The sequence below is a fragment of the Pyramidobacter sp. YE332 genome, assembly GCF_033060595.1.
Lineage (GTDB): Bacteria > Synergistota > Synergistia > Synergistales > Dethiosulfovibrionaceae > Pyramidobacter.
In genome coordinates this window covers 2,008,053-2,122,479 of record NZ_CP133038.1, presented here as the reverse complement: position 1 = coordinate 2,122,479, position 114,427 = coordinate 2,008,053, and the positions used below count along the sequence as shown (strand labels likewise).

103 protein-coding genes, 10 tRNA genes and 1 riboswitch (2 of these 114 only partly in view) are annotated in these 114,427 nt (G+C 60.0%); of the genes, 85 read left to right on the top strand and 28 right to left on the bottom strand.

What is annotated here, in order from left to right; translation table 11 throughout:
- From RAH42_RS10030 to RAH42_RS10020, 3 genes are all read right to left on the bottom strand, one after another.
- Positions 1–1,304 carry the 5' end (the start) of a hypothetical protein gene (locus RAH42_RS10030; RefSeq protein WP_317539406.1) on the bottom strand. 1,468 nt of this gene lie to the left of the window's left edge, so the window shows 1,304 of its 2,772 coding nt (coding positions 1–1,304); the start codon lies at positions 1,302–1,304; its stop codon lies beyond the left edge, outside the window.
- 275 nt (positions 1,305–1,579) lie between these two features.
- A complete protein-coding gene (locus RAH42_RS10025) occupies positions 1,580–2,107 on the bottom strand; it encodes a hypothetical protein (protein ID WP_317539355.1) in 528 nt (175 codons plus the stop codon).
- On the bottom strand, positions 2,071–2,934 hold the full coding sequence (locus RAH42_RS10020) for an ISNCY family transposase (protein WP_317539405.1): 864 nt from the start codon (positions 2,932–2,934) through the stop codon (positions 2,071–2,073). The genes RAH42_RS10025 and RAH42_RS10020 overlap by 37 nt, the downstream gene beginning before the upstream one ends.
- Positions 2,935–3,083: 149 nt before the next feature.
- On the opposite strand from RAH42_RS10020, the gene RAH42_RS10015 reads away from it, so the two are divergent.
- Positions 3,084–4,436: an MATE family efflux transporter gene (locus tag RAH42_RS10015; protein ID WP_158606275.1), complete on the top strand. Its 1,353-nt coding sequence runs from the start codon at positions 3,084–3,086 to the stop codon at positions 4,434–4,436.
- Positions 4,437–4,687: 251 nt separating this feature from the next.
- Here RAH42_RS10015 and RAH42_RS10010 read toward each other — a convergent pair whose 3' ends face one another.
- A complete protein-coding gene (locus tag RAH42_RS10010; protein ID WP_288297597.1) occupies positions 4,688–5,836 on the bottom strand; it encodes an aminotransferase in 1,149 nt (382 codons plus the stop codon).
- Between the two features lie 382 nt (positions 5,837–6,218).
- On the opposite strand from RAH42_RS10010, the gene RAH42_RS10005 reads away from it, so the two are divergent.
- The 7 genes from RAH42_RS10005 to RAH42_RS09975 all read left to right on the top strand — a co-directional run bounded on the left by RAH42_RS10005 (position 6,219) and on the right by RAH42_RS09975 (position 13,810).
- Positions 6,219–7,292 (top strand): ATP-binding protein, encoded by a 1,074-nt coding sequence (locus tag RAH42_RS10005; RefSeq protein ID WP_317539404.1) that lies wholly within the window; start codon positions 6,219–6,221, stop codon positions 7,290–7,292.
- Positions 7,289–7,939: a response regulator transcription factor gene (locus RAH42_RS10000; protein WP_317539403.1), complete on the top strand. Its 651-nt coding sequence runs from the start codon at positions 7,289–7,291 to the stop codon at positions 7,937–7,939. The genes RAH42_RS10005 and RAH42_RS10000 overlap by 4 nt, the downstream gene beginning before the upstream one ends.
- Before the next feature lie 401 nt (positions 7,940–8,340).
- Positions 8,341–8,904, top strand: coding sequence for a glycine/sarcosine/betaine reductase component B subunit (locus tag RAH42_RS09995; RefSeq protein WP_317539402.1), 564 nt, complete (start codon positions 8,341–8,343; stop codon positions 8,902–8,904).
- 17 nt (positions 8,905–8,921) lie between these two features.
- Positions 8,922–9,647 (top strand): glycine/sarcosine/betaine reductase component B subunit, encoded by a 726-nt coding sequence (locus RAH42_RS09990; RefSeq protein ID WP_317539401.1) that lies wholly within the window; start codon positions 8,922–8,924, stop codon positions 9,645–9,647.
- A 20-nt stretch (positions 9,648–9,667) separates the two neighbouring features.
- Positions 9,668–10,984: a glycine/betaine/sarcosine/D-proline family reductase selenoprotein B gene (locus RAH42_RS09985; RefSeq protein ID WP_317539400.1), complete on the top strand. Its 1,317-nt coding sequence runs from the start codon at positions 9,668–9,670 to the stop codon at positions 10,982–10,984.
- A 139-nt stretch (positions 10,985–11,123) separates the two neighbouring features.
- Positions 11,124–12,686, top strand: coding sequence for a BCCT family transporter (locus RAH42_RS09980; RefSeq protein WP_317539399.1), 1,563 nt, complete (start codon positions 11,124–11,126; stop codon positions 12,684–12,686).
- Positions 12,687–12,796: 110 nt separating this feature from the next.
- Complete coding sequence (locus tag RAH42_RS09975; RefSeq protein ID WP_317539398.1) at positions 12,797–13,810, top strand: hypothetical protein; 1,014 nt, start codon at positions 12,797–12,799, stop codon at positions 13,808–13,810.
- A gap of 219 nt (positions 13,811–14,029) precedes the next feature.
- On the opposite strand, the gene RAH42_RS09970 is transcribed toward RAH42_RS09975, so the two are convergent.
- Genes RAH42_RS09970 through RAH42_RS09960 form a run of 3 tightly spaced genes read right to left on the bottom strand, consistent with a single transcriptional unit; the run spans position 14,030 to position 16,687 of the window.
- Entirely contained in the window at positions 14,030–15,412 is a 1,383-nt protein-coding gene (locus tag RAH42_RS09970; RefSeq protein WP_120372278.1) for an MATE family efflux transporter, read from the bottom strand.
- A gap of 1 nt (position 15,413) precedes the next feature.
- A complete protein-coding gene (nikR, locus tag RAH42_RS09965) occupies positions 15,414–15,833 on the bottom strand; it encodes a nickel-responsive transcriptional regulator NikR (RefSeq protein WP_009164553.1) in 420 nt (139 codons plus the stop codon).
- On the bottom strand, positions 15,809–16,687 hold the full coding sequence (locus RAH42_RS09960) for a papain-like cysteine protease family protein (RefSeq protein WP_009164554.1): 879 nt from the start codon (positions 16,685–16,687) through the stop codon (positions 15,809–15,811). The genes nikR and RAH42_RS09960 overlap by 25 nt, the downstream gene beginning before the upstream one ends.
- Positions 16,688–16,873: 186 nt before the next feature.
- On the opposite strand from RAH42_RS09960, the gene fumC reads away from it, so the two are divergent.
- The 5 genes from fumC to RAH42_RS09935 all read left to right on the top strand — a co-directional run bounded on the left by fumC (position 16,874) and on the right by RAH42_RS09935 (position 22,417).
- A complete protein-coding gene (gene fumC / locus RAH42_RS09955; protein ID WP_317539397.1) occupies positions 16,874–18,289 on the top strand; it encodes a class II fumarate hydratase in 1,416 nt (471 codons plus the stop codon).
- 7 nt (positions 18,290–18,296) lie between these two features.
- Positions 18,297–19,127: a M55 family metallopeptidase gene (locus RAH42_RS09950; protein WP_009164556.1), complete on the top strand. Its 831-nt coding sequence runs from the start codon at positions 18,297–18,299 to the stop codon at positions 19,125–19,127.
- A 190-nt stretch (positions 19,128–19,317) separates the two neighbouring features.
- On the top strand, positions 19,318–20,802 hold the full coding sequence (locus RAH42_RS09945; protein ID WP_317539396.1) for an NAD(P)/FAD-dependent oxidoreductase: 1,485 nt from the start codon (positions 19,318–19,320) through the stop codon (positions 20,800–20,802).
- A complete protein-coding gene (locus RAH42_RS09940; RefSeq protein WP_317539395.1) occupies positions 20,799–22,040 on the top strand; it encodes an FAD-dependent oxidoreductase in 1,242 nt (413 codons plus the stop codon). Before RAH42_RS09945 ends, RAH42_RS09940 begins: the two co-directional genes overlap by 4 nt.
- Positions 22,037–22,417 (top strand): DUF1667 domain-containing protein, encoded by a 381-nt coding sequence (locus tag RAH42_RS09935; RefSeq protein WP_317539394.1) that lies wholly within the window; start codon positions 22,037–22,039, stop codon positions 22,415–22,417. The genes RAH42_RS09940 and RAH42_RS09935 overlap by 4 nt, the downstream gene beginning before the upstream one ends.
- Before the next feature lie 344 nt (positions 22,418–22,761).
- Here RAH42_RS09935 and RAH42_RS09930 read toward each other — a convergent pair whose 3' ends face one another.
- Entirely contained in the window at positions 22,762–24,555 is a 1,794-nt protein-coding gene (locus RAH42_RS09930) for an IS1634 family transposase (protein WP_317539261.1), read from the bottom strand.
- A gap of 765 nt (positions 24,556–25,320) precedes the next feature.
- On the opposite strand from RAH42_RS09930, the gene RAH42_RS09925 reads away from it, so the two are divergent.
- The 12 genes from RAH42_RS09925 to RAH42_RS09870 all read left to right on the top strand — a co-directional run bounded on the left by RAH42_RS09925 (position 25,321) and on the right by RAH42_RS09870 (position 39,059).
- Entirely contained in the window at positions 25,321–25,554 is a 234-nt protein-coding gene (locus tag RAH42_RS09925; RefSeq protein WP_317539393.1) for a ferrous iron transport protein A, read from the top strand.
- Between the two features lie 88 nt (positions 25,555–25,642).
- Positions 25,643–25,876 (top strand): FeoA family protein, encoded by a 234-nt coding sequence (locus RAH42_RS09920; protein ID WP_009164563.1) that lies wholly within the window; start codon positions 25,643–25,645, stop codon positions 25,874–25,876.
- Positions 25,876–28,380 carry a ferrous iron transport protein B gene (feoB, locus tag RAH42_RS09915; protein ID WP_317539392.1) on the top strand — a complete coding sequence of 835 codons (2,505 nt, stop codon included), beginning with the start codon at positions 25,876–25,878 and terminating at the stop codon, positions 28,378–28,380. The genes RAH42_RS09920 and feoB overlap by 1 nt, the downstream gene beginning before the upstream one ends.
- 91 nt (positions 28,381–28,471) lie before the next feature.
- A complete protein-coding gene (locus RAH42_RS09910) occupies positions 28,472–28,792 on the top strand; it encodes a hypothetical protein (protein ID WP_078015980.1) in 321 nt (106 codons plus the stop codon).
- A gap of 150 nt (positions 28,793–28,942) precedes the next feature.
- Positions 28,943–29,647, top strand: coding sequence for a DUF4198 domain-containing protein (locus RAH42_RS09905; protein WP_317539391.1), 705 nt, complete (start codon positions 28,943–28,945; stop codon positions 29,645–29,647).
- A gap of 43 nt (positions 29,648–29,690) precedes the next feature.
- Positions 29,691–29,840 carry a FeoB-associated Cys-rich membrane protein gene (locus tag RAH42_RS09900; RefSeq protein ID WP_009164567.1) on the top strand — a complete coding sequence of 50 codons (150 nt, stop codon included), beginning with the start codon at positions 29,691–29,693 and terminating at the stop codon, positions 29,838–29,840.
- 76 nt (positions 29,841–29,916) lie between these two features.
- The gene (locus RAH42_RS09895; protein WP_009164568.1) at positions 29,917–30,732 is read left to right on the top strand and encodes a DUF4198 domain-containing protein; all 816 of its coding nucleotides are present in this window, start codon (positions 29,917–29,919) and stop codon (positions 30,730–30,732) included.
- Positions 30,733–31,295: 563 nt separating this feature from the next.
- A complete protein-coding gene (gene ileS / locus RAH42_RS09890; protein ID WP_317539390.1) occupies positions 31,296–34,058 on the top strand; it encodes an isoleucine--tRNA ligase in 2,763 nt (920 codons plus the stop codon).
- Positions 34,059–34,175: 117 nt separating this feature from the next.
- Positions 34,176–35,120, top strand: a complete 945-nt coding sequence (locus tag RAH42_RS09885; protein WP_317539389.1) for an RluA family pseudouridine synthase — start codon at positions 34,176–34,178, stop codon at positions 35,118–35,120.
- A 180-nt stretch (positions 35,121–35,300) separates the two neighbouring features.
- A complete protein-coding gene (locus RAH42_RS09880; protein ID WP_317539388.1) occupies positions 35,301–36,272 on the top strand; it encodes a TAXI family TRAP transporter solute-binding subunit in 972 nt (323 codons plus the stop codon).
- 106 nt (positions 36,273–36,378) lie between these two features.
- Positions 36,379–38,319 carry a TRAP transporter permease gene (locus RAH42_RS09875; RefSeq protein WP_233543546.1) on the top strand — a complete coding sequence of 647 codons (1,941 nt, stop codon included), beginning with the start codon at positions 36,379–36,381 and terminating at the stop codon, positions 38,317–38,319.
- 98 nt (positions 38,320–38,417) lie between these two features.
- On the top strand, positions 38,418–39,059 hold the full coding sequence (locus RAH42_RS09870; RefSeq protein ID WP_317539387.1) for a histidine phosphatase family protein: 642 nt from the start codon (positions 38,418–38,420) through the stop codon (positions 39,057–39,059).
- Positions 39,060–39,194: 135 nt separating this feature from the next.
- On the opposite strand, the gene RAH42_RS09865 is transcribed toward RAH42_RS09870, so the two are convergent.
- Complete coding sequence (locus RAH42_RS09865) at positions 39,195–40,844, bottom strand: NFACT family protein (protein ID WP_317539386.1); 1,650 nt, start codon at positions 40,842–40,844, stop codon at positions 39,195–39,197.
- A 111-nt stretch (positions 40,845–40,955) separates the two neighbouring features.
- Here RAH42_RS09865 and RAH42_RS09860 point away from each other — a divergent pair.
- From RAH42_RS09860 to RAH42_RS09825, 8 genes are all read left to right on the top strand, one after another.
- Positions 40,956–41,031, top strand: a tRNA-Ala gene (locus tag RAH42_RS09860).
- A 13-nt stretch (positions 41,032–41,044) separates the two neighbouring features.
- A tRNA-Pro gene (locus tag RAH42_RS09855) sits at positions 41,045–41,122 on the top strand.
- Positions 41,123–41,137: 15 nt separating this feature from the next.
- A tRNA-Gly gene (locus RAH42_RS09850) sits at positions 41,138–41,213 on the top strand.
- A gap of 7 nt (positions 41,214–41,220) precedes the next feature.
- Positions 41,221–41,297: transfer RNA gene (locus RAH42_RS09845), tRNA-Arg, on the top strand.
- A 31-nt stretch (positions 41,298–41,328) separates the two neighbouring features.
- Positions 41,329–41,405, top strand: a tRNA-His gene (locus RAH42_RS09840).
- A gap of 8 nt (positions 41,406–41,413) precedes the next feature.
- Positions 41,414–41,489: transfer RNA gene (locus tag RAH42_RS09835), tRNA-Lys, on the top strand.
- Between the two features lie 470 nt (positions 41,490–41,959).
- Positions 41,960–42,044, top strand: a tRNA-Leu gene (locus RAH42_RS09830).
- Between the two features lie 20 nt (positions 42,045–42,064).
- Positions 42,065–42,140, top strand: a tRNA-Lys gene (locus tag RAH42_RS09825).
- 105 nt (positions 42,141–42,245) lie between these two features.
- Positions 42,246–42,348: riboswitch (TPP riboswitch) on the top strand.
- 328 nt (positions 42,349–42,676) lie between these two features.
- Here RAH42_RS09825 and RAH42_RS09820 read toward each other — a convergent pair.
- Positions 42,677–43,864 carry an IS110 family transposase gene (locus RAH42_RS09820; RefSeq protein WP_078017176.1) on the bottom strand — a complete coding sequence of 396 codons (1,188 nt, stop codon included), beginning with the start codon at positions 43,862–43,864 and terminating at the stop codon, positions 42,677–42,679.
- A 265-nt stretch (positions 43,865–44,129) separates the two neighbouring features.
- On the opposite strand from RAH42_RS09820, the gene thiW reads away from it, so the two are divergent.
- The 4 genes from thiW (at position 44,130) to RAH42_RS09800 (ending at position 47,379) form a co-directional block, all read left to right on the top strand.
- Positions 44,130–44,660 (top strand): energy coupling factor transporter S component ThiW, encoded by a 531-nt coding sequence (gene thiW, locus RAH42_RS09815; protein ID WP_120372650.1) that lies wholly within the window; start codon positions 44,130–44,132, stop codon positions 44,658–44,660.
- A complete protein-coding gene (gene thiM, locus RAH42_RS09810) occupies positions 44,644–45,453 on the top strand; it encodes a hydroxyethylthiazole kinase (RefSeq protein ID WP_317539385.1) in 810 nt (269 codons plus the stop codon). The genes thiW and thiM overlap by 17 nt, the downstream gene beginning before the upstream one ends.
- Before the next feature lie 197 nt (positions 45,454–45,650).
- Entirely contained in the window at positions 45,651–46,256 is a 606-nt protein-coding gene (locus tag RAH42_RS09805) for a flavin reductase (RefSeq protein WP_317539384.1), read from the top strand.
- A 58-nt stretch (positions 46,257–46,314) separates the two neighbouring features.
- Positions 46,315–47,379 carry a D-alanine--D-alanine ligase family protein gene (locus RAH42_RS09800; RefSeq protein ID WP_317539383.1) on the top strand — a complete coding sequence of 355 codons (1,065 nt, stop codon included), beginning with the start codon at positions 46,315–46,317 and terminating at the stop codon, positions 47,377–47,379.
- 163 nt (positions 47,380–47,542) lie between these two features.
- Here RAH42_RS09800 and RAH42_RS09795 read toward each other — a convergent pair whose 3' ends face one another.
- Together RAH42_RS09795 and RAH42_RS09790 are read right to left on the bottom strand one after the other, a co-directional pair.
- Positions 47,543–48,394: a LysR family transcriptional regulator gene (locus RAH42_RS09795; RefSeq protein WP_317539382.1), complete on the bottom strand. Its 852-nt coding sequence runs from the start codon at positions 48,392–48,394 to the stop codon at positions 47,543–47,545.
- Positions 48,395–48,503: 109 nt separating this feature from the next.
- Positions 48,504–49,294 (bottom strand): IS5 family transposase gene (locus RAH42_RS09790; protein ID WP_317539161.1). Its coding sequence is split into 2 segments (ribosomal slippage): positions 48,504–48,923 and positions 48,926–49,294, totalling 789 coding nucleotides; the frame shifts between segments, so codons are not numbered across the junction.
- A gap of 146 nt (positions 49,295–49,440) precedes the next feature.
- On the opposite strand from RAH42_RS09790, the gene RAH42_RS09785 reads away from it, so the two are divergent.
- From RAH42_RS09785 to RAH42_RS09765, 5 genes are all read left to right on the top strand, one after another.
- Positions 49,441–50,985, top strand: a complete 1,545-nt coding sequence (locus RAH42_RS09785) for an ABC transporter substrate-binding protein (RefSeq protein WP_078015992.1) — start codon at positions 49,441–49,443, stop codon at positions 50,983–50,985.
- Positions 50,986–51,066: 81 nt separating this feature from the next.
- Entirely contained in the window at positions 51,067–52,056 is a 990-nt protein-coding gene (locus tag RAH42_RS09780) for an ABC transporter permease (protein ID WP_078015993.1), read from the top strand.
- Positions 52,053–52,880 carry an ABC transporter permease gene (locus tag RAH42_RS09775; protein WP_078015994.1) on the top strand — a complete coding sequence of 276 codons (828 nt, stop codon included), beginning with the start codon at positions 52,053–52,055 and terminating at the stop codon, positions 52,878–52,880. The genes RAH42_RS09780 and RAH42_RS09775 overlap by 4 nt, the downstream gene beginning before the upstream one ends.
- A gap of 2 nt (positions 52,881–52,882) precedes the next feature.
- Complete coding sequence (locus RAH42_RS09770; RefSeq protein ID WP_078015995.1) at positions 52,883–54,481, top strand: ABC transporter ATP-binding protein; 1,599 nt, start codon at positions 52,883–52,885, stop codon at positions 54,479–54,481.
- A 19-nt stretch (positions 54,482–54,500) separates the two neighbouring features.
- The gene (locus tag RAH42_RS09765; RefSeq protein ID WP_317539381.1) at positions 54,501–55,874 is read left to right on the top strand and encodes an MATE family efflux transporter; all 1,374 of its coding nucleotides are present in this window, start codon (positions 54,501–54,503) and stop codon (positions 55,872–55,874) included.
- A gap of 91 nt (positions 55,875–55,965) precedes the next feature.
- On the opposite strand, the gene RAH42_RS09760 is transcribed toward RAH42_RS09765, so the two are convergent.
- The 9 genes from RAH42_RS09760 to RAH42_RS09720 form a co-directional block, all read right to left on the bottom strand.
- The gene (locus RAH42_RS09760) at positions 55,966–57,555 is read right to left on the bottom strand and encodes a peptide ABC transporter substrate-binding protein (protein WP_078015996.1); all 1,590 of its coding nucleotides are present in this window, start codon (positions 57,553–57,555) and stop codon (positions 55,966–55,968) included.
- A 52-nt stretch (positions 57,556–57,607) separates the two neighbouring features.
- Positions 57,608–58,564, bottom strand: a complete 957-nt coding sequence (locus RAH42_RS09755; RefSeq protein ID WP_078015997.1) for an oligopeptide/dipeptide ABC transporter ATP-binding protein — start codon at positions 58,562–58,564, stop codon at positions 57,608–57,610.
- Positions 58,561–59,553, bottom strand: coding sequence for an ABC transporter ATP-binding protein (locus tag RAH42_RS09750; protein ID WP_317539380.1), 993 nt, complete (start codon positions 59,551–59,553; stop codon positions 58,561–58,563). Before RAH42_RS09750 ends, RAH42_RS09755 begins: the two co-directional genes overlap by 4 nt.
- Positions 59,554–59,576: 23 nt before the next feature.
- Positions 59,577–60,539, bottom strand: coding sequence for an ABC transporter permease (locus tag RAH42_RS09745; RefSeq protein ID WP_078015999.1), 963 nt, complete (start codon positions 60,537–60,539; stop codon positions 59,577–59,579).
- Positions 60,540–60,549: 10 nt separating this feature from the next.
- Complete coding sequence (locus tag RAH42_RS09740; protein WP_078016000.1) at positions 60,550–61,470, bottom strand: ABC transporter permease; 921 nt, start codon at positions 61,468–61,470, stop codon at positions 60,550–60,552.
- 328 nt (positions 61,471–61,798) lie between these two features.
- Entirely contained in the window at positions 61,799–62,770 is a 972-nt protein-coding gene (locus RAH42_RS09735) for a 2-hydroxyacid dehydrogenase (RefSeq protein WP_317539379.1), read from the bottom strand.
- A 12-nt stretch (positions 62,771–62,782) separates the two neighbouring features.
- On the bottom strand, positions 62,783–63,781 hold the full coding sequence (locus RAH42_RS09730) for a 4-hydroxy-2-oxovalerate aldolase (protein WP_078016002.1): 999 nt from the start codon (positions 63,779–63,781) through the stop codon (positions 62,783–62,785).
- 110 nt (positions 63,782–63,891) lie between these two features.
- Positions 63,892–65,283, bottom strand: a complete 1,392-nt coding sequence (locus RAH42_RS09725) for a sodium/glutamate symporter (protein ID WP_317539378.1) — start codon at positions 65,281–65,283, stop codon at positions 63,892–63,894.
- A gap of 19 nt (positions 65,284–65,302) precedes the next feature.
- Entirely contained in the window at positions 65,303–66,442 is a 1,140-nt protein-coding gene (locus RAH42_RS09720; protein ID WP_282012732.1) for an amidohydrolase family protein, read from the bottom strand.
- Positions 66,443–66,635: 193 nt separating this feature from the next.
- Here RAH42_RS09720 and RAH42_RS09715 point away from each other — a divergent pair, with 193 nt between their 5' ends.
- On the top strand, positions 66,636–67,613 hold the full coding sequence (locus RAH42_RS09715; protein WP_317539377.1) for a LysR family transcriptional regulator: 978 nt from the start codon (positions 66,636–66,638) through the stop codon (positions 67,611–67,613).
- A 57-nt stretch (positions 67,614–67,670) separates the two neighbouring features.
- Here the strand turns inward: RAH42_RS09715 and RAH42_RS09710 are convergent, their stop codons facing one another.
- Positions 67,671–68,882 (bottom strand): pyridoxal phosphate-dependent aminotransferase, encoded by a 1,212-nt coding sequence (locus tag RAH42_RS09710; protein WP_078016006.1) that lies wholly within the window; start codon positions 68,880–68,882, stop codon positions 67,671–67,673.
- Positions 68,883–69,014: 132 nt separating this feature from the next.
- Positions 69,015–69,974 (bottom strand): LysR family transcriptional regulator, encoded by a 960-nt coding sequence (locus RAH42_RS09705; RefSeq protein WP_317539376.1) that lies wholly within the window; start codon positions 69,972–69,974, stop codon positions 69,015–69,017.
- Between the two features lie 235 nt (positions 69,975–70,209).
- Here RAH42_RS09705 and RAH42_RS09700 point away from each other — a divergent pair, with 235 nt between their 5' ends.
- Positions 70,210–72,687: a U32 family peptidase gene (locus RAH42_RS09700; protein WP_317539375.1), complete on the top strand. Its 2,478-nt coding sequence runs from the start codon at positions 70,210–70,212 to the stop codon at positions 72,685–72,687.
- 58 nt (positions 72,688–72,745) lie between these two features.
- On the opposite strand, the gene RAH42_RS09695 is transcribed toward RAH42_RS09700, so the two are convergent.
- Positions 72,746–72,832, bottom strand: a tRNA-Leu gene (locus RAH42_RS09695).
- Between the two features lie 170 nt (positions 72,833–73,002).
- Between RAH42_RS09695 and RAH42_RS09690 the strand changes: the two genes are divergently transcribed.
- Positions 73,003–73,353 (top strand): heat-shock protein Hsp90, encoded by a 351-nt coding sequence (locus tag RAH42_RS09690; RefSeq protein ID WP_317539374.1) that lies wholly within the window; start codon positions 73,003–73,005, stop codon positions 73,351–73,353.
- A gap of 143 nt (positions 73,354–73,496) precedes the next feature.
- On the opposite strand, the gene cysS is transcribed toward RAH42_RS09690, so the two are convergent.
- Positions 73,497–74,921, bottom strand: a complete 1,425-nt coding sequence (gene cysS, locus RAH42_RS09685) for a cysteine--tRNA ligase (RefSeq protein ID WP_078017118.1) — start codon at positions 74,919–74,921, stop codon at positions 73,497–73,499.
- Positions 74,922–75,179: 258 nt separating this feature from the next.
- Here cysS and RAH42_RS09680 point away from each other — a divergent pair, with 258 nt between their 5' ends.
- The 22 genes from RAH42_RS09680 to ispF all read left to right on the top strand — a co-directional run bounded on the left by RAH42_RS09680 (position 75,180) and on the right by ispF (position 95,424).
- Complete coding sequence (locus RAH42_RS09680; protein ID WP_317539373.1) at positions 75,180–76,343, top strand: ISAs1 family transposase; 1,164 nt, start codon at positions 75,180–75,182, stop codon at positions 76,341–76,343.
- 71 nt (positions 76,344–76,414) lie between these two features.
- Complete coding sequence (locus RAH42_RS09675) at positions 76,415–78,130, top strand: excinuclease ABC subunit UvrC (RefSeq protein WP_317539372.1); 1,716 nt, start codon at positions 76,415–76,417, stop codon at positions 78,128–78,130.
- Entirely contained in the window at positions 78,127–79,221 is a 1,095-nt protein-coding gene (ribD, locus tag RAH42_RS09670) for a bifunctional diaminohydroxyphosphoribosylaminopyrimidine deaminase/5-amino-6-(5-phosphoribosylamino)uracil reductase RibD (RefSeq protein WP_317539371.1), read from the top strand. The genes RAH42_RS09675 and ribD overlap by 4 nt, the downstream gene beginning before the upstream one ends.
- Positions 79,194–79,847, top strand: a complete 654-nt coding sequence (locus RAH42_RS09665) for a riboflavin synthase (RefSeq protein ID WP_317539370.1) — start codon at positions 79,194–79,196, stop codon at positions 79,845–79,847. The genes ribD and RAH42_RS09665 overlap by 28 nt, the downstream gene beginning before the upstream one ends.
- Positions 79,848–79,951: 104 nt before the next feature.
- Positions 79,952–80,428 (top strand): 6,7-dimethyl-8-ribityllumazine synthase, encoded by a 477-nt coding sequence (ribE, locus tag RAH42_RS09660; protein WP_317539369.1) that lies wholly within the window; start codon positions 79,952–79,954, stop codon positions 80,426–80,428.
- Between the two features lie 33 nt (positions 80,429–80,461).
- Positions 80,462–81,748: a serine--tRNA ligase gene (serS, locus tag RAH42_RS09655; RefSeq protein WP_317539368.1), complete on the top strand. Its 1,287-nt coding sequence runs from the start codon at positions 80,462–80,464 to the stop codon at positions 81,746–81,748.
- A gap of 351 nt (positions 81,749–82,099) precedes the next feature.
- Positions 82,100–83,839: a WecB/TagA/CpsF family glycosyltransferase gene (locus RAH42_RS09650; RefSeq protein ID WP_317539367.1), complete on the top strand. Its 1,740-nt coding sequence runs from the start codon at positions 82,100–82,102 to the stop codon at positions 83,837–83,839.
- A complete protein-coding gene (locus RAH42_RS09645) occupies positions 83,832–84,299 on the top strand; it encodes a CBS domain-containing protein (RefSeq protein ID WP_317539366.1) in 468 nt (155 codons plus the stop codon). Before RAH42_RS09650 ends, RAH42_RS09645 begins: the two co-directional genes overlap by 8 nt.
- On the top strand, positions 84,296–84,631 hold the full coding sequence (locus RAH42_RS09640; protein ID WP_120372803.1) for a hypothetical protein: 336 nt from the start codon (positions 84,296–84,298) through the stop codon (positions 84,629–84,631). The genes RAH42_RS09645 and RAH42_RS09640 overlap by 4 nt, the downstream gene beginning before the upstream one ends.
- On the top strand, positions 84,628–86,523 hold the full coding sequence (locus RAH42_RS09635) for a V-type ATPase 116kDa subunit family protein (RefSeq protein ID WP_317539365.1): 1,896 nt from the start codon (positions 84,628–84,630) through the stop codon (positions 86,521–86,523). Before RAH42_RS09640 ends, RAH42_RS09635 begins: the two co-directional genes overlap by 4 nt.
- Positions 86,505–86,723, top strand: a complete 219-nt coding sequence (locus tag RAH42_RS09630; protein ID WP_009165809.1) for an ATPase — start codon at positions 86,505–86,507, stop codon at positions 86,721–86,723. Before RAH42_RS09635 ends, RAH42_RS09630 begins: the two co-directional genes overlap by 19 nt.
- Before the next feature lie 10 nt (positions 86,724–86,733).
- Positions 86,734–87,306: a hypothetical protein gene (locus RAH42_RS09625; protein ID WP_317539364.1), complete on the top strand. Its 573-nt coding sequence runs from the start codon at positions 86,734–86,736 to the stop codon at positions 87,304–87,306.
- Positions 87,278–88,306 carry a V-type ATPase subunit gene (locus RAH42_RS09620; protein ID WP_317539363.1) on the top strand — a complete coding sequence of 343 codons (1,029 nt, stop codon included), beginning with the start codon at positions 87,278–87,280 and terminating at the stop codon, positions 88,304–88,306. The genes RAH42_RS09625 and RAH42_RS09620 overlap by 29 nt, the downstream gene beginning before the upstream one ends.
- An 8-nt stretch (positions 88,307–88,314) precedes the next feature.
- Positions 88,315–88,575: a hypothetical protein gene (locus RAH42_RS09615; RefSeq protein ID WP_078016537.1), complete on the top strand. Its 261-nt coding sequence runs from the start codon at positions 88,315–88,317 to the stop codon at positions 88,573–88,575.
- Positions 88,576–88,643: 68 nt separating this feature from the next.
- Entirely contained in the window at positions 88,644–89,894 is a 1,251-nt protein-coding gene (locus tag RAH42_RS09610) for a hypothetical protein (protein WP_317539362.1), read from the top strand.
- Positions 89,891–91,102, top strand: coding sequence for a hypothetical protein (locus RAH42_RS09605; protein WP_317539361.1), 1,212 nt, complete (start codon positions 89,891–89,893; stop codon positions 91,100–91,102). The genes RAH42_RS09610 and RAH42_RS09605 overlap by 4 nt, the downstream gene beginning before the upstream one ends.
- Positions 91,099–91,665 (top strand): V-type ATP synthase subunit D, encoded by a 567-nt coding sequence (locus RAH42_RS09600; protein ID WP_317539360.1) that lies wholly within the window; start codon positions 91,099–91,101, stop codon positions 91,663–91,665. Before RAH42_RS09605 ends, RAH42_RS09600 begins: the two co-directional genes overlap by 4 nt.
- On the top strand, positions 91,662–92,132 hold the full coding sequence (locus RAH42_RS09595) for a 23S rRNA (pseudouridine(1915)-N(3))-methyltransferase RlmH (protein WP_168170069.1): 471 nt from the start codon (positions 91,662–91,664) through the stop codon (positions 92,130–92,132). Before RAH42_RS09600 ends, RAH42_RS09595 begins: the two co-directional genes overlap by 4 nt.
- Before the next feature lie 29 nt (positions 92,133–92,161).
- A complete protein-coding gene (locus tag RAH42_RS09590) occupies positions 92,162–92,491 on the top strand; it encodes a YbaB/EbfC family nucleoid-associated protein (protein ID WP_317539359.1) in 330 nt (109 codons plus the stop codon).
- A gap of 9 nt (positions 92,492–92,500) precedes the next feature.
- Positions 92,501–93,106 (top strand): recombination mediator RecR, encoded by a 606-nt coding sequence (gene recR / locus RAH42_RS09585; protein ID WP_317539358.1) that lies wholly within the window; start codon positions 92,501–92,503, stop codon positions 93,104–93,106.
- Positions 93,107–93,172: 66 nt separating this feature from the next.
- Positions 93,173–94,318 carry a PIN domain-containing protein gene (locus RAH42_RS09580; RefSeq protein ID WP_317539357.1) on the top strand — a complete coding sequence of 382 codons (1,146 nt, stop codon included), beginning with the start codon at positions 93,173–93,175 and terminating at the stop codon, positions 94,316–94,318.
- The gene (ispF, locus tag RAH42_RS09575; protein WP_317539356.1) at positions 94,315–95,424 is read left to right on the top strand and encodes a 2-C-methyl-D-erythritol 2,4-cyclodiphosphate synthase; all 1,110 of its coding nucleotides are present in this window, start codon (positions 94,315–94,317) and stop codon (positions 95,422–95,424) included. Before RAH42_RS09580 ends, ispF begins: the two co-directional genes overlap by 4 nt.
- A gap of 173 nt (positions 95,425–95,597) precedes the next feature.
- Here ispF and RAH42_RS09570 read toward each other — a convergent pair whose 3' ends face one another.
- Together RAH42_RS09570 and RAH42_RS09565 are read right to left on the bottom strand one after the other, a co-directional pair.
- Complete coding sequence (locus RAH42_RS09570; RefSeq protein ID WP_317539355.1) at positions 95,598–96,125, bottom strand: hypothetical protein; 528 nt, start codon at positions 96,123–96,125, stop codon at positions 95,598–95,600.
- On the bottom strand, positions 96,089–96,997 hold the full coding sequence (locus RAH42_RS09565; protein ID WP_317539354.1) for an ISNCY family transposase: 909 nt from the start codon (positions 96,995–96,997) through the stop codon (positions 96,089–96,091). Before RAH42_RS09565 ends, RAH42_RS09570 begins: the two co-directional genes overlap by 37 nt.
- A gap of 211 nt (positions 96,998–97,208) precedes the next feature.
- On the opposite strand from RAH42_RS09565, the gene rimP reads away from it, so the two are divergent.
- The 15 genes from rimP to RAH42_RS09490 all read left to right on the top strand — a co-directional run bounded on the left by rimP (position 97,209) and on the right by RAH42_RS09490 (position 109,614).
- On the top strand, positions 97,209–97,700 hold the full coding sequence (gene rimP, locus RAH42_RS09560; protein WP_317539353.1) for a ribosome maturation factor RimP: 492 nt from the start codon (positions 97,209–97,211) through the stop codon (positions 97,698–97,700).
- 1 nt (position 97,701) lies between these two features.
- Positions 97,702–98,790: a transcription termination factor NusA gene (gene nusA / locus RAH42_RS09555; protein WP_078016528.1), complete on the top strand. Its 1,089-nt coding sequence runs from the start codon at positions 97,702–97,704 to the stop codon at positions 98,788–98,790.
- Positions 98,787–99,395, top strand: a complete 609-nt coding sequence (locus tag RAH42_RS09550; RefSeq protein WP_317539352.1) for a DUF448 domain-containing protein — start codon at positions 98,787–98,789, stop codon at positions 99,393–99,395. The genes nusA and RAH42_RS09550 overlap by 4 nt, the downstream gene beginning before the upstream one ends.
- Positions 99,382–101,466 carry a translation initiation factor IF-2 gene (gene infB, locus RAH42_RS09545; protein WP_317539351.1) on the top strand — a complete coding sequence of 695 codons (2,085 nt, stop codon included), beginning with the start codon at positions 99,382–99,384 and terminating at the stop codon, positions 101,464–101,466. Before RAH42_RS09550 ends, infB begins: the two co-directional genes overlap by 14 nt.
- Before the next feature lie 102 nt (positions 101,467–101,568).
- Positions 101,569–101,964 (top strand): 30S ribosome-binding factor RbfA, encoded by a 396-nt coding sequence (gene rbfA, locus RAH42_RS09540; RefSeq protein ID WP_296427727.1) that lies wholly within the window; start codon positions 101,569–101,571, stop codon positions 101,962–101,964.
- Complete coding sequence (locus RAH42_RS09535; RefSeq protein ID WP_317539350.1) at positions 101,957–102,859, top strand: DHH family phosphoesterase; 903 nt, start codon at positions 101,957–101,959, stop codon at positions 102,857–102,859. The genes rbfA and RAH42_RS09535 overlap by 8 nt, the downstream gene beginning before the upstream one ends.
- 24 nt (positions 102,860–102,883) lie before the next feature.
- Positions 102,884–103,810, top strand: a complete 927-nt coding sequence (truB, locus tag RAH42_RS09530) for a tRNA pseudouridine(55) synthase TruB (RefSeq protein WP_296427723.1) — start codon at positions 102,884–102,886, stop codon at positions 103,808–103,810.
- Positions 103,807–104,727, top strand: coding sequence for a riboflavin biosynthesis protein RibF (gene ribF / locus RAH42_RS09525; RefSeq protein ID WP_317539349.1), 921 nt, complete (start codon positions 103,807–103,809; stop codon positions 104,725–104,727). Before truB ends, ribF begins: the two co-directional genes overlap by 4 nt.
- A 282-nt stretch (positions 104,728–105,009) precedes the next feature.
- Positions 105,010–105,645 (top strand): ECF transporter S component, encoded by a 636-nt coding sequence (locus RAH42_RS09520; protein ID WP_317539348.1) that lies wholly within the window; start codon positions 105,010–105,012, stop codon positions 105,643–105,645.
- 19 nt (positions 105,646–105,664) lie between these two features.
- A complete protein-coding gene (locus RAH42_RS09515; RefSeq protein WP_317539347.1) occupies positions 105,665–106,528 on the top strand; it encodes a 4Fe-4S binding protein in 864 nt (287 codons plus the stop codon).
- A 12-nt stretch (positions 106,529–106,540) separates the two neighbouring features.
- Positions 106,541–107,164 carry a DNA-3-methyladenine glycosylase I gene (locus RAH42_RS09510; RefSeq protein ID WP_317539346.1) on the top strand — a complete coding sequence of 208 codons (624 nt, stop codon included), beginning with the start codon at positions 106,541–106,543 and terminating at the stop codon, positions 107,162–107,164.
- Positions 107,165–107,364: 200 nt separating this feature from the next.
- Positions 107,365–107,441: transfer RNA gene (locus RAH42_RS09505), tRNA-Arg, on the top strand.
- Between the two features lie 311 nt (positions 107,442–107,752).
- Positions 107,753–108,007: a DUF5688 family protein gene (locus RAH42_RS09500; RefSeq protein ID WP_120373136.1), complete on the top strand. Its 255-nt coding sequence runs from the start codon at positions 107,753–107,755 to the stop codon at positions 108,005–108,007.
- A 3-nt stretch (positions 108,008–108,010) separates the two neighbouring features.
- On the top strand, positions 108,011–108,295 hold the full coding sequence (locus tag RAH42_RS09495) for a hypothetical protein (RefSeq protein ID WP_317539345.1): 285 nt from the start codon (positions 108,011–108,013) through the stop codon (positions 108,293–108,295).
- Between the two features lie 98 nt (positions 108,296–108,393).
- The gene (locus tag RAH42_RS09490; protein WP_317539344.1) at positions 108,394–109,614 is read left to right on the top strand and encodes an ATP-binding protein; all 1,221 of its coding nucleotides are present in this window, start codon (positions 108,394–108,396) and stop codon (positions 109,612–109,614) included.
- Between the two features lie 489 nt (positions 109,615–110,103).
- Here the strand turns inward: RAH42_RS09490 and RAH42_RS09485 are convergent, their stop codons facing one another.
- A complete protein-coding gene (locus RAH42_RS09485) occupies positions 110,104–111,291 on the bottom strand; it encodes an IS110 family transposase (RefSeq protein ID WP_078017176.1) in 1,188 nt (395 codons plus the stop codon).
- A gap of 266 nt (positions 111,292–111,557) precedes the next feature.
- On the opposite strand from RAH42_RS09485, the gene RAH42_RS09480 reads away from it, so the two are divergent.
- The 3 genes in view from RAH42_RS09480 to RAH42_RS09470 are tightly spaced (each overlapping or abutting the next) and all read left to right on the top strand, a layout consistent with a single transcriptional unit that may run on beyond the window.
- A complete protein-coding gene (locus RAH42_RS09480; RefSeq protein ID WP_317539343.1) occupies positions 111,558–112,739 on the top strand; it encodes an ABC-three component system protein in 1,182 nt (393 codons plus the stop codon).
- Positions 112,736–113,224 carry a three component ABC system middle component gene (locus RAH42_RS09475; protein WP_317539342.1) on the top strand — a complete coding sequence of 163 codons (489 nt, stop codon included), beginning with the start codon at positions 112,736–112,738 and terminating at the stop codon, positions 113,222–113,224. The genes RAH42_RS09480 and RAH42_RS09475 overlap by 4 nt, the downstream gene beginning before the upstream one ends.
- A protein-coding gene (locus RAH42_RS09470; RefSeq protein ID WP_317539341.1) for a DUF3732 domain-containing protein crosses the window boundary here: on the top strand, positions 113,224–114,427 show its 5' portion. The gene runs 752 nt beyond the window's last position; 1,204 of the gene's 1,956 nt are visible here — the first part of the coding sequence; its start codon is at positions 113,224–113,226; its stop codon lies beyond the right edge, outside the window. Before RAH42_RS09475 ends, RAH42_RS09470 begins: the two co-directional genes overlap by 1 nt.

The window sequence follows — 114,427 nt, the reverse complement described above, 5'->3', positions numbered from 1 at the left end:
GCGGCGTTCACTTTGCCCTTGATGTTCGCCGGCGCCGAAGGCACGATCTTGGGCAGCATGGCGAGGTCGAAGTCCTTGACGCTGAAAGCCACGTCGGCCGCCACTTCCTTGCCGCCGGCGTTGACCGTTCCTTTGAGCGTGGCGGGATTGCCGGCGAGGTTGGAGCCGCCGGAGACGGTGATCAGCCCTTTGCTGTTGAACGCGGCCTTGAAAAGTGTGTCGGTGACGCTGGCGCCGCCGAGCGTAAGTTTGTCGGCTTTGATTTGGGCGCTGCCCTTGAGGGCGTTCACCGGTCCTTCGACCGCGACGTTGACGGCGTTGACCTGTCCGCTCAGTTCAGCGGGCAGCGAGGGCAGATTCTTGCGCAGAGTTTCGGCGGTGACGGGGCCGTCGGTGTTCATGTTCACTTTGATGGAAGGCGTTTTGCCGCCGAGGTCGGCGAACACGTCGCCTTTGGTGGGAATGCCGATGGCATTGACGGTCAGAGGCTTGAGATTGACTTTCAGGTCTTTCATCGCGACCGTGGTGTTGGCCGAAACGGGGAAGCCCATGGCGGAACCGTCCTCGAAGCTGACAGTCCCCGCTACGGCGGGATTGTCCGGCTCGCCTGTGACGGTCATGTCAGCGGTGACCAAACCTTTGACGAGGAAACTTTCCAGCTGGGGAACGAGGGCCGCCAGATCGCCGATCTGCACCTTGTCGGCAGCGGCCTTGAGATTCAGCGCCGGCGCTACGCCGCCGCTGACGCTGATCGTGCCGCCGGCGGTTTTGATGTCTCCCTTGCTGATCGTCAGGCCGGGGGCCATGCTGACTTTGAAACTGCCCTTCAGGGGCAGACCGTTGAGGGTGATGTCGAAGGCCGCCTCGGCCTCGCTGCCGTCCAGCGTACCGCCGACTGAATTGAGCTGGAGGTCGTTGAGCGGAACGGCGCTGGGCAGCGTGACTTTCTGGCCGGTGAAGATTTCGGCCAGCTGGAGCAGGTGGGGAATGGTGCTCTTGATGTCGCCCAGTTCCACCCAGTCGAGCGCCACGTTACCGGTGATCAGCTTGAGCAGCGCCGGGTCGACGAAAATTTTGCCGGCTTTGATCAGCGATGTACCGTCGCGCGTCAGTTCGATGTCGTTGAAGGTGTAGCCTTTGACGGGATTACCTTTGGCGCCGCCGATGGACACGCCCAGATTATAGGTGTTGGCCACGTATTCGGCGCCTTTTTGAGCGATCCAGCCTGTGCCGACGTCCAGCGTGCAGACGGCGACGACGGCCGCCGCAAGCAGGACCGCAATGCCTATGAAAAATTTTTTCATTGGGATTTAGCCTCCTCTATTCTGTCGTTTTCACAACGGCAATGATGGTACGCTTCGCGATTTTGTGCCGGCATTCTTGTGCCGGACTCATTATAGCACAGGCTTAGAAAAGGGACGTTTCCGCGCGGAAAAGGAACGGAGCGTTTCCATTTGCATCGTGTGTCAATAGCCAGTAAAAAAGTCACCATAACTGCTCATTGAAAAAGTCATCCCCTCACACTCCCATCACAGCAAGACATCTGAAAGAACTCCCCATCGTGCCGCCATAACAACGTCTACGCGAACGTACATTTATCCCGACATGTGCTATGATATCCCTGCCTTTTGACGACGCCACGCCGCCATGGGTGGTCCGGAGCGGGCTTGTGCGCTTTCACAAGCCCGCTTTTCCGTTTCTTTGCCGATGCCTCATCGGAGTCGACTCGTTTTTGACTTTCAACCTCCTTCATCTCGATCCGTCTGCCCTTGGAAACACCCCAGATCCGCCCGGTCGACGTTTCACGCACCTCAACCGTCGTTTTGGCCATCCCGAGGCAATCGTCCGCCGCCGGAACGTACCGACGACCTCCGTAGGAAATCATGCCGCCGTGATCCGTCCTGCGAGATTCGCGACGCGCAAAGAGAAAATCCAAATCGACTTTTCCTTCCGGCTTCACATAAACGTCCTCTCCCTCAGCCGGAGTGACGGCAAACTTCCGATTGTGCCTGGCGATGAGCTTGGGCAAAACCTCGTTGGCCGCCGTGATATCCGAGACGCCAAGCAGCCTCAGCTCCCCGGCAGCCTGTCCTGCATCGTGTTCCAAAGACGTTCGACACGCCCCTTCGCCTCCGGCGTCAAGGCAAAGATCTGCCCGATCCCAAGATCCTTCAGCCCCCGTCCGAAACAACTTAACGGCTCCCCCTTCCCCGCCTCATTCCCTTCATTTTCTTCATTCCCTTCGATCCGATCCTCATCATCCTGCGCCCGTGCCTTTGGAGAGCGGAAAATCGTATGCCGGTCGCTGTAAATCGCCATCGGCAGCCCATACCCCTCGATCCCCATCCCCAGCGCGGCGACATAGCCCGCCATACATTCGTTCTCAGTGAAACAGGCGCCAGTCACGATCCCCGTCGCATCGTCAATATAAGCGTGCAGCGTCGCACGCCCGTTCCCCCTGCCAAACCATTCAAACGACGTGGCGTCAGTCTGCCACAACATCCCCGCGGCCACCTTCCGCGGTCGGGAACGGTGAAGCTTCGGCCGCCGCCGCGCACTCTTCTTGCTCCTGATCCCCTCGTCCTTCAGAATGCGGACGACACTCGAACGACTGATCCCGATCCCCTCTCGTTCGTTCAGGCATTCCGCAAAGTGAGAGAAGTTGAAATCGTAATAGACCTCCTCATACGCCTTCAGCACCGACTCCCGAACCTCATCTCCGATCCTGCGCCGAGACGTTCTGCCGCGGTTGCCGTGAACAAGCCCCGCCGCCCCTTGAACGACGAACCTCTTTTTGATCCTGATGATTTGCCGTTGACAGAGCCCCAGCTTCTCCGCCGCCTCCCTGTTCGTCATGCGTCCCTCGACAAGCGCTCCGATAATCCTGATACGATCCAGTTCCTTTTGTGACAATGTCATTCGCTCCTGTTTCATGAACGGTATTATCTCAGAGTGACATTTTCTTGGAACAGTTATGGGGGACTTTATCACTGAACAACGACATTTCCATTTGCATCGTGTAGTGTTTATAAAACAATCGTGTTATCATGAAGCAATACATTTGTGGAAGGTGCAGGAAACTTATGGAAAATCGTCGTGAAATGCTGGCGCAGGCGCCGCTGCTGCATCTGCTCGCCAAAATGTCTCTGCCGGCCATGATCGGTATGTTCGTCATGGCGTCGTACAACGTGGTCGACGCGATCTTCATCGGCTGGGGCGTCGGTCCGCTGGGCATCGCCGCCACGTCGGTGGCGTTCCCGCTGCAGCTGTTCGTGGGAGCGTTGTCCATGTGGGTGGCCATGGGCACGGCTTCGCTGTCGTCGCGCAAACTGGGCGCGGGGCTTGACGACGACGCGGAACGGGCGCTGGGCAACGGCTTCGTGATGTCGACGGCGCTGGGTTTCGCGACGCTAGCTGCCGGGCTGTTCTTCCTCGATTCGCTGATCGCCATGATGGGCGCCGACGAGCGGGTGGCAGACTACGCGCGGCAATATCTCGGCATCGTCTTTCTCGGCAATCCGCTGGTGATCGTGGGGATGCTCTTCAACAACACGATCCGCTCCGAGGGCAACACGCGCTACGCCATGTACTCGATGGTGCTGCCGGCGGTGCTGAACGTTTTTCTCGATCCGCTGTTCATCTTCGGCTTCAAGATGGGCATGGCGGGGGCGGCCTGGGCGACGGTGATCGGCCAGCTGGTGACGCTGCTGTGGAATCTTCGCTACTATCTGACGGGGCGCCGCAGCCTGATCGCCCTGCGCGTCAGCCGCATGCCGCTGCGCTGGGCCATCGACGCCGAGATCCTCGGCGTCGGCGTTTCCGAGTTCGCGCGCCAGGGGGCGCTGACGGTGGCCAACACGATCCTGATGAATCAGATCTCGCATTACGGTTCGGCGCTGCATATCGCCGCCTACGCGATCATGATGAAGGTCTCGTCGATCGCCGTGATGCCGATCTTCGGCATCGGCCAGGGCATGCAGCCGATCGTGGGCTACTGTTACGGCGCGGGACTTTACGGCCGCGCCCGCAGGGCTATCGAGATCGCGCTGCTTTCGGCCACGGTCATCACCGTGACGGGCGAGATCATCCTGCTCGGCTTTCCGCACGTTTTCGTGCGCGCGTTCACCGACGACGCCGAGGTGATCCGCCTCACCGTCTGGGGCGTGCGCATCCTCCAATCGACGTTCGCGATCATCGGCTTTCAGATCGTCGGCACGGTGACGTTTCAGGCGCTGGGATTCGCGGGGCCGGCGCTGTTTTTGTCGCTGAGCCGGCAGGTGATTTTTTTCATCCCCTCGCTGCTGATCCTGCCGCGGTTTTTCGGCGTCGCCGGCGTGTTCTTGAGCTATCCCGTGGCGGACGTGTGCGCCTGCTGCGTGACGCTGGCGCTGCTGATCTTCTACCGGGGACGCTTCAAAAGGCTTGAACGGCGATGATGACGACGTGTCGATAGAAACGCATGGTTGGCGATGCCGCGCTCCGCAGCGAAACGCATTCTTCAGGGCGACGTCGTAAAGATTTTGTCCCTTTGCGAAGCGCCGCCGCTCCTCTCGAACGGAGCGGCGGCGCTTTCCTGTGCGCGCGGGGCGCGGAAATCCTTGCGCTGCGGCGGTCCGACGGCCGGTTTCGCACGGCGGCGTCGCAGCGAAGCCGTTTCTTGTGTGGATGCCGTATTCGAAGCGTAGATTTACGATCTCGGCGTCGAATGTGATTCCTCGTACGAAGCGAGAAACTCGCTTACCGCCGCGAGCCCGGCCTTCAGCGTTGCCGCGTCGCAGGCGTAGCCGATGCGCAGGCTGTACGGCTCTGCGAAGCAGTCGCCGGGCGTGACGAAGGCGCCGGTTTGACGGTACATTTTCTCGCAGAACTCATAAGACGGCATGTCCAGATCGTAATGGAGCAGCGCCGTCGTACCGGCCACGGGCTTGACATAACGCACGTGCGGCTGCCCGGCGACCCATTCGTCGAGGATGGCGAGATTGGCGCGCACGATGGCGCGGTTGCGGGCCAGCAATGCGTCGCCGTGCGCCAGGGCGACGGCGGCCAGCGCTTCGTCGAACATGCCGCAGCTGATGAGATTGTAGTCGCGGTGCGAGAGGCAGGCCTTGAGCGCGCTCCTGTCGCGCGTGGCGATCCAGCCGAGACGAAGGCCCGCCAAGGAGAAAGTCTTTGACATGCTGCTGACGGAAATGCCCTTTTCGTATAGGTCGGCTATCGACTCTTGCCACTCGTCGGTCTGCGTCAGGTGGCGATAGACTTCGTCGCAGACGATCCACGCGCCGACGCTGCGGGCGATCGCCGCGATCTGTTCGAGCAGCTCCGTGTTCATCAGCGCGCCGGAGGGATTGTTGGGGTTGTTCAGACAGATCATCTTCGTGCCGGGGACGACGAGTCCTTTCAGTTCCTCCAGATCGGGCAGATAGCGATTCTCCGGCTTGAGGCGCATGATCTTCACGTCGGCGCCGTAGCTTTCGGGAATGGAATAGAGTTGCTGATAGGTGGGCATGACGGTGACCACTCGGTCGCCGGGTTCGATCAGCGAATAAAAAAGATGGTGATTGGCGCCGGCGGCTCCATGGGTGGTGACGAGGTCTTCCGGCGCAATGGTCCGGTAGAGTTTGCAGACGCCCCTTTTGAAGGCCGGCGCGCCCTGGATGTCGCCGTAGGTGAGACGACGGGCGCAGAACGCGTCAAGAAATTCCCGTTTGTTCGCGCCGGTCAGTGCGAACAGCTCGTCGACGGATATTGAGCTTACGCAGGTCTCGGCGATATTGTAGGCGGCGCCGGTTTCGTAGGCGTTCATCCACTCTTCCACTGCAAAAGGCCTGATCTTCATGAACGATTCCTCCCTGGATACCTGGATATTGGAAAAGGCGTCCCAAACCGTGCCTTGTGGCGCGCTTTCGCGCGCTGTACCTGCGGCAGGGTCGGGACGCCTTTTTGCCTCCGGCCGGTGCCGGAGAAGGTGAACTTATTTTTATCGATTGTAGATTATCATGAACTTTGTGCCCTGTCAAGAAGCCGCAGTGAAGCGGTCAGGACGATCTTTTTCCTGTTCGCCGAAAATCGGGAAATATTATAGAATGAATCAGTGCCTCTGCTTTTATGCGTTGGCGGGAGAAAACGAAGGTTTTGTATTTCGTGGATAAGGCGGATGAGTTGAAATGAATCGTAATGAATATAACGGAAGAAGAGCATCCGGGACATCCGAAGAAGCCATGATCGTGTATCGGATGCTGTTCGCGCGGACGTTCGACCCGATCGCGCTGTACCGCGTGGAGGAAGGATCGCGCCGCAGCATCACGGCCGACAGAGTGTTTTTCGTCGACGTCAACCCGTCTTACGAGCGCGTCATGAAGGTTCGCCGCCGGGACGTGATCGGCCGCAGCTTTCTCGACGTATGGCCGATTTCCGAGCCGCGCTGGTCCCAGATCATCGTCGACTGTCTGCGTCTCGGACATTCGGTGCACTGCGAGGGCAACAGCAAAGAGGCCGGCAGTTTCCTCGAGGCGATCGCCTTCCCGCTGCCGCCGGCCATGGCGGCCGTGATCTTCCTCGACAAGACAAAATTGAAGGATGCCGACGAGGCGCTGGACCGCAAAAAAAACGAATTGCGCAATTTGGCCACGCAGCTGACGCTCACCGAGGAGAGCACGCGCCGCGCCATCGCCACCGACCTGCACGACCGCATCGGCTACGATCTGGTATCGCAGCTTCACAAGATCCGCGAGCTGCGCGAAAAAGTGCGTCCGGCGCTGGAGGCGGAGATGGCGGCGCTGGAAGCCAACACGGAGAAGATGATCTGCGAAAGCCGTTCGCTGATCTTCGAGCTCAGCCCGCCCATTCTCAAGGAAGTGGGCATCAATCCTGCCTTGGAATCGTTGGCCGACAATCTGCTCACGCCGCACGGCATCAAGTGGGAGCTGCGCGCGAAGGGGACCATGGCCGACTTCTGGGCGGACGACGCCGTCTGCGTGATCCTCTACCGCATGGCACGCGAGCTGCTGATCAACGTGATCAAACATTCCGGCGCGACGCGCGTCACCATCATCGTCAACCGCGGCCCGGGGAAGATCATGGTCGCGGTGGAGGACAACGGCCGGGGATTCCCCGAGGACTTCGACCTCGATCATAACGAGGCGCGCAAGGAGACGAAAAGCTTTGGGCTTTTCAGCATCAGGGAACGTCTTGAACCCATCGATGGGACTCTGAAAATCGTTTCCATCCCCGGGAAAGGCGCGACCGTCGCCATGTCCTGCCCGTTGAAACTGAAGGAAGGGGAGTTCAAATGAGTATTCGCGTGCTTCTGGCCGACGATCACGAAATGTTTCTTGAAGGACTGCGGGAACTGCTCGGCAAAGCGGACGGCATCGAACTGGCCGGACTGGCCCGCGACGGCGCGGAGGCCGTCGCGGCGGTGGAGCGCCTGCAGCCCGACGTGGTGCTGATGGACATGACGATGCCGCGGCTGAACGGCATCCAGGCGACGCAGAAGATTGCCGCCGGCTCGCCCGGCACGAAGGTGCTGGTGCTGTCCATGCACGGCGACAAGAACCTGATCGTCGAGAGCCTGAAAGCCGGCGCCCGCGGCTACGTGCTGAAAGAGTGTTCGTCGCAGGAACTGTGCCTGGCCATCCAAACCGTCGCGAACGGGCAGTATTACTTGACGCCGGCGATCCTTTCGACGCTCATCGGGGATTATCTGCGCTTGACCGAAAGCGAGGCCCAGTCCTCGAACTGCCCGCTGTCGGACCGTGAACTGGACGTGTTGAAGCTTCTCGTCAACGGCTGCAACGCCAAACAGATCGCCGAACAGCTCAGCATCAGCAAAAACACGGTGGACACCCACCGTCGCCACATCCTCGACAAGCTTGGCTGCAACAGCATGGCCGAGCTGACGCGTTACGCCATCCGCGAAGGCTACCTCGACCTCAGCTGAACGCCGTCTCCAGCCGCGAAGAAAAAGCGGGCCGGCACCCGCGGCACAACGGAAGAGGAAAATCGGCAACGGCGCCGCCTGCGCGGCAGGCACCGAACCATCGTGAAAATCTCGTCGGGAAACAACGGCAAAGAGCCGCCTCGCATCGACCGGGGCGGCTCTTTGTGCATGTTCCGCGTTAAGCGACGCCGTCGGATTGTCGCGAGCGGCGCGTCATAATTTTTACTACGGGCATTTTCACATTTTTCATTATGGAAATCATTCATTCTTTTTCATTATAATTCAATCGTGAAAAGCAACACAGAGGGAATGGAGTGGCCGGGCTGAGAACGTTCGGTCATCTCGAAGGGGCATCGGAGGGATTTGATCCCGCAAATCTTGAAGAAGGAGTGATTTCAGTTATGAGACTTGAAATCGGAGCCTTTCATGTGACCGACATCAAGTTCGGCGACCATACGGGCTACAGCAAGGGCATTCTCACCGTCAACAAGGAAGAACTGCTCAAGGTCGTCAAGGAAGACGAGCACATCACCACCGCCGATCTGAGGATCGTGCATCCCGGCGACGAGGTGGTGCTCTGTCCCGTCAAGGAAGCGGTGGAGATGCGCTGCAAGGTGTCCGGCGGCCACGGGATCTTCCCCGGCGTGCTGTCCGAGATGGAGATCGCCGGTTCCGGCCGCACCCACTGCCTGCAGGACTGTTCGCTGCTCGTCGTCGGCGAACATTGGGGAGGATTCCAGGACGGCCTGATCGCCATGGGCGGCGCGTATCAGCATCACACCATTTTCGGCGACATGGTCAATCTCGTGCTGGTGGCCGACACCGACGAAGAGTTTGAAAAGCGCGAGCAGCAGAAGAAAAATCACGCCCTGCGCTGGGCCGGCATGCGCCTTGCCGAATACGTCGGCCAGTGCGTGAAAGACCTCGAGCCCGAGAACATCGAAGTCTACGACCTGCCCCCCTGAACGAGCGCGGCCCCGAAGTGGACAAACTGCCCCGCGTGGTCTACCTGCTTCAGCCGCAGACCCAGATGGAGACGATGGGCTACAACACGCTGATCTACGGCTGGGACGGCAACCATATCCTGCCCACCTTCATGCACCCCAACGAACTGCTCGACGGCTGCATGGTGTCGGGGTCCTTCATGCCCACGTCGTCGAAGATCTCGACTTACGAGTTCGCCGTCAATCCGATGATCAAGAAGCTCTACGAACAGCACGGCAAGACCATCAATTTCCTCGGCGTCGTCATGTCCACGCTGAACGTGAAGATGGACGAAAAAGTCCGTTGCGCCAAAATGGCCGGACAGATCTGCGCCTCGCTCGGCGTCGACGCCGCGGTCGTCGTCGAAGAAGGGTACGGCAACCCCGACGTCGATTACACGGCCATGCTGGTCGAGCTCGAGCGCCTCGGCATCAAGACCATCGGCCTGTCGGACGAGTGCACCGGCCGCGACGGCGCCTCGCAGCCCCTCGTTTCGATGAACCCCGCCACCGACGCGTTGGTCACCACCGGCAACGTGTCCCAGATGTACGAGTTCCCGAAGATGGAAGTCATCGGCGAGCTCGAAGCTCTGGCCCGCGACGGGAACTCCGGCGGCTGGGAAGGCTGCATCCGTTCCGACGGTTCCTTCGTGATGGAAAACAACGGCATGTTCTGCGCCAACCACATCAGCGGTTACTCCAAGAGAACCTGCGCTGATTTTTAAATCGGGGAGGCAAAAATAAAATGCTGAAAGCCATTCACTACATCAACCAGTTTTTCGGCCAGGTCGGCGGCGAAGACGCGGCCGACGCCAAGCCCATTTTCCACGACAATCTCGTCGGCTGTTCGATGATGCTGAACCAGATGGTGAAGCCCGACATCGAAGTCACCAACACCATCGTCTGCGGCGACAATTACATCACCAATCACACCGACGAAGCCCTGAAAGAGATCTTCGCCTGGCTCGACACGAAGAAATTCGATATTTTCTTCGCCGGTCCCGCCTTCATGGCCGGACGCTACGGCGTCGGCTGCGGCATCATGTGCAAGGCGGTGGCCGAGCGCTATCACGTGCCCGTGATCACCTCCATGAACGAGGAAAATCCCGGCGTCGAAGAGTACAAATCCGTGTGCTACATCTTCAAGGGCGGCCGCAAGGCGACCTTCATGAAGGACGACGTGACCGCCATGGCCGCATTCGCCAAGAAGATCGCCAAGGGCGAAGAGCTCCTGCCCGCCGCCCAGGAAGGCTACTTCCCCCGCGGCATCCGCGCCGAGATCCCTCAGCCCGACGGACGCATCGCCGCCGACCGCGTCATCGACATGCTGCTCAAGAAGCTCAAGGGCGAGCCGTTCCAGACCGAGCTGATCATCCCCAAGATGGAGAAGATCCCGCCCGCGCCCGCGCTCAAGGATCTGGCTCACGCCACCGTCGCTCTCGTCTCGTCCTCCGGCGTCGTGCCCGTGGACAACCCCGACCACATTCAGAGCGCTTCCGCGCAGAAGTGGGGCAAGTACGACATCTCCAAACTCGACAATCTGCCCGAGGGCGTGTTCAAGACGATCCACGCCGGCTTCGACCCCGCCGCCATGTGCCACATTCCCGACCGCGGCGTGCCTGTGGACGCCATGCGCTACTTCGAGAAGCAGGGCAAGATCGGCAAGCTTTACGATTATTACTATGTGACCGTCGGCACCGGCACGACCCAGGCTTTTGCCGCCAAATTCGGCAAGGAGATCGCCGCCGAGCTTCACGCCGCCAAGGTCGACGCCGTCGTGCTCACCGCCACCTGAGGCACGTGCACTCGTTGCGGGTCAACGATGGGCAAAGAAATCGAGAAAACCGGCATTCCCGTGGTCGTGATGTGCAATCTGATCGACGTGGCCAAGACCGTCGGCGCCAACCGCATGGTCCAGACGGTGTCCGTTCCCTATCCTCTGGGCGATCCCGAACTGAGCGCCGAGGCCGAATGGCAGCTGCGCACCAGCCGCGTCGAGGCGGCTCTGAACGCTCTGGCGACGGACATCGCCGAGCCGACGGTGTTCCCCTCCAAGTTCTGATCTGACGGAACGGCGGAGCGGAATCCTCTCGACAAGAGACGCGGCAAGTAAGTTCGAGGGGCTGAAAGGACGTTTTTGAAACGCGAATTTCAGCCCCTTGTTTTAGACGTTCCTTCCCGTTGTGAAAGGAGTCACTTGAATGTCGGACAAAGTTTCGCGGAATCCTCTCGACCACGGCCGGCTCGACTGGTCAGGCTGCGTCGATACCAAGAGCAACACGGTTTATTACGTTTCGATATTGATCACGTTTGCGGCGGTCCTCTGGGGGCTGCTGTCGCCCGATTCTTTCGGCTCCTTCGCCAAGTCGTTGTTCAACGGCCTGACGACTTATTTCGGCGCCGGGTATATGTTCTTCATGAACGTTTTCGTCATCTTCTGTCTTTTCATCGCCGCCGGCCGTTTCGGCAAAGTCCGCCTGGGCCGGGCGGAGGACCGCCCCGAATACGGCAATCTGGCCTGGTTCGCCATGCTGTTCTCGGCCGGTATGGGCGTGGGGCTGGTGTTTTACGGCGCCGCCGAGCCGCTGATTTATTTCACCAATCCGCCCTTCGGCGCGGCGCCCGAGTCCGTTCAGGCCGCCCGCGACGCGCTGCAGATTTCTTTTTTCCACTGGGGTCTGCATCCCTGGGCCGGTTACGCCGTCATCGCCATGCCGCTGGCCTACTACCAGTTCCGCTACAACGCGCCCGGTCTGATCAGTTCGATCTTCATCCCGCTGGTCGGTGAAAAGGCCGTCAAGGGGACGTTCGGCAAGGTCGTCGACATTCTCGCCACGTTCGCCACGCTGGGCGGCATCACCACGTCTCTCGGCCTCGGCACGCTGCAGCTGAACTCGGGCGCCAATACCGTCTTCGGACTGCCCAAGACCACGTTCGTTCAGGTCGTCATCATTGCGATTCTTGCCGTGCTTTACACCGGTTCGGCCGTGCTCGGCATCAAAAAGGGCATTTCCAAGGTGGCCGACTTCAACATCCGCGTCTGCTTCATCCTCATGGCCCTGATGTTCATCGTCGGCCCCTCGCTGCCCATCGTCGAATCCTTCATGACCGGCATCGGCGATTTCCTCAGCGGCCTGGTCGAGGAGAGTTTCATGATGGATCCCTACGGCGCCGGGTACCAGAAACATCTTGCCAACTGGACGCTGTACTACTGGGCCTGGTGGATCGCCTGGGCGCCTTTCGTCGGCGCTTTCGTGGCCCGCATTTCCCGCGGCCGCACCATCAGCGAGTTCATCGCCGGCGTTCTGATCGTTCCCGCGCTCGGCAGCGCGGTCTGGTTCGCCATCTTCGGCACTTCGGCGCTGCATTTGGAGCTGGTCCAACACGTCAAGATCGCGGCGGAAGTGATCAAGGATGTTTCCGTCGGCGCCTTCGAGCTGTACAAGCACTATCCTCTCGGCACCGCCATGTCCTACGGCATGATCGTGCTGATCACGACGTTCTTCGTCACTTCGGCCAATTCGGCCACGTTCGTGCTGGCCGCGTACTGCCAGCACGGCACCAGCGATCCGTCCAAGAGCAAGATGGCCATCTGGGGCATCCTCATGGGCGCTCTGGCCGTGGTGCTTTTGACCACCGGCGGCCTGATCAACATTCAGACCATCTCGTTGTGCACGGCGCCTCCGTTCGCGTTCATCATGTTCTTCTCCTGCTGGGGGTTCTGGAAGGCCCTCAACGCCGACGAGCGGAACGGGCGTCTGTAAGTCTCTTCAATCCAAGCGTGAAAAAACGGGCGCCTTTTTGCGAAAAAGGGCGTCCGTTTTGTAAAATCGTCATGGGAAAATTATTTCTCTTAAACGAAGGAGGAACGATCATGGAATCTTCGATCCTTTTGTTTTCTCCCGAATTCCCCTGCTGGGACGAAGAGACGGTGCGTCTGGCCGGCGACGATCCCTCATCGCTGGCCGGGATGCTCGAAGCCGGTGAACTGACGCGCCGCGGCGGCGGCTACGTTCTGACGCCCGAGGGCGAGGCGGCGCGGCGCGAGCTGGCGCGGTCGACCGGCGTTCCGGCGGCGGAGATGGGCGCGCCGACGGACGACGAGGCACAGGCCTGCCGGGCGCTGGAACACAACCGCATGTGCCAGTTGCTCGATCGCGCGTTCCGTCAGCAGTGGGGCGTCAAGGAAGTCACTCATCACGAAACGTTTCCCGTCGTGCCGTGCCTGCCCGACGACCGGTACTTCGCCTTCGAGGGCGAACGCGTCAGGGCGATCTGGCCGCAGCATCCGCTCGTCGAATCGTTTACGAAAGCTTTTCCGCACTGGGGCGTGGGCGCGCGCGGCCTGCCCGCTCCCGGCCAGTCGGGGCTCGACGCCTGGGCGGAGGAAAACGGCGCGCCTGCGGGGACGCTGACGATCGACTTCATGCTGCGCAGCCATGCCGATTTCGAACACTACAGGTTTTTCAAACCGATGGCGTCGGACCGCTTCGGATTTTACAACGTCGATCTGCTGTTCGCCGTGAAATGCGGTGACGATCCCCGGGAGCTGCTGCCGCTGATCGGGCGGCTGCACGTCTTTTTGATGGAGCAGCGGCGCGTCTACGTCCCCGGCTGGTATGATCTCGACGCCGATGAGCAGGAGGACTGGACGCTGCTGGCTCTTGTCGCCGACACCGAAACGCAGCTGGCCGGTCTGGCGGCGACGCTGCGGCGTTGGGGGCGCGATCTGATCGAACCCTGCCGTCCGTTTTACATCCTCGGCACGAGCATCGAACGCCTGCGCGCGCAGAAAGAGCCGAAAGATACCCTTTACGACTGGTTCCAGGAGGAGACCGTGCGCATCCTGCGTCCCGACGTGGACGATCAGGAAGATCTGTTCGGCTGAGAGCAAAATAAGTGAGGCGCGCGCGACGGCAATGTCGTCGCGCGCGCCTCATCATGAAGTTATGTGTGAACAGCGCTTTTTTCAAAAAAATCCCCTTCCGACAGATCTGAAAGTGACGATGACAGACGGTCGGAAGGGGGAAAGGGTTGCTGCGTTGTGTGTAAACGCCGAAGTTCAATCGGCGTTTTTGTTTTTCTGACGCCCGCGAAAAAAGCTGTTTCATGGAGCTGGCGCGTGCGCGGCGGAACTCGGCGCCGCAAACTCCGTTCGCCGCAGGTTCCGCGCTTCACGGCGCAGCAGCAGCGCGGCGGCGAGGCCGCCGACGAAATCGATGGCGGGAAAGGTGATCCACACGCCGTCGACGCCGAGGAATCTTGGCAGGATGACGATCAGCGCGATGCCGACGAGCTGGCGGATCAGGTTGAAGCAGAAAGACGCCCGCGCCCGTCCGAGCGCCTCGAGCGTGTAGCCGACGATGATCGCGGCAGCGCTGAAGGGAAGGGCGGCGTAGCCGATGCGCATGCAGCGCGCCGCGAGGGCGATCAGTTCGGCGTCGCCGTCGGTGAAGAGGGATGCCAATTCCTCCGCCCAGAACATCGCCGCCGCTTCGGACAAAATATAATAGCCGACCGAAAACAGCAGCGCGATCTTCACCGTTTCGCGCAGGCGGTCCCAGCGGCGCGCGCCGTAGTTGTAGCCGATGATGGGCATGGCGCCTTCGCCGATGCCGGTGACGGGCATGAAGAGCAGACTGTCGAGGCCGAAGAAGATGCCCATGGCGGAGATGGCCATCTCGCCGCCGTATTGCCCCAGCAGCAGATTGAACGCCACCAGCATGACCGAAAAGAAGATGTTGATCAGAAAGGGCGACACCCCCACCGCGCAGGTTTCGGCCAGCACCCGCCAACGCGGCCTGAACCGATCGGGAGAGAGCCGCAGCGCGCTGCGGCGCCGCGCGTAAAAAGCCAGCAGCCAGAGAAAGGCGAAAATCTGCGCACCGGCGGTCCCCCAAGCGGCGCCGGCCACGCCCATGCCGAGCCCGGCGATGAACCACCAGTCCAGGGCGACGTTGAACAACGAGCCGAGCACCATCGCCCACATGGCATGGCGCGGATGGCCTTCGGCCCGCATGGCGGCGATCAGAACCATGCTGAGAAACTGAACGGGAATGGCCGGCCCGGTGATTTTCAGGTAGGTCTCCGTCAGCGGCGCGATACGCTCCGTGGCGCCGCACAGCCTGACGATCGCCGGGATGTTGAACAGCAGCAGCGGCGCCGTCAGGGCCAGGAAAAAGACGGAGGCCGTGACGCCGTTGCCGAGCGCGATCTCGGCCCGTTCCTGATCCTGCGCGCCGAGATCGCGCGAGATCTGCGAGGCCGTGCCGACGCCGATCAGGGCGCTGAAGGCGACGACCAGCAGAATGATGGGGAAGACGACGGAAATGGCGGCCAGCCCCTCGGCGCCGACGTAATGGCCGATGAAGACGCGGTCGACGATGTTGTAAAGCGCGTTGGCCAGCACCCCGAGCGTGGCCGGCAGGGCGAAGCGGAGGATCAGGCGGGGAATGGGCGCGCTGCCCATCAGAGCGGAAGCGTCGGGCATCTCAGACCAGGACGGCGATCACCGGATTGACCGAGCTGACGGCCTTGAGCGCGCGCAGCGAGGCGATGAATTCCTTCACGCTTTCCACGTCGCCGCGGACGATGACAGTCTCGAGACAATGATCATGATCGGCGTGGACGTGGGTGGTGCACACGATGATGTCGCCGAAATCGTGCTGAAGGCCGGTAAGGCGCGCCGTCACGTCGTTGCTGTGATGATTGTAGGTGAGCGTGATCGTGCCGTAGACTTGCCCCGATCCTTTCTGCCAGGTGTCGCGGCTGACGTACTCGCGGATCAGCTGACGCAGCGCTTCCGAGCGATTGGGCAGGCCGGCGTTCTCGAGGCGCTTGTCAAAACTCTGCAGAAGGTTCTCCGGAACGGCGACGCCGAAACGGATCAGCGGTTCTTTTTCACGGTGCATGGCCACAAGTCTCCTTCCTTTCGGGGCGGACGGGCGACGACCCAAGGCTGAGTGCATTCGTCCCGTTCCATGACGAAAATGTCGTACCAGGTGCTGTAAAACTTGTCGATGTGTTCCACGACGTAGCCGTCCTGGCAGTGGTCGGCGGTGTCGTGCGGATCGGCGAGGATCAGCACGCCGTGGGCGGGGTTGCCCGTGCCCATGTCGTCGTAGCCGATGATCACCCGCCAGTGCGCGCCCCAGTCGATGTTCTCGACCATGATCGGAGCGCCGTCGCGCAGCGTTCGGCGGCAAAAACGCGCGAAGCTGTCCAGCGTCGGGAAGCTTTTGGCCTCGGCGCAACGCCACGGATTGTAGGGCGCGGCGTCCTGCGGCGCTTTGGCGGCGAAAGGCAGATTCGATGCCACGTCCCAGCCGATCGCCTCGAAGAAATGGACCAGATCCTTGACCGGGATCGGGCGGCGCGACTCCGTCGGCAGGCCGTGAAAGGCCGCCATCTTGTCGGCGATCTCCAGCTCCCGCCAGTCGTGATAGCCGAAGTGGTACATGACCATCAGCGCCACGGCCGAGGCGCAGCTGTAATCGCGCGTCTGCTGGTAGGTGCGGAAACAGGGCAGGATCGTGCGCGAACCTTGGCTGTACATGTGATAAAAGTCCAGCGCGGGAAAATAAGGCGAGTTGGGGCAGTCGGCCGCTTTGAAAAAGGCCGACGCGTCCGATTCGAGGTTGTAGCCTTCGGGCACGTGAATGATCGGATCGGCGTTCCACCGCGTCGCGACAATGGCTGCCTCGTGCCGGGTCAGTTCCCACAGCGGCGGGAGCGGCAGTTTCTCTTTTTCTGCATGTGCTGCCATCGACGCATTCCTCCTTTGCAAATAAAAGCCTGCGGCATAATTTCTTATTTTAGCGCAAAGAACGCCATTCGTGGCGGATGATTTGAGCGGAAAACAAAAAAATCGTTCCGCGCCGCCGCGCCCGTTTCGTGGTACACTTTGCCCAGAGAATCTTTTCGTCAACGGAAAGAAAGGAGCGAGTTATCCATGGATTCCCGCATCGAAAGAGACAGCATGGGCGAGATCGCCGTCCCCGCCGAGCGTCACTGGGGCGCGCAGACGCAGCGCAGCTACGAGAACTTCCGCATCGGCACGGAGACGATGCCGCGCGGGATCATCGAAGCCTTCCTGATCCTCAAGAAAGCCGCCGCCGCGGCCAACGGCCGCCTTGGCGCGCTCGACGCCGAAACCGCCGCGGCGATCATGCACGCCGCCGACGAGCTGCTGGCCGGCGGCCGCTGGGACGAATTCCCGCTCAAGGTCTGGCAGACGGGCAGCGGCACCCAGAGCAACATGAACGTCAACGAAGTGATCGCCCATCTCGCTTCCGAGCATTTGGGGCGGAAGATCCATCCCAACGACCACGTCAACCGCAGCCAGAGCAGCAACGACACGTTTCCCACGGCGCTGCACGTCGCCGCCGTGCTGGCCGTGGAAAAGGGAGTGCTTCCCGCGCTGGAAAAGATGCGCGAGTGCTTGCAGGCCAAGTCGGAACGATACATGGATCTGGTCAAGATCGGCCGCACGCACCTGCAGGACGCCACGCCGCTGACGCTGGGCCAGGAGATCGGCGGCTGGGCGCGCATGCTCGAACGCTGCCAGGCCATGATCATGACCGCCGTCGAGTTCATGAAGGATCTGGCCCTCGGCGGTACGGCCGTGGGTACCGGCCTGAACGCGCCCGAACAGTTCGGCAGATTCGCGGCGCAGGAGATCGGCGACATCACCGGCGTGGATTTCCGCACCGCGCCCAACAAGTTCCACTCGCTCACCAGCCGCGACGAGATCGTGGCGCTGCACGGCGCGCTCAAGGCGCTGGCCGCCGATCTGATGAAGATCGCCAACGACGTGCGCTGGCTCGCTTCCGGCCCGCGCTGCGGCCTCGGCGAGCTGAAGATCCCCGCGAACGAACCGGGAAGTTCGATCATGCCCGGCAAGGTCAATCCCACCCAGTGCGAGGCCGTGACCATGGTGGCCGTGCAGGTGATGGGCAACGACGCGGCCGTGGGCTTCGCGGCGTCGCAGGGCAACTTCGAGCTGAACGTGTTTTTGCCCGTGATCGCCTACAACTTTTTGCAAAGCTGCCGCCTGCTCGGCGACGCGATGAACTCCTTCACCGACCATTGCCTGGCCGGACTGGAGGCCGACGAGGCGCGCATCGCCGAGAACCTGAGCCGCAGCCTGATGCTGGTCACGGCGCTGGCGCCGAAGATCGGCTACGACAAGGCCGCCGAGATCGCCAAAAAAGCGAACGGCGAAGGCACGACGCTGCGCGAAGCGGCGCTGGCGCTTGGGTACCTGTCGGCCAAGGAATTCGACGCGGCCGTCCGTCCCGAGCTGATGGTCGGGCGCCCCGTGAGGGCCGTGAAGCCGCCCGCCGCGAAATCGGCGGAAAAGGAGTAACCGTCCGATGAGAATTTTTATCAGCGCCGACATGGAAGGCGCCACGGGCGTCACGTCCATCGCGCAGTGCGACAGCCGCCGTCCGGAATACGCTTTCGGCTGCAGGATGCAGCAGCGCGACGTGCTCGCGGCGGTGCGCGGCGCTCTGGACGGCGGCGCCGACGAGGTGATTGTCAACGACGCTCACAGTCACATGACCAATCTGGACATTGGTGAGTGGCCGAAGGGGGCGCGGCTGACCAGCGGCTCGCCCAAAACGCTGGGCATGATGGAAGGCTTCGACGAGTGCGACGGCATCTTCTTCCTCTGTTACCATGCCATGGCCGGCACGCGGTGCGCGGTGCTGGATCACACCATCGATCCGAACGTGGTTTACAGCGTGAAACTGAACGGCCTTGAAGTGGGCGAGATCGGCATCAACGCCGCGGCCGCTTCCGGCAAAAAAATCCCCGTGGCGTTGGTGACCGGCGACGACGCCGCCTGCCGCGAAGCCCGCGCCCTGTGGGGCGACACAGCCGTCACCGCCGCGGTGAAAAAGGCTCGCGGCCGCCTGGCCGCGACCTGCCTGGGACCGGAAGAGACTTACAAGATCATTTACGACGCGGCCATCAAGGCGGCGCAGCTGGTGCGCGGCAAAAAAGCGCCCGTGCTGGACTTCGCTCCGTCCTGGATCGCCGAGATCGCTTTTCTCAAGACCGCTCAATGCGATGTCGCCGCAACGCTGCCGTTCGTCGAGCGCCTTGACGGCCGCCGCGTCCGCTTCGGCGGCTCCGACTCCGTGGAAATGCGCCGCTGCGTCAGCGCCGTGCTCGATCTGGCGGGGACCGCGCCATTCTAACGCTGAAAGTATGGGCCGATTCCGTCCGCGGCGACGGGATCGGCTTTTTGCAGCCCATGAGATTCTGGGACAGGAGGCCGAAAAAAGTCGTTCCGCGCTGCAATAAGCCGTCAGCTTTTGTTCGGCGCGGCGTCCTTGTGTTCGAATTTTTGATGAAGAAACAGCGCGACAATCTTTGGGGGGATGGCAATTGAAGACAGACTATGACGTGGTCGTCGTCGGAGGCGGCGTGGTGGGGTGCGCCGTGGCACGGGGGCTGGCGCAGTATCGCATCGGCGCCTGTCTCGTCGAACGCGAGCTTGACGTGTCGCTCGGCACAAGCTGCCGCAACAGCGGCGTGCTCCACTCGGGCATCAACTACAAGCCGGGCACGCTCCGCGCTGAACTGGCCGTGCGCGGCAACGCCATGATGGACGATCTGTGCCGCGACTTGAAGGTGAAAATCCGGCGCATCGGCAAGCTGACAGTCGCCCTTGACAGAGACGATCTGCCCGGCATCGAACGTCTTCACGCTCAGGGGCAGGCCAATGGCGTGCCGGGCCTGGAGATCATCGGTCCGGCGCGCATGCGTCAGATCCAGCCCGACGTACAGGGGATCGCGGCGCTGTGGTCGCCGACCAGCGCGATCATCTCGCCTTACGGCCTGACGATCGCCCTCGCCGAAAACGCCAAGGCCAACGGCGTCGACATCCGTCTCGATTGGCCGGTGGCGAACGTGAACGTGCTGCCGCAGGGGCGCGGCTTTGAAGTGAGAAACGATCGCGGCGACATGCTCACCTGCCGAGTGCTGGTGAATGCGGCGGGACTTTTTGCGGCGAAAATCTGCGAGATGGTGGGCATCGGGGATTATCGCATTTATCCCTGCCGTGGCGAATACTATGTGCTCGACAAGCGCCTCGGCGGTTCGTTGCGCACGCTGATCTACCCCACGCCGAATCCGAAAAATCCCGGCCTGGGCATTCACCTGACGCCGACGGTGGACGGCAATATCCTTATCGGGCCGAGCGCCGATTATCAGGATTCGCTTCGCTGGACCGGAAACGAAGCGTCGGTCATGGCGTCGCTGCGTGACGAAGGGCTCAAGCTGTTGCCCGACATCCACGTGTCCGATTATATCCGTACGTTCGCCGGCCTGCGCGCCAAGCGGACGCCGCCGGAAGTCGGCGGCAACGCCGATTTCGTGATCGAGGACCGCCCTGACGTGAAAGGCTTCATCAACGTGCTCGGCATCGAGAGCCCGGGGCTGACCAGTTCTCCTGCGATCGCGGAGATGGTGCTCGGTTTTGTGGAAAATCATCTGGAACTGCGGCGCACCCCGGATTTCAACGGCGCACGTCCTGGCAACGCTCTGTCGTTCAGCGAGCGCAGTCCCGAGGAACGCGCCGACATGATCGCTGCGGATCCGGATTACGGCGAAATGATCTGTCGCTGCGAGGGCGTCAGCAAACGCGAAGTACTGGACGCGCTCGACAATCCGCTGGGCGCGCGAGCCTTCGTCAGCCTCAAGTACCGTTCCCGCGTCTCCATGGGGCGATGCCAGGGCGGCTTCTGTTTTCCCCGTATCGTCCGCCTGCTGCGCGAGGAGTTCGATTGGGAGTGGGAGGACTTTGTGGATCACAGCGCTGCGTCCGCCATGTTTTCAGGCTGTGCGCTCGACGGGGGTGAAAACCGGTGATCGGGGAAAGACACTGCGGCGTCGCCGTGATCGGCGGCGGTCCCGCCGGCCTGGCGGCGGCTATCTCGGCCTGCGAGGCCGGTTGCCGCGACGTGGTACTGGTCGAGCGCGACCGGCTCTTGGGCGGCATTCTCAATCAGTGTATCCATGACGGTTTCGGCCTGCATCGTTTCGGCGAGGCCATGACCGGTCCCGAGTACGCCCAGCGCGACATCGACCGCTTCGGCGAATTGGGGCTCGAGGCCATGACCGAGTCGATGGTATTGGAACTTTCGAAGGAGCGCGAGCTGCTCGTCAGCCGTCGCGGCGAGATGGTCCGACTCAGAGCGGACGCCGTCGTGCTGGCCATGGGGTGCCGCGAGCGCCCGCGCGGCGCTCTGTCGATCCCCGGCACGCGCCCGGCGGGCATTTACACGGCCGGGGCCGCGCAGAATCTTGTCAATCTCGAAAACCTGATGCCCGGCAAAAAGATCTGCATCCTCGGCTCCGGCGATATCGGCCTGATCATGGCACGCCGCATGACCTTGGAGGGAGCCGGTGTCGAGGCGGTTTTCGAACTGCTGCCCTACTCAAGCGGCCTGCCGCGCAACATCCAGCAATGTCTGAACGATTACGGCATTCCCCTTTATCTGAGCACGACCGTGACCGATATCGTCGGCGACGACCGCCTCGAAGCCGTGCAGGTGTCGCGGGTGGACGAAAAACGCCGCTCCATCCCCGGTACGGAGCGGATTTTCGAGTGCGATACTCTGTTGCTGTCCGTCGGGCTGATCCCCGAAAACGAACTGACGCGCATGGCCGGCATCGAAATGAATCCTGCGACCGGCGGTGCGGCGGTGGATGACGACTTTATGACCAGCGTCCCCGGCATTTTCTCGTGCGGCAACGTGCTGCACGTGCACGATCTGGTGGATTGGGTCTCTCTGGAGGCGGCCGAAGCGGGGGCGCGCGCGGCGGCTTATGCTCTCGGACGATCTCCTTGCAGAGAGAGCATCGTCGTTCGTCCCGGCGCCGGCGTGCGTTACACTACGCCTTCGCGGATCAGCGGCGAAAAAGACGTGTCCATTGCGTTCCGTCTCGTCTCTCCCGGCCGTGACCGCTGTCTCGTCGTGAGCGCCGATGGCCGTGAGATCCTGCGTGAAAAACGGGTGCGCCTTCATCCGGCCGTGATGGAACATCTCGGAGTCAGGGCCGCTGATCTGAAGGGCTGCTGCAGTTTGGAGGTGTCGGTGCAGTGAGCGAACGCCGCGAATATATTTGTATCGTCTGTCCCAATGGCTGTCCTCTGCAAGTCGAGACGAGCGGCGGCGAAAAAGCGAAGCTTGTTTCGGTGACGGGCAATCTGTGTCCGCGCGGCGCCAGATGGGCGAAGCAGGAAGTGGAGGACCCGCGCCGTACCATTGCCACGAACGTGCTGGTGGAGGGCGGCACGCTGCCCGTGGCGAGCGTGCGCACGCTTGATGCCGTCCCGTTGAAGGAAATCATGGCCGTGCGCGAAAGCCTGAAAGGAATCGTGCTCCATGCGCCGGTCCGGGCGGGCGACATCGTGGCCGATCATCCGGCCGGAGTCCCTTGCCGCGTCGCCGTCACGCGCCATGTGCCTCGCAAGGGCTGATTTTTCGTGATGAAATAGAATTTATGAAGTAAGGGGCTTGCGAAAATTCCGGATGGATTTCGCGAGCCCCTTTGTATTCGCACCGGTTGATTCTAATACTAATTCTTGATAGAAAGTATTAACATAGTTTCCTGGGCGCTGCGGAGGAGTTCAGTCGCTCAGGACTCCCTCGACCGCTGCGCGGTCTGCGCAGCTCGCTTTGTGAATCTCCTCCGCAGCGCCTCTGCATTCGGCATTTTAATTGAGAAATAGTATAAACTCTTGATAAAAAACTTAACATCCCGACTTTTCCAAGGGGAATCGAAGCCAAGCTCAAGCAGCATCAAGAGTAAGCGCGATTTTTTTCAACCGCGAGATCTACGGATAATCCCTCCTGTCGCCTCCCGTGCAGCAAAAGGCAGTCGACAAGCGAGTTTGTTCTTGAGATCGGGATAGGCTTCCATCATATTGACGGGTGCGATTCCAAATATCTGCATCACGGCGTCGGCCGACGCGATGTCCGCGTTCTTTCTCTCCGGCGTGCTGCCGTCGTGTCCCAGTCGAAGGCTGATGGGCGTGCTCCTGGCTCTGCCGCTCAGGACGGTGACGTTCTGCTGGCGCATGAGTTCAACGAGCTTGTGAGGCGAGATGTCTCTGATGCCCTTCATGCGGATGAGGTGACAGGAAAGACGTTCCAGAACCAGCGCAAGGTAACAGACGAGGAAGTGCCCGCGGATGTGTTCCGGCGTCCAGACGAAAACCGGCCTGGCATCGAGGTTGCTCTTGAGTACTCGAAAACATTCCTCGACGCGCCAAAGCCGGCGCAGGTTCGCGAAGATCTCCTGCGGGGAGGCGTCCTTGTTGGAGGTGGCGATGACGTAGAAACCCGCCTGCTTTTTACGCTTTTCGTAGAGAGAGGTGTTCACCTCGTATTCGCCTTTCTTCCCTTTCTTGCTCTTCAGAAACTGTCTTGAGCCGTGTTTCATGGATGTCTCGACGGCTGAGGCTCCCTTCGCGACCAGTTCTTTCCCCTTCGTCCACAATTCCTCCAGAACGTCCAGGTCATGGTGGTGCCGTTTCAGCGACCAAGTGACGATGATGCCTGCGTCACGTTCGGGATCCGCTCTGGCGTCCAGACGCTTCATCTTGAACACGTCCTCGTGGAACCGTTCGCTGTGCTCCCAGTTCTCCTCGGAAAGAACCCGCTCCTTCACGTCCTTTTTCAGCCGACTGATGCTCTGGGCCACGATGTAATCAAAACCCTCTTCCGCAAGGTGCTGCAAGTTGAGCTTGCAGTTGAGCCCGCGATCCGCGACGACCGTGACTTTCCCCAGTCCGGAATTTACCTTGTGCTTCCGGACGACCTGCAGCAGGGTCTTGATCTCCGACGTGTTACCGCGGAACAGCTCATAGTCAAGAGGGATGCCGTCGGCGTCAACGAGCAGTCCCATCACCACCTGCACCTCATTCGTGCGGTTCTCCTTGGACATCCCGCGCGCGCGAAGTTCGTCGGAATCAAAACTCTCGAAGTAAAACGTGGTGCAGTCGTAAAGCGCGACAGTCATCGTTCGCTCGTAGATATCCGCGATCCCCTTGTTGACGTTACGTATCAGGACATCCTTGCTCCCGCTCAGGAGCCCGAGAGTTTCGTAAAGGTCCGCCTGGGTGAGGGAAGAGAAATCGAAGACAAAGTTCCCGCGGTATTCGTGCGTCCGTTTTTTCGAACAAGGCGCCAGAATGCGCAGTGCGGCGAGGAAGAATGCGGCAAGGTCGAAGTCGAACTTGAGTCGGTGATTGCGTCGATACTGTTTGAACCAGACGTCCAGCCCAAGGCGTTCCCATAATCTGCGGTAAAGGGCGATGCCGTAGTTATAAATGCCCGCACAGTCCGGTTTATTGTTGGGTGCACATGTTGCGACCTGATCCTTAAGCGTCTGCGCTTTGAGGCGTTCTGCAAGATCTGCGTTTGCCCTCAACTCAGCAAGATCCGCCTGAATTCTTTCGTCGATGTCCGGCTCTGTGAGGCGGCGTTTGTTCAGGTCGCCGTACGTGCGGATCGTTTTTCCGGAACTGCGTTTGATGAGAGGATTGTAAGTCTCCTCGACGATGGCCGCGTAAAGTCTGCCCTTGTTTTTCATCAGTTTGATTCGGAAACTCATGCTGACCTCCGGGAGGACGATTCCTCAAGGAGTATTATAACATATTAAGCGATTCTTAAGCGTATATTCAAAAGTCATAAAAACTCCCTGCCGAAAGAGTTATTGCAAGTCTTTGCGCTTCTTCGATTTCTAAAAGTCGGGAAAAAACTTAACATGGCCCGCTGGCCCCCGAGGGCGCTCTGGCGCTCAGGACGATCTCGCCTGCAGCGCAGTTCGTGGTGCGGATCTCCCTCGAGGCGCTCTCCCTGCCCAGCGTTTCAATCAAGAAGGAGTACAAGATTTTTGGAAGGCGGGGCGGCGGATTTGTCATTGAACACGACGCAAGAAATCCCGTTCTTATTGACAGGAAAGAAATCAGTTGTTAGAATCTCGGTAAGTTGTGTATAACTAACTCATGTCGGATTCCTGATGATTCCGGAAAGCAGTGGATGCTTTGTTCCGAATTCAGTTGATTGCCATCGATACGGTCAAGCGAGCGACTGCCGCGGAACGAAAAAGACTCATCGAGCGTGGGCTCGCTGCACGGAACGGGATCGCGCTTCTGTGACGATGATGTGCCTGTTTTGAACAGAAAAATGCATCGGCTCTGAAGCATTGCATCGTGAGAAAGCAGGAAAAAGACAAAGAACAAGAGATCCGCCGTCGATAAGTTCCATTAAGAATTCAGTAAGAATACGAATGTGCGCATGCGGAGACCCAGTGCAGGATCCGAGACGGGAAGGTCTCTCCGAAAAACGAATGCCGCGCAGTCTCAGGAGGTTTCCTATGTTCCCTCTCTCTTTGGCGCCGCTGAACGTCGATCTGAAAATCGTCAATCCCGGCGGCGACGCAAGAATGTCCAAGCGCCTCGAAAGCCTGGGATTGAGCGAAGGCAGCATCCTCACCCTTCTGCAGGAACGGGACGGCGACGTCATCGTCCGGCCGGCGGGAGGCGCGAGCAGCCTGGCGCTGGACCAAAACGTCGCCGCGCACCTGATGGTGACCGTGAACGACTCGTAATTTTTCGCGGGGCCGGCGGGAAGATGGACCGCGTGCGCGGCGGAAATTCCGAACGCACGCTTTTACTGTTTCGAGAGAGGTGCAGACGATGAACGAAACGACGTTGGCGGAACTGGCTCCGGGAGAATCGGGGCGAATCGTGAAGATCGAGGGCAGAGGGATCCTCGCCCAGAGGCTGGTGGACATGGGGCTGTATCCCGGCGTCGCCGCGAAGGTCGTCCGCCGCGCGCCCCTCGGCGACCCGATCGAGGTGGACGCCGAAGGCGCGCTGGTCAATCTGCGCCGCGAAGAAGCGCGTTTCGTGAAAGTGAAAAAACTCTGATGGCAAAGAAGATCATCGCCCTCGCGGGACAGCCGAACTGCGGCAAATCGACCGTCTTCAACAGCCTGACGGGAGCGAAACAGTTCGTGGCCAATTATCCCGGCGTCACCGTCGACAAGATGATGGGCTGGTATAAACGAAACGGCGAAGACGTGGAAGTCATCGACCTTCCCGGCACGTACAGCCTGACCTCCTATTCCCCCGAAGAGCGCGTCACGCGCGACGTGCTCCTCCACGAGCCGCTTTCCGCCGTCGTGAACGTCATGGACGCCGCCAACCTGAAGCGCAGCCTGTACCTGACGCTCCAGCTTCTGGAGATGGAGATCCCCCTCATTCTCGACCTGAACATGATGGACGTGGCCGAAAAGCTGGGCGTCTCCATTGACGTTCCGGGACTTTCGCGGGAACTCGGCGCGCCGGTCGTGACGACGGCCATCACCCAGGGGCGCGGCCGCGAAGATCTGCTGCAGGCCGTCGCCGACATGTCGCAGTCCGGCGTCCGCGCCAGCCTCGCCGTTTGCGAGCTCTATCCCGACCTGAAAGACGCCCTGGACGACCTGGAGGCCCTGTTGAACCGCGAAGAGAGTCTGAAGGGCGCCTTCCCCATTTCGTGGCTCGCCGTCAAACTGATGGAAGGGGATCCCGCCGTCGCCGCGCTGCTGCGCGGCAAAGCGAAAGGGAGCGCGTCCGTCCTTGCGCGGGCGGAAGAATGGCGCGCGCGGTTCGAGCGGGAAAAGGGCGTGAGCGCCGACATCTACGTTTCAGGCCAGCGCAGCCGCCGGGCGGCGGCCATCGCCAAACGCCTCGCGGCCAAAAAGGAGGCCGCGAAAGCGCCGCTCTCCGAGCGCATCGACCGGGCCGTCTGCAACAAGTTCTTCGGCCCCGTCTTTCTGCTTTTCGTCATTTACGGATTCTATTACCTTTCTTTTATCCAGGGCTACAATCTCACCCACTACACATGGCCCGTCCTCGCCGGCGTCCGTAGCTTTGCGGAACGTATCCTTCCCCAGCCCGGGCTCATAGACGTTCCCATCGTGCGGGAATTCGTGCTCTGGATCGTGGATAACCTGAACGCGCTCTTCAACTACATCCCGATCTTCTTCATCCTCTTCGCGCTCATCGCCGTGCTGGAGGACAGCGGCTACATGCCGCGCATCGCGTTCGTCCTGGACCGCATCCTCAGCCGCTTCGGGCTGCACGGGCAGTCAACGCTGCCGATGATCCTCGGCGGCGTGGTCCTGGGCGGCTGCGCCGTTCCGGCGGTCATGGCCACCAAGGGAATCCCCGACGAAAAGTCGAAGCTGGCGACGATCCTGACGCTCCCCATGCTCAACTGTCAGGCCAAGCTGCCCTTGTACTTCCTGCTCATCGGCATCTACTTCAACGAGACGGTGCGCCTGCCCCTGCTGGGGAACGTCAACCAGCAGGCCATCGTCATCGTCTTCATTCAGACGATCAGCCTGCTCTTCGTGCTGCCCATCGCCAAGATCCTTTCGATGACGGTGCTGAAGCACAAGGAAACGGCGCCGTTCATCATGGAGATGCCGCCCTATCACATCCCCACGCTTCGCGGCGTTTTAGGGCGGGCGGTCGAGCGGATCTGGCTGTACGTCCGCAAGATCACCACCGTCGTCGCCGCCGTCGCCGTGGTCCTCTTCGTCCTGCTGCGCTTCCCCGGCCTGTCCCCGGAACGCGAAGCCCAGTACGAGGCGGAGAAAGACCGGGCCGTCCAAGTTTTTCTCGACGCGGCGAAGAACAAAAAATTCGGACGAAATCTCACGAACGAAGACGATGTCCTCAACCTGATCCTCTACCAGCAGGGTTACCGGGAATTACTCAAGTCCGGGGCCTCCGCCGAGAAGAAAAGGGCCTACGGACTCACGAATCCCGACTTTTTCGAGATCATCCAGAACAGGAAGGATCCTGAAGCGAAGGCGCTCGAAAAGGAGCTCAAAAAGCTGATCGTTTTCCGAACGAACGCGCTGACGGCCATCCGCAAGGAACGCATCGACAACAGCCTGCTCGGCAAGGCCGGCCGCGCGCTGGAACCTATTTCACGTTACGCCGGCTTCAACTGGCGCGTCAACGTCGCCGTGCTCAGCACCCTGGCGGCCAAGGAGAACAGCGTCTCCACGCTGGGCGCCCTTTACATCAAGGAAGCGGATGACGGCGAAGCGAAGAACGCCGACACGCTGGAACAGCGTATGAAACGGCAGGAGGAAGACCTCACGCCGCTGCACGCGATGGCTCTGATGCTCTTCATGGTGCTCTGTCCGCCCTGTCTGCCCACGATCATGGCCATCCGCGTGCAGACCGGCTCCACCAAATGGATGTTCTTCGCCTTTTTCGTGCCGCTCATTCTCGGGCTGCTCGCCGCCGTGCTCGTTTTTTCCGGCGGCTCCGCCCTTGGCCTGACCGGATTTCAGGCGATGTGGATCTTCTACCTGATCCCGCTGACCCTGACGATCCTGCTGGGGCTGATCAAGACCAAGAGGACCTATTAACCTGTCCCGAAAAGGCGCGCATATACTGCGGCAGACTGCGGCATTCCCCGCCGCTGGACTGACATACAAAATTCAAACGGAGGTTTTGAGGATGAACAGAAAGTTATGGACTGGCGTGATAACGGCCGTCTTCATCGCGGCGCTCGCAGGCGCCGCTCTGGCCCATACCCCGCTTTTCTCCTGCTGGGACAACGGCGACGGCACGCTCTCGTGCGAGGGCGGCTTCTCCGACGGTTCCTCGGCCGCGAACATCCCCATCCGCGTCACCGACGAGAAGGACGCCGTTGTGTTCGAGGGCAAGCTGGACGAGAGCGGCGAGCTGACGTTCGACAAGCCGCAGGGAGCCTTTTCCGTCACCTTCGACGGCGGCCCCGGGCACACGCTCACCGTCAAAAGCGGCGACATCAAGTAAGGCGGCCTGAGTGAATCAGGCCAGGATACTGATTTCAAAAAAGAAAAGGAGCGTATCGTACGTGAAAAAAGCGGCCCTGTTGTCGATATGCGCGCTGTTTGCCGCGGTTCTCCCCGCTTCGGCGCACTTCCAGATGCTCTATACCCCGAGATGATTCTGGACAAAGGCGGAGAGATTCCCCTGAAGCTTGTGTTCACCCATCCTTTTGAGGCCGGACACACGATGGACATGGAGACCCCGCAGGAGTTCTTTGTCGTGAACAAGCAAAAGAAGACGGATCTGCTCAAGACGCTGAAGCCCATCACCTGGACGAGCCTGGAGAACAAGGGCAGGGGTTTTGAGACTTCTTTCAAGCTGAGAGGTATGGGCGATTACGTCTTCTGTCTGGCCCCGGCTCCTTATTTCGAAAAGAGCGAGGACATCTATATCCAACAAATCACCAAAATGATCGTAAACAACGGCAGTCTCCCCACGGAGTGGGATGCCGACATGGGGCTCAAGGCGGAGATCGTGCCCTTGGACAAGCCCTATGCGATCTGGGCCGGCGGGATGTTCCGCGGCGTCGTGAAGAGCGAAGGGAAGCCGGTCCCCTTCGCCGAGGTCGAGGTGGAGTACATGAACCATCGCCCCGACCTGAAGAAGAACGCCTTCGAAAGGAAGGGCGCGGTCTCCGCTCCCCACGACGCCTTTGTGACTCTGACGATCAAGGCCGACGCCAACGGCACGTTCGCTTTCGCCATGCCCAAGGAGGGATGGTGGGGATTTGCCGCTCTGGGCGTCGGCCCCGATACGGAATTCAAGGGCAAGGAGCTCTCGCAGGATGCGGTGATTTGGGTTCAGGCTGCCAAGATGTAGTTCGTTGAGGCACTCTGCGGCAGAGAGAGGAGGTTTTCAGACCATGGGCGCACAGGAGCTGATCGTTGTCCTGATCGCGCTTGCCGCCGGAGGATACCTGCTTCGCGGCTGGATCGTTTCCGCACGGCAGGGACGCTGCGGCGGGTGCGGATGTGGGTGTGGGGGCAGAAAATGCCCTCCGGACGAGGAATAATCGAGGGAGTTTCGTCCCTCTCGAAAGAATCGACATGACATTCGATGTATACACAACACTAAGGAGGAGAATTTTCATGCGCAAGATTTTTTCCGTACTGCTTGCAGGGGCGTTTTTTGCGGCTTCTTTCGGCGTTTCCGCCGAGGCTCACGAGTTCTGGGTGAACGCCGAGTATAAGGACGGCCTTCTCAAGGCCGATTTGGGCTACGGGCACGAGTATCCCGATCCCGAACCCATTGCCGCGGACCGTACGCATCTCTTCGAGCCCTTGAAGCTCATTACCGCCGAGGGCGCGACGGAGATGGCCCAGACCGGCGCCGACAACTTCCACTACGAGGCGGCGGCCGACCTGAAAAAAGGCGACTATTTGGTGATCGGCAACTACAAGCCCACTTTCTGGGCCAAAGGAGCGGAAGGATGGAAACAGGCGGACAAGGCCAAGTACAAGGAACTGACGAAGGCCGATGCGACTTATGCCGAGGAAGCGGCGATGTACGCCAAGCTCGTCCTGAATCTTGACGGCGCCGAGGGGATGGATGTCATCACCAAGCCGGTGGGACAGCGTCTGGAGATGGTGCCGCAGGTGAATCCGGCGACGGTGAAGCCGGGACAGCGCTTCCCCGTTCTGATACTCGTCGACGGCAAACCGGCCAAGACGGCGGAAGTGAAAGCCGTTTACGCGGGTTTTGCCGGCGACACGAAGGACGGCGATCCCGCCAACGAGTACAAGGCGTTCTATGGGCGTACCGACCTGAAAGGCATCATCAACATCATTCCCTCGAAAGCCGGCTATTGGAACGCCTCTGTGGAAGTGAAAGTGCCTTATGCCGACAAGACCGTCGCCGACGAGTCCGTCCTGGTATCCCGTCTGACGTTCATGATCGCGGAGTGATCCCGGTTTCACGAGAACGACGAATTCTTATACTATTTCTTGATAAAACGCATGAACACAGTTTACGGGGCGCTGCGGGGAAGTTCAGTCGCTCGGAACTCCTTCGACTGCTGCGCAGCTCGCCTTGTGAATCTTCCTCGCCGCGCCTCTGTGTTCGGCCTTTTAATTGAGAAATAGTATGAATCTTACCGCAAACGAGCGGCCCCGCCATTTCTCTTTCAAGGCGGGGCCGCTTTTCAATGGCCGATGGTGCGGGGATCGTCCCGACACGAAAACGATTGACGAAGCAGAGCGGGACTGCTAAAATCACATTCAACACTACTTATTACGGAGGTGGAGAAGATGTATGCGGCTGAGTGTCAGTACAAAGGCGTCATTATTATTATAGCGGCGGCCGATGCATCGTGTTCTCTTCCTCTGGCGACGCTATAATTTGTCGTGGAGCAATACAGGGAGGACGGGGCGCGGCTCTTTCCTCCCTGTTGTTTTTGCGGTGTGTTCGGACAGGTTCATGAATTCCGCCTATGACGCGGAGCACAATTTAAATCAAGAGGTGAGGCATCATGTCGGTTGACTACAAATCGACGCTTCAGCTGCCGGTGACGGAATTCCCCATGCGGGCCGGACTGGCGAAGAGAGAACCGGAAACGGTCAGATTCTGGGAACAGAACGAGATTTACAAAAAAATGCTGGAGAGCAACAAGGACCGCCGCTCCTTCATGTTCCACGACGGGCCGCCCTACGCCAACGGCGCGATCCACATCGGGCACGCGCTCAACAAGTCGCTGAAGGACTTCATCGTCAAGTACAAGTCGATGCGCGGCTACTACGTGCCTTACGTGCCGGGCTGGGACACGCACGGGCTGCCCATCGAGCTGAAAGTGCTCAAGGACGAGCACCTGAACAAGGACACGACGCCGGCGCTCGAACTCCGCTCCAAATGCCACGACTACGCGCTCAAATGGGTGGACGTGCAGCGCGAGGGCATGAAGCGCCTGGGCTGCTTCTCGCTCTGGGACGAGCCGTATCTGACGTTGAATCCGGAATTCGAGGCCCGCGAACTGGAAACGCTGGCCACGATCGTGGAAAAAGGTTTCGTCTACCGCGGTACCAAGCCCGTGTACTGGTGTATCGACTGCCAGACCGCCGAAGCCGCGGCCGAGATCGAGTACGCCGACGTCACGTCGCCCTCGGTGTTCGTCGCTTATCAGATGGACGATGACGCGGCGGAGCGATTCCCCGCGCTGAAAGGACGCGACGTGAACGTCGTGGTCTGGACGACGACGCCCTGGACGCTGCCCGCCAGCCGCGCCGTGACGCTGAACGCCAACTTCGACTACTCGTTTTTCGAGGTGGGCGACAAAGTTTACCTGATCGCCGACGGCATGGCCGATTCGGTGTCGCGCGACACTGGGCTCGATTTCTCCAAACGCCTGCTGACCGTCAAGGGCAAAGACTTGGAATTGCTCGCCGCCAATCATCCCATGTATCCCTGCAAAACGCCGCTCGTGCTGGCTCCATACGTCACGCTCGAGGCCGGCACCGGCTGCGTTCATACGGCGCCGGCCTACGGCGTCGAGGATTTCGAGACGGGACAGCGCTATCACATCGAAAATTACAATCCCGTCGACGCCACGGGACATTACAAGTCCGACACGCCCGTCGTCGCCGGCCTGGATCTGGACAAGGGCGGCCGCAAGGCGCTGGAAGTGATCGAAGCCAACGGCCGTTTGCTCGGCCTGAAGAAGATCTCGCACTCTTATCCGCACTGCTGGCGCTGTCACAAGCCCGTCATTTTCCGCTCCACGCCGCAGTGGTTCATCGACGTCGCCGCGTTCAAGAAACGCGCGCTCGACGTGATCGACAACGAGGTGAAATGGATCCCCGGCTGGGGACACGACCGCATCTACAACATGGTGTCCGAGCGCTCCGATTGGTGCATCAGCCGTCAGCGCGTGTGGGGCGTGCCGATCCCGGCGTTCGAGTGCGAAGACTGTCATGAAACGATCCTCGATGCCGCCCGTATCCGCCGCGTCGCGGAAAAAGTCGCCGGGGCCGGTTCCGACGTCTGGTGGGCGAGCACGCCCGAAGATCTGCTCGGCGATCTGGCGGTCTGCCCTCGCTGCGGCAGTCGTCATCTGAAGAAGGGCGAAGACATTCTCGACGTGTGGTTCGATTCCGGCGCGAGCCACTTCTCCGTCATGGACGTGCCCAGCCGTCCCTATCTGAACTGGCCGACCGACCTGTATCTCGAGGGGGCCGATCAGCACCGCGGCTGGTTCCAGACCTCGCTGCTCACTTCCGTGGCCGTGGCCGGAAAAGCGCCGTACCGGGCCGTCCTGACGCACGGCTTCATCGTCGACGAACAGGGGCGCAAGATGTCCAAATCGCTGCAGAACGGCGTCGCTCCCGAGAGGATCACGAATCGCGACGGAGCGGACATCCTGCGCCTGTGGGTGGCTTCCGCCGACTATCGCAGCGACGTGCACATCTCCGACGGCATCATCAAGAACCTGTCGGAGGAATACCGCCGCATCCGCAACACGGCCCGCTTCATGCTCGGCAACCTGAACGGCTTCGAGCCGGCCAGGGATTCCGTGCCGTTCGGCAAGATGCCCGAGTTCGACCGTTGGGCCATGTCGTTGCTGAACCGCGTCGTCGAGCGCGTGACGGAAGGTTTTGAGGCGTATGATTTCCACATGCCCATCACCGTCATTCATCAGTTCTGCGTGAACGAACTGAGCTCGTTCTATCTCGACGCCAGCAAGGACCGCCTTTACGCCGACGCGGCGGACGGCCTGAGCCGCCGCGCCTGCCAGACGGTGATGTGGAAGGCCGTCTGCGCGCTGGCGCGCATGCTCGCGCCCGTGATCAGCTTCACCGCCGAGGAGATCTGGCAACAGCTGCGCACGATCGAGCCTTCGCTGGCCGAGAGCGTCTTTCTGGGCGGCTGGCCGGAAGCGGATCCTGCCGAGACGGACGGCACGCTTGTGGAAAAATGGGAGAAAGTCCAATTCCTGCGCGGCCTCGTCAGCAAGGCGCTGGAAGCCGAACGCGCCGCCGGCAAGATCGGCCAGGCGCTGGAAGCTCGCGTCGCCGTCGCCGCGCCCGAGTTCTACAAAAACGCCATGAGCGCCGAGGACTGGGCGATGGTGTGCATCACTTCGGGCTTCGAGTTCGGCGAGACGGTGGAAAGCGACGACGACATCCGCGTCGAAGTGTTCCCCGCCAAAGGCACGAAGTGTCCGCGCTGCTGGAAGTACGAAGAGACGTCTCACGCCGACGGACTGTGCCGCCGCTGCGCGTGCGTCATTGAGAAAAAGTAGTCTGGAATAAATCGAAACGCCGAAAATGTTCCACGTGGAACATTTTCGGCGGACAGAGTACAATGAAGGGAGCGAAGATTCTTCGCTCCCTTTTATGATGGAGTGGTGATCGATCGAATGGAAAACGCGAATCGCGAAATTTACGAGCTGGCTGTCCCCGAAGAGGATTCCGGCGCGCGCCTCGACCTTTTTCTCGCCGGCGAGCTTTCGCTGTCGCGCAGCCGCGCCCGAAGCCTGATCGACGGAGGCGCCGTCAGTTCCGGACAGGTGAAAAAGATTCGCCCGGCCTTCAAAATTCAACCCGGCCAGATTTACCGCGTGGAAATTCCCGAGGCCGCGCCGGCGGAGATCGCGGCGCAGGACGTGCCCTTTGACGTGGTCTACGAGGACGACGACGTGATCGTGGTCAACAAACCGGCGGGCGTGGTCGTGCATCCCGGCGCCGGGCGTCCCGACGGCACGCTGGTCAACGGCCTGATGTTCCGCTATCCGGAGATCGGCCGCATCGGCGATTCGGTGCGGCCCGGCATCGTTCACCGTCTCGACGCGGGCACGTCGGGGCTGATGATCGTGGCCCGCAGCGACGCGGCTTTTCGCGGCCTGACGGAGGCGTTTCAGGCGCACGAAGTGCTCAAGGAGTATCTGGGGCTGGGCGTCGGCACGCTGAGATCGTCCGAGGGCACGGTGAACGCGCCGATCGGCCGCGATCCTCGCAACCGCCTGAAGATGTGCGTGTCGTGGGACGGGCGCGAAGCCGTGACCGATTACAAAGTCCTCTGGACGCGGGCGCGTTACACTCTGATCAGGGTACGGCTGCACACGGGCCGCACGCACCAGATCCGCGTGCACATGCGCGCGCTCGGCTGTTCGCTCGACGGCGACACGCTCTACGGCCCCAAGGATCCGGCGCAGCACATCCTCAAAGACCGCGTGTTTCTGCATTCGTGGCGGCTGGGGTTCCGCCATCCCGTCGGCGGCGAGCGGCTCGAATTCCGCGCGCCGCTGCCGCCGGAACTGATCGCGGCGCTGCGCGTGCCGCTGTCGCAGCCGCAAGACGCGTGACGCTCTGAACGGGATGCCGCGGCTGAATATTTTATCGGCGATAAAAATATTCATGCGCAAAAAACGCGCGCACGGCGCCGCGTCGATTGAAAAGTTTATTTTTGTAGAGTATAGTTAGCCTGCTCGCCATTCCGAGGTTCTCCCCCGACGGGAGCCTCGCTATTATTGAAGGAGGAAAAAATGAGAAGAAACGCATGGACAGCATTGGCCGTCGGCGCGGCGTTGACTGTGGGAGCCGCGGCTTCGTTCGCGGCCGATCACAAGATCTCCGGCAGCTTTCTGATGGGGACGGGCAGCGCCACGGGGAATTACTATTCCTTCGGCAGCGTGCTCGCGCAGGTTATCAACAGCCATACCGGCGCCAACATCACCGTCAGTTCCACGGGCGGCTCGGTGGAGAACGTGCGCCTTCTCAAAAAGGGCGAAAACGAGATGGCGCTGGTGCAGACGGACGTGAACAGCTACGCTCTGAACGGCGTGGAGCAGTTCGCCAGCGGCGCGGTGACGAATTTCTCGGCGATCACGGCCTGCTATCCCGAAATGGTGCAGATCGTGGCGAGCAAAGCCAGCGGCATCAAGAGCGTGGCCGACATGCGCGGCAAGCGCATCTGCGTGGGCGCGGTCGGCTCGGGATACGAGGTGGCGGCCCGCCAGATCCTCGGCATTTACGGCATGAACTACGACGACATCGACGAGCGCTTCCTGAGCCAGTCGGAGGGCAAGAACGCCCTTCAGGACGACCAGATCGACGCGTTCTTCATGTGCTCGGGCTATCCCAACGCCAACGTGACGGAGCTGTCGCTGATGGGCAAGATCGAAGTGATCTCCATCGACGACGAGCATTTGAAGCTGTTGCAGGAGAAGTATCCGTTCTACGCGCCGTTCACGACGCCCGACGATCAGTACAATCTCGGCCACCCCGTCACCTCGGTGGCGGTGATGTCGATGCTGGTGGTACTGAACGAGATCTCCGACGACGACGTGTACGCGATGACGGTGGCGATCTACGATCATCTCGACGAGATCCGCGCGCTCAACAAGAAGGGCGAATACATGTCGCTCGAAGGCGCTTTCCGCGGCATCCCCGGCAACATCCATCCCGGCGCGGCCCGCTTCTACGAGGAGAAAGGGCTGAAGGTCCCCGGAAAGTAAACGGCGCGCGGCCGCGGGGCCGCGATTCCATGGCATGATGCCGGACGGTTCGATCGCTGCGGACCGTCCGGTTTTTTCCTGAAAGGGGAGGCGGCGCTTGAGCTTTTTGAGTCGAAAAAAACTGAACGAAGTTCCGCAAAACGTCGATCTGTCCGAATTGGAGCGCGATTCGCGCTATCGGATCTTTTCCGGCGGCATGAAAGTCTTTCTGACGGTCGTGCTGACGTGTTTCGCGCTGTTCCAGCTTTACGCTTCGCTGAGCGGGAGGTTGCCGCAGCAGATTTTGCGCTACGGGCATCTGGGGTTTGCCATCAGTCTGGCCTTTATCATCTATCCGACGACGAAAAAGTCGAGCCGCCGCAGGATCAATCCGCTGGACGTGATCTTTGCGCTGACGTTCCTGACGGTGATCATGTATTTTATCGGCAACTTCAAGGCGCTACAGCTGCGCGCCGGCGAGTATACGACGCTGGACACGGTCATGGCGGGGCTGGGCGTTTTTCTGGTGCTGCTGGCCTGCTGGCGCGTGGTCGGCCCGCCGATCGTGATCATCGCCTCGTGCTTCATGCTGTACGGCCTGATGGGCGCGCGCGGCTTTTTCGCCGTGCAGATGCCGGGGTTTCTGGCGCAGCGCGGCTATCAGCTGCCGCGAATCATCACGCATCTTTTCATCACCACGGAGGGCGTGATCGGCAACCCGATCGGCGTGTGCTCGACGTACATTTTCCTGTTCATCCTTTTCGGTTCCTGTCTCGAAAAGACGGGGATCGGACAATTCTTCATCGACCTGGCCAACGCGCTGGCCGGCTGGGCCGTGGGCGGCCCGGCCAAGGTGGCGGTGCTTTCGTCGGCGCTGCAGGGCACGGTCTCCGGTTCTTCGGTGGCGAACACCGTCTCGACGGGCTCCTTCACGATCCCGCTGATGAAGTCGCTGGGCTACGAGCCGGAGTTCGCCGGCGCGGTCGAAGCGGCGGCTTCGACGGGCGGGCAGATCATGCCGCCGGTGATGGGGTCGGCGGCGTTCCTGATCGCCGAATCGGTGGGGATCCCCTATTCGCAGCTGATGCTGGTGGCGCTGATCCCGGCGCTGCTGTACTTTTCGGGCATCTGGATCATGGTGGACTTCGAGGCGCGCCGCAAGGGGCTGAAGGGGCTGCCGCGCGAAAAGCTGCCGCCCGCCAAGCCGCTGCTTCTGCAAAAGGGGCATTTGGTGCTGCCGCTGGCCGCCATCATCTACTTCATGCTGTCGGGTTTCACGATCACGCGCTCGGCGCTGTGGGGCATCATGATCGCCGCGTTGGTGCCGTTTTTGAAAAAGAGCACCTGGGTCTCGCCGAAGCAGATTCTCGAGGCGCTGCCGCTGGCGGCGCGCAACATCGTCTCCGTGGCGACAGCCTGTGCGACGGCGGGCATCATCGTCGGCATGGTGACGCTGACGGGGCTGGGGCAGCGGATCGGCGGCGGCATGTTCCAGGTCGTGGGCGGCAACGTTTTCCTTGGCCTGATGTGCGCGATGATCACGTCGCTGGTGCTGGGCATGGGGGTGTCGACCACGTCGAACTACATCATCACCTCGACGGTGGCCGCGCCGATCCTCATCCATCTGGGTATCCCGTTGCTGGCGGCGCACATGTTCTGCTTCTACTTCGGCATCATCGCCGACATCACGCCGCCGGTGGCGCTGGCGGCCTACGCCGGTTCCGCCATCGCCAAGGGCAATCCGTTCAGGACGGGCGTCAACGCCTCGAAGCTGGCGATCGCGGCCTTCCTCGTGCCCTACATGTTCGCGCTCGACCCGAAGCTGATCATGATCGACGGCACGTTCCTCGAAGCGCTGCCGATGATCGCCACGGCGCTTGTCGGCCTGTTCGGCATCGGCGGGGGGCTGATCGGCTACATCAACGCGCCGATCGAATCCTATTGGCGGCTGCTGATGATCGCGGGCGGCCTGGGACTGTTGATCCCCGGCACGATCAGCGACCTGATCGGCGCGGCGGTGATTCTGGCGGTTTATTTTTTCACCCGGCGCAAAAAAGCGGGCGAATAAAAATCAGGCCGACGACGTTCCACGTCACCGGCCTGTCTGGGAAGAAAACGAACGCGGTTCGCGCGGCGTTTGCGAAGAACGGAAAGGACCGAGCTGAAATGAGACTTTTCATGGTGCGCCACGGAGAGACAAAATGGAACCGCGAGGGGCGCTTTCAGGGGCAGATGGATATCCCGTTGAACGAGACGGGATTGGCGCAGGCGGACCGCGCCGCGGAACGTTTTCGCGGCTTTCCGCTGGAGGCGGTATTCGTCTCGCCGCTGTCGCGCGCCCGCGTCACCGGGGAGAAAATCTTTGCGGCGGCGAAATGCGGGCAGCTCGTGAGCGACCCGGGATTTATGGAGATCAATCACGGCGCGTGGGAGGGGCTGACGTTCGAAGAGGTGTCGGTCCGGTACGGGGCGCTGCTGGAGCGGTGGCGCACGAGCCCCGACGGCGTGAAGATGCCCGGCCCCGGCGGCGAATCGCTGGAAGACGTGCAGCATCGCGCCGTCGCCGCGCTAAAGCGCACGGCGCTGAACTGTCGCGGCGACACGCTGCTGGCCACGCACGACGCCGTGCTCAAGACGCTGATCTGTTATTTTCTCGGCGTGCCGCTGTCTCATTACTGGCGGCTGAAGATCCCCAACTGCAGCGTCTCTTACGTCGAATTTTTGAACGGAACGCCCCAAGTGGGACTGCTGGGCGACGTCAGCCACCTTGGCAACGGTTTCGACAGTTTTGTCTCGAAGAGCCTGTAAGGGTGTTTGCGGCGGGAATAGGGCCGTATTCGAAAAGAGCGAAAAAGGCACGGCGATCCGAAGATCGCCGTGCCTTTTTCCGTGTCGTTTTTTTCGAGCTTTTGCGTTTTGTGCACGTCTTTTGTTTGAACGCGGTCAGCGGCGTTCGATGATTTCTTTCCAGTCGTTGGGACCGACGAGGACGGTGCTGGGGCGCTTGTAGGTGACGTTGGCGGGGCCGCCGCCCTGGATGTGGCGGACCTGCTTCTTTTCGGCGTAATCGACGACCGAACTGCGGTCGCCGCATTCGCTGTAACGCAGCGCCAACGACGCGGCGGCGCGCACGGCGCGTTCCCGCTCCGCCGCGTCGGCGGGGGGATTCTTGAGGATCACATGCGAGCCGGGGAACTCGTGCACGTGGAACCACAGGTCGTCGGGCGCTGCTTCCTGAAACGTGACATACCGGTTGCCGCGCTCGTTCATGCCCACCAGGATCAGGCTGTCGCCCAAAGCGAAGCGCAGATGGGGCGGCAACGTTTTTTTCGCTTTGCGGGCGCGGGCGTCCTTTTCTTTTTTGCGGCCGTCGTCGTATTGCTGGGCTATCTGTTCGCACAGTTCCGTCAGTTTTTCCGCGCTGGCGACGCGCTTCAAATTAGCTTCCAGCGCGGCGAGATCGTTCAATTCCGTTTGCAACGCGGCGACGCGCTCTCTGACGACGGCCACGTCGGTGCGGAATTTCTGGTATCTCTTGAAATAGAGTTTTGCGTTGCCCTGAAGGTCGAGCGCGGGATTCAGCTTGACCTCGACGGTTTTTTCTCCGTCGGCGTCCCAGTATTTCAGCGTGACAAAGTCCTGATGTTCTCTGACCTTGCCGAGATTTTGCAGGAGCACTTCGCCGGCGGCCCGATAGACGTCGCAGTTTTCGGCCTTTTGGATCTGGCTGAGCAGATCGCCGACGTGCTTGGCGCGCCGGCCGCGCTGGCGCTCGAGGATCTTCAGCGCTTTGGCGGCGAGGGTTTTCAGCGCGCGGCGCTCGATCTCGCCGGCGATGTAGGCGCGGCAGAAATCCAATCCAGCGCCGTCGTAAACTTCGGCGCCCGGCAGCGCCGCGCCGAGGGCGGTCAGATATTTGCCGAAGCGCTGAAAGATTTTCGGCTCGCCGAACAGCGCCGCGCGGACCATGTCTTTGCAGCCGTTTTGCCAAAGCCGCGTCAGTTCGTTCGCCAGCGGCCGGCCGATGCCGCGCGGCGCTTTCAGGAACGCCGTCAGTTCGGCGTCGCTCATGCCGGGACGGGGCAGCTCTCCCGGAATGGGCGGCGGCGGCGCGTAGGGCGCGCCGGGGACGATGGAACGATAGCGGTTCACTTCCGGGTACACGTGTTTGGCCGCTTCGAGGATGACGCCGTTCTCGTCGGTGAAGAGCGCGTTGCTCATGCGGCCCGTGAGTTCCAGGATCAGCGTCAGTTCCCTGCTGACGCCGCCGCCGACGAAGCGCTGGAATTCCATCGTCAGCACGCGGTCGCCGGGGACGCATTTCACGTCCGTCATCGAGCCGCCGCCGAGATGCCGCTGCAGCCCCATCGCGAACGGCGTCTTCACGCTCTGGCTGCGTAGGTCGCGCAGCTCGTCGGAGCCGATCCGGCAGATGCCGAAAGTTTCCGGATTCCACGTGAAAAAAATCGAGCCGGCGTTTTTGAAGGTCAAAGCGCACCAGTCGCTTCCCGCTTCGATGCGCTGCAGCTGGCAACCGACGCAACGCCGAAGCTCCGGCGCCAGCGCGCTGATAAGTTCCGGTCCGTAGTTCATGATTCAGTTCTCCTTGAATAATAAAATCTCGCTGCCGCAGGTAGAGTATCTCAAAAATCCCCCCTTGACAAGAACAGCCTTTGAGTCTAGAATGCAACCTGTTGGTTCTGAGGGGCTGTGGCGCAGTTGGGAGCGCGATTCGTTCGCAACGAATAGGTCGAGGGTTCGAATCCCTTCAGCTCCACCATATTCTCTCAATTCGGGGTGTAGCGCAGTCTGGTTAGCGCACCTGCTTTGGGAGCAGGGGGTCGAAGGTTCGAATCCTTTCACCCCGACCAGTGGATGAGGTTTGTGCGGAAATAGCTCAATTGGTAGAGCACTAGCCTTCCAAGCTGGGGGTTGCGGGTTCGAGTCCCGTTTTCCGCTCCATTACCGTGCGCCGGTAGCTCAGTTGGATAGAGCAACGGCCTTCTAAGCCGTGGGCCACGGGTTCGAATCCTGTCCGGCGCGCCATTTTCATCCGCGCAGTTCGCAAGGCAATATGGTGGGTGTAGCTCAGTTGGTTAGAGCGGAGGATTGTGGATCCTCAGGTCGAGAGTTCGAATCTCTTTACCCACCCCAATTCATATGGATCGTTAGCTCAACTGGCAGAGCATCTGACTCTTAATCAGAGGGTTACAGGTTCAAGTCCTGTACGATCCACCAAGCTCAGTAAATCCAAGGCGTCGAAGCGTTTTTCGCGTACCCTGTGCGCGTTATGCGCTTCGGCGTTTTTTGTGGGCGCAGATGACGATGAAGCGGACAAGACGAGAGACGGGACGAATCGTGTCGTTTTGTTCCAATATTGTTTCTCGATTGAAATGTTGCGATCAAAAGCGCCCGGAGAGACCTCCGCCGCTCGGACATACGGCCTTCCTCGGGGCGCTCGGCGCTCTTTGTCACTGAGTCCTGTTTCTTAAGGCGTCAGTATCAAATCTCGTCACGAGGTCCCCGCTCGCGGGAAAAAGCGCTCTTGTCCGCGTTATGTCTCGGCTCTCTCAAAGTATCTGCTTTGTTTACGACCTTGAAATAGCTGAATATTTCGACTTCAAACGATCATTTGCTCCCGACGGAAAATCCACTTGTCACGTCCGGCGCGGGGATGCTATAATTCCCCGTGTCGTGCGAGGCGCGTTGCGAGGGTGGCGGAATTGGCAGACGCGCCAGACTTAGGATCTGGTGCCTTCGGGCGTAGGGGTTCAAGTCCCCTCCTTCGCACCAAGTTCATAAGTTTTAAATATGGATCGTTAGCTCAACTGGCAGAGCATCTGACTCTTAATCAGAGGGTTACAGGTTCAAGTCCTGTACGATCCACCAGAGTATTTCTCCCGGCCTTTCAAGCCGGGTTATTTTGTATCGTTCGCGGGCGATGGGGAGTTTTGCGGCAGCCGACGGAAACGGCCGTCTGTTTTCACAATTGAATAATCTGACGCGGGGAGCTGGAAACGGCTGAGAGGAAGCGCTGAGCTTCGACCCGGAACCTGAATTGGATAATGCCAACGGAGGGATGTAAGATGCGTGAACGAACGTAATGGCGGTGTCCGACAGGGTGCCGCTTTTTTGTTTGCCGGAAAACCGTCTGGACCGGCAGCGGAGCCGGCGTCGGCTCTGTACAGACAGATGGACAGGAAAGAGAGCGGAAGTTTTTTTCGGGAGCACGTTTTCAAGGAGACCAGCTATTAAAAGTCAAGTAGGAAATTCGAGCTCATGCCCGAAGTATTTCTAGCCGGTTGCCCGCGTGAAAAAGCCAAAGCGCCCCTGAAAACGGCATATTGGACAGAACTCAGACAAAACAAGCACGCGAACGAGCTCACACGGAAGCGACACGAGCAGGGAACCCCGCGGGAACAGGATCATTCTATGCCCTGGCGGCGTACCTCGTAAGGTTTGTTGGCTTTCAGAACAGCGTAAATCGTATAAAGCAGTTTTCTCGACACAGCCCCCAATGCAGTCCCATGCGCTTTCCCCTCACCGCGCTTCTTTTCGTAGAACGCTTTGAAGACAGGATCGCATCTGACTGCTATCAGCGCCGACATCCAGACAGCTCGTCTCAGGTAGGGGGATCCTTTCTTGGACAAGCGGTTGTGCTGGCCGACATAGTTCCCCGATTGAAACGAAGTCGGATCGATCCCGGCAAAGGCGACGAGTTTCTTGGGATTGGAGAAACGACTGATATCGCCGATCTCACCGAGGATCACGGCGCCCGTCGCCGGCCCCACGCCGGGGACAGTGAGGATGACAGAGCTAAACTTCCTCAGCTGCCGGGCGATCTTCTTGTCGATCTCATCGATCTGCTTCTCCGTGAATTCGATCTGTTCGATGAGAATCCTGATTTGAAAGGCAAAGGCATCCGAACACAGAGTCAGGCCGACCGAACGCGCCGCCAGAGACTTGAGCTCACGGGCTTTGTCAGTACCGTGCCGGCCCCGGCTGGTTTTTCTGAGCAAAGCGGCCAGCGATTTCGTGTTCACGTCGACCACCTGTTCCGGAGTGCCGTACGTCTTGAGAAATGCCTTTGAACTCTCGCCAAAGACGTTGGAGAACAAGGCAGCATACTCCGGAAACACCTGATCCAGAACGGTGACGACCTGTCGCTTGTAGTCGGCGCAGGAGTCCTTGAGCGACTCTCTGAAACGGGCCAGATTGCGCAGCGCCATGATATCTTCATCAGCCAGATGAGTTTCGCTGAACGAGCCGAAACGGATCACCTCAGCCACCAGAAAGCAGTCGACCGCATCCGTTTTCTGCTTCCGGATGTGGAAGTTCCTCAGACTGTCGGATTGGATCGGGTTGATCACATGCAGAGCAAAACCCTGCTCCCGCAGAAAGGAGTAGAGCGCGAGCCAGTAATGACCGGTCGCCTCCATGCCGATACAGAAAGCCTCCCGCTCGGGAAGACTCTGTTCGAGAAAGAGCAGAAGCTGCTGAAAGCCCTCCCGAGCATTGGCGAAACGCAGCGACTTGCCGACGTGGCTGCCGTCCTCCCTGATAAGCCCTGCTTCGTGATTGTTCTTCCCGATGTCAATACCAAGATAGTACATGAGTCACCTCACCACAACGTATTTGCAGGTGAATTCTCACGCTTCCTGCGGCTCACAACCTCCTTGGACAGACGGAGAAGACCTTCGGTCTCAACATCCAGCTCATTCGTGAACTGCCGCAAGAGGTGAGGCGCCACTCTCCTTTACGAGGAAATGTCCCCAAGGAAACAAACGGCGACGCTCACACTGCATGCTGACATTATCGCAGATTGTCCCGTTCAATAATCTGTCAACAAGTGCGACTACATTATTCTAGGAGGAATCCATGAACAATTTACGAGTCAGAAAGATCGCGTTTACGGCCGTTCTGGCCGCGTTTGCCGTGGTGGGGTCGTTTTTTTCCTTTCCCGTTTTCGGGGCCAAGTGCGCGCCGGCGCAGCATCTCGCCAACATTCTCGGCGCCGTTTTTCTCGGGCCGGCGTGGAATGTGGCGGCGGCGTTCATCGCCAGTCTGATCCGCAACCTCATCGGCGCCGGCACGCCGCTCGCGTTCCCCGGGAGCATGTGCGGCGCGCTGCTGGCCGGCGTTCTGTACCGGCTGGTTCGGCGGCTTCCTGCCGCCTGGCTGGGGGAGATCGCCGGCACGGGGCTGATCGGCGGGATGCTGTCCTATCCCGTGGCGCGTTTTGTGTTGGGCAACGACAAAGCCGCGCTGCTGACTTTCGTCGTGCCGTTTCTGATCAGTTCCGCCGGCGGCACGGCGATCGGCGCCGTGATCACCGTCGCCATGAAAAGGCTGGGGCTGCTCGAAGCTGAGCGGAATATTTCGGGAGAACGGCATGGCGGTTCCCGCTGAACTGTGGGCGGTGTGGGAGAGAATTTCCCGCCGCCGTCCGCTCGTCCACTGCATCACCAACCCGGTGACCGTGAACGACTGCGCCAACGTCCTGCTGGCCGCCGGCGCGCGTCCCTTTATGGCCGCTCATCCCGATGAGGTGGAAGAGGTGCAGCGCCATGCCGACGCGCTGGTGGTCAATATGGGGGCCATCGCGCAGCTGGATTCCATCGGAAAAGCGGCGCGGCAGGCCGCCGAGCGCGGGCATCCGATCATTGTCGATCCGGTCGGCGTTGCCGCTTCTTCGCTCCGCCGCCGCAGCTGCATCGCGCTGCTGAAAGAATTTCCCGTGGCCTGCGTACGGGGCAACGGCGCGGAGATCCGAGCCCTGCTTGGCGACACGGGAACGGCGAGGGGCGTCGACGCATCTTCGGAAGACGCGGCGTCTGCGCACGAAACTGCGGTGCAGCTGGCGCGGCGGTACGGCTGCGTAGCGGTTGCTTCCGGCGCCGTCGATGCGGTCACCGACGGACGCCGAACGTTCAGCGTTGGCAACGGCGATGCGATGATGGCCCGCGTCACGGGTATGGGCTGCATGCTGTCGTCGCTGCTCGGCGCCGCGTTCGCCGTCGAAAATTCCCTGCGCGCGGCGGCCGCCGTCTGCGCCGTCGTGGGGCTGAGCGGCGAGCAGGCTGCCGCCGGAACGTGCGCGGCGCGGCGCGGCCCTGCGTATTTCCGCGACCTGTTCGTCGACACTCTTTTCAGCCTCGATGAAGCTCAATTCATGGGAGGAGCAAAATATTCCGAGGGCTGAACGTTCTCCGCTCTTTCCTCACACGGGACGAAGCGCATGGTATAATCAAAAAGAAAAATAATCGACGCTTGCGCAGGGGGCCGCTGAGGAAATGTCCGGCGGGGGCCGGAGTTTTTATTTCCGACGCGGCGAAGAGGGGAGCGGCGCGGAATCCGTTCTTGCGCCGCGGGATTCGGGGCAGAGGAAGGGGTTTCTTTATGGATTCGCGAATTATGCATCAGCTGACGTACGGTTTGTTTGTGCTCAGCGCGGCGGAAAACGGCAAGGACAACGGCTGTATCATCAACACGGTAACGCAGGTGTCGGCAGCCCCCGCCCATGTGACCATCTCGGTCTGCAAACAGAACTACACTCACGATATGATCGCGCGCACGGGGCGATTCAACGTGGCGATCCTCGATATCACGGCGCCGTTCGATCTGTTTCAGCGCTTCGGTTTCCAGAGCGGGCGCGACGCCGACAAGTTTGCCGGCGTTGAGACCATTCGCACGGCTAACGGCATTTTGATCCCAACCGAACATGTGAACGCCTGGTTCTCGGGAAAAGTCCTGCAAGCGTGGGAACTGGGTTCGCATTCGCTGTTCCTCGCGGATATCAAGGGCGGAGAGATCATGTCCGGCAAAGAGCCGGCGACGTACGCCTTCTATCACAAGAACATCAAGCCCCGGCCGCAGGCGGGCAAGAGAAAAGGCTGGCGCTGCAAGATCTGCGGCTACGTGTACGAGGGCGAAGAACTGCCCCCGATTATGTGTGCCCATTGTGCAAGCACGGCGCGGCCGACTTCGAGCGGATCGAGTAGTTGAGAGAAAAAGAACGAGGACACGTTGTGAAACGTGTCCTCGATTGATAGCGAGGTGCGAAATGGAAACGAAGAAAAAAGTGGCGCTGCTGTTCGGCGGCCAGTCGTCGGAGCATGAAGTGTCCTGCGTTTCGGGCGCGACGGTGGCCCGCAATATCGACAGGGAAAAATACGACCTGCTTCTGATCGGCATCACTAAGGACGGGCGTTGGCTCCACGTCGAGTCGGTCGATCAGATCGTTTCGGGCGAGTGGCGTCAGAGCCGCAAAGGCGCGGCGCTGCTGCCCGACGCGGCGCTGAAAAGCGTTCTGCTCAGCGACGGAGGGCGCTTTTCCCTTGAGCGCGTCGACGTGCTTTTTCCCGTCCTGCACGGCCTGTACGGCGAAGACGGCTGCCCGCAGGGCATCGCCGAACTGGCGCAGATCCCTTACGTGGGCTGCGACGTGCTGTCGTCGGCCGCGACGATGGACAAAGCGACGGCCAAAGCCGTTCTGGAACGCTGCGGCATCCCGCAGGCGCGTTACGTTGCGTTTCGGCGGGAGGAGCTGGACGACATGGACGGCGTCGTGCGCCGCGTCGAGTCCGAACTGAGCTATCCCGTTTTCGTCAAGCCCTCCAACGCCGGTTCGTCCTGCGGCGTCTCCAAGGCGGGGAGCCGCGCGCAGCTTGTCGACGCGTTACGGGCTGCCGCCGCTCAGGACTGCAAAGTGATCGCCGAAGAGACCATCGTCGGCCGCGAACTGGAATGCGCGCTCCTCGGCGGCTGGGATGCCGAAGCCAGCGGCGTGGGCGAGATCCTCGCCGGCGCCGAATTTTATGATTACGACGCCAAGTACAACAGCAGCGCCTCGCGCACCGTCGTCGACCCTCCGCTGCCGGAAGGCAAGCGCGAAGAGATCCGCGCCATGGCGAAAAAGATCTTCCGCGCCATGGACTGCCGCGGCCTTTCGCGCGCCGACTTCTTCCTCGAAAAAGGCACGGACCGCGTCGTCTTCAACGAGATCAACACCATCCCCGGCTTCACGGCCATCAGCATGTACCCAAAGCTCTGGGAAGCCGCCGGCGTGCCGCTGCCCGATCTGGTGGAGAAATTGATCGAAAGCGCCGCCGTCACGCGTCGTCGCTGAGAAGAAAACGATCCGAAATGTATGAAAAAAAACAGGTGAGTCATGGCTGATGTCGGCCGCGACCCTCCTGTTTTTTTATTTGCAGAGCGTGACGGGGGCGTCTTCGTCCCCGATACTTGCCGTCGATGACGCTTTTTGCTGGGCGCGAAACGAGTGTCTTCGTTCAGAGTTCGGAAAGAAATTTTTGAACGGCGGGTTGCTGCCCGCTTTCTTTCCGGTAAACCACATAGTGTTGAACCGGGGGGATCTTTTCGTCGCGTACCGGAATGACGCGCAGCTGACCGGACTGGAGTTGAGGCTCCACGTGCTTCCTGGCTAAAATGGCGTACCAGCCGCCGCCTTTCAGGAGCGGCACGGCGCAGGAGGCGATATCCACTCTCAACTGGAATTGACAGGAAGGGGGAAAAAGGCGGCGCTGCGTCGTTCCGTAAAGAAAGTTGGAATCTATCATCGGCAGTTCTTTGACGCTTGCGTATGAAATGCCGTCGCAGTGCTCCGTGTTTTTCGCGTCGGTCACGAGGACGAGTTCGTCCTCGCCGACGCATGTGCAGACGTAATCGGGATTGTGGAGCGGGTGGTGCGTGAACGCGACGTCGAGCAGAGCACGCCTCAGCTCATTGAGGAGCGCGCCCGTATGCCCGCACTTTACCCACACGGAAATGTCGGGGTGCCGTTCTGCGAAGATCCGCAGATTCCTGCAAAGGTACATGTCGTAGTAAGCGTATGCGCTCCCCAGGATGAGATACCCCGAATACGGGCCGGTACGGTTCATCTGCCCCAGGGCTTTTTCTTCCAGATTCACGATCTGTTCGGCGTACTCGCGAAGCGCCTGCCCCGCGCCGGTCAGCCTGACGCCGCCGCGACCGCGCAAGAACAAGGGCTGCCCCGTTTCCTTTTCCAGTTCGCCGATCCGTTTGCTCACCGTAGACTGAGAGATGATCAGCGCTTCGGCGGAACGTGAAAAATTCTTTGTCTCCGCGAGAGAAAGAAACGTCTTGAGCTGTTCCGTGTTCATTTTTTACCTCTTCTGTAATTACTTTATCGAATGATTTTAATCGAAATCATTCTCTTTGTAAATTATATTCTTTGTGCTAGGGCTTGTTTAAAAAACATTTCAGCTTGTATTATTTCAATAAAATAACACTGGCAGCGACAAGAACAAAAGCGAAAAACGAAGCGTCAAGTTTGTCATAGCGGGTGAAAATTCTACGGAACCATTTGATTTTCTGAAAGAAACATTCAACCAAGTGTCGTTCCTTGTAAACATGCTCATCTATAAACCACGGTTCGGGATTATCGCTCTTCGGCGGGATAGTGTAACTTCCCTCCCGAGAAGTAATGTACTCTCTGATGGCTTGCGAACCGTAAGCCTTATCGCCGATGACGTTGCTCCCTCTGATTTCCGCTTGCCCGAGCAAGGACACGGCATGGCGGGAATCGTGGTCATTGCCGGGACTGAGCAGGAGCGCCAGCGGATTGCCTAAACCATCTACTATCGCATGAATTTTCGTATTCTTGCCGCCTCTGGACATGCCAATCGCTTGAGCCCCTTTTTTCCCCCTTCCGGGGTTTTCCCTCTCCCGTTGGCACTTTGATGTACTTTGCAGGACGTGGAGTCGATAGAGAGATTTTCCATGTCGGCATCAGCGCTTAGGGCGGCAAAGATCGCCTCGAATATTCCCCGCTGTTTCCACAGCCTGAAACGTGCGTAAACTGCCTGCCATTTGCCGTAACGCTCCGGAAGATCTCTCCATGGCGCTCCACTTCTGGCAAGCCACAGAATCCCATTGATGATCCTGCGGTTATCGTATTTTGCCGGGCGTCCACGTTGACCTGATTTCGGGTGTTCGGGCGGCAGCATTCTCTTGATTCGATTCCACTCGCTGGAGGTCAGTTCATATCTTCTCTCTTCCATGAGAAAAGTTTAAGCGATTGGATCGATTTAGGCAACTTTGACGTTTTTTAAACAAGCCCTAAACTGCGTGATATCGGTTAGCTGATGCTAATTTCATTGAAGCGGAAAGAGAAGCAGAAAGATAAGGAAGAGGGGTTTTGAATCGAATGAAACGATATTTGCACTTGTTGACCGTGTGCGCCGCTTTTTTGGCCCTGACGGCGCTGACCGGGCAGGCCGGAGCCGTGTCGTCCGACGTCCCGTCCGAGTCCGAACTGATCGTCGCCGGCAGCGAGATCGCCTGCGGCGTGGATCCGACGGTGTACCCCGCCGCGGATTACCTCCTGAACATGGGGGCGGGCGAGATTCTTTTCAAGGCGGGGGCCGACGGGATTATTCGACCTTCGCTCGCCAAGGAAGCCGTTCAGCTGGACGAACATTCATGGGAGATCCGCCTGCGCCCCGAAGCCGTTTTCTGGAGCGGAGCGCCGGTGACGGCGGAGGCCGTCGTCGCTTCTCTGATGCGTTCGAAGGCGTTGGACATGAAAGCGAATCCTCACCTGAAGGGAATGACGTTTTCCGCCGCAGACGAAAATACGGTGCGGGTCGTCACGGATGCTGCGAACGTTGATATCACCGAAAATCTTTCTTCTTCGCAGCTGGTTATCCACAACACCGCCGCGCCGTACTCGTACGACGGCGCGGAATCGGCGGACTATACCGGCATGTACCGGATCGTCTCTTTCGAGCCGTCGCGGCGCATGGTCTTCGAGAAAAACGAGAATTACTGGGGAACGAAGCCGGAGATCCAGCGTGTGGTCCATGAACAGATCGGGGATTCCGACGCGCGGGTCATGGCGGCGTTGAGCGGCCAGTACCATGTGGTGATGGATATCGATCGCACCGCCTATAAACAGTTTACCGAGAACGCGGCGTCCCATATCGTGATGGTGCCCGGAGCCCAGACGATGACGGTCTATCTCAACACCGAAAAGAGCGCCCTCAGCGACGAACGCGTGCGCCGGGCGCTGAGCTGGGGACTGGACCGGCGCGAGCTGATCCTTCTGGGCATGGAAGGGCTAAGCGAACCCGTAACGACCTGGCTCGGAGCGAACCCCGCCTATGCCGACATAAAGAACGCTTTTTTCGACTCCTACGATCCGGAAAAAGCCGCCGCGCTTCTCGACGAGGCCGGCTGGCGTCTGGAGGCCGACGGCTACCGGTATAGGAACGGCGCACAGCTTGCCATGACCGTGCGCTCTTTCCGCAACGACAAGGCGCTGGGAGAGGCCGTCCAGATTCAATGGCGCAGGCTGGGGGTAAACGTGTCGGTCCGTCACGGCGATTATTCCCTGATGTCCGACGCGTACAAGACCGGCGATTGGGACGGAGCCATCGAGGGCTGGGGAACGTTCGGAAATGTTTTGGGACTTCTGAACACGCAATACGGCGCGAACGGAACCGCAAATTACGGACGCTATCGCGACGCGCGCGTCGACGATCTGCTGGCGCGGCTTGCGGCCGCCGGCAGCAGGGAGGAACGCGGCAAGATCGCCAGAGAACTGTCGCTGCATATCGCCGAGAAATCCCCCGCCGTCTATATTTGCCCGCGCCCGCAGATTACTGCCGTCAGCAACAAACTGCGGGGATTCGTCCCGCATTTTCGCCAGTTCGAAAACGTCGTGAACGCGAATCTGAGAATCGTGGAATAGTGTATGATCTGCCGGGCGGCAGGGCTGGAACCTCTCGGTTCTCTGTCCTGTCGCCTTTTTGTTCGGTAAGGAGGCGCTTTCATGTGCGGGGTGTTGGTTTTGCGCCGGATCGGCGGCGCGCTTGTTACGCTGCTGCTTGCTTCCATGATCGTGTTCGCGCTGGTGCGCTTTGCTCCCGGCGATCCGGTCGATATGGCGCTGGGGCTGGTGTCCAACGATCTTGGCGTCAATACGGAGATGCTCGAAGAACGAAAGGCCGAACTGAGGGAACTGCACGGGCTGAACGACAGCGTCCCCGTTCAGTATCTTCGCTGGCTGAAAAGGCTGGCCGCCCTCGATCTGGGGCGTTCCATGCGGACGGGACGCCCCGTGCTGCGGGAGCTGCTCGGCTTGATCCCGGCGACGCTGCTGTTGTCGTCCGCCGCCTTGTTGGTTGAATCGGCGCTTGGATTGTCGCTGGGGCTTTATTCCGCAATCAAGGCCGGCCGATTCCAGGATGGGCTGGTCCGTATGATGTGCGTCGTGATGGCTTCTTTGCCGGCTTTTGTTTTCTCGCTGGTTTTGCTTTTTGTTTTTTCGATCCGGCTGCGCTGGTACGGAATAAGCAGTTACGCGGGATTATCCCGGCTGTGGCTGCCGGCGCTCGCGCTGGGACTGGCCGGCGCGCCGCCGGTCGTGCGCATGGTGCGCGCCGTCATGCTTGCCGAGCTCGGCAAGCTTTATGTCGCGGCGTCGCAGTCCCGCGGATTGCCGCGGAGCCTTATTCTGCGCGGGGCGTTTTTGAACGCGCTGCTTCCCGTTATTACAACGCTTGCGCTGTCTTTTGCCCATCTGATCGGCGGTTCCGTCGTCATCGAGAGCATCTTCAACTGGCCGGGGTTGGGGAACTACGCCATGAACAGCGTTTTACTTCATGATTATCCCGCGGTGCAGGGGTATACCGTTTTGACGGTCGCGGCGGTCGTCATGATCAACCTCCTTGTGGAGGTCGCCTATATCGTGGCCGATCCTCGCGTGCGGAAGAGCGGGCGCGAAGCCGGCCTGTCCGGAAAGCGGAGGAACGATGTATGAAAAAGGAAAAACGTTCCGCGAAAATATTTGTGGGAGCGGCGCTGCTGTGCCTCGTCGCCGTATCGGTCGTCGGCGCGCCGCTGCTGACCGGTTGCGCTCCGGATGCGGCGGACAGCGCGCGACGCCTGGAAAGTTTCAGCGCGCGCCATCCGTTCGGCACGGATCGTTTCGGCCGGGATATCCTTGCCCGTACGCTTTACGGCGGGCGGGTGACGCTGGTCTCTTCCTTCGCGGCGCTCGGCATGGGGCTGGTGATCGGCGTTCAGCTGGGGATCCTGGCGGGGCTGCACAGCCAGACGGCGTTCGATACGATTCTGATGCGGATCATAGACGTGCTCATGGCGTTTCCGTTCATGGTCTTCGCCATGGTCGTCGCCGCGCTGTGGGGCCCCGGCCTGACGCAGCTTCTGGTTGCGGTGGTCGCCGTCTGGTGGGTGCCGTTTGCCAGAATTTCGCGGAGCGTCGTCCTGCAGATAAAGAACGATCCCAGCGTGCTGGCCGCCAGAGTGCTGGGAGCGTCCGAACCGAGGATCGTTTTCTGCGAGCTTTTGCCCAAAACGATCGGCTCCGTCGCGGTTCTGGCGACCTTTGAGCTGGGAACGCTGATCCTTTCGATTTCCGCTCTTTCCTTTCTGGGGCTGGGCGCGCAGCCGCCTCTGCCCGAGTGGGGCAGCATGCTTTCGGACGCCCGGGCCCATTTTTTCCAACATCCCCACCTGCTGTTCGGCCCCGCCCTTTTCGTCGTCGTTACGGTGCTGGCGCTGAACTTTATCGGCGAGGGCCTGCGCGACGTCATGGATCCTTACGAGGGGGTGCGGCTTTAGACATGGAACGCGCCGTATCGGTAGAAAATCTGGGCGTGGCGTACGGTCGGGGAAAAGGACGGCTTCAGGTGCTGAGACAGCTTTCCTTCTCCCTGCGAAAAGGAGAAACGCTGGCTTTGCTGGGGGAAAGCGGATCGGGCAAAACAACCTGCGGAAAAGCGCTTCTGGGGATGCTGCCTCCCTCGGCCCGGATCGAGAGCGGCGCGCTGTGGATGGGAGACGAGCCGCCTCTGGACTTGGCTTCGCCGCGTTTCGACTGGCGGCCGCTGCGCGGAAAGAGGATCGCCATGATCTATCAGGACGCTCGGCTGGCGCTCAACCCCGTCGAGAGGGTCCGCGCGCATTTTCTCGAGACGCTGCGCTTTCACAAAGCCGGTTCGGAGGAGTCGTTCGAGCGGAAGAGCCGGGAACTGCTGTCGCTTCTGAAGTTCGAAGATCCCGAGCGCGTTCTGGACGCGTATCCGTTCGAACTCAGCGGCGGGATGTGCCAGAGAGTCTATATCGCGCTCATTCTCTGCCTCGAACCGGAGATCCTGATCGCGGACGAACCGACGTCGGCGCTCGACCCCGACAGCCAGCGCGAGGTTCTCGCGCTGCTGAAACAGGTGCAAAAGCGGCTGTCCCTTTCGATTCTGCTGATCACTCACGACATCGCCGTAGCTCGTGAAGCGAGCGACCGCGTGATCATCCTGCGGGACGGGACCGTCGTCGAGGAAGGGGCGACGGAAGAAGTCCTGCTTTGTCCACGGGAGAGCTATACGCAGTCGCTCATAGAAGCAAGAGCGCTGCCGGAAAGAGGACGTCCGCCGAAAGACCGGGCGGGGGAGCCGCCGCTGCTGCGGGTAAGGAACATCTGCAAGTCCTTCGGCAGGAACGGAAATAGAATTGACGTGCTCAAGGAGGCGAGTTTCGACCTGTACAGGGGAGAATCCGTCGGCATCCTGGGTCGCAGCGGCTGCGGAAAATCCACATTGGCCAGATGCGTCGCAGGGTTGGAAAGCGTCGACGGCGGTTCGGTCGTCTGCTGCGGGCGCGACATCACGGATCTGCGCGGGAAGCGCAGAAGATGGGTGTGCGGCAAGATGCAGATGGTGTTCCAGGACGCGCGGGCGAGCCTGAATCCGTCGCGCAGCGCTCTTCAGCTCGTGCAGGAACCGCTGAAGTATCTTGCCGTGGGGACGGAACGGGAGCGGGACGAGAAAGCCCGTTACTATCTGGAACGGGTGGGCATCGATCCGCAGGCGCAGATGCGGCGCGCGCCCCAACTCAGCACCGGCCAGTGTCAGCGCGTCGCGTTGGCGCGGGCGCTGGTCGTCGAGCCGGATATCCTTTTGTGCGACGAAGCGGTTTCCGCGCTGGACGTGATCCTGCAGAAGCAGATACTCGGCCTGCTTTACGAGCTGCAGCGGGCGTTCGGTTTCGCCGTTGTCATGATCTCTCACGACATGAGGATCATTCGGCATTTCTGCCAGCGGGCGGCGATCATGAAAGACGGGAGATTTGCGGAGATTGTGCCGGCGGAACGTCTCGAACCGATCGGGAAGCGAACGTTGGCAAGAAGTTTTGCGGACGGCGAGTCGCACGTTCGTGCGCGTCCGTAAGGCGAAGGGGAGGAGCGCGGTGCGCGATAAAAACCTTGACATGACTCGGGGCGTCATATGGAAAAATTTGCTGGTCTTCTTTCTGCCGATCCTGGCCGGAAATTTCTTTCAGCAGTTTTACACGACCGCGGATGCGGTGATCGTCGGGCAGTTCGTCGGGAAAAACGGTCTGGCGGCCGTAGACTCCGTTTACAGCCTGCTGAAGCTGCCGGTCAATTTTTTCGTGGGATTGTCCGGCGGGGCGGCCATCATCGTCTCGCAGTTTTTTGGCGCCGGGAAAAAACGGGAGCTTCTCGGCGCCGTCCATACGGTCGTCGTTTTCGGACTCGCCGGCGGGACGGTCCTTTCCGTCCTCGGCGTGGCGGCGGCGCCCGCCTGCCTGCGGTGGCTGGACGTTCCCGAGGACATTTTTCCTTTGACGCTGTCGTACGTGCGCATTTACTATGCGGGGTTCGTTTTTTCCATGCTCTACAATATCGGAGCCGGGATCCTGCGGGCGGTCGGAAACTCCCAAACGCCTTTTTACATCCTCGTCGTTTCCGGCGCCGTCAACGTCGTTCTGGATTTGTTTTTCGTCGGTGTGTTCCGTTGGGGCGTTTCGGGAGCCGCGCTGGCGACCGCCGCGGCGCAGATGGTCAGCGCGCTGCTGGCGCTGAACGCGCTGAATGGGAAAAACGGCGTCGAGGGCTTTTCCGTTCGACAGGCGCGTTTCCATCGTCCGGCGCTGAGAGCCATCGTGTGTCTGGGACTTCCCGTGGGACTGCAGTCGTCGCTTTATCCCGTTGCCAACATGATGATCCAGGGCGCCATCAATGGGACCGGAACGAACAACATCGCCGCCTGGGCGCTATGCGGGAAGCTGGATTTTATGATCTGGCTGGCGGCGGACTCTCTGGCGGCGGCGATATCGACGTTCGTCGCGCAAAATTACGGCGCGGGGCAGTTCGCAAGGGTCCGACGCGGCGTCCTCGTCGGGACGGGAATGACGGCCAGCCTCGTCGCGGCGCTGGGCGCGGCGCTGTATCTCTGGAACGAGCCGTTGGGCGGGCTGTTCGTCAATCCGTCCGATCACGACGTTATTCCCATCATGGCAAAGCTGATGCGCTTTTTGTCGCCGCTTTACTTTGTTTACGTGTTCGGCGAAGCGCTTTCTGCGGCCATCCGCGGCGCGGGGGAGACGTTGCGCCCGATGCTGCTCACTCTCATCGCCACCTGCGCTTCGCGCGTGCTCTGGATCCTGTTCGTCGTTCCTCGAAGCCGCGGGCTGATCACGATCGTCGCGAGCTATCCCGTGTCGTGGGCGCTGACGGCCGTTTCCTTCGCGGTCTATTATCGGATTTTTGCGGGAAAACGTTTGATGGGTCCCGCGGAGGAGACGACAGGATCATATTAACAATCGTTTCGCAGGACAAGCACTGTGGTGAAGCGATAAAGACAAAAAGGAGCGGGGCCTGGGCCCCGCTCCTTTTTGTCTTTAAAACTCTTTACTTGACGATCTCGACGCCGCGGAAGAAGTCCCAGTTGCGCGGCGAGATGTACATGCCCTTGACGCGTTCGCTGACCATGTAGGGGGTGGAGTAGTAGTTGATGGGCAGCACGGGCAGATCCTGCATGAGGATGTCCTCGGCCTTGAGCAGATAGCCGATGCGCTTGGCGTGGTCCATTTCGCTCCGGGCCGCCACGACGAGCTTGTCGTATTCGGGGTTGTTGTAACCGGTAACGTTCTCGGGCGAATCGGAAACGAGGATGTCCATCAGGCTGGCGGGATCGAAGAAGTCGACCAGGTAGGCGTGGCGAGCGATCTGGTAGTTCTTCTGGAAACGGGTGTTGATGAAGACCTTCCACTCCTCGTTGTACAGCTCGACTTCGATGCCGAGGTTCCTCTTCCACATGGCCTGCAGGGCTTCGGCGATGTTTTTGTTGCCTTCGTTGGTGTTGTACTTGTAAGTTATCTTGGGGAAACCCTTGCCGTCGGGATAACCGGCCTCGGCCAGCAGCTTGCGGGCCTCTTCGGGCTGAGCGCGGTTGCTGAAGTAGGATTTGCCGGCGGCGCGGAAATCCTTGCCGTCTTCCGGCCCGGGCAGGCCGTAGGGGATGTAGGCGTTGGCCGGAGCCTGGCCGGCCATGGTCACCTTATCGACGATGCCCTGACGGTCGACGGCCAGCGCAAAGGCGCGGCGCACGAGCGGATTGTCGAACGGCGGCTGCGTGACGTTGAAGACACTGAAGCTGACGCCGAGCGTGTTGACGGTCTTGGCCTGGCCGCTCTTGAGCAGCACGGGGATCTGCATGGAGGGCAGCCGCTTGTTGAAATCGATCTTGCCGCCCTTGAAGGCCGCGAGCGCGGTGTTGGGGTCGGTGATCATGACGACGCGCACCTTGTCGATCTTGACGTTCTCGGCGTCCCAGTAGTGGGGATTTTTGACGAGCGTCATCTCGGCGTTGTGCTTCCACTCGGTGAGATAGAAGGGGCCGTTGCAGAGGATCGTGTCGGGCGAGGTCGTCCAGTCGCGGGGATGGGCTTCGACGACTTCGGGCTTGGCGGGGAAGAAGATGTGATAGGACAGGTGGTCGAGCATCAGCGGGTTCTGATAGGCGAGCTTCAGCTCGAGGGTCGTGTTGTCGACGACCTTGATGCCGACGTCCTCGGCCTTGCACTTGCCGTTGTAGAAGTTTTCGGCGTTGACGATGGGGAAGCCGAGAAAGGCGTAGGGCGAAGCGACGTTGGGATCGACGACGCGCAGCAGCCCGTAGCGGAAGTGTTCGGCCGTCAGCGGCGTGCCGTCGTGCCATTTGAGGCCGTCGCGGAGGTGGAACGTCCAGGTCAGGCCGTCTTCGGAGACGTCCCAGCTCTTGGCCAGCCCCGGTTCGGGCTTGTCCTCGAGGGAGACGCGCACCAGACCTTCGAAGAGGTTGTAGATAATGGTGGAGCCGTCGGTGGCGTTGTTCAGCGCCGGATCGATCGTTCTCGGCTCGACGCCGAGGTTGTAGACGAAGACCTTCTCCGCCGCGCACGCGCTCGCGCACAAAGCAAGCGCCGCGGCTGCTGCCAGAATCCAACTGCGTTTTTTCATGACTGAATCCTCCTTACGTATAATGACGCGCACGGAAGGTGCGCGGTGAAGCCTAGTTGTTCGCCAGCCAGCAGGCGCACTGATGTTCGCCGCCGGCCAGTGGCGGCGCTTCGACGCTGCAGCGGTCGAACGCCCGCGGGCAGCGGGTGTGGAACTTGCAGCCCGAAGGCGGATCAATCGGGCTGGGCACTTCGCCGGTAAGCTGGATGCGCTTTCTCGCGTCGGATTTGTCGGGGTCGGGGACGGGAATGGCCGACAGCAGCGACTGCGTGTAGGGATGGAGCGGATTGGTGTAAAGTTCGTTGCTCTCCGCCACTTCGACGATGTTGCCGAGGTACATGACGGCGACGCGGTCGCTGATGTGCTTGACCATCGACAGGTCGTGGGCGATGAACAAATACGTCAGCCCCAGATCGTGCTGCAAGTCTTCGAGCGTGTTGACGATCTGCGCCTGGATGGACACGTCCAGCGCCGAGATCGGCTCGTCGCAGATGATGCATTCCGGCTCGACGGCCAGCGCGCGGGCGATGCCGATGCGCTGGCGCTGCCCGCCGGAGAACTCGTGCGGGTAGCGGTTGGCGTGCTCGCTGTTGAGCCCGACGATGGAAAGCAGGCGACGCATGCGGTCGATACGCTCGTCCCGCGGCACGCCGTGGATCACCATCGGCTCGATGACGATGTCGCCGACGGTCATGCGCGGATTGAGCGAGGCGTACGGATCCTGAAAGATCATCTGCAGTTCCTTGCGGTAGGGGATCATTTCCTTCTGTGAAAGGTTCGCCAGCTCGTGTCCTTTCCATTTTACGCTGCCCGAGGTGACGTCGTACAGGCGGATGATCGTGCGCCCGGTGGTCGTCTTGCCGCAGCCGGATTCGCCGACCAGGCCGAGCGTTTCGCCGCGGCGGATGCTGAACGACACGCCGTCGACGGAGCGCACGACGCCTCTGGGCACGTTGAAGTGCTTGACCAGATCCGTGACTTCGAGAAGGATTTCCCGGCTGTCGGTCATCGCGCGTCACCTCCGTGGGGCGCGTGCTGAAGCCAGCACGCGGCTGAATGGCCTTCCTCGACGAACTGCGTTTCGGGCGGGTACTGCAGGCAGACGCGCATCGCCTTGGGGCAGCGCAGCGCGTACGGGCAGCCCTTGGGCGGGTTGAGCAGATCGGGCGGCTGCCCCTTGATGGGGATCAGCCGTTCCTTGGTGAGATTGTCGGGATTGGGCACCGACTTGAGCAGCCCCTGCGTGTACGGATGCGCCGGATTATAGAAGATATGGCGCCGCGTCCCTTCCTCGACGACATGCCCGCTGTACATGACGGCGACGCGGTCGGCCATGCCGGCGATGACGCCGAGATCGTGCGTGATGAGGATGATGGCGGTGTTCCATTTCTTCTGCAAATCTTTCATCAGTTCGAGGATCTGCGCCTGCACGGTCACGTCGAGCGCCGTCGTCGGCTCGTCGGCGATGAGCAGGTCGGGATTGCAGGCCAGCGCCATGGCGATCATCAGGCGCTGACGCTGCCCGCCGGAGAACTGATGCGGGTATTGGCCGATGCGTTCCTCGGCCGGCTCGATGCCGACGTCGTGAAGCAGCTCGATCACGCGCTTTTTCGCCTCGCCCCGGCTCATGTGCTTGTGGCGGATCAGCGGCTCGCACAGCTGGTACGAGATGGACAGCACCGGATTGAGGCTGGTCATCGGGTCCTGAAAGATCATCGAGATCTTGTTGGCGCGGATGTCCGACATCTGTTTGTAGTTCATCGTCGTCAGTTCCTGCCCCTCGAAGTTGACCGAACCGCCGACGACTTTTCCCGAAGGGCCGAGCAGATGCAGCATCGACAGCATCGTCACGGATTTGCCGCTGCCCGATTTGCCGACGATGCCCAGCACTTCGCCCTTGTCGAGCGTCAGCGAGACGCCGCCGACGGCTTTGACCTCGCCGACCGGCGTAAAGAAAGAGGTGTGCAGATCCCTGATCGTGAGAATTTTTTCCGACATGAAAATCTTCCCCCCTTCTTTACCTACTTGCGCAGCCGCGGGTCGAGCGCGTCCCGCAGGCCGTCGCCGAAGAAGTTGAACGCGAGGATCGTCAGCGAGATGGCCATGGCGGGGAAGAACAGCTGGTAGGGATAGACCATCAGCGCGTTCATCGCGTCGCTGCTGAGCACGCCCCACGAAGCCATCGGCGCGCTGACGCCGAGGCCGACGAAGCTCAGGAACGCCTCGGCGAAGATCGCCTGCGGGATGCAGAACGTCAGCGTGACGAGGATCGGCCCCATGGCGTTGGGGATCAGGTGCCGCAGCAGCATGCGCGCCGGCGAAGCGCCGATGACACGCGCCGCGAGCACGAACTCCTCGTTTTTGACGCGCATGATCTCGGCGCGGACGATGCGCGCCATGTTGGTCCAGTAGTTGATGCCCAGCGTGATGAAGATGCTCTTCAGCCCCGGACCGACCACGACCATCAGCAGGATGACGTAGATCATCGTCGGCACGCTGCGGATCGTGTCGACGATGCGCATCATCACGTCGTCGGTACGGCCGCCGACGAAGCCGGAGATGCTGCCGTAGATCACGCCGATCGTCAGGTTGATCAGGCTGGCCATCAGGCCGACGGCCAGGGAGATGCGCGCGCCGTACATGACGCGCACGAACATGTCGCGGCCGAACATGTCGGTGCCGAACGGATGCGCCCACGAGGGGAACTCGTTGGAGATGAGGAAATCCTGTTCGTCGTAGGCGTAGGGCGACAGCAGCGGCCCGAAGATCGCCATCAGAAAGATGCAGACGATCAGGAACAGCCCGAACATCGCCAGCTTGTCGCGCTTGAGACGCTGCCAGGCGTCCTGCCAGTACGTCTGGCTGGGGCGGATGAACTCCGCCTTGTTTTTCTCCTCCGCGCCGACGAACTCGAACAGCGAAGCGTCGTTCAGATCGGGCAGGCGGAGCGGGCGCGTTTCCGCGGAAGTCTTTTCAGTCATCATGCGTCCCCCCCTATTTGGCCAGCTTGATGCGCGGATCGATGAAGCCGAGGCAGATATCGACGAGCAGATTCATGAACACCAGCAGGGCGCTGAAGAAGATCGTCACGCCCATGATCGTCGTGTAGTCGCGGTTCTGGATGCTCGTCACGAAGAACAATCCCAGCCCGGGAATGCCGAACACCTGCTCGACGACGAAACTGCCCGTGAGAATGCCCGCGATCAGCGGCCCCAGATAGGTGACGACGGGGATGATCGCGTTGCGCAGCGCGTGGATGTACACGACCGTGCGCTCGCGCAGCCCCTTGGAATAGGCGGTGCGGATATAATCCTGCTGGATCACTTCGAGCATGCTGGAGCGCGTCAGGCGCGAGATGAACGCCGCCGGATACCCCGCCAGCGTGATTGCCGGCAGGATCGACGTCGGCAGACCTTCCCAGAAGCCGACGGTGACGATCCCCCATCGGTAGGCGAAGAAATAGACCATCAGCGTGGCGATGACGTAGTTCGGTATCGTGATCCCCAGCGTGGCCAGCACCATGGCCGTCTTGTCCTGCCATCGCCCTCGCCGCAGCGCCGAGATGATGCCCGCGGGGATGCCGACGGCCAGCGACAGCAAGATCGCCAGCGAACCGACCAGAGCGGAAGCGGGGAACGAACCGGAGATCAGCTGGTTGACCGTCATGCCCTCGTAGCGGTAGGAAGGGCCGAAATCGAAATGGATCGCGTTCCACAGATAATGTCCGTACTGTTTCCAGAGCGGGTCGTTCATGTGATAGCGTTCCAGAATCTTCTCCATGATCTCCGGCGGGATCACCTTTTCGTCGGTGAACGGCCCGCCCGGAATGGCCCGCATCAGAAAAAATGTCAGCGTGATGATCACGAACAACGTCAGCAAACTCGTGGATATTCTCTGCAGCACGTACTTCAGCATACGACAAGCCCCCCTGTATGTTCTCGAAAAAATTGCCTGGCGCGATTTCTTAATAACCACATGTTTTATCAGAATTTACATAAGAAAACCATCTAAAAGATAAATTTATCTTAGCATGAAGCTCGAGACTTGGAAAGTTCATTCTGCATGGTCAAAAAAGAAAATAATTGCTGAATGTCAGTTATATTGCCGGGATTTATCGTCTGACCCAATGGGGAAACCGGTGAAATCATCGGACGAAGCGGTTTATCACGAAACGAAGAAAATACCGTCGTCGTGAAAAGAGGGACGGAAAACGCACCGCTCGCGTTTTTCGTCCCTCTTTTCGCTATTGTTTGCTCAGTTCTTTTTCATTGACCACGAATTTCAGTTTCTCGCCATGCAGGAATTTTTTCAAAGTGTCGCTGATCATGGGCACCATGACCGTGCCGAGATCCGATGTGTTGCCGCCGACGTGAGGCGTGATGACGATGTTGGGATGATCCAGCAGAGGGTGCCCGGCGGGCAGGGGATCGTCTTCTACGCAGTCCAGCCCGGCGCCCATCAGCCGGCCTTCGTCGATGGCCGTCAGCAGGGCCTTGTCGTCCACCAGGCCGCCGCGGGCCGTGTTGATGAGAATGGCGTTCCTTTTCATCAGCGCGATCTTTTCGGCGTTCAGCATGTGATGATTGTTGTCCAGCAGCGGCACATGAAGAGTGACCACGTCGGAATCCGCGAGCAGATCGTCGAGCGGGACGAACGTCAGGTCGAACTGCTTTTCCGTCTCCGGGGCGAGACGGAACACGTCGTAATACAGCGCTTCAGCGCCGAAGGCCTGGACTCTGCGGGCCACCTGACGGCCGATATTGCCCCCGCCGATGATGCCAACCTTTTTGCCGTTCAGCGACACGGCGTTGTCGGTGAACATGGTACGGCTCCAAACGCCGTTCTGGATGCTTCGGTTGTGGAACATGAGGTTGCGCCCGACGGCGAGCATGAGCAGCACCGCCAATTCCGATACGGCGGAGGCGTTGGCGCCGGGCGTGTTGGTGACGGCGATGCCGCGGGAGGAAGCATAGGGGACGTCGACGGAATCGACGCCCACGCCCCAGCGGCAGATCAGCTTCAGTTTCCCTTTGTTCGCGAGAGTTCCCTTGGAAGCTTTGAGGACGCGCAAAACGATGGCGTCGGCGTCCGTACTGGCGTCCAGCGCGTCCTGCGAGGTCGCTTCGACGATTTCGGCGCCGTCGCCGGCGAGCTGTGCGCGAAATTCGTCGGCGGTGCCGGCGGGATATTTTCCGGCGAGAAGGATTTTTTTCATGCTCCTCTTCGCCTACTTCCTCAACGATCGAGCCGTCTCGCGCATCAAACCTTCGCTGGGATTGCTCCTGTCTCTGGCGGAGACCGCGGCGATCAGGCGGTAAAGCGCCACGCCCTCTTCGGCGGCGACCTTTTTGAAGGTCGCGACGAAGCTGGAATGCGTGCCGGTCATGCCGAGCACGAGGTCGAGCGGCGTGATGGCCGCGTGATAATCGCGTTCTTTCATGGCCGGGATCAGCTGCGAGTCAAGGAAGCCCAGCAGACCGTAAAAGTCGACCTCCTCCGCTTGACCGTAACGCTGCATCAAGGCCACTCCGACCTCGGTAGCGAGGTTGCCGGCGCTGCGGGCCATGCCCAGCAGCCCGCAGTCGAGCATGGCGGCGCCGGCTTTCCATGCGGCCACGGCGTTGGCCGCCGACAGGCCGAGGTTGTTGTGGCAATGGAATCCCACGGGGATCTTCACGGCCTTGACCAGCGACTCGGTGTATTCGGAAACTTCCTCGGGCAGCATGGTTCCCGCCGAATCCATGATGGTGACGGCGTCGAGGCCGGCGTCCTCGAGCATTTTCGCCTCTTCGGCCAGTTCTTTCGCGGAGCTGACATACGCCTTCATCAGCGAGTAATAGGCCTTCAGCCCTTTCTTCTTGATGTACTTGATCGGCTTGAGCGAAAGCGCGGCGCCTTCGCCGGCGTTGGCGCCGACGCGCAGGAACGCCAGTCCTTTTTCGGCCGCCAGGTCAACGGACGCCTCCGTATAGCGTTTGGCGTTGAGGAACATGCCCAGCGTGCCGCGGGAAAAGTAGGGCCGGGCGAGATCAAGATACTGTTCGTCGTTCAGCGGGGCGATGGCGTGGGAATTCTCGTAGGCGCCGATGCCTTTGGCGTTGCCGAATTCGATCTCGGTGATGCCGTTGTCCAGCAGCCCCTCGATCATCATTCGCGTTAAAGCCGCGTCGAATCCGCATCCGACCACATTGCCGCCGTCGCGCATCGTACAGTCAAAAAAGCGCATGTTTTATCCTTCCTTTTCTTAACTCCATTGATGGAGAATTATCTTTCTTTGCGCCTTCGCGTCAAAGCGCGGAAACACAACGAAAAAATCTTCACGCAGCAGTGCCGGTTTTACCGATGCTGCGCTTGAGCTTTTGCGCTCTTTGCGCTGAGGATGTCGCTGAATCGGCGGTCGCCGTTCCAGAAGAACCGGCGGGCGACGATATAGAACACAATCCAGAGAACGGCGCTGCCGGTCAGGAGGAGCCATGGCGAAATTTTGAAGGCCAGCATGGGCATGAACATAATATAGGGCAGCGACCAGGGATAGCACAGCGCCGCCGAGGCGGCCGCCGACTCCTGCCCTGTGGTCTCGAACTTTGGATCGATGACGCGCAGCAACATCAGCCCGGTGGCGAGCACGCCGCTCTCAAGACCGTAACTTCCCATGGCGCGCTCGAACCAGTCGATGTCGAACATCTTCCAGGCAAAATAGAAGTTGGCTATGATATTGGCGGCAATGACAGCGCCTATGGTGACCAGCATGGGCACCATGTAAAGGGCAAAGACCTTCAGCGACAGCGTCGCGATGGCAGAGCAGACCAAATAATCGAGGGCAACGCCGGAAATGCGGTTTACTGTGGGGCGATCGATATAATCGGCCATTTTGAGCTTTTTAAGGAGATAGGATAGCAGAGCGCCGCATATCATAGCGCAGGCGAACAGGGGGATCTCCTTGAGCAGCGGGTGGATCCAGATCAGGCTTCGAGACAGAAGACGGGCTGAGCCATAGATCACTCCGACGAACGCGAGTTGCAATGCCAGCGGATCAAGAGCGTCGTTGTAAGTTACTCCCTTGCCGATGGAAGTTCTTTTCTCGACGGGAACATAGCCTTCGCGAATGTCCTGGGGGACGTCCTGCGGCTTGGAGACTTTCTGTGACCAGCCGCGGCGGACGCCGATATTGATCACGAGCATGCCGAGAACGATACCTGAAAGCAAGCCGGCGGTGGCCATCGTGTTGGCTACCGACACGCCATCAGCCCAGCCGGCTGCGGCGAGAGCAGCACCGGCAGCGTTGGCCGTGCCGTGTCCGCCGTGAAATCCGAAAACCGGTGTGAGACCGAAAGCGAACGGCAGATTGGGAAAGTACGGCATCATCAGCAGCGTCGCCCCCATGCCGACAAGCACTTGCGTCTGATGCATCAAACCTCCCTGCGTCACGGCCGACAGAGCCACGCGTCCGAAGTTGTGCGATGAACGGGAACCGAAGAACGACAGACCAAGCACAACAGTGACGAGCACGCCGGGCCACTGACCGATCGTATTGCCGATGGGCAGACAGTATGCCGTGGAGCGGCCAAGCACCTGCGGCCCCAGCAGCAGACCGACCAGACCGGCTAACAGCGAGGCGGGCAGATACAGACGCTGAAACAGCGGAACATGTCGGCGCAGCAGAAATCCGATGAGCAGAAGAAGGCTGAGTACGGATAGATCGACAAAAACAGACGTGATGGCGTTCATTTGTTTACCTCCGTGGACGTTAAAAATCAAATTGACGGAAAACGACTTTTCCGTTCAGGATGGTACACTGAGGAACGAGAATGCTGCGAAGCGTCAACGCGTCCTTTTCGCGGTCGACGATCTGCGTCTTGCAGGGCGTCAGCCGGAAGATCGCCACGTCGGCTGTGGCTCCGGCGCTTAAGGTGCCGAGATCGGGACGATTGATGACTTTCGCCGGCGCAGCCGTGACGGCGCGAATGACATCAACCAGAGGAACGCCAAGCTCCAGATATTTGGACATGACGCGCGGCAAACCGAACACGCCTGACTGGAACAGACTGCCTTGAACGAGGTCCGTGCTGATCGTGTCGGGCAAGAAATTTTCGGCAAGCGCTTCTTTGATCACCGCATAAAGATAATGCACGCGTGCATCGGCAGTATCGAAGAGCACGCCGCGTTTACGGGCGTCGTGTACCTCTTCGCAGATCCGCCCTCGTCCGTTCAGAATGGAAAAGCCGCGCCCCTGAAAGGCGTGAGAGTAAATATCGCCCTTGCGGAACATGCCGATGAACTGCGGCACGGGAACGGGAGGGTTGGTCGTATGTACGGAGATGCGCGTGCCAACCTTTTCGGCGGCGGCGATGGCGTTTTGCAGCGGCGCCAGACCCAGTTCGCCGATCAGTTCCTTGCTGATACGTACCTTGATGCCGCAGAGCACGCCGGAATAGCGCTCGAAAAGTCTTTCGATGTCAGGCAACGCCGTGAACTCGGGATCGAGGTTCTCCGGATAACGACTTGTGATCAACCCTTGAGTGGAGATGTTCAGAGCAGCAAACACGTGAACACGGCTTCTGGAAATGATGGAATCGTAAAAGGCCTGGAAATTTCCCGCGCCGGCGCTGCCCTGGTCAATGCCGGCCGTAACGCCCATAGGCAGCAGAGTCACGTCGGGCAGGATGCCGTTCTCGGTGCCGCCGTAAAACATGTGCAGATGCGTGTCAATCAGACCGGGCGTGACGATGCAGCCCGACGCATCGATCGTCTGTGCCGCCGCAGGCTCTGCCCCAGGTTCGCAGATTCCAGCGGAGCGTCCGTCTTCAATAAGTACGCTGGCCGGCTTGTGCACTCCGCTGGCCGGGTCGACAACGGTACCGCCGCGAATGACGAGGCTTACTGGCATGACCTTTATCACACCTCTCGATGGAGTATACAGACAATGTTTCCTGGCTGATGATTGCATCATACATTCCCTTGCCATTCAAATCAAACAAACAAAAAAGAACGAACTGACAGTCTTTAGACTGTCAAAAATGTGATGTATAGGGTAGAATTCAATAGGAGCACAGCACACGGTCCGAAAGGAGGTCGTCTTCATGAGTCTGCGGGGGCTGCGTTATTTTCTCGCGGCGGCGGAGACGGTGAATTTTCGCCGCGCGGCGGAAAAACTTTTTATCACTCAGCAGACGTTGAGCGCTCATATCCAGAAACTGGAAAGTCGTTACGGCACGCCGCTTTTCGAGCGCAAACCGCATCTGAGGCTCACTCCGGCGGGGCATTGTCTGAGGGAATACGCGCGCAAGGCGGTCAAGCTGGAAGAACTTTTCCTTGCCGAACTGGCCGATGTCACCGACACAGTTACCGGCCGGCTTAACGTCGGCATCACCGGCTTCCGGGCGACGATTTTCATGCCTCGCATCTGGGAGATCTTTCACGCGCAGTTTCCCAATATCACGCCGTCGATGACCGAGGCGCCGACCGCGCGGCTGGACGAGCTTCTGGACAAAGGGCAGCTTGACCTTTACATCGGCGTGGACGCGCCGGTGCGAAAAAACACGGAAGCATGGACGCTTTCGCAGGAAAAAGCGTGCTGTATCGCCAGCCGGGAGTTCGTCCGCAGGTTTTTTGACGAGGTTTTGCTGCGGAAGGCGGAGCGCGGCTTCGAAATTTCCGATCTGATCCATCTGCCGCAGGTAGGGTTCTCCCGCGGCAACACGCTGCGCGAATCGCTGGATATCTACTATCAGGAGCGCGGTCTCCATCCTCGCGTCGTCTTCGAAACGTCGCGCCACGATCTGGCCCTGCGCTTCTGCGAACAAGGCTGCGGGATCGGATTCGTCTATCAGATGAGCCTTTATGATCTGCTGCAAAAAGATCGTGCCCGCACGGACCTGCGCGTGTTCGCGGTCAGGAACGATTTTCCGCCGAAGCACACGATGCTCGTTTATCGCTGCGAGAGCTATAAGCCTCGTTACATGACGGGCTTTGTCGAAGCGGCGCGAAAAGTGTTCAAAGAGTATTCCGATTCGATTGACGGGATCATTGCCGGCGCCATGGCTCAGGGCGAAAAATAGAGAAAACGGTCCCGCACGTGCCAGTTTGTGCGGAACCGTTTGTTTTTTTGCGGCGGTCTAGTTCTTGCGATAGCGGTCCATGACGGCCAGCAGGCGCTTCATGGCGGCGACGGCCTTGTCGTGGTCCTGCGAGAAGTTGATGCGGAACTGGTGCAGGAACTGGGGGCCGAACTCGGTGCCGGGGGTGACGATCACGTCTGCCAGCTCGCGCACGATGCGGATGAAAGCGTGCAGGCTGACGTCGAGCTCGGGGATGGTCACGAAGAGATAGCTGCCGCCGTCGGTGGCCCGGGCGGAAACGCCTTTCGCCGCGGCAAGAACCTTCATGATGTCGTCGCGGATGCGCCGGTGTTCGGCGACGCGGGCGTCCATCCAGCCGGCCGGCTCGTCGAACCACGTGAAGAATACGGCCTGGTTGTAGCCGGGGCAGCGCAGGGCCATGATGGCCTGAAGCTTTTCCATGCGTTCGATCACGTCGGCGCTGCCGAACGCGGCGCCGAGGCGGAAGCCGCTGAGCGACTCGGTCTTGGAGGGGCCGATGATGGTGATCAGGTTGCCGGGGACTTCCTTTTGAGCGGCCAGGTGGGTGTACTTTACGCCCGGGTAGACCTGGCGGCTGTAAAGCTCGTCGACGATCAGCGCGGCGCCGTATTTTTTCGCCAGCGCGGCGATGGCGCGGATTTCCTCGCAGGAATAGACGCAGCCCACGGGATTGTTGGGGTTGGAGAAAAGGAACAGCTTCGCGCCGTCCCGAAACGCTTTTTCCAGCGCGGCGAGGTCGAGGCCGGCCTTGCCGGAGACGTCCGCATAATCCATCCGCACGGGGACCAGCTCGCCGCCGAAGAACTCGACCATCTTGCGGTTGGCGAAGTAGTCGGGCTCGACGATGGCGACTTTGTCGCCGGGCATCACGTTTGCGCCCATGGCGAGGAACAGGGCGCCCTGCGTGCCGGGCGTGAGGATCAGATTCTGCGCCGGGTCGATCTTCGCGCCGTTGAAGGCCGAAAGCTTTTCCGCCACGTGTTCGAGCACGGTCTTGCGGCCGCGGTACGGCGTGTAAGCCTGAGCGCCGCCCTCGAAGAAACCGTGGGAGAACACCTCGAAGCTGCCGGGCGTAGGCAGGTGGGCGTCGACGTCGCCGTGAGAGAAATCGACGCGCGGGCCTGCCAGCTTTTCGCCGCGCAGGTCGAGCCGTTCGGACTTCTGCAGGCTTTCCTGGCCGGGCGCGTTATCGATGCCGAGCATGGCAAACTTTTCAACGATATTCATGAGGGATGCCGCCTTTCATCATAATGGGACAGGATGGTGGATCAATTTGAGTTCATTCTAAACCAGCGCGGCGGAAAAAATCCAATAGCCAGTCGCGCATGGGAGTGTGTTCGGAATGGAATAGCCTGATGTTTACCGGACTTCCGGGCAGCTCTTGAGATAGGCGACAAAGCTCTTCCGCCGTTCGCTGGCGAGGGCCCCGTCGTTGAAGATCACCCGGATCTGCCGCTGCGTGTCGGGATGGTCGAGGCGGTACAGGCAGAGATCCGGCGAAAAACCGGCGTAGCAGGGGATGGAGGCGCGGATGAACGCCACGCCAAGCCCCGCTTCGGCCAGACGGTACGCCGTGAGCAGCTGGTCCAGCTCCATCACGATCTGCGGCTCGAAGCCGGCATCGTGACAGATTTTCAGCCCGCGGGCGCGGATATCGTTGCCCGGCTTGAGGAACAGAAAGCGCTCGCCGGCGAAGGCCCCGATCGGCACGCAGGGAGCGTCCTCGTTGACCAGGCCGCCGCGGAGGTCGCTCTCGCCGAGGGCGAGATCCCGCAGCCGGGCGTTGATCGGAGTGGCGCGCGGCACCGCAAGGACGATCGACTCGCTTTTCAGGACGAAGGATTTCAGATCGGCCGGCATGTTTTCTTCGACCGTCAGGCCGAGGTCGAGCACGCCGGCGCGAAGCAGCTCGCGCAATTCGGCGTCGTTGGTCTCGATGAGCTTGGCGGAGAAGCCGGGATGTTCCATCTGAAACGACGCCACGAGCGGCGGCAGCACGTAGGTGCAGAAGAACGACGGCGCGCCGATGACGAGATCGGCCTTCTTTTGGCGGCGCAGGCTTTCGCAGTATTTCTCGAGCTCGCTCCGCACCTGTTCGAGGCGGCGGAAGTACTCGATGAAGCGCTGCCCTTCGGGGGTGATGCGGAGCGGCGAAGAGCCGCGGTCGAAGATGGCGGCGCCGAGATTTTTTTCCACCTTGCGCACGATCTTGCTGAGCGCCGGCTGGGAGATATAGTTTTTCTCCGCGGCGCGCGTGAAGCTCAATTCCTCGCCGACGGCGAGGATCATGGCGATTTCCCGAAACTCGACCGGTTCCATTCTCCGAGGCTCCTTCCTGTTTCGTGATCAGACTCAGTTTATCATGAAACGTCCGGCGCGGACGAAAAAGATTTCCGCGCGCCGCCGGCGCGAATTTACTTTCCATTGAAACGGAGTACAATTACAGAGACAGCGGCGTCATCCCGTCGGGACGGCGCCGCCGTCTGCCGAAGCGCGGGCGGAAAACGTCGGCCGTCCGCGAAGAACGTCGTGAAGAGAACTCTGCGAGGACATCATGAAAAAATCCCTTGAACTGCTGGCCCCCGCCGGAACGTGGCAGGCCCTCGAAGCGGCGGTGAACGCCGGGGCCGACGCCGTCTATCTGGGCGGCAAGGCCTTCGGCGCGCGCGCTTACGCCGACAATTTCGACCGCGACGAGCTGAGCCGCGCCGTATACTTTGCGCACATGCACGGCGTGCGCCTGTTCGTGACGGTGAACACGCTCGCGGAGGATCGGGAGATGCGCGAGCTGGCGGATTACCTGGCTTTTCTGAACAACGCCGGCGTGGACGCCGTCATCGTGCAGGACCTCGGCGTGCTGCGCCTGGCCCGCAAAATCGTTCCGGAACTGCCGCTGCACGCCAGCACCCAGATGACGATCACCAGTTCGGCCGGAGTGCGCTTCGCCGCGGCCTGCGGCATGGTCCGCGCCGTGCCGGCCCGCGAGCTTTCGCTCGCCGACCTCCGGGCCGCCGCGGCTGAAGGCCTCGAGATCGAAGCCTTCATCCACGGCGCGCTGTGCGTCTGCTATTCCGGCCAGTGCCTGATGAGCAGTCTGATCGGCGGACGCAGCGGCAACCGCGGCCGCTGCGCTCAGCCCTGCCGCATGCCGTATACGCTGACAGGCGGCAGCGGCGAAAATCTCCTGCGCGGTTCCGCCGGCGCGTATCTGCTCAGCCCCTGCGACCTGAACGCGCTCGACGTACTGCCGCAGATGATCGAGGCCGGCGTCTGTTCCTTCAAGATCGAGGGGCGCATGAAGCGCCCCGAGTACGTGGCCGTGGTCGTCGATGCGTACCGCCGCGCCATCGACGGCTGTCTGGCCGGGAACTGCCGCGTGCCGGAACGCGACCGCGCCGCCGTCGAACAGATCTTCAACCGCGGCTTTACGACGGCGTACCTGACGGGACGACCGGGACGGAAGATGATCAGCGATTCCCGCCCCGACAACCGCGGCGTGATCGTCGGCCGCGTCGAATCGCTGCGGCGCGGCCGCGCCGCGATCAGGCTGGAGAAGGAACTGCGCCGCGGCGACGGGCTCGAGTTCGCGGGCACAGGCGGAAGCGGCGCCGGCACGACCGCGGCTTCTCTGACCGTCGGCGGGCGCAAAGTCGAATCGGCGCCGGCCGGCGCTCTGGCCGAGATCGACGTTCCGCCCGGCGTGCGCCGGAACGCGCCCGTGTTCCGCACGCTGGACACAAAACTGATGGAGTACGCCGCCACGTTCTACGGCGAAAAGAACAAACGGCGCGTGCCCGTGAACGCCAGAGTTTCGGCGGCCGTCGGGCGTCCGCTGGAAGTCGGACTCAGCGACGGCGAAGGGCATACGGGAAAGGGACGTACTCGCTTCCTCGCCGAAGCGGCCCGCACGCGCCCTCTGGACGAAGCGTCGCTGCGCCGCCAGCTCGAACGCCTCGGCGCGACGGAATACGCGCTGGACAAACTGGAACTGGCTGTGGAAGGGGATCTGATGGTCCCTATCAGCGAGATCAACGAAGCCCGCCGCCAGGCCTGCGAAGCGCTGGACCGGGCGCGGCTCGACGATTTTCTGCCGCCGCGCCGCCCCGTGGAAAAATCGGCGGCGTCGGCGTTGCTCGAACGGGAAAACGCCGCTCTGAAAAAATTGGCCGCCGCTCGCCCCGCGGAGAAAACGCGGCTTTCCGTGTGGACCGACCGCCTCGACGGCGTGCGGGCGGCGCTCGACGGCGGCGCCGACTGGGTGATCTTCGGCGGCGACCGCTACTTCAATCAAGACGCGGGCTTCGCCGACTGCGCCGCCGCGGTCGGACTGGTTCACGCCGCCGGCCGCTGCGCCGCGCTCGGCACGCCGCGCATCGTTGCGGAACCGCAGCTGCGCCTTTTCAACGACTTTCTCCGTCGGGCGCAGGACAGCGGCGCCGACCAGCTCAACGTCCACAACCTCGGCCTCTGGCAGCTGGCGCGCGAAATGGAGTTGAAAATCCCTCTGTGGGCCGACATGAGCCTGAATATTTACAACAGCCAGAGCCTGCTCTTCTGGTACGAACGGGGAGCCGCCGGCGCCACGCCGTCGATCGAGCTGAACATGACCCAGCTCCGCCATCTGGCCGGCGTCAGCCCGCTGCCGCTGGAATGCCTCGTGCAGGGGCCGATCGAGATGATGGTGTCGGAGTACAACGTCGGCGACAGCTTCCTCGGCGGCAAGGGAAAAGACGCCGCCGGCCATCGCGGGGAAATCTATCTGCGCGACCGCACGCGCGCGGTGTTCCGTCTGGCGAGCGACCAGTTCGGCCGTATGCACGTGCTCAACTCGCAGGACCTCTGCGCCCTCGACCTCGCGCCGCGGCTTCGGGACTGCGGCGTCGCCCGCCTGCGCATCGACGCCCGAACCTATCGCCCCGACGAGATCCGCCGCCTGACCGATCTGTACCGCCAGGCCCTTTCCGGCACGCTCAGGAACCCGCAAAACCTCCCCAACACCACCCGCGGCCACTACAGCCGCGGCGTGATGTGAAGATGACAAAAAACGAAAGGACCGTCCGACACAAGCCGAACGGTCCTGTATTTTCAATTGGTGCCTAAGGAGGGACTCGAACCCTCACGTGGTCGCCCACGGGGGATTTTGAGTCCCCTGCGTCTACCGATTCCGCCACTCAGGCATGGACACGACGATGAACGGTAGAATGATAACACGGACAGTCCGCTTCCGCAAGTTGTATTTTTTGTAAGAATGTTCAGCGAAGTTTCTCGGGCTGGGAAATATCCCGAACGCATCGTGATATAATAAGAACGGCAATTGAAGTTCTCATAACGAAAGGATGGGATGAGAATGGACAACAATGCGATGATCGCCAAAGTGAAAGAAGTTGTTGCGGCCGGAAGCTGCTGCGCCGAAATGAAGGCCGCGGGGCAGGAATGGCTCGACGCGGTCGGCACGCCGAAGCAGAAGGAAGCGGCGGAAAAGCTCGTGCAGGAACTGGAAGAGGACGTGCAGAGCATCGACGCGACGATGGACTTCCTGAAAAGTCAGGCCGCCGTCGATCTTTTGGGCGCGGAAACGGTCGCCCGGATGACGGAGCAGGGCAAGAAGGTCAAAGCGTCCGGCGGCAAATATTGCTTCTGTCCGGCCTGCCAGGGCGGCGTGGAAATCCTTGCCCGCAAAGAAGAGCTTTTTTCGTAGGAGCCGTCCCCAAAGGCGGCAGTCGCGTTGAAGCGGAATCTGCCGTGAAATATTTACCGACTGCGAGTGTTCCACGGCGAACATTCTGAATGGAAAAGTCCCGATGATCATGTGACCATCGGGACTTTTCGTTATCGAACGGGCTAGATTTTTTTCTTCCACTTGGTGCCCTGCGGCGTGTCTTCGAGGATGACGCCCTGGGCGGCCAGCTCGTCGCGGATGGCGTCGGAACGTTTGAAATCCTTGGCCTTTCTGGCGGCGTTGCGCTCGGCGATCAGCGCCTCGATCCGGGCGGCTTCGCCGCCGCTTTCTTCCTTCTTTTCCTGCTCGATGCCGATGATGCCCATGACGCCGTCGATGTCGCCGAAGAACTTTTCGGCGGCCGCCACGGCGGCGGGGTCGAGCTTTTCGTTGCCTTTCAGGTATTTGTTGACCTCGGTGACGGCCTCGAAGATCACGCCGATGGCGGCGGCGGTGTTGAAATCGTCGTCCATGGCGGCGATGAAGTCCTCGCGGAATGTATCCAGCGCGGCCGTAAGCGCGGCGCCGGCGGCGGATGTTTCGCCGAGGCGGCCGCCCTTGGCGAACTGTAGGTCGCTCCAGCAGTTGCGCAGGCGTTCTACGGCCGCGGCGGCCTGTTCGAGGCCTTCGGGGGCGAAGTTGATGGGCGAGCGGTAGTGGGCGCCGAGCATGAACATGCGGATGGCCAGCGGCGGGAACTTCTGACGCGCGGCGCGGGCGGTGAGGAAGTTGCCCAGCGACTTGGACATCTTTTCGGCGTTGATGAGGATGTATTCGTTGTGCAGCCAGTATTTGACGAACGGTTTGCCCGTGGCGGCCTCGCTCTGGGCGATCTCGTTCTCGTGGTGAGGGAAGACCAGGTCGATGCCGCCGGTGTGAATGTCGACGGTGTCGCCGAGCAGATCGGTGGACATGGCGCTGCACTCGATGTGCCAGCCCGGGCGGCCGAGGCCCCAGGGGCTTTCCCAGGCGGGTTCGCCGGGCTTCTGCGGCTTCCAGAGCACGAAATCGAGCGGGCTGCGCTTGACGTCGTCCACTTCGATGCGCGCGCCCGACTGCAGGTCGTCGAGGTTCTGATGGCTGAGCTTGCCGTAGGCGGGGAAGCTTTTCACGTCGAAATACACGGTGCCGTCGACGACGTAGGCGTGGCCGTTGTCGATGACGCGCTGGATCAGTTTGATGATCTTGGGGATGTACTCGGTGGCGCGGGGGTAGAAGGAGGCGCGTTTGATGCCGAGCGCGTCGGCGTCTTCGTAATAATCGGTGATAGTCTTTTCGGCCAGCTGTTGTACGGTGACGCCGTCGCGGTTGGCGCGGGCGATCATCTTGTCGTCGATGTCGGTGAAGTTCTGCACGAAGGTGACTTCGTAGCCGCGGAACTCGAGATAACGGCGCAGCACGTCGAAGACGATGAAGGGGCGCGCGTTGCCGATGTGGAAATAGTCGTATACGGTGGGGCCGCAGCTGTAAAAAGTGACCTTTCCTTCGCGCAGCGGGACAAAAGGCTCCTTTTTACGCGTCAGATCGTTATAAAGCGCAAGTGCCATAAACAGTTCCTCCGTTCTGGTGTAAAATTATACCGATCCAGTCGCTCTATTATAGCCGAGAAAACGAGAAAAGGAACTCCGAAAAACGTCCATGCAGGGCAATCGCTTACGAAAACCCACTCGAGAAAATTGCCATTAAGCTCACGAGAAGAAGAAAGCCGCAACGCAGAAAAGTAAGTTCATCCCAAGAAAGCCTCCCTGCGGTAGAATACAAAGAAACACCGAAAACGCCCCAAAACACCGACAGGAGGCACGAAAATGAACCAGACATTTCTGGAACTGCTGGCAGAAATTGAAGATTTCCGCACAGGCAACGCGATCCACTATCGGCTCCAGGATATCCTTCTGGTCAGCGTGCTGGCCGTGATCTGCAACATGGATACCTATACGGAAATGGCCATGTTTGCCGATCATCAGAAGAAATATCTGGCGCCGTTCTGCGACTTCCGCCACGGCACCCCTTCTCACGATACCTTTGGCAAGGTGTTGAGCCGCCTCGATCCCCGCGTGTTGTCCGAACGCTTCAACGCCTGGATGAGCGAGCTGTACGTCCACCTGGGCAAGTTGGCGGAGTCAAGAGGCATGACCGTCGCCATCGACGGCAAGACCATATGCCGCAGCGGCAGTTCCGAACGGAAAGCCAGTCACGTGCTCACCGCTTTTGCCAGTCGGGCGCAGCTGGTCCTCGGTCAGATCAAGACCGACGAGAAGAGCAACGAGATCACGGCCATCCCCGAACTGCTGGATCTCTTTCAGGTCAAAGACACCGTCGTCACCATCGACGCCATGGGGACGCAGAAGGACATCGCCGCCAAGATCATCGAAAAGGGCGGAGATTACGTCCTCGCCGTCAAAGGCAATCAGAAGAAACTGCACGACGACATCATCTGGCACCTGCGCAGCGAAGCGCAGGACACAAGCACAAGAGAACTCAAAGCCAAAGGACAGTATGCCAGCACCCTGGAGAAGGATCATGGGCGCATCGAGAGAAGAGAATGTTACCTTTCCAACGACCTGAGCTGGTTCGAAGGACTTGAAGACTGGCGAGGCATCACGGGCGTCGCCTGGATCCACAACACCCGGAACGTCGATAACAAGACCAGCACTGAAGACCATTACTTCATCTACAGCCTGAAAGGAGCCCGGGCGCAAGACCTTCTGCGCATCAAGAGAGAGCACTGGGCGATCGAGAACAACTTACACTGGATGCTAGACATGGCCTTCAGGGAGGATGACTGCCGTGCGAGAGCGAAGAACGCGGCGGAAGTGATGAACATTCTGCGAAAACTCGCTTTGCAGATGCTGAAGACCTGTGAAACATGCAAATGCGGGATGAGGAGCAAGCGCAAGCTCTGCGGGCTTGGCATCCCTACGGCTCTGCAGGTCCTGGGGCTCGTCCCTACGGGGGTTCTTATTCCGTAAGCGATTGCCCTGACGTCCATGGAATTCAGGGTTTCAAATCGAAGAATCATGACGAAGGGGGGGCGCGGCGAATGGATGAACGGGAACGCATGGGGAGGATCCGCGCCATTCTCAGGACTCTGCCGCTCAAGCCCGGCGTCTATCTGATGCACGACGAAACGGGCAGGGTGATCTACGTCGGCAAGGCGAAAAAGCTGAAGCGCCGCGTCTCGTCCTATTTCAACCATCGGGATTTCGCCATCCCGCGCCTGCGCAAGCTGGTGCAGACGGTGCAGGACATCAGCTTCATCCGCACGGAAACGGAGTCGGAGGCGTTTATCGTCGAGAGCCGCCTGATCAAGGTGATCCAGCCGTTCTTCAACGTGGAACTGAAAATGGGCTCGCGCTATCCGTTCATCGTCGTCACGGCCGAAAGGTTTCCGCGCGTGCTGGTCACCCACACGCGCCCGAAGGCGGGGCGCGTTTTCGGGCCCTACACCAGCGCCGGAGCGATGCGCAGCATGCTGAACCTGATCAAGAATTTTTTCCCGGCGCGGAACTGCTCGATGAATCTGGAAAAGGAAAAGCTGGCGCGCCCGTGTATAATGTACGATATCGGCAAGTGCCTCGGCCCCTGCGCGGGCAAGTGCACGGAAAAAGAGTACAACGAAACCGTCGACGACATCCTCATGCTGCTGAACGGGCAGACCGCCGATCTGGTGTCGCGCCTGCGGACGCGCATGGAGCGTCTGGCGAAGGAGATGCGCTTCGAAGAGGCGGCCAAGGCGCGCGACACGATCCGCGACCTGTGGAAGTTCTCGCGCCAGAAGCTCTCGGTGACGCTCACCGACGATCTCGACGAGGACACGTGGGCCGCGATGACGCGACTGCGCGACCTCTGCGGCCTGCCCGTGGTGCCGTGGCGCATCGACGGGTTCGACATCTCCCATTCGGCGGGACGCGAGACGTACGGCGTGGCCGTGGTCTTCGAGCAGGGTTATCCCAATCAGTCGCTGTACCGCCGTTACGCCATCAAGTCGGTGGACGGCATCGACGATTTCCGCTCCATGCGCGAGACGGTGCTGCGGCGTTACCGCGGCATGATCGAAAGCCAGCTGCCGCTGCCGCAGCTGATCCTCATCGACGGCGGCCCCGAGCAGCTGGCCTTCGCCCGTCAGGCGCTGGCCGAGGTGCCCGTGGCGATCCGCACGATCGCGCTGGCCAAACGCGACGAACTGATCTTCACCGAGCCGGACAAGCCGCCGCTGCGGCTCGACTGGAACGATCCGGCGCTGCGTCTTCTGCAGCGCGTGCGCGACGAGTCGCACCGCTTCGCCATCACCACGCACCGCCGCAAGCGCGTTTCGCGCCTCAGCCGTTCGGCGCTGGAGGACGTCCCCGGCATCGGCAAGCACAAGGCGGCGCTGCTGCTGTCGACGTTCGGCAGCGTACAGCGTATCGCTTCGCTCTCCGCGGAAGAACTGCAAAAAGCGCCCGGCATCGGCCCCGTTCAGGCCGCGAAGATCCTCGATTTCCTGACCGAGGCCCCCGCGCCGGAAGCGCCGGCGCCCAAAAGGACGGTGGAGCTGGTGCGCGTGGAGCGCCCGATCGGGATCCCAGTGCCGGAGACGGCAAAATATCGTTGGGACAAGACCATCGACGTGCCTTACCGCGAAGCGCTGCCCGAGCGGCGCGATGTGCCGGAAGCTGCCGGCGCGCTGTCGGCGGCCGGTGAGGAAACGGAAGACGGCGGCATCGTGCGCCGGACGTACAATCCCAAACGAAAGCGAGGCATCCATCGCGCATGAGACAGCAATGGACCGACGAACATCACATGCGCCAGGCCCTCGATCTGGCGCTGCGCGGCCTGGGAAAAACCACGCCCAACCCCATGGTCGGCTGCGTGATCGTCAAAGACGGCGCGGTAGTCGGCCGCGGCTGGCACGACCATCTCGGCGGGCTTCACGCCGAGGCGGCGGCCCTGCGCGACGCCGGAGACAAGGCGCGCGGCGCCACCGCCTATGTGACGCTGGAGCCGTGCAGCCATCAGGGCCGTCAGCCGCCCTGCGCTCCGGCGCTGGTGAGGGCCGGTATCGCACGTTGCGTGTGCGCTGTTGGCGACCCCAACCCGAAAGTCGACGGCCGCGGCCTGAAAATTTTGAGCGACGCCGGCGTCGAAACCGTCTGCGGCGTGCTCCAAAAAGAAGCGGCCTGGTTGAACCGCGGCTTTTTGTCTTTGCAGACGCGCCGCCGTCCCTGGGTGACGCTCAAAGCGGCGCTGTCGTTGGACGGGAACATGGCCCTTTCCGACGGGACCAGCCAGTGGATCACCGGCGAAGCGGCGCGCGCCGAAAGTCACCGCCTGCGCGGCGAGAACGACGCGGTCCTGATCGGCTCGGGAACGTTGAAGCGCGACGATCCGTCGCTGACCGTCCGCGCCGTGGAAGGTCCGTCGCCGCGGCCCGTGATCCTCTGTTCCGATCCCGCCGTCTTGGAGGGGAACTACAACGCCCTGCGCCGCGACGCGATCGTTTTCGTTCCCGAAGGAACGGCGATTCCGCCCGAACGGAGCGGACACGTTTACGCCGTTTCGTCGTCCGCGGCTCGCCCCGACCTGAAAGCCGCGCTGGAAAAACTGGCGGAGCTGGGGCTTGCCCGCGTGCTGGTGGAAGCGGGACCGACCATCTGCTCGGCCTTCATCGCCGCCGGGCTGGCCGACGAATATCAGCTTTTCGTGGCCCCCGTGTTCATGGGCGAGGGACGGAAAATCACGGCTTCTATTCGGCTGCGGCGCATGGACGACGCTATCCCCGTGACGCTGCGCGGCGTCCGCACCGCGGGGCGCGACCTGTGGATCGAAGGGGGAAATCCATGTTCACTGGACTGGTTGAAGCAGTAGGGACGATCGTTTCCGTCTCCCGCCGCGGGGACGTGACCGTTTTCCGCGTCGGCTCTCCGTTCGCCGGCGAACTGAAACGCGGCGAATCGGTGGCCGTCAGCGGCGTCTGCACGACCGTGACCGAGTGCGACGGCGTTTCGTTCGCCGTGGAACTGACCGGCGAAACCATAAGCGTGTCGCGATTTTCTTTCGTCACCGCGGGCGAGCGCGTCAACCTCGAACGGGCGCTGCCGGCCGACGGACGTCTGGACGGCCATTTCGTGGCCGGGCATGTGGACGGCACCGCTCTGGTCATGTCGCTGCGCCGCGGCCGCCACGCGGCCGAGCTGTGGCTGAACCTGCCCCCGGAGCTGACGCGCTACGTCGTGCGCAAGGGCTCGCTCTGCGTCGACGGCGTCAGTCTGACCGTCGCGGCGGTGGAGGGCAACGCCTGTTCCGCGGCCGTGATCCCCGAGACGCTGGCGCGCACGACTCTCGGAACTCTGGCGGCCGGCAAGAGGGTGAACGTCGAGACCGACCTGATCGCCCGCTACGTGGAGAAACTGATGGGGCTGGAAGCGCCGCGCGGCTCTTCCGAAGCGTCGGGAACCCTGACGCGGGAAAAACTGGCGCAGATGGGCTGGTAATTTCACGGCGGAATTTTCGCTTTCCGGCTTGGATTGTGCCTGAAATGATGTAAAATCGACAGAACGGCTTTCGTTTTCTATAAAAGTTTTCAGGAGGAATGTCCATGAAAGTAGTTCAAGGGAATTTAGTCGCTCAGGGCGAGCTCTACGCCATCGTCGTCTCGCGCTTCAACGAGCTGATCTGCGGCAAGCTGGTGGAGGGAGCCAAGGACGCGCTCGTGCGCCACGGCGTGAAGATGAACGAGTTCGACGTTTACTGGGTGCCCGGGGCCTGGGAGCTGCCGCTGACCGTGAAGGAGCTGGCCCTTTCCGGCCGTTACGACGCCGTGATCGCGCTCGGCGCGGTGATCCGCGGCGACACGCCTCACTTCGAGTACGTCTCCGCCGAGATGTCAAAGGGGCTGGCCGCGATCGGGCTGGATCAGCGCGTGCCCGTCGCCTTTGGCGTGCTGACCACCGAGAATCTGGAGCAGGCCCTGCTCCGCGCCGGCAGCAAGGCCGGCAACAAGGGGGCCGAAGCCGCTCTGGCCGCGCTGGAAATGACGTCGCTGCTGAGACAGATCCGCGAAAACAAAGAATAGATTTCTTCCGACTGAGAAAGGAGTACCCCCGTCATGCTTGACATCCGTACGATTCGAGAAGAGACCGAGGCCGTCAAGGCCTATCTGAAAGCGAGAAACAACGACTTCGACGTCGACAAAGTACTGGCGCTCGACGACGAACGCAAGAAACTGCTGGCGTCCGTCGAAGAAGTCAAGGCCCGGCGCAACGCCGGCTCCAAGGAAGTCGGCAGGATCAAGGCGGCCGGCGGCGACGCTGCCGCCGTCATGGAAGAGATGAAAAAACTGGGCGAGCAGGTCAAGGCCGACGACGCCCGCGTGGCTGAGATTGACGAAGAACTCCGCCAGCTCATGTTGCAGATCCCCAACCGTCCCGACGCCTCCGTGCCCGTCGGCAAGGACGAGACCGAAAACGTGGAAGTGCGCCGCTGGGGCACGCCGCGTCAGTTCGATTTCGAGCCCAAAGCGCATTGGGACGTGGCTGAAGCCTGCGGACTGCTCGATTTCGAGCGTGGACCCCGCATGGCCCAGAGCCGCTTCACCGTCTTCAAGGGACTGGGAGCGCGCCTCGAGCGCGCCATCATGAACTACATGCTCGACCTGCACGTCATGAAGCACGGCTATACCGAGTTCAACGTCCCCGTCATGGTCAACTCCGAGTCGATGCTCGGCACCGGGCAGCTGCCCAAGTTCGCCGAGGATCTCTACAAGGTGGACAAGGACGATCTGTGGATGATCCCCACCGCCGAAGTGCCGCTGACCAACATGCATCACGGCGAGATGCTCGGCGAAAGCGAACTGCCCAAATATTACACGGCCTACACGCCCTGCTTCCGCCGCGAATCCGGCAGCTACGGGCGCGACGTGCGCGGCATCATGCGCCTGCATCAGTTCGACAAGGTCGAGATGGTGAAGATCTGCACGCCCGAGAGCAGCTGGGACGAACTCGAAAAGCTCACCGCCAACGCCGAAGACGTTCTGCAGGGGCTCGGCCTGCCCTATCGCGTCATCGTGCTCTGCACCGGCGACATGGGCTTCGGTTCCGCCAAGACCTACGACGTGGAAGTCTGGCTGCCCAGCCAGAACTGCTACCGCGAGATCAGCTCGTGCAGCAACTGCGTCGACTTCCAGGCCCGCCGCATGAACACCCGCTACCGTCCCGCCGACGGCGGCAAGCCCCGCTACGTGCACACGCTGAACGGTTCCGGCCTGGCGATCGGGCGCACGCTCATCGCCGTGCTGGAAAACTGCCAGAACGCCGACGGCTCCATCGACCTGCCCGACGCGCTGGTCCCCTACATGGGCGGCGTCAAGCACATCGATCCGCTCGGTAAAAAGTAAACGCTCGTCCGCCACGCAAAAAATCGGTACGGTTCAGAGAAAAGGACGGTTCGGCGCGCCATGGCCGGCCGTCCTTTTTCGTTGCGGAACTTTTCGTCGACCGCGAATTTTCGAATGAATCGCAGCCGCCGCGTCGCGATCGCTTTGAGAGAAACGGACGCTTTTGCCGCGACGGTTTGTCTGCGAGCGTTTTTTCGGCGTTTTCGCGGTCCAGGACGCGAAAAGGGATTTTTTTTATCGGGAACTCCTGATATAATGTTTGAGATGAGTCGGGGCGAGCGTTTCTCGTCCGTTCCCAAGTTTGCGGGCTGATAAAATTTTTAGGGGAAACCGTTAAGGGAGGAATCGGCTGTGACGTTGCCCTTCAGCGCTGACGCGATCGTGCCGCTGCTTCTGGTGGCGATCGGGTGCGTGGCGCTTCAGCGTTTTTTCAGGAAAAAACTGAGCCGAGATCAATATTTCTACATGAGGGACCTTTCGCTGATGACGGTGATGATGCTGCTGGCGTTGTGGAGCGGCAGCGACCGCATCGAAGCGCTGGTGGCCTGTTCGCTGCTGTCCATGGTCGTGGGGCTGGCGGAGCGGGCTCGGCCGGGAAAAGGTTTCTTTGCCTTTATCGTTCTGCCCGGACTGATCTTCGCCCTGACGGGGCAGCCGATCTCGTTCGTCTCTTCCAGCGGCTCCGCGTTCCTCTACCTGTCTTCATGGCAGTCTATCCTGCTGACCACGGCGTGGATGACGCTGTTCCCCGTGCTGTTCCGGCGGCTCGACCAGGTGCCGGGGCTGGCGGGACATCTGCTGGGCGTCAGCCTTTCGCTGATGGTCGCGGTGACGTATTTTTCGCGCCAGAATCTGGGCGAGGCGTTTTTGGTCTCGGTCGTGTCCCTGGTGCTGGTCGGCGCGTACTGGAGCCGGCTCGGCCATCAGTTCCGTCAGCTGGGAACGCCGCTGGCGTTCCTGTGGGGCACGCTGGTGGCGGGCATTTCCATCATCGGCGTCAGCAAGGGCATCACGCTCACGGCGCTGATGGTGATCCCGCTGGGATTTTACGCCGTACCGCTGGTGGAGCTGTCGCTGGGGCTGGTCAGTCACGCGTTCACGCGTGGACAGACTCGCGCGGCGCCCGACCTTTACAGCCGCGTGATCGAGCGCGGCGTGGATCATCCGGCGGCGGTGCGTCTGGTGACGGAGATCTGCCTGCTGGTGGGCGCCTCGGTGGCGCTGATGCAGCTGATCCCGGATTCCGTCGCGCTGAAAATGGCGGTGCCGGCGATGGCCAGCGTGCTGCTGCTGGTGCTGTGGGGCGTGCACGGCGGCCGCCGCGCGCGCGCCGACGACCATGCGCTGTGGGGCGTGAGGATCGACGGGATCTCCATGAACTACGCGCTGTCGAAGAGTCTGGCCTGGCTCAAGAGCGCCGAGCCGCGCTTCCGCATGGTAGTGACGATGAACGCGCTAGGGCTGAACGAGACGCGCTCCGACGCGGAGTTCCGCCGCATCGCCAACGCGGCCGATCTGAACCTTCCCGACGGCGCGGGGCTGGTCTGGGCGTTGAAAAAACTGAAAGTGCCCGTGGTGGAACGCATCGCCGGCATCGATTACATGGACCGGCTCTGCCGTCTGGCGGCGTCCGAATCGCTGCCCGTATACCTGCTGGGCGGCCGCCCGGGCATCGCCCGCCGCGCCGCGGAACGCCTGCAAAGGGAATATCCCGGATTGGTCGTTTCGGGCTGTTACGACGGCTATTTCGACCGCGCGTTTTCCGACGAGGTGGCCGGCAACGTGCGCAAAAGCGGCGCCAAGATCCTGTTTGCGGCGCTGGGGATGCCGGCGCAGGAGAAGTGGCTCGACTCGCAGCGCGCGAATCTTGACGGGTGCCTCTGCGTGGGCGTGGGCGGCAGCTTCGACGTTTACGCCGGCGTGTTGAAGCGGGCGCCCCGCTTCTGGCAGAAAATCGGCTGCGAATGGCTCTATCGCCTGTTCCAGGAGCCGTGGCGGCTGAAGCGCGATTTCCAGCTGCTGGCTTTTGTGCTGGCGGTGTTTCGCGAGCGGCTCAACGTCTTCCCGTGGAGAGAAAAAGATCATGAGTAACGAAATGGTGACCGCCGAGCAGCTGATGAAGCGCGATCTGACCGCGGTGATGGCCGAAGACACCGTCGAAGACGCCATGCACGTGCTGCACAGTCACAGCCTGAGCGGCGTTCCGGTCGTGGACGAGCGGTGGCGTCTGGTGGGCTTCCTTTCGGAATCGGACATCCTCCGTTCCGTGCTGCCGTCGTATCTGGAGATCCTTGCGCAGGATTCCTTCCTCTACGGCGAGCACGAACTGCTGACGAAAAAATTCTCGCAGGTCCGCACCAGCGCGGTGCGCGACTATATGCAGACAAACTGTCAGTCCGTGAAGACGACGGCGAACATCATGAACGTGGCCGACCTGATGCTGCGGCTCAGAGTCAAGCGCCTGCCCGTCCTCGACGGGCGGCTTCTCGTCGGGATCATCGACCGGAGCGATCTGTGCGAGTATCTGATGAATTCCGGAGGCGCTTCATGACGCCGAAGGAAAGCGAATCGCGCTGGAAAGAGCGGTTGCGCCAACTCGCTGCGTCTCAGCGGACGCAGACGCTCGATCTGGAACGGGAGCTCGAAGCGCGCGTCGACGAGACGGAACGGCGGGCGCGGCTGATGGTGGAGAACACGTTGAAACGCTGCGACGAGATGCAGAAGGCCAGAGTGGCCGCTTATGAGCGCGAGACTCAGCTGCTTCTCGAGCGGATGCGCGAGGAAGCGGAGCGCCGCCGCGCCGAAGCCGCCTGCGCGCCGATGGACGCGGAACTGGACCGCGCCTGGGCGGCAATGAACGGAGAGGAGGAAGCGCGCCGATGATCGAAAAAATGTGCCGGTTGTCGATGGCGGTCCCCGAATCTCTGGGGATGGAGCTGATCGATTTCTTGCAGGCCGACGGGCGCGTCCATCTGATCCTGCCTTCTGAAGAACAGCACAACGTCGATCTGGCGGATCGGCTCCTGGTGCTGCGCGAGAAGCTGCGCGCCGTGGTGGAAACGTTGGATGGAATTGCCGTTTCCGCTTCGGCGGAAAGCGTTCCCGCTGCGGCCGACGCCGAGGTGGAGCGGATCCTGTCCGAATCCCTCGCTCTCACCGTTCCCGAGCTGGAAAAAAGCGTAGAAAAATTTCAGGCGGAACTGGCCCGCATCATGAAAGGGCATGACCGTCTTACTGATGAGAAAAAACTGCTGGAACGTATCCTTGCGCAGCTGGGAACGCTCGCTTTTAAGGATTCCTTGGGACGTCGCTGTCTGCTCTGGTGGGTAGCGAAAGACCTTTGGCCGCTGGCGCTGAGACAGATCGAACGCCAGTGCGCTGACGGCGAGAAAACGCTGTTTCACGTGCACGATACCGCCAAAGAGGATCAGCTGCTGGTCGAGCTTTCGGTGCCGGCGGCGCGGATTTCCGCTGTGACGGAAATCCTGCACGACATCGGCGCTGCGGTGTGGACGCCGCCGCCTCAATATGCCGGAAAAAATTATGCTGAAAGCATGGAACTGATGAAACGCCGTCTGTCGGAGATCCAGTCCCTTCTCAAGGCGGAGCAGTCTGCACTTGTCGCCATGAGAAAGCAGTGGGGTCCTCGGCAGAAGGCGTTTTTTTTGCTGATCGATCGCAAGGTCGATCAGTATCAGGTCTTCAGCCGCTGCGATCGCCTCGGCGGCGCGCTGCTGGTCGAAGGCTGGATGCCGCAGCGTGGTCTGGAATATTTCCGTGTCCGTTTGGAAGAAAAATTTGCCGGGCGTGTCGCGCTTCACAGCCGCGAACCGGAACCCGACGAATATGGACAGGTGCCGACCGCTCTCCGCCACGGCGCATTCTTTGCGCCCTTCGCGGTGTTTCTCAAACTCGTGCAGCCGCCGGCTTATGGCACGGCGGATCCCACCAGCCTGATCGGCGTGTTTTTCCCGTTTTTCGCGGGCTGCATCATCGGCGACGCCGGCTACGGACTGGTCATGCTGATTTTGATGTGCTTCGTGCGCCGCCGCGCCAAAAGCGAAACGGTGCGCGACGTGGCATTCGTCCTCATGACCATGTGCGTTTGGAGCATTCTCTGGGGCGCCGCCTTCGGCGAGTTCTTCGGCGATTTCGCGCACCGGATGTTCCACGTGGAACCGCTCTGGGTGGAACGTTCTCAGGCCGTCATGCCGGTGCTGATGTTTTCGGTGGCTCTCGGGCTGGGGCACGTGCTGCTCGGTCTGGCGGTGGGGCTGATCCACGGTCTGAAAGCTCGCCATAAAAAGCACGCCATGGAAAAGCTGGGCGCCATGCTGGTGATCCTGGCCATGGTGGCGGCGCTCATGTCCGTGCGCCGGCTTTTGCCGCCGCAGGCTTTCCCGGGCGGCATCGCGGCGCTCGTCGTCGGCTTGGTGCTGCTGACGGCCGGGGGCGGCATCGGCGGACTGATCGAAGCGATGAGTTCTTTCGGGCATATCCTCAGTTATGTGCGCATCGGCGCCATCGGCCTGTCGTCGGCTATCCTTGCGGTGGCCGCTTCGAAGTTCGTGGACGTTCTCGGCGTTTCGGCGCTGGGACTTTTCGTCGCGCTGGCGGTCCATCTGCTCAATTTCGTGCTGGCGTTCGCCGAGTCGGGGCTACACGCGGCGCGTCTTCATTATGTGGAGTTCATGGGCAATTTTTACGCTGCTCAGGGAAAAGATTATCATCCTTTTATATACAGGAGGAAACTATCGTGGAAAAAGGACTCGTAGCATTGGCGGCGGCGCTGGCCGTGGGGATCCCCGCGCTTGCGACCGCTTTCGCCCAGGCCAGGATCGGCAGCGTGGCGGCCGGCAGCGTGGCGGAAAAACCGGAAACTGCCGGCACGATGATCATTCTCGAAGCGATCCCGGAGACGATGGTCATTCTCGGTTTCGTCGTGGCCATCATGCTGATCTTGCAGTTCGCCTAGGAGTTTTCCGTTGACGGGCGAGGAACTCCTGCCTCCGGCGTTTCTGCGCGCCATGGAGGCGGAACTTGCGGCGCGGCACGAGGCGATGCGGGCGTCCGCGGACAGCCGCATGGGCGGGCTGATCGCCGCCTGCCGTGACGAGGCGGCCGCCGCCGTGAAGGAACGCACCGCCGCCTGCGAAGAGGCGCTGGAGCGCTTGAGCATGCGCCGTCGCCGTCTGATGCGCGCGCTGGAGAGCAGCGTGCAGAAAGAGCTCGAAGCGCAGCATCTGCGGCGACTCGAACGAGAACTGCGGCGGAGAATCGAACTTTTTCGAAGCAGCGAGAGCTACGGCGCGTTCCTGGCGAGAATGGCGGAGCAATGTCGTCGCGCCGGATTTTCCGGCGCGGGAACGTTCCGGGCCGCGCGGCGCGAAGCCGGGCTGCTTCGTGCCGCGGGATTCAACGTGGAAGAAAAAGATCCCGGGCGCTGGGGCGGCTTTATCCTGATCGAGGAGGGAGGCGCGCTCTTTGACTGCACCTTTCAGACCCGCTGGGAGCAATACCGCTGCGAGCTTGTCGTCCACCGTCAGGGAAGAAGCTAATTACGAATACGTGAACGGGCGTCTGCGCGCCCGCACGCGGGATTTCCTCCCGACTCAGGTTTTTGCCGAACTTGCGTGTGCGGATTTGCAAGGCGTGGAACGATATTTGCTCGATACGGTTTACGGCCCGCTGTACCGCCGGGACTTCATGCTCTCGGACATGCCGCTGGCGCTGAAACTGGAGAGCCTGATCTCCGCTTCCGCCCGACAGCGTTTCGGCGAACTGAAAAGTTGGGGCAAAGGCACGGTGCGCTTGCTCACGTCGGTGCTTTCGATCCAGTCGGATCTGGAAAACGGGCAGCTCTTTTTGCGCGCGCTCCAATCGGGGCGGAACGATTACGAGCCGGCTATGCCCGGCTGCGGCGAACTGAGCCCGGAATTTTGGCGGCAGCTGGCCGGCGCCGGCGGCGACCGGGAACAGATCGACGAACTGTGCCGCTACGATCCGACGGAGCTGTCCAATGCGCTCAGCACGGCAGTGAAACTGCTTGACGAGTCGGGACGGCTCTGGGAAGCCGAGTGGTCTTACATGAAGAGCTCTTTCGACTGGGCCGGCGGCGTGCTGAAACGGTGCCGCGGCGCGAATGGGACGGTCGTCTCGCAATGTCTCGGCTATCTGATCGACTTGTGGAATCTGCGCGTCTGGCTGAGTGTCCATTACGGCTCCGGCGCGCCGGACGAACCGGCACGTTTTCTCGAAGGCGGTTCGTTGCCGCTGGAGCGTCTGCTCTTCGCAAAGAGCTATAAAGTGCTGCTGCGCGGCACGTTCTGGCGTTCCCGCGGCGCGGAACCCGACGAACGTTCGCTGTTCGAGTTGGAACGGCAGTATCTGCTCTGGCAGATGACGCTGCGCCGTGAAGACCCGCTCGGCGTATCGGTGATCATATCCTATCGGGCGCGCTTATTCTGCGAGTGGCGCGATCTGATGACCGTCGTTTCCGGACTGCAGAGCGGCTTGGACCGCGCGGCGCTGCAGAGCGTGCTGCTCGTCGGCCGTTAGGGGGAAACATGAAAAATCATGCGCTTTTGATCGGTTCGGCGTCGTTTCTCCGTCTCTGGTCGGTGCTGGGCTGTATGGAAAAAATCGTTCCCGCTCGAGTCGGATTTCAGGAACTGAAAGAAGCCGGACTCGCCTCCGGAGCGGAGGCCGTCTTATACGAGGAAACGCTCGTGAAGAGCTTTTCTTCGTTGGAAAAAAAATATTTTCAGGAGTCGGTCGATCCTTACTGGATCCCCTTGCCTGCGGTGGAAGGAGGCGAGTTGAAATAAAGGGGCATTCTGCGCCGGTTCAGTCGGTTTGCGCCGAAAGCGTTTGCATCGAAGCCGGATTTCCGGTCGTGCTGGGCGAATTCGCCTGCACCGAAGACAACTCGTGGTATGGGCAGGTACAGAGTCATGACGGACGGACCGTGCGCATCCTGCCGCTGGATCTTCCGGAAAAGATCCGGCCGGGCGAGCTGCTGCGCCTGGGCGGCGAGACGCTGGAAGAACGCCTTGCCCGCGCGGAGCCGGGCGCCGTGATCGATCCGCTGGGACGGCAGATCATAAAGATCGGCGACGTGTCGATGGGCAATCTCAACTTTTCCGCGGTTCCTCAGCAGACGGCCGGCGGCAGTTTCTGGGGGCTGAAAACGCTGGGCGAGTTCATGAACCTGCACGACGGCGAGGGCGTGGCGCTGCTGGGCATACCGCCGGGCGGTTTCGCTTTGTTGTTCAGCCAGATCGCCGCGGCGCAGCGGGCGGATTTTCTGTATATTTTCTGCCAAGGCGGTTACCACGAGTTGTATCGTTACTGCCGCGCCGTGCAGATGGCCGGCAGTGCGGAGAGATGCACGATCCTCTGGACGCCGCCGTGGAACGTGCCGGCGATAAAGACTCTGGTGCCGCGGGCGCTCACGTATCTGACGGGTCGTCCTCACGCCGTCCGGCGACGGCTGGTCCTGATCGACGATCTGCATTACTGGCTGGAATCGGCGCGTGAATACGGCGAAAGTTCGGGCGAGCCGCCGCTCCCCGACGGTTATCCTTATACGGCCCGGCGTCAGTTGGGCGAGCTGCTGGACCTCAAGTCGCGGCCCGATGGAGACGGCCGCTCCACGTCGCTGATCGTCGGCTGGCGCTATGAAGAGGGCTTTTCACCGCTTGCGGAGCATCCCTATATGGGTCGTTTGCCGCGTTTCATGCGTACGGGCATCATCCTTGAAGAGTTTTCGGAGAATCTGGTGCCGTCGGCGGACTCCTGGGGCGATCTGTCGCCCGCCGGCCGCTGTTGGCGGCAACTGTGCCGACTGACCGAGGAATGCGACGAGGACATTCGTCACGCGCTGGAAGCGCTGACAGGGCTTTTCGGGGAGCTCTTCGTGGAGTATTCTCCGCTCGGCTTTGCGATGGCGCCGGAAAATCACGTGCAGTGGAGCGATGCCGACGGCAAGACGCTTCTGGGACTGGCTTCCCGGGCCGGTCCGGCGCTGCTGGCGTCGGTGCTGAAGATTCGCGCCGAGCTGCAGCTGAACTTTCGCGAATGGCCCGATGTGCGCCGCCGCAGCTTTATCGACTGGCTGCGCGCGCAGGAGGAGGAACGGCCATGAAACTGCTTCGCCGCGGTTCGAACAACGTCAGTTTTCTCTCTGCTTCGTCGCTTTGGGTCGAGCGTCTCGCCGGCGCGTCGCTGAACGATCTGGTAACGATCCAGGACGATTCCGGCGACAGTTTCGTGGGGCGCGTCGTCGAAGTCCAAAACGACCGCTGTCATGTGCGCATCTGCGACGGCGAGCATTCTCTCTGTCGTGATTCGCTGCAGGTTTGGCTGGGAAGCAACGAACTGGAACTGCCGGCCGAGCCGCCGCTGGTCGCTTCGCGGCTGACGCGCCGCTCGGTCTTCAAGACGGGGATTGCGTCGGTGGACGCGCTTTTTCCCTTGCAGCACGGCCATTCGATCTTTGTGGCCGGAGTGTCGCTCTATCGCTCGCTGGGATTCTTTTCCGCGCTGCTGCACGGCGCGCTTTCGGATCATCAGTGGCCGTGCCTGATCTCGCTCGACACGTCGAAAAACGAGGCGGAGGAGATCCGCCGCATCTGGGATCATTATGGGCTGGAAGACGAAGGGCTGTTTGTTTCCGACAGCCGCGACCAGCTCTATCAGAGCATGACGCCGCTGCGCCTGGGCTGGGAAGCGGCGATCAGCCGCGCCAACGAGGGGCGCGACGTGTTCCTGATGGTGCTCGACCTTGAATCGTGGGCGCGCTTCTATCAGGAAGATCTGGCGCTGCGAGGTTATTACCGCAGCCGCGCCGGAGCTCTGAACGGCTTCAGAAACGCGTTGAGCACTCACATGCAACTGCTGTACGGCCACAAGGGACGCATCACCGTGGCGGTGCTGCTTTCGGAACGTAAAGTGGCGGGACTGCCTTCGGAGCTGCTGGCGCTGCGCGATCTTTTCGACGGCGTTTTGATCCTGCGCGGCGACGGCGCGCTGTCGTTGAACGGTTACACGCCCCAGCTCCCACGGGGGATGGACCGTTCGGTCGAGTACGCCTGCCTGCTGCGCCGCCAGTGCAAGGAGCTGAGAGCGGAATTGAAACGCCGGCGCATGGACGAATATCCGCTCAGCGAAGAGGAGCGGGCGTTCGATCGCGCTCTGCACGAGTTCCTGAGCGATCTGGAACCGCGCGCCGACGCTTCGCCGCAGCGGGTCTGGCGGATCCTTGCCCTGATGCCGGAAAGCCGCATCAGCCGCGTGCCGCTGTCGTTGTTGCGGGAGTACGGCCGTAATGACGGCGGGGAGGCGTCACGATGAGCGGAGAAGACGTCCGCTCTTTGCCGGAGAGGCTGCGCCAGCGCATCCGTCGGCTGACCGTCAGCCGGGAGCGCCTCGGCGCCCGGAGTCTCGAACAGAAACGGCGGCTGGCCGAACTGACGGCGCGGACCGCTTCCGCTCTGGCGATGCTGAACATTTACAGCGGGCCGCAGAGCGCCGAGCTGTTCCGGCTCAGTTTTTCCCCGATCGCCGTCGAATCGAGAAAGGAAATTCGTTCCGGCGTGGAGTGTCCGCAGTTTTACCGTGCGGACGCCGGCATGCGGCACGGCCTGCTGCCGCGCTATACCTCGCTGCTCACCTCGCCTCAGGAGGAGAGCGCTTCGCTCCAGGTCGAGGAATTGGTGCGTTCGCTGTGGGAGTATATCAACGGCATGATGGAGTTGCGTTCGGCGGATCATCTGATCCGCCGGCTGCGGCGCAGCCTGAAACAGGCGGAGCGGGCGCGCGAGCAGGCTGTCCGTTCGTTTGCGGCGCGGCGTGCCGCCCGCGAGCGCGCTTTCGAAACGGAACGGCACCGGCGGAAAGTGAGCGAAGGACGATGAAAATCGAAGTGCTGGCCATGGGGCGTCCGCGCGAGCCGTTCATCGTCAAAGGTCTGGAACACTATCGGACGCGTTTGAAGCCGCTGCTGCCGGTGGAGTGGACTTTTTTGCCCGAACCGGGCAAAGGGAAAAAACTGACCGTCGAGCAGCGCAAAGAGCTTGAGGGACAGGAGTTCCTCAAGCGCATCGGCGGCGAGGACGTTCTTTTTCTGCTGGACGAGCGCGGGCGAGCGCTGGGCAGCGAAGAGCTCTCGAGCAGGATCTACGATCTGCTTGGCGGCGGGCGGGGACGGCTGGTTTTTCTGATCGGAGGTCCCTACGGCACTTCGGAGGCGCTGCAAAAACGCGGAAACGTGATAATATCTTTGTCGAAGATGACCTTCACGCACGAGATGGCGCTGCTGCTTCTCAGCGAGCAGATCTATCGCGCGGCCATGATCCACGAGGGCTCGAAATATCATCATTGAATCGTATTTTGCGAAAGGATTGAAGAAAAATGAACTTTGGCGGCAGAGGCGGTATGGGCAACATGAACCAGATGCTCAAGCAGGCTCAGGCGATGCAGGCGAAGATGATGAAGGCTCAGGAAGAGCTGAAGGAGGCCCGCGTGGAGGGCAATGCCGGCGGCGGCATGGTCAGGGCCACGGTCAACGGGCAGGGTGAACTGGTCGGCGTGAAGATCTCCAAAGAAGTGGTCGATCCCGAAGACGTGGAAATGCTCGAAGACCTGATCCTCGCGGCGGTGTCCGACGCGGCCAACAAAGCCCGGGAAATGATGGAACAGCGCATGGGCTCTCTGACCGGCGGCATGAAGCTGCCGTTTTAGTGACCGGCAATGGCTCTGCCTGAACCGATCGAACGTCTGATCTCGCTGCTGAAAAAATTTCCCGGCGTGGGCGAAAAGAGCGCCCGGCGCATGGCCTTTTACGTGCTTCAGGAGGGCGAGGGCTTCGGCGCCGACCTGGCACGTTCCGTCGGCGAGCTGAACCGGCGCCTGACCACCTGCGAGAAGTGCGGCAATCTGACCGAGACGCAGCCCTGCCCCATCTGCGGCGATCCGCTGCGCGACCGTTCGCTGCTCTGCGTCACCGAAACCATCGAGGACCTCGTCAGTATCGAGCAGTCGGGGCTTTTCAACGGCCTGTACTTCGTGCTCGGCACGTCGCTTTCGCCGCTGGAAGACCGCGAATCGCTCCCCGAAGAGACGGTGCGCCTGCTGCGCAAACGCTTCGAAGAGTATCCGATCCGCGAGGCGATCATCGCCACGAATCCGCGCATCGAAGGCGACATGACCTTTTACGCGCTGCTGGAGGCGCTGCGGGACATCCCCGTGAAAAAATCGCGCTTGGCGTACGGCCTGCCGGTCGGCGGTTCCATCGAGTTCGCCGATCGCGTCACGCTCCACGCGGCGCTGGAGAGCCGGCAAGAGATCAGGGAGTAGCCGGCGGAATTTCGGGAGCGCTTTTCCGGCGCTCTCGTTTCGTTCAAAGGAGGTGGAAAACCAATCATGACCGACGGACTGAAAAAAATAGTCAGGTACAGCTGCGGTGCCCTGCTCGGACTGCTGGGCGCTTTAGCCGGTTATCAGGCGGGGGCGCCGCTGCTCAAGGCGTATTTCCCCGACACGGTTCTTTTCCATGGACTGGCGATCGTCCTTTCCATTGCCGTTTTCGGCTTTATTGGCGTCCTTCTGGCGCCGTATTTTATGAAGTTGCTCCACGACGTGGGACTGCTTTTCGAACGTCAGCTGCGCAGCACGGCCTGGCCCGAGATCGTCGCCGCGCTGACGGGCATGATCGTCGGGCTCGTGCTGGCCAATTTGCTGGTGCTGCCCTTTTCCGACACGCCCTTCGGCCCGTACCTGACGGTGCTGCTGAACGTGCTGATCGGCTTCGTCATGGCCTGGATCTTCGTGACCCGTCAGGGGGACATCCGCGGCGCCATGGCTTCGGTGAAAGAGCGCCTCAGCCAGAAGCGGAAGAGCCGCGCCGGAAAAGTCCCGGCGGAAGAGAGCGAAGACGCTGAACCGGCGGCCGATCCGGTGCCGCGCAAGATCCTCGACACCAGCGTCATCATCGACGGACGCATCCTCGACATCGCCAAGACGGGATTCCTTCAGGGCACTTTGATTCTGCCGTCGTTCGTGCTGCTCGAACTGCAGACCGTGGCCGACTCGAAGGACCAGAACCGCCGCGCCCGCGGCCGCATGGGACTGGACGTGGTCAAGGAACTGCAGAAACTCCATCAGGTGAAGCTGGCGCTGATCGAAGCCTCGCTGGCCGATTATCACACCGAGTTCGTGGATTCGGGCGTGGTGTCCATGGCCAAAAAATTCGGTTACGACGTGCTCACCACCGATTACAATCTCAACAAAGTCGCGCAGATCCAGAACGTGCGCGTGCTGAACGTCAACGATCTGGCCAACGCGATGAAGCCCGCCCTGCTGCCCGGCGACGAAGTGACGGTAAATCTGATCAAACAAGGCAAGGACGCGCGTCAGGGCATCGGCTATCTCGACAACGGCACGATGCTTGTCGTCGAAGACGGCGGCCCCTACATCGGCAAGACGGTGGAGGTGACGCTCTCGTCGCTGCTGCAGACCTCGGCCGGGCGCATGGTCTTCGGCCGCGTCAAGCGCGAGGTGAAAAGTTGAGCCGCGCTTTCGTCATCCTCGCGGCGGGAAGAGGAACGCGCCTCGGCGGCGAACCCAAACAATTCCGCCTTTTGGGCGGGCGTCCCGTCTGGGGATGGAGTTTGGAAACGGCGCGGATACTGCGGAGGGAAAAGCTGATCGACCGGATCGTGCTCGTCCTGCCGCCTGAAAACGCGCTGACGGCGCCCGACGGCGTGACCGTCGCGGCCGGCGGCGCGTCGCGCGCGCTTTCCGTGTTGTCGGCGCTGCGCGCCTGCGGTGAGGACGAAGTGCTGCTGCATGACGCCGCGCGCCCGTTTGCTGGCGTGCCGCTGTGCCGGCGTCTGATCGCCGCCTCGACGGGGGAGAACGCCGTGATCCCGCTGCTGCCGGAGGCGAACGCGCTGAAAAAGATCGAAAACGGCCGCATCGAGCCGCTTGACCGCGACGGCGTTTACATCACCCAGACGCCGCAGCTTTTTCCGCGCGCGGCGTTGCGGGAACTGCTCGAGAACGCTCCACGCGCCGATTTCAAAGACGAAGCCGAATTGTGGCTGCAGCGGGGCGAAACGCTTGATTGGGTGGCGGGCGAGAACATGAACTTCAAAGTGACGGAAAGCGGCGACTGGGAAATGGCGCGGAAAATTGCCGATGCCGGCGAGATCCGTACCGGCCTCGGCTACGACGTGCATCCGCTCGTGCCGGGGCGAAGGCTGATCCTCGGCGGCGTCATCGTCGACTCGCCGCTGGGGCTCGACGGCCATTCCGACGCCGACGCGCTCGCTCACGCCGCGGCCGACGCCCTGCTCAGCGCCGCGGGGCTGCCGGACATCGGCACGCTGTATCCCGCCGGCGACGAAAAGTTCAAAGACGCCGACAGCATGGCGCTGCTTCGCGATGCGCTCGCCAAAGTCAACGCCGAAGGCTGGCGGCTCGAATGGCTGAGCGCCGTGCTGACTGTGCAGACGCCGCGGCTGGCGCCGTGGAAAGACGCGATCGTCCGTTCGCTGGAAACGGTTCTCGGCAGCGGACGGCTGAGCATGACCTTCAAATCGGGCGAACGCGTCGGTCCGGCCGGCGAGGCGCAGGCCGTCTTCGTCTGGGCGTCGGCGACGTTGCGCCGCTGACGTCCAGGCGGCGTTGGCCAGAGGGGAGCGAAGAGAATTTTTTTTGCACGAAACAGGTGTCAATAGCCAGTAAAAAAGTCACCATAACTGCTCATTGAAAAAGTCACCCCCTCACACTCCCATCACAGCAAGACATCTCGAAAGAACTCCCCATCGTGCCGCCATAACAACGTCTACGCGAACGTACATTTATCCCGACATGTGCTATGATATCCCTGCCTTTTGACGACGCCACGCCGCCATGGGTGGTCCGGAGCGGGCTTGTGCGCTTTCACAAGCCCGCTTTTCCGTTTCTTTGCCGATGCCTCATCGGAGTCGACTCGTTTTTGACTTTCAACCTCCTTCATCTCGATCCGTCTGCCCTTGGAAACACCCCAGATCCGCCCGGTCGACGTTTCACGCACCTCAACCGTCGTTTTGGCCATCCCGAGGCAATCGTCCGCCGCCGGAACGTACCGACGACCTCCGTAGGAAATCATGCCGCCGTGATCCGTCCTGCGAGATTCGCGACGCGCAAAGAGAAAATCCAAATCGACTTTTCCTTCCGGCTTCACATAAACGTCCTCTCCCTCAGCCGGAGTGACGGCAAACTTCCGATTGTGCCTGGCGATGAGCTTGGGCAAAACCTCGTTGGCCGCCGTGATATCCGAGACGCCAAGCAGCCTCAGCTCCCCGGCAGCCTGTCCTGCATCGTGTTCCAAAGACGTTCGACACGCCCCTTCGCCTCCGGCGTCAAGGCAAAGATCTGCCCGATCCCAAGATCCTTCAGCCCCCGTCCGAAACAACTTAACGGCTCCCCCTTCCCCGCCTCATTCCCTTCATTTTCTTCATTCCTTCCATTCCCTTCATTCCTTCCATTCCCTTCATTTTTTTCATTCCCTTCGATCCGATCCTCATCATCCTGCGCCCGTGCCTTTGGAGAGCGGAAAATCGTATGCCGGTCGCTGTAAATCGCCATCGGCAGCCCATACCCCTCGATCCCCATCCCCAGCGCGGCGACATAGCCCGCCATACATTCGTTCTCAGTGAAACAGGCGCCAGTCACGATCCCCGTCGCATCGTCAATATAAGCGTGCAGCGTCGCACGCCCGTTCCCCCTGCCAAACCATTCAAACGACGTGGCGTCAGTCTGCCACAACATCCCCGCGGCCACCTTCCGCGGTCGGGAACGGTGAAGCTTCGGCCGTCGCCGCACACTCTTCTTGCTCCTGATCCCCTCGTCCTTCAGGATGCGGACGACACTCGAACGGCTGATCCTGATCCCCTCCCGTTCGTTCAGGCATTCCGCAAAGTGAGAGAAGTTGAAATCGTAATAGACCTCCTCATACGCCTTCAGCACCGACTCCCGAACCTCATCTCCGATCCTGCGCCGAGACGTTCTGCCGCGGTTGCCGTGAACAAGCCCCGCCGCCCCTTGAACGACGAACCTCTTTTTGATCCTGATGATTTGCCGTTGACAGAGCCCCAGCTTCTCCGCCGCCTCCCTGTTCGTCATGCGTCCGTCGACAAGCGCTCCGATAATCCTGATACGATCCAGTTCCTTTTGTGACAATGTCATTCGCTCCTGTTTCATGAACGGTATTATCTCAGAGTGACATTTTCTTGGAACAGTTATGGGTGACTTTATCACTGAACAACGACATTTTGCACGAAACAGGTTGCTATCTGAAAACTTTCATGTTACAATACGCGAAGAATTTGGAGGCTGGGAGTGAAGAGTGGGCTGCGCCCACTCTTCGTTTTTTATAAATCGGCAAATCGTAAAGCGAGGCATCGTCATGGACATGGAAAAGATTTCCGAACAACTGAAGGCGCTCGTCGAATCGCTGGGTTATGAATTCGTCGGCGCGGAGACCGTCAAGGAAGCCGGCTCGCAGATCCTGCGCGTGTACATCGACCGCGACGGCGGCGTCGGTCTCGACGACTGCGAACGGTGCGCCAAGGACATCAGCGGTCTGCTCGATACCGCGGCGGACGCCTTCGAGGACCGTTATCTGCTCGAGGTCAGTTCGCCCGGACTGGAACGTCCGCTGTTCAAAGCGGAGGACTACGCGCGTTTTGCGGGACGTTCCGTCAGCATCCGCCTGAGAGACGTTTACGAGGGGAGACGGCGCGTCACGGCCGTGATCGAGGGGGTAAAGGACGGCGCAGTCCTTTTGGACTGCGGCGGCGAACCGCTGGATCTTCCGTTGGCGAAAATCCAGAAAGCCCATTTGGTTTACGAGGAAGAGAAGGGGCAGAAGAAGACCTTCAAGAAAAGGGGAGGAAAAAGTTAGAATGGAACTGGGTGTTGATTTTCTGGGGGCGCTCAAACAGCTGGGCGAGGAGCGGGGCCTCTCCGAAGAAGTGATCCTCGCCAGCATCGAGGCGGCGCTGGCGCTGGCCTATCGGAAATTCAGGGACGGCAAGTTCGATCCCGTCGTCACCATCGACCGCGCGACCGGCAGCGTGTCCATTTTCGACGTGCGCCGGGCGGTCGATGCCGAGGTGCACAGCGACAGCGAGATCAGCCTCGGCGAAGCGCGTGCCCTCGGCTACCCCGACGTTCAGGCGGGAGACAGCGTCAAGGTGCCCGTGCTCGAGCACCCCAAGAGCTTCGGACGTATCGCCGCTCAGACCGCCCGTCAGGTGATCACTCAGCGCCTCAAGGACGCCGAGCGCGAAATCGTATATAATGAGTTCAACGACAAGATCGGCGACCTGATCACGGCCACCATCTTCAAGGCCGAGAACGATCAGATCCTCGTCCGCTTGAGCGAGCGCAGCGAGGCCGTGCTGCCCCGCGAAGAACGTATCGCCGGCGAAGTCTACACGCCCGGCGAGAGCAAGAAATTCTTCCTGCTCGACGTGCGCCAGACCGGGCGCGGCCCGCGCATCGTCGTTTCGCGCACCCATCCCGGGCTGCTGAGGAAGCTGCTCGAGCTGGAGATCCCCGAGATCCACGACGGCACCGTCGAGATCAAAGGCATCGTGCGCGAGGCCGGCGCCCGCGCCAAAGTCGCCGTGGCCTCCACCGATCCCGCCGTCGATTCCGTGGGAGCCTGCGTCGGCAACAGCGGCGCCCGCATCAGGAACATCAGCGCCGATCTCTGCGACGAAAAGATCGACATCATCGTCTGGAACGAAGATCCTCTCGAGTTCATCAGAAACGCGCTTTCGCCCGCCCGCGTGACCAGCGTCGAGGCCGTCGAGGGACAGGACCGCACCGCCAAGGTGTACGCTCCCGCCGATCAGCTCTCGCTGGCCATCGGCAAAGCCGGACAAAACGTGCGCCTCGCCGCCCGCCTGACAGGCTGGAAAGTGGACATCAACACCGACGCCGCGCCCGCCGGAAAGCCCGAGACCGAAGAGGGGGAGCGGGCTTGAGGCGATCCGTGAATCCCCGCCGATGCGTGGCCTGCCGCCGCGAGCGCGCGCCCCGCGAGATGCTGCGCGTGGTGCGCCGGCCCGACGGACAGGTCGCGCTCGACGAACAGGGAAAAACGTCGGGACGGGGCGCGTACGTCTGTCCCGATCCTCAGTGCGTAGCCCTCTGCCTGAAGAGGCGGCTGCTGGAAAAATCTCTTAAATGTTCCGTTCCCGCGGAGGTGCAGGCCAAACTTCGCGCCGCGGTGAACCTCGAAGAATGCGACGCGCTCCCCGATGCGGCGGAGCTCTTTGAGGAAATCAAGGGCACTTTGGGGCTGGCGCGGCGTGCCGGCGAGCTGATCGTCGGTCAGGACCGCGTGCTGGGGGAACTTTCCGCCGGGCAGAACCTGTTCGTCCTGCTGACGTACGATCATTCCGTTACGTTGAAAAGATCCATTGACGCCAAAAATGCCGGCGCGCATGTTTTGGCCGGGGTAAGCCGTTTGGAACTCGGACAACTCCTGGGACTGCGACAGGCTCAGATAGTCGCCCTTCCGGTGCGGAGCGGCTTTGCAGAGAAAATAAAAGGACTGCTTCCAGAAGGAGGAAATGCCGTTGAGTAAAATGAGAGTGTACGAACTCGCAAAGCTGCTGGAGATGAACAACAAGGATCTGCTCGCTTTGCTGGAAAAGGTGAACGTCTCCGTCAAGTCCCACATGAGCACGATCGACGACGACGCGATCCAGCTTGTCGAAGAAGAGATCGAGCAGAGCAAAAAGAAGAAAGGTCCCTCAGGAAAGAGCGCGCCTGCCAAGGCCGAGCCTGAAAAGAAGGCTCCCGCGCCGAAAGCCGAGAAGGCCGGAAGCAAGACGCCCGCTCCGGCGGAGGAAAAGAAAGCCCCCGCTCCCGCAAAGAAGACCGTGAAAGTCAAACACGGCGGCTGCGTGAAAGACCTGGCTGACGCGCTCGGACTTTCCGCCGCCGAAGCCGTGAAGAAATTGATGAGCGCCGGGATGATGGTTCCCGCATCCGCGTCCTTGAACGACGACATCCTGCTCACTCTCGGCGACGTTTGCGGCGTCGACGTCGACTGGAGCGACGAAGAACCGGCCAAAGAAGCGAAAAAAGCTCCAGCGCCCCAGCCCGCCGGCGGCAAGGCGGTGCCGCACGGCTCGCATCTCAAGCCCCGCTCGCCGATCGTCACCGTCATGGGGCACGTCGACCACGGCAAGACCTCGCTGCTCGACGCGATCCGCAAGACCCACGTGACAGCCCGCGAAGCCGGCGGCATCACCCAGCATATCGGCGCTTCGCACGTCGCGTACAACGGCAAGGAGATCGTCTTCCTCGACACCCCCGGCCATGAAGCTTTCACATCCATGCGCGCCCGCGGCGCCCAGTGCACCGATATCGCCGTGCTGGTCGTCGCCGCCGACGACGGCGTGATGCCTCAGACCATCGAAGCCATCAATCACGCCAAAGCCGCCGGCGTCCCCATCATCGTCGCCATCAACAAGATGGACAAGCCTACCGCCAACCCGCAGCAGGTCATGCAGGAGCTGAGCGGCTACGGTCTCGTCTCCGAAGCGTGGGGCGGCGACACCGTCATGGTGGAAATCTCCGCCAAGTCCGGCAAGGGCGTGGATCAGCTGCTCGAGATGATCTCGCTCGTGGCCGAGATGCAGGATCTCAAGGCCGATCCCGCTGTTCCGCCCGAAGGCGTCGTCATCGAGGCCCGCCTCGACAAGGGGCAGGGCGCCGTCGCTTCCGTGATCGTGCAGCAGGGAACGCTGTGCCGGGGCGATCTGATCCTGTTCGACACCTGCTGGGGAAAGGTGCGCGCCATGTTCAACGACGCCGGCAAAAACGTTAAACAGGCCGGTCCCAGCACTGCCGTCGAGATCATCGGCCTGAACGGCGTGCCTCAGCCGGGCGAGCACTTCCATCAGATCGGCTCCGAGAAAGAGGCCCGCGACTACTTCGCCAATCTCGAAGCCGAACGCCGCAACGCCCAGAACAACATGGCCGTGAAGCGCATGACGCTGGAAGACCTCTACAGCCAGGTGCAGGACGGCGAAAAACCCGTGCTGAACCTGGTCATCAAGTGCGACGTGCAGGGCACCATCGAAGCGATCGTCGGCTCGCTGGAGAAGCTCGGCACCGAAGACGTGGGCATCAACATCGTGCACACGGCCGTAGGGCGCATTTCCGAATCGGACATCATGTTGGCCACGGCGTCCAACGCCATCGTGGTGGGCTTCAACGTCCGCCCCGAGAACAGCGCCAGCAAACTTGCCGAAAAGGAAAACGTGCAGATCCGTCTGTACAGCATCATCTACGAGATCATCGACGACGTGAAGGCGGCCATGGAAGGTCTGCTGACGCCGACGATCAAGGAGAACTCGCTGGGCGAAGTGGAGATCCGCAAGATTTTCAAGGCCCCGAAGGTCGGCAAGATCGCCGGCTGCCGGGTCATGAAGGGCGCGATCAAACGCGGCAGCAAAGTGCGTCTGGTCCGCGACGGCATCGTGATCTGGGAGGGTTCGGTCGCTTCGCTGCGCCGCGAGAAGGACGAAGCCAGCGAAGTGCGCGAGGGCTTCGAATGCGGCATGACCTTCGCCAACTATCAGGATTTCCGCGAGGGCGACGTGGTCGAAGCCTACGAGCTCGTGGAAGAGAAAAGAACTCTGTAAATTTTTGTGCAAGAACCGTTCGCGCGCCGGCAGACTGAAGGGACATCTCAGCGCCGGCGCGTCGAGCAGGAAGGACCGGTTCGCAAGAGAGGAAGGAAACGGATGCCTCGTTTCAGAATGGGAAGAATCAACAGCCAGCTCCAGCGCGAGATTTCGCTGATCCTCTCGCGCGAAGTGCGCGACGAGAAACTGGCCGAGGTGATCGTCACCTCGGTGGAGTGTTCGAAAGATCTGAAGTACGCCAAGGTCTATTACACCACGCTCCGCGAGGAAGGACGCGCCGAGGTCGCCAAGTTGCTCGAAAAAGTTTCGGGCTACGTGCGTTCGTTGCTGGGACGCGTGCTGTCGTACCGTACCGTGCCGGAGCTGACGTTCAGATTCGACGACAGCGAAGAGCTGGCCCGCGAGATGGACCGCGTGCTCGACCGCATCAGCGCCGAGCTGCCGCCTGAGGAATCGGAAGCGTTAGAAGACGCATCGGAGGAATCCGATGACTGAAGCCGAGAAGATCGCGCGTATCCTTCTGGCCGAGCCGAAATGGCGCGTCGTCTGCCACGTCAAGCCCGACGGCGACACGCTCGGCTGCGGCAGCGCCCTTGTTTCGGCCGGGAAAAAACTGGGGCGCGACGTGATCTGGGGCGGCGTCGATCCGCTGCCGCCGCTGTACGCCTTTCTGCCCCACAGCGGCGAGTACCGGGCCGGCGCTTCCGCGACCGACGACGGACGCTGCGTGATCGCCGTCGACGTCAGCGCCCGCGACCGCGGCGTGCCCGGATTGGAACCGCGCATCAGCATCGATCATCACGAAAGCAACGAACGGTTCGGCGCCGAGGTGAACTGGATCGAGCCGCATGCCGCGGCGACCGGCGAGATGATTTACGCGGTCGTCCTCGCGCTCGGCTGCGCGCTCGACGCGGACATCGCCGAAGCGCTCTACGTGTCGATCGCGACGGACTGCGGCTGGTTCAAGTTTTCCAACACCACCGCCGACACCATGCGCGTGGCTGCGGAACTGATCAGAGCCGGCGCGGTCCCCGCCACACTGGACGAACGGCTGCATTTCAACGATACGCCGGCGAAACTGCACCTGTGGGGACGCTGCATGGCCCGCGTCAGACCGGTCGGCGCGCGTGCCGCGCTCTCGTGGATCACGCGCGACGATTTCCGCGAGACGGGAGCGCTCGAAAGCGACACCGAAGGTCTTATCAACATGTTGACGCATATGAAAGGCGCCGACGTCACCGTGATGGTCAGCGAGATCAAAGACTGTCTGCGCTGCAGCGTCCGCTCCCGCGGCCCCGTTTCCGCCCAGGCGATTGCCGCGAAGTGGAACGGCGGCGGCCACCGTTACGCGGCCGGCTGCAAGATCCATCTGCCCCTCGAAGAGGGCTGAAAGCCCTGGAAGAGGAACTGAGCCGTGTATAACGGGATCCTCGTTCTCGACAAAATTTACGGCGCGCCCAGCCGCGGCTGCGTTACCGCGGTGTCGAAGGCGCTCGGCGGACGGAAACAGAAAATCGGACACGCCGGCACGCTGGACACCTCGGCGTCGGGAACGCTTGTGTTGCTGGCCGGGAGCGCCACGCGCCTGAGCGAAGCAGTGATGAATCTGCCGAAAAGTTATCTGGCGCGCGTGACGTTCGGCTGGGAGACCAGTACCGACGACGCGACCGGCGAGCCGCTGAGCGAGCCGGCGCCGGCCGCTTACGACGAGCCGGCGCTGCTGGGCGCGCTGCCGGCTTTTCAGGGCGTGCGCCTGCAAACGCCGCCGCGCGTCTCCGCGGTGAAGGTGGACGGCGCGCGCGCCCACAAGCTGGCGCGTTCCGGACGGGAACCGGATATCCGGCCCCGGCCCGTGAACGTCACTTCGATCCGCTATCTCGGCCGCGACGAAACGGGCGCAGCCCGTCTGCTGGTGCGCTGCCACCGCGGCACGTACGTGCGCAGCCTGGCGCGCGACCTCGGCCGCGCGCTGGGAGCGGGCGCGCATCTGTCGGGACTGCGCCGCCTGAACGTGGGCTGTTACCGCGCCGAAGAGGCGCTGCCCTACAATCCGCAGGCTCCCGCGAGCGAAGCGGAGCTCGCCGCCCGCATCCAGTCCGTCGAATCGCTGGCTTCCCAGTATTACAGTTACGACGCCAACGCTTTCTGCGAGAAGCGGCTGAGCAACGGCCTCGGCGTGTACGTGAGTTTCATGCGGTTCCGCAATCCCGGCGTGGTGCCGGTGGACGAGGGCGTGATGGTCGTGGGCAAAGAGCATCTCTGCCTCGGCGCGCTGAGAGTCGAAAACGGCCGCGCCGTAATCTGCCCGCAGGCCAACATCCCCACGGCGGTGCGCCTGTGATCGTCTGCATCGGGGCCTTCGACGGCTATCACCGCGGCCATTTTTCCCTGTTCCGTCAGGCGCGGAAAATGGCCGCGCGCGCTCATACCGAATGGAAAGTCGTGACCTTTTCGCCGCATCCCCGTTATGTGCTGGGCGGACTGAAGGCCCGGCTTTTCACGCGCGAGGACACCGCGTTCCTGCGCCGCAACTTCGACATTCCCGAGCCGCTGGAGATCCCCTTTACCAGAGAATTCGCCTCGACGGAGCCGCGGCAGTTCCTCGACGAACTGCGCGCGCGTCTTGACGTGACGGGGATCGTCGTCGGGCGCGAGTTCCGCTTCGGGCGCGGTCGCTCCGGCGACGGCGAATTTCTCACGCGCTACTGCGCCGGGCACGGCCTGGATCTGGCGCTGATGCCGCAGCTGGTCATGGACGACGGCATCGTCGTCAGCAGCACGCGCGTCCGCGACATGGTGCAGGCGGGCAACGTGGATCAGGCGGCCGAACTGCTCGGTTATCCGTGGTTCCTCTTTTCCCGGGTGGTGAGCGGCGAGCGCCGCGGCCGCGCCATGGGCTATCCTACGGCGAACATGCTTCCCGACGAGAAGAAACTGACGCCCGGCGAGGCCGTGTATGCCGGCGCGATGTGGCACGAAGGCCGATGGTGGCCGGCGGCTGTTTCGGTCGGGCGCAATCCGACGTTTCTCGTTCAGGGCAGCCTGCACATCGAAACGCACGTGCTCGGTTTTCACGGCGATCTGTACGGCCGCCGGCCGCTGCTGGCCTTTTTGAAGCGGCTGCGCCTGATGACGCGCTTCAGCGGGCGCATGAGCCTGATGAAGCAGCTGGCGCTCGACTGCGAGGAAACGCAGCGCGTTTTCGGCGCTTCGCAGCCGTTGTTGAAAGTTTTCCATTGCCTGCCGTCGTTTGATTGATACTCGTTCTCAAATAAAAGAGCTCAATGAAGATACGATTTTCGAAGCGCTCTGAAGGGCTTGTGCCGCGTCGTAGAGCATGCTCTGTGCGGCGTTTCAACGATGTCTTTTTATTGAAAATCAGGATCAGTATGGACACAAGAAAATTCGGAACGCCTGTTGCCGGGCGTTCCGAATTTTTATGATCTCGACCAAGATGGAAAAACTGACGATTGGTAAATTGAGCGGGACGGAGTATGATATTCGCAAGAAAATCATTTCGGTATTCTGCGAGGGACTTGGATGAAGGATGACACCATGTCGCTGGCGCGCTGCCGGCGTTTTTCGCTGCATTCGCTTGTTCTGACGGGTATGCTTGGAGCGGTCGGCGCGCTGCTGATGATTCTCGAATTTCCGGTGCCTTTTGTGCCGCCGTTCGTGAAGTTCGATCTTTCCGAGCTGCCGGTGATCCTCGGCGGCTGCATGATGGGTCCCGGCGCCGGAGCTTTTGCGGCGGTCGTCAAGGTAACGCTCAATTTCCTGCTCAACGGCACGACGACCATGGGCGTCGGCGAGGCGGCAAACCTGTGGGGCAGTCTGTGCTACGTCGTGCCCGCGGCGCTTTTGTACGGCCGCCGGCGCACGAAACGCGCCGCTGCGCAGGCGCTGCTTTGGGGCACGCTGTGCGCTTCGTCGCTGATCGTGCTGGGCAACTTTTTCGTCTTTTTTCCCGCTTACGCGCGCCTGCTGGGACTGAAAATGGAGACGGTGATCGGCATGGGGCACGCCGCCAATGCCGCGGTGACGGATCTTTATACGCTGATGGTCTACGCGCTGCTGCCGTTCAACCTGTTCAAATATGGCGTCACGTCGCTGCTGGCGTTCATAGCGTACAAACGGCTGAAACGATTTTTTGCGCTCCCCTGGCGGGGGGCGTGAGCAAAGGAGGTTTCTTCGAATGAACCGCGTACAGTTGGATGCGTGGATGAAAGAGCGTTTTGCCGCCGGCTCGGGCAACGTGCTTACCGCGGCAATGGCGGACGGACACCCTGAACTGGCGGGAACGGTTTTTTTTGACAGGCCGCTGATCGGCATCGCCGCGGCGGATGATCCTCTTTTTGAGAAGTTCAAGAGTGCGGAAGTGGTGGGGCCATGGCATCTTTCGCCGCGGGACTGGCTGCCGGAGGCGCGCAGCGTGCTGTCCTTCTTTTTTCCGTTCTCCGAGCGCGTGAGAGCGAGCAACCGCATCGCGCCCGAGCGGACCTCATTGGAGTGGCTTTACGGCCGTATCGAGGGGCAGGAGTTCCTCTCCTCTCTGTTGGACGAGCTCTGCGCGTGGCTGCAGGCTCAAGGCGTCCGCGCTGTGGCGCCGTCGCGGGATAGTCGCTTTCGAGTGGCGCGCGGCGGACAGGGGACGCTGGCTGGATTCCCCGGCGTCAGTGCGGATACCTACGCGAGCAACTGGTCCGAGCGTCATGTCGCTTTTGCCGCCGGCTTGGGAACGTTTGGGCTCAGCAAGGGGCTGATCACGGAAAAGGGCATGGCCGGCCGCTTGGGCAGCGTGGTGGTGGAAGCGCAGATTGAACCGACGTCGCGAGAATACGACGCTGTTTACGAGCGCTGCATCCAGTGCGGGGCGTGCGTGCGTCGCTGCCCGGCGCACGCGATTTCGCTGAGACAGGGAAAGAAGCATCCGTTGTGCGCCGCTTATCTGGCAACGCAGAAGCGAAAATACGCGCCGCGCTATGGCTGCGGCAAGTGTCAGACGGCGGTGCCGTGCGAATTCCGCAGCCCTTGCGGGGAACGAACCATTGCGCAGTGAGCGGAGGAGCCTATGACGTCTGAAAAGCGCTGCCCGTGGAGCGGTGCCGACCCGCTGCTGAGAAAATATCACGACGGGGAATGGGGCGTGCCGCAGCATGACGACAAAGTCCTTTTCGAACATCTGCTGATGGAATCCATGAGCTGCGGGCTGAGCTGGCTGCTGATGCTGCGCAAGCGCCGGTGCTTCGCGCGCAATTTCAGCCGGTTCGATTACGCTCAGGTGGCCGGATACGACGACGAAACGGTCGCCCGCATCATGGCCGATCCCGAGATGATCCACGCCGAACGCAAAGTGCGCGCCGTTGTGAACAACGCCCGGCGCTTTCTCGACGTGCGCCGGGAATTCGGCAGCTTCGCCGCGTACGTCTGGAGCTTCACGGGCGGGCGCACCGTGATCTATCCCGCCTATCAGAAACAGCGCCTGACGCGCAGCGCCCTCTCCGACGCGTTCAGCGGCGACCTGCGCCGGCGCGGCTTCAAATTCGTCGGCACGGTGAGCATGTTCTCCTTTCTCGAAGCCTGCGGCATGATCAACGATCATCTGTACGACTGCTTTCGCTGCAACGAAACGCGCGCGCTGAATAAAACCGTGATCGTGGCGGATCCCGACGCGCCGTGGACCGTCGGGAAGTAAGGAAGCCCGCGTTCGTTCCTTGCGGCTTTGAAGCGCTTGTGTTATGATGAACCCGCTTTTGAGAACGACCCCGTAGCCCAGATGGATAGAGCGACTGCCTCCTAAGGTGATTGCGGACCATCTGCCTATCGAAAAACTCATATCGGCTGTGAGTTCGAAAAAACCGATAAAATAAGAGCTGAAACGTCAATTTTATACAAGTCCTCGTAGCTCAGTTGGATAGAGCGCGCGCCTCCTAAGCGTGAGGTCGGAGGTTCAAATCCTCTCGGGGACGCCAGAAATTCCGCGGAAAATCAAGATTTCTTGGTTTTCCGCTTTTCTCATCTTTAACATAAAACCCATCGATTTCTGTTAGCCAGCTAATATGTTAGCAAAAATCGCCCATTTTGCTAACAAAATCATCGTTTTGCTAACAAGAGCAAAAAATCCCTAAAAAAACTTGCTAACAAAATACTTCGGTTGCACGAGTACAATGCTGTGGCAGGCAATATTTTTTATTCATCTGTTTTACCTTACATAGGCCAGTTGGATCTTCTTCGGAGAAAATCTGACCGGCCTTTTATTATTTCACGAAAAGGAGGACATCAGATGAATTATGAGCAGTTTTTGGAACAAATGAAAGAAGATCTGACGGCACGGTTTGACAAAGATCTCCAGCCGGAACTTGCTGACGTAAGGATCGGGATCCGGGATGTGGAGAAGCTTCAGGGTGAATCCTACCGAGGACTTTCTTTCCGCAGCGGCGATTCCCCGGTTGAGGCCAACCTCAACATGACCGGTGCTTTTCAGGCCTATGAAGCAGGCCGTCCGTATAAGGACATTTTGGGAGAGGTGGAAGTGTAGCTTATGAAGGTCGTGGATCGCACTCCCCAGTTTAATGTTGGAGAGCTGTCCGATTATGAAGCCATGAAGCTGAAACTAATGATGGAGGTTATCCCTCAGAAAGGGAATGAAGACAGGCTGGGAAATATCCCCTATCAGAAGGTGGAGGATATGGCTCTGAAAGCCGGAAATAGCAGCACTTCTGAGGATCTTGGCTGCAAATCTATAGAAGTGCATACGCCAGAGTATGTGGGAAAGATCCAGTATGCTGATCGACAGAGGGCAGAAAGCTCACAGAGAAATTTGTGAGTGTTCTGTCCTCTATATTTTGATACACGCACAAAACGCAAAACTCTTGATTTTTTGAAGTTTTGCGTTTATATTACAGGCAGAGAGGTGATTGGAAGATGTATATCAAGAGAGATCAACTTTTGGAAAAGCTTGTCCGATATCGAAAAAAGGACATTGTAAAGGTAATTACCGGCATCCGTAGATGTGGGAAGTCGGTTCTTTTGAATGAACTTTACTATGATTATCTTCTGTCCGACGGTGTTCCTTCGGATCATATCATCAAAGTGTCGCTTGATCTGAAGAAATGGGAAGCACTTCGGGACGGGGATACGCTTTATCATTACATAGCCGAGGCCATCTGTGATGAGGAGCTGTACTATGTATTTTTGGATGAGATTCAGCTTGTAGACGGGTTTGAGGAAGTAGTCAATTCGATCAAGGCGGAATTCAATACAGATGTATATATTATCGGCTCCAATTCCAAACTGCTGTCCCATGATATCAACACGATCTTTCGTGGCCGGGGCATTGAAATCAAAGTTTTCCCACTTTCGTTTGCAGAATTTCTTGCATTCAGACAGATCGATAAAATGGATGCCTTTGATGAATATATCCAGTTTGGTGGATTGCCATATGCTGTGAGAGAAACTGAGGACCAGGAGAAAAGAACTTATCTGGATATGATGGTAAATACGGTGGTCACGAGGGATATGATAGAACGCTATGATATCCGCAACGAAGCACTGTTTATTGCTTTAATTGAACTGCTCTGTTCTTCTATCGGTGCGTATGTCTCCACGAATAAGATTGCTAATACTCTGAAGAGCAACGGATTCAAATCAGTAGATAACGAAACAATCAGCAGATATTTAAGCCATATTTGCGATGCCTTTTTCTTTTATAAATCTGATCGTTATGACATCAAAGGGAAGGAATACCTAAAGACTCAGAATAAATACTATGCTGCTGACATGGGGCTCCGGAACGCTGCTATTCATTACAGGCAGATTGAAATCACGCATATTATTGAAAATCTGGTATACCTTGAACTGCTTCGACGGGGTTATATTGTTGATATCGGGAAGAACCGGGAAAAAGAAATAGATTTTATCGCAAAAGAACTCAGTGGCAAGAGATATTACGTGCAGGTTTCTTACACCATACAGGATGAAGCGGTAAAAGAAAGAGAAGTCTCAGCGTTTCATCTGCTGGACGATGGATACAAGAAGATCCTGATAACTATGGACCGTAATCCGCTGTCGAATCTTGAGGATGGATATCAGATGATGCATTTGTTTGACTTCTTGCTGAATGAACAGGCATTGGAAATGGCCTGATACCAGAACGCAAAACTACAATATTTTGATGATTTTGCGTTTTGCGAGAAAAGATTACATATCGCTGCAGTAACCGGTGATATAAAAATGGAATATTGAACAAGGAAACAAATTTCCTTACATAATAAAAAAATATTGTCTGATTCGAGGAATATGATAAGTGAACCTTGGATGTGATGAATGAAAAGATAATCGAAGGACTTACCCTTTCACGCCTCAATGATACAACTGGCAGACGGGTTATATATATTGAATCATATAGAAGCGAAAAGTTGTCGTCAAGATGATGTGAGTATTCAGAAAGGAGACCAGCTATTAAAAGTCAAGTAGGAAATTCGAGCTCATGCCCGAAGTATTTCTAGCCGGTTGCCCGCGTGAAAAAGCCAAAGCGCCCCTGAAAACGGCATATTGGACAGAACTCAGACAAAACAAGCACGCGAACGAGCTCACACGGAAGCGACACGAGCAGGGAACCCCGCGGGAACAGGATCATTCTATGCCCTGGCGGCGTACCTCGTAAGGTTTGTTGGCTTTCAGAACAGCGTAAATCGTATAAAGCAGTTTTCTCGACACAGCCCCCAATGCAGTCCCATGCGCTTTCCCCTCACCGCGCTTCTTTTCGTAGAACGCTTTGAAGACAGGATCGCATCTGACTGCTATCAGCGCCGACATCCAGACAGCTCGTCTCAGGTAGGGGGATCCTTTCTTGGACAAGCGGTTGTGCTGGCCGACATAGTTCCCCGATTGAAACGAAGTCGGATCGATCCCGGCAAAGGCGACGAGTTTCTTGGGATTGGAGAAACGACTGATATCGCCGATCTCACCGAGGATCACGGCGCCCGTCGCCGGCCCCACGCCGGGGACAGTGAGGATGACAGAGCTAAACTTCCTCAGCTGCCGGGCGATCTTCTTGTCGATCTCATCGATCTGCTTCTCCGTGAATTCGATCTGTTCGATGAGAATCCTGATTTGAAAGGCAAAGGCATCCGAACACAGAGTCAGGCCGACCGAACGCGCCGCCAGAGACTTGAGCTCACGGGCTTTGTCAGTACCGTGCCGGCCCCGGCTGGTTTTTCTGAGCAAAGCGGCCAGCGATTTCGTGTTCACGTCGACCACCTGTTCCGGAGTGCCGTACGTCTTGAGAAATGCCTTTGAACTCTCGCCAAAGACGTTGGAGAACAAGGCAGCATACTCCGGAAACACCTGATCCAGAACGGTGACGACCTGTCGCTTGTAGTCGGCGCAGGAGTCCTTGAGCGACTCTCTGAAACGGGCCAGATTGCGCAGCGCCATGATATCTTCATCAGCCAGATGAGTTTCGCTGAACGAGCCGAAACGGATCACCTCAGCCACCAGAAAGCAGTCGACCGCATCCGTTTTCTGCTTCCGGATGTGGAAGTTCCTCAGACTGTCGGATTGGATCGGGTTGATCACATGCAGAGCAAAACCCTGCTCCCGCAGAAAGGAGTAGAGCGCGAGCCAGTAATGACCGGTCGCCTCCATGCCGATACAGAAAGCCTCCCGCTCGGGAAGACTCTGTTCGAGAAAGAGCAGAAGCTGCTGAAAGCCCTCCCGAGCATTGGCGAAACGCAGCGACTTGCCGACGTGGCTGCCGTCCTCCCTGATAAGCCCTGCTTCGTGATTGTTCTTCCCGATGTCAATACCAAGATAGTACATGAGTCACCTCACCACAACGTATTTGCAGGTGAATTCTCACGCTTCCTGCGGCTCACAACCTCCTTGGACAGACGGAGAAGACCTTCGGTCTCAACATCCAGCTCATTCGTGAACTGCCGCAAGAGGTGAGGCGCCACTCTCCTTTACGAGGAAATGTCCCCAAGGAAACAAACGGCGACGCTCACACTGCATGCTGACATTATCGCAGATTGTCCCGTTCAATAATCTGTCAACAAGTGCGACTACATTATTCTAGGAGGAAAATCATGGTATCACACAATACATCAGGTCAAATGCTTGGGTACCTGTATCAGGTGCGCTATGCGCTGAACCTCCTGATGAGCAGTGATGATCCGAGTTATCAGATATCTATTGAGAAATTTGATGACATCGCTTTCGATAAAGAGGGTACACCTGTTCAGCTTATTCAGGCTAAGCATCATACGACACCTGCCAGTCTTACAGATGTTTCTACAGATTTGTGGCGGACTCTGAATGTATGGTTTGATGCAATATCAGCAGATTTCTCTTTGCTTGATCACACGGATTTTGTAATCATAACGACGGCTGGTGTTCCAGACAATTCAGCTGCTGAAGCCATTCAAAACCAAAAGTATCAGAAAGCATATGATCGGCTTAACACCGTTGCAGAAGATAGCACTAATAAGACAAATGCCAAATTTTACAACAAATTCAGGCAGACAGATAAAAACATTCTCATGAACCTGGTAAAGAGAATTAAGATTATCTCCTCTGCCAGTGATATTGTGAATGTTGAAAAAGACATCCAGAAACAGATGAGATATTCTTGTAAGCCGGAACATGTTTCAATGGCTACCGAGCGTATTGAAGGGTGGTGGTTTCGGGAATCTGTTCAAGCCTTGTCCTCAGTTGACCCCACTATAACAACCCAAAGGCAGCTACATTCTAAGATTTATGAGATAACAAGGCAGTATGGTGATGACAATCTACCTATCGAATTTTGGGATTTGGATGAAATTGAAGAAGCAGAATTGGATCCAAAAGATAGAATATTTCTGGAACAGCTTCGGCTTCTTCAATATAAAAGTAGGTCGCTGCGTATGGCTCTTCAGGACTATTATAAAGCATCAATGCAGCGTTCAAGTTGGCTTCGGCAGGGACTTGTATTTACCAATGAATTGGACACATACGAACATCGGTTGAAAGATGCGTGGGAACATGCATTTGCAGATATGGAGGAGGAGCTGAAAGACTATGAGAATCCCACAGAGCAGGAGAAAATAAAAGCAGGTAAAGAGTTATACCGTAGAGTAATGGATTATGATATTCGAATTCGATCTCGTGTTGATGCTTCTTACGTTATGCAGGGAACGTATCATCGACTCGCAAACAACTTAATTGTTGGTTGGCATGTAGATTTCTTTGAAAAGCTTAAGCATCTTCTGGAAGGAGTCAACGAACAATGAGAGCGTGGGATTATAGGCCGGACGAAGTAAAGAATCTCTTCAACCCTGCATTTTGTGGGAGAGTGATTTACGGAACTATATCTGAATATCAAAAAAACACAAAAAGAGATTTTCCTTTTCCACTTATCTATTTGGTTTTGCCTTTGGTTTTACCACGACAGATACGAACAGAGATAAGTAGCCGAACGCAGCTAACTAATTGGGTTCAGAAGCATCAGGAATTAATTTATAATTTGGGGAAACGTGTCAGGGATTTAGTGGAAATTACAAATGAAGCCGTCGAATTTATGATGCAGGCTGGCTATATTAGGTTGAATGACAGCGGTGAATTATCCAAAGTGTTAACTGCTGGAGCACTCAGCAAAACGAAGCACATAGACCCCGAAGTGGCGGAGTGCTTGCAAAAAGCCGAACATGTAGGACGATGGTTTGCGGGTGCGGGAAAAGTTGAAATAATATATACATGTTTGGGGGTGAGACCGTGATGCAGATCTTGGAATTGGTTCTATATGGGAAGAACGGACAAAAGCGCACACTGTCATTCAACCCGGGAAAAGTGAATATCATACCAGGTGAATCAAAAGCAGGAAAGTCTGCTGTTGGCGATATCATTGAATATTGCATGGGTGGAAGTAGTTGTAACATTGCTGTTGGCGTTGTTCGTGATAATGTAGTCTGGTATGGTTTGCTTATTCAATTTAACACGAATAGAATATTTGTGGCACGAAAAAATCCCGATCCAGGCAGGCAATCTACATCGTTTTGTTACTATGAATTGGGAACAGATATAAGCTCTCCGGAAAAAGCGGATTTTTCATCAAATACAAATGTCGAAGGTATCGAGAAGCTTCTTACAAAGCAGATTGGAATTTCAGAAAATATCCATATACCGGAAGATGATGAAAGTCGTGATCCGCTGGAAGCTAACATTAGACACTCGTTATTCTGCTGCTTCCAGAGTCAAGATGAAGTTACAGCCAGAAACCATTTATTTCATAGGCAAAGTGAAGGTTTGCCTATCACTAATGCAATTAGGGATACCTTGCCATATTTTCTTGGTGCTGTTAATGAAGAGGCAGTTTTGTTGGCTACGGAAAAACGCACTAAGGATCGAGAACTGAGGATTTTAACAAGACAACTAGCAGAATTAGAGGCTATCAGCGGGACTGGTTCAGAGAAGGCAATAGCTTTGTTAGTTGAAGCAGAAGCAGTGGGTTTGATTCGGGATATTGATGATATTGATAAAACTGATTTCACTGCCCTTTATGAAGCTCTCAAACAGATTCGCTTAGTAACGCAGAGTGTGCCTACAGGTTCAATGGATCTCCTTTCCACCCTTCAAACACAATTAAAGGAAAAAGAAGATGAACTTAGTGACCTTCAGGATAGCATAAGTGAGGCGCGTTCTTATTTGGCAGATGCATCTGGTTTTAGGGGTGAACTGGCGCATCAGAAAGTCAGGTTAGAGTCAATTGGGCTATTTGAAAAACTTGATTTCAACCCCGGAAAATGTCCACTTTGTTCTGGCGATTTCGACCCTGAACCACCTGGAGTTACAAAGCTTAAAGAGTCAATAAGATCGCTTGATCAGTCAATTAGTCGTGTTGAAAAGGAACGGCCACAGTTAAGACGATATATAGATCAGCAGGAAGTAAAAACAAGTGGCATAAAGGACGAAATAGCGGTAA

Coding starts and splice junctions, on each gene's coding strand:
- RAH42_RS10020 (WP_317539405.1), bottom strand. CDS start 2,934: ATGAAACAGGAGCGAATGACATTGTCACAAAAGGAACTGGATCGTATC.
- RAH42_RS10015 (WP_158606275.1), top strand. CDS start 3,084: ATGGAAAATCGTCGTGAAATGCTGGCGCAGGCGCCGCTGCTGCATCTG.
- RAH42_RS10010 (WP_288297597.1), bottom strand. CDS start 5,836: ATGAAGATCAGGCCTTTTGCAGTGGAAGAGTGGATGAACGCCTACGAA.
- RAH42_RS10005 (WP_317539404.1), top strand. CDS start 6,219: ATGATCGTGTATCGGATGCTGTTCGCGCGGACGTTCGACCCGATCGCG.
- RAH42_RS10000 (WP_317539403.1), top strand. CDS start 7,289: ATGAGTATTCGCGTGCTTCTGGCCGACGATCACGAAATGTTTCTTGAA.
- RAH42_RS09995 (WP_317539402.1), top strand. CDS start 8,341: ATGAGACTTGAAATCGGAGCCTTTCATGTGACCGACATCAAGTTCGGC.
- RAH42_RS09980 (WP_317539399.1), top strand. CDS start 11,124: ATGTCGGACAAAGTTTCGCGGAATCCTCTCGACCACGGCCGGCTCGAC.
- RAH42_RS09975 (WP_317539398.1), top strand. CDS start 12,797: ATGGAATCTTCGATCCTTTTGTTTTCTCCCGAATTCCCCTGCTGGGAC.
- RAH42_RS09970 (WP_120372278.1), bottom strand. CDS start 15,412: ATGCCCGACGCTTCCGCTCTGATGGGCAGCGCGCCCATTCCCCGCCTG.
- nikR (WP_009164553.1), bottom strand. CDS start 15,833: ATGCACCGTGAAAAAGAACCGCTGATCCGTTTCGGCGTCGCCGTTCCG.
- RAH42_RS09960 (WP_009164554.1), bottom strand. CDS start 16,687: ATGGCAGCACATGCAGAAAAAGAGAAACTGCCGCTCCCGCCGCTGTGG.
- fumC (WP_317539397.1), top strand. CDS start 16,874: ATGGATTCCCGCATCGAAAGAGACAGCATGGGCGAGATCGCCGTCCCC.
- RAH42_RS09950 (WP_009164556.1), top strand. CDS start 18,297: ATGAGAATTTTTATCAGCGCCGACATGGAAGGCGCCACGGGCGTCACG.
- RAH42_RS09930 (WP_317539261.1), bottom strand. CDS start 24,555: ATGAGTTTCCGAATCAAACTGATGAAAAACAAGGGCAGACTTTACGCG.
- RAH42_RS09925 (WP_317539393.1), top strand. CDS start 25,321: ATGTTCCCTCTCTCTTTGGCGCCGCTGAACGTCGATCTGAAAATCGTC.
- RAH42_RS09920 (WP_009164563.1), top strand. CDS start 25,643: ATGAACGAAACGACGTTGGCGGAACTGGCTCCGGGAGAATCGGGGCGA.
- feoB (WP_317539392.1), top strand. CDS start 25,876: ATGGCAAAGAAGATCATCGCCCTCGCGGGACAGCCGAACTGCGGCAAA.
- RAH42_RS09910 (WP_078015980.1), top strand. CDS start 28,472: ATGAACAGAAAGTTATGGACTGGCGTGATAACGGCCGTCTTCATCGCG.
- RAH42_RS09905 (WP_317539391.1), top strand. CDS start 28,943: ATGATTCTGGACAAAGGCGGAGAGATTCCCCTGAAGCTTGTGTTCACC.
- RAH42_RS09900 (WP_009164567.1), top strand. CDS start 29,691: ATGGGCGCACAGGAGCTGATCGTTGTCCTGATCGCGCTTGCCGCCGGA.
- RAH42_RS09895 (WP_009164568.1), top strand. CDS start 29,917: ATGCGCAAGATTTTTTCCGTACTGCTTGCAGGGGCGTTTTTTGCGGCT.
- ileS (WP_317539390.1), top strand. CDS start 31,296: ATGTCGGTTGACTACAAATCGACGCTTCAGCTGCCGGTGACGGAATTC.
- RAH42_RS09885 (WP_317539389.1), top strand. CDS start 34,176: ATGGAAAACGCGAATCGCGAAATTTACGAGCTGGCTGTCCCCGAAGAG.
- RAH42_RS09880 (WP_317539388.1), top strand. CDS start 35,301: ATGAGAAGAAACGCATGGACAGCATTGGCCGTCGGCGCGGCGTTGACT.
- RAH42_RS09870 (WP_317539387.1), top strand. CDS start 38,418: ATGAGACTTTTCATGGTGCGCCACGGAGAGACAAAATGGAACCGCGAG.
- RAH42_RS09865 (WP_317539386.1), bottom strand. CDS start 40,844: ATGAACTACGGACCGGAACTTATCAGCGCGCTGGCGCCGGAGCTTCGG.
- RAH42_RS09820 (WP_078017176.1), bottom strand. CDS start 43,864: ATGTACTATCTTGGTATTGACATCGGGAAGAACAATCACGAAGCAGGG.
- thiW (WP_120372650.1), top strand. CDS start 44,130: ATGAACAATTTACGAGTCAGAAAGATCGCGTTTACGGCCGTTCTGGCC.
- thiM (WP_317539385.1), top strand. CDS start 44,644: ATGGCGGTTCCCGCTGAACTGTGGGCGGTGTGGGAGAGAATTTCCCGC.
- RAH42_RS09805 (WP_317539384.1), top strand. CDS start 45,651: ATGGATTCGCGAATTATGCATCAGCTGACGTACGGTTTGTTTGTGCTC.
- RAH42_RS09800 (WP_317539383.1), top strand. CDS start 46,315: ATGGAAACGAAGAAAAAAGTGGCGCTGCTGTTCGGCGGCCAGTCGTCG.
- RAH42_RS09795 (WP_317539382.1), bottom strand. CDS start 48,394: ATGAACACGGAACAGCTCAAGACGTTTCTTTCTCTCGCGGAGACAAAG.
- RAH42_RS09785 (WP_078015992.1), top strand. CDS start 49,441: ATGAAACGATATTTGCACTTGTTGACCGTGTGCGCCGCTTTTTTGGCC.
- RAH42_RS09780 (WP_078015993.1), top strand. CDS start 51,067: ATGTGCGGGGTGTTGGTTTTGCGCCGGATCGGCGGCGCGCTTGTTACG.
- RAH42_RS09775 (WP_078015994.1), top strand. CDS start 52,053: ATGAAAAAGGAAAAACGTTCCGCGAAAATATTTGTGGGAGCGGCGCTG.
- RAH42_RS09770 (WP_078015995.1), top strand. CDS start 52,883: ATGGAACGCGCCGTATCGGTAGAAAATCTGGGCGTGGCGTACGGTCGG.
- RAH42_RS09760 (WP_078015996.1), bottom strand. CDS start 57,555: ATGAAAAAACGCAGTTGGATTCTGGCAGCAGCCGCGGCGCTTGCTTTG.
- RAH42_RS09755 (WP_078015997.1), bottom strand. CDS start 58,564: ATGACCGACAGCCGGGAAATCCTTCTCGAAGTCACGGATCTGGTCAAG.
- RAH42_RS09750 (WP_317539380.1), bottom strand. CDS start 59,553: ATGTCGGAAAAAATTCTCACGATCAGGGATCTGCACACCTCTTTCTTT.
- RAH42_RS09745 (WP_078015999.1), bottom strand. CDS start 60,539: ATGATGACTGAAAAGACTTCCGCGGAAACGCGCCCGCTCCGCCTGCCC.
- RAH42_RS09740 (WP_078016000.1), bottom strand. CDS start 61,470: ATGCTGAAGTACGTGCTGCAGAGAATATCCACGAGTTTGCTGACGTTG.
- RAH42_RS09735 (WP_317539379.1), bottom strand. CDS start 62,770: ATGAAAAAAATCCTTCTCGCCGGAAAATATCCCGCCGGCACCGCCGAC.
- RAH42_RS09730 (WP_078016002.1), bottom strand. CDS start 63,781: ATGCGCTTTTTTGACTGTACGATGCGCGACGGCGGCAATGTGGTCGGA.
- RAH42_RS09725 (WP_317539378.1), bottom strand. CDS start 65,283: ATGAACGCCATCACGTCTGTTTTTGTCGATCTATCCGTACTCAGCCTT.
- RAH42_RS09720 (WP_282012732.1), bottom strand. CDS start 66,442: ATGCCAGTAAGCCTCGTCATTCGCGGCGGTACCGTTGTCGACCCGGCC.
- RAH42_RS09715 (WP_317539377.1), top strand. CDS start 66,636: ATGAGTCTGCGGGGGCTGCGTTATTTTCTCGCGGCGGCGGAGACGGTG.
- RAH42_RS09710 (WP_078016006.1), bottom strand. CDS start 68,882: ATGAATATCGTTGAAAAGTTTGCCATGCTCGGCATCGATAACGCGCCC.
- RAH42_RS09705 (WP_317539376.1), bottom strand. CDS start 69,974: ATGGAACCGGTCGAGTTTCGGGAAATCGCCATGATCCTCGCCGTCGGC.
- RAH42_RS09700 (WP_317539375.1), top strand. CDS start 70,210: ATGAAAAAATCCCTTGAACTGCTGGCCCCCGCCGGAACGTGGCAGGCC.
- RAH42_RS09690 (WP_317539374.1), top strand. CDS start 73,003: ATGGACAACAATGCGATGATCGCCAAAGTGAAAGAAGTTGTTGCGGCC.
- cysS (WP_078017118.1), bottom strand. CDS start 74,921: ATGGCACTTGCGCTTTATAACGATCTGACGCGTAAAAAGGAGCCTTTT.
- RAH42_RS09680 (WP_317539373.1), top strand. CDS start 75,180: ATGAACCAGACATTTCTGGAACTGCTGGCAGAAATTGAAGATTTCCGC.
- RAH42_RS09675 (WP_317539372.1), top strand. CDS start 76,415: ATGGATGAACGGGAACGCATGGGGAGGATCCGCGCCATTCTCAGGACT.
- ribD (WP_317539371.1), top strand. CDS start 78,127: ATGAGACAGCAATGGACCGACGAACATCACATGCGCCAGGCCCTCGAT.
- RAH42_RS09665 (WP_317539370.1), top strand. CDS start 79,194: ATGTTCACTGGACTGGTTGAAGCAGTAGGGACGATCGTTTCCGTCTCC.
- ribE (WP_317539369.1), top strand. CDS start 79,952: ATGAAAGTAGTTCAAGGGAATTTAGTCGCTCAGGGCGAGCTCTACGCC.
- serS (WP_317539368.1), top strand. CDS start 80,462: ATGCTTGACATCCGTACGATTCGAGAAGAGACCGAGGCCGTCAAGGCC.
- RAH42_RS09645 (WP_317539366.1), top strand. CDS start 83,832: ATGAGTAACGAAATGGTGACCGCCGAGCAGCTGATGAAGCGCGATCTG.
- RAH42_RS09640 (WP_120372803.1), top strand. CDS start 84,296: ATGACGCCGAAGGAAAGCGAATCGCGCTGGAAAGAGCGGTTGCGCCAA.
- RAH42_RS09635 (WP_317539365.1), top strand. CDS start 84,628: ATGATCGAAAAAATGTGCCGGTTGTCGATGGCGGTCCCCGAATCTCTG.
- RAH42_RS09615 (WP_078016537.1), top strand. CDS start 88,315: ATGAAAAATCATGCGCTTTTGATCGGTTCGGCGTCGTTTCTCCGTCTC.
- RAH42_RS09605 (WP_317539361.1), top strand. CDS start 89,891: ATGAAACTGCTTCGCCGCGGTTCGAACAACGTCAGTTTTCTCTCTGCT.
- RAH42_RS09600 (WP_317539360.1), top strand. CDS start 91,099: ATGAGCGGAGAAGACGTCCGCTCTTTGCCGGAGAGGCTGCGCCAGCGC.
- RAH42_RS09595 (WP_168170069.1), top strand. CDS start 91,662: ATGAAAATCGAAGTGCTGGCCATGGGGCGTCCGCGCGAGCCGTTCATC.
- RAH42_RS09590 (WP_317539359.1), top strand. CDS start 92,162: ATGAACTTTGGCGGCAGAGGCGGTATGGGCAACATGAACCAGATGCTC.
- recR (WP_317539358.1), top strand. CDS start 92,501: ATGGCTCTGCCTGAACCGATCGAACGTCTGATCTCGCTGCTGAAAAAA.
- RAH42_RS09580 (WP_317539357.1), top strand. CDS start 93,173: ATGACCGACGGACTGAAAAAAATAGTCAGGTACAGCTGCGGTGCCCTG.
- RAH42_RS09565 (WP_317539354.1), bottom strand. CDS start 96,997: ATGAAACAGGAGCGAATGACATTGTCACAAAAGGAACTGGATCGTATC.
- rimP (WP_317539353.1), top strand. CDS start 97,209: ATGGAAAAGATTTCCGAACAACTGAAGGCGCTCGTCGAATCGCTGGGT.
- nusA (WP_078016528.1), top strand. CDS start 97,702: ATGGAACTGGGTGTTGATTTTCTGGGGGCGCTCAAACAGCTGGGCGAG.
- infB (WP_317539351.1), top strand. CDS start 99,382: ATGCCGTTGAGTAAAATGAGAGTGTACGAACTCGCAAAGCTGCTGGAG.
- rbfA (WP_296427727.1), top strand. CDS start 101,569: ATGCCTCGTTTCAGAATGGGAAGAATCAACAGCCAGCTCCAGCGCGAG.
- RAH42_RS09535 (WP_317539350.1), top strand. CDS start 101,957: ATGACTGAAGCCGAGAAGATCGCGCGTATCCTTCTGGCCGAGCCGAAA.
- RAH42_RS09520 (WP_317539348.1), top strand. CDS start 105,010: ATGAAGGATGACACCATGTCGCTGGCGCGCTGCCGGCGTTTTTCGCTG.
- RAH42_RS09515 (WP_317539347.1), top strand. CDS start 105,665: ATGAACCGCGTACAGTTGGATGCGTGGATGAAAGAGCGTTTTGCCGCC.
- RAH42_RS09510 (WP_317539346.1), top strand. CDS start 106,541: ATGACGTCTGAAAAGCGCTGCCCGTGGAGCGGTGCCGACCCGCTGCTG.
- RAH42_RS09500 (WP_120373136.1), top strand. CDS start 107,753: ATGAATTATGAGCAGTTTTTGGAACAAATGAAAGAAGATCTGACGGCA.
- RAH42_RS09495 (WP_317539345.1), top strand. CDS start 108,011: ATGAAGGTCGTGGATCGCACTCCCCAGTTTAATGTTGGAGAGCTGTCC.
- RAH42_RS09490 (WP_317539344.1), top strand. CDS start 108,394: ATGTATATCAAGAGAGATCAACTTTTGGAAAAGCTTGTCCGATATCGA.
- RAH42_RS09485 (WP_078017176.1), bottom strand. CDS start 111,291: ATGTACTATCTTGGTATTGACATCGGGAAGAACAATCACGAAGCAGGG.
- RAH42_RS09480 (WP_317539343.1), top strand. CDS start 111,558: ATGGTATCACACAATACATCAGGTCAAATGCTTGGGTACCTGTATCAG.
- RAH42_RS09475 (WP_317539342.1), top strand. CDS start 112,736: ATGAGAGCGTGGGATTATAGGCCGGACGAAGTAAAGAATCTCTTCAAC.